This window comes from Streptomyces griseus (genome assembly GCF_001715295.1).
In the GTDB taxonomy this organism is placed as follows: domain Bacteria; phylum Actinomycetota; class Actinomycetes; order Streptomycetales; family Streptomycetaceae; genus Streptomyces; species Streptomyces griseus_G.
Map to the genome: position 1 here is coordinate 2,022,460 of NZ_MDKB01000002.1, position 115,343 is coordinate 2,137,802.

Below are 115,343 nucleotides of genomic sequence, written 5' to 3' on the forward strand. Positions count from 1 at the left end.
GCTCGTACCGCCACAGCTCGCTGCGGGCCTCGAAGCTGTGGTGCAGGAGCAGCGCCGAGCCGTCCGGATACCATTCGCCGCCCACGTCCCCGGGCAGATCGACCGCGAGATCCGTCTGCGTCCCCGCCACCGGGTCCCAGATCATCGGCTCCCACCGCCCCCGGCGCTGGTGCCCGACGAGCAGCCGGCTGTCACCCGCCACCGGGGCGAAGCCCAGCACCGACAGCCCCAGCTCCTTCGTCCCGCCCTCCGTGTCGTCCAGCTCGGCGACCGTCGAACCGTCCGGGCGCACCACCCGCAGCGCGGAGTGCATCGCGTCGCCGTGCTCCGTGTGCTCCAGCGCGATCAGTGTGCCGTCGTGCGACAGGTCCCCCACCCCGGCCGACTCCCGGTGCCGGTAGATCTCGACCGGATCCGCCCCGGGGCGCACCACGTGGACGGTCGTGCCGTCCTCGTCCGTCGAACGGCCGACCACGACGGTCCCGTCCCGCCCCAGCGCGAGCCCGGCCGGGTAGGAGGGCTCGAGACCCGGCACCGCCGGTTCGTCGGCGCCACCCCCGAAGGGCTGGCGCATCCACACCCCGAACTCGTCGCCGTCGGTGTCGGCGAACCACCAGACCGCCTCTCCGTCCGGGGTCAGGACCCCGTCGGTGGTCCCGTTCGGCCGGTCCGTGGCCTGGCGCTGCTTGCCCGTCGCCCGGTCCCAGGTGTACAGCTCGTACGTCCCCGTCGCGTTGGAGACGAAGAGTGCGCGATCGGGGGCGTCCTCGGCCCACTCGGGCAGGGAGACGCGGGCAGCCCGGAAGCGCTGCTCCCACTCCGGCGGCTCGGCCCCGCCGGGCGGCGTTTCTCCCGCGGCCACCTGCTGCCGCTGCGGTTCGGACGCGTCGTTCTGTGTGTCGCTCATGCCCCCATCCAACCCGATACGGATCCGGCGCCGGGCGGCCTGTGGATAACTGCTGGCGAGCACCATCACCCGGTGGATAACTTTGCGGTATGTACGCACCGACGCCCGATGACTGGCACGAGACCAACCGCGCCCGCTGGGACGAGCGCGTGGCCATCCACGCGGCCGGCGACTACTACGACCTGGACGCCTTCCGTGCCGGCAAGGACTCCCTGCGCGACTTCGAGCTCGCGGAGGTCGGTGAGGTGACCGGCCGGACCCTGCTGCACCTGCAGTGTCATATCGGGCTCGACACCCTCTCGTGGGCCCGCCGCGGGGCCGCGCACGTCGTCGGCCTCGACTTCTCCGAGCCCGCCGTCGAGACGGCGCGGGGACTGGCCGGTGCCCTCGGCCTGCGGCCGGAGCGGGCGGCCTTCGTGACCGCCGACGTGTACGACGCGGTCGAGGCCGTGCCGGACTCCGCGTACGACATCGTCTACACCGGGATCGGCGCGCTGAACTGGCTTCCGGACGTGCGGCGTTGGGCGGAGATCGCCGCGTCGCTGGTCGCGCCCGGCGGTTTCCTCTACCTCGCGGAGTGCCATCCGCTGGGCGAATGCCTGGACGACGCGACCGGCTCGACGGTCACGTACGACTACTTCAGCCGTGACCCCTGGGTGGACGAGACGCCGGGTACGTACGCGGACCGCGACGCGGTGACCGTCCACAACCGCAGTGTCGAATGGCAGCATCCGGTCGGTGAGGTGGTCTCCGCGCTGGCGGCGGCGGGTCTGCGGATCGACTTCCTGCACGAACACGACGTCACGCTCTACGGCCGTTACGGGGCCCTGGAGCGGCACGCGGACGGCTACTACCGCTTCCCGGCCGGCCGGCCGCGCATTCCGATGATGTACTCGATCAAGGCTTCACGGCCCACCGGCGGCTGACCGGACCAGGCCTGCAGAACACCGGCTGACATGGCCCGGATCGCCTTTCGGCACCGCACGATCAGAGCCGTACGACCCGGCGCGCGAGCCCGGATCGCACGGTCCGGCTCCCGTGGAGCCGGACCGCGTGAGCAGGACCGCGAGAGCCGGAGCAGGCGCGTCAGGCCGCGGAACGGAACGCCGGCAGGTATCCGTTCGACTGCCCGATCGCCTTGGGGTGGTACGAGTTGGTGACCGGAATCGTCACGCTGTGGATCCAGGCGTCTCCCGAGCAGAGCTCGTGCCCGGTGAACTCGTCCACCACGCTGGAGAAGGCGAACCCGTGGTCGGCCGCCCGCTTGGCGAGCACCTCGTTCAGCACGCCGGATGCGTTGTTGATCGCGCCGCGCTCGTTCTCCGTGAGGCCGGCGATGCAGCTGCCGGAGAGCTGGTAGAAGCGGGGGTACCCCAGCACCACCACCCGGGCCTGCGGGGAGCGCGCGTGGATGCTGTTGTAGAGCGAGTCGAGGTTGCCCGGCAGCGTGTTCCGGATCTGCGAGATCGCTGTGTCGACGCGGCTGACGCAGGTGGCCTCGCTCTGCAGCACGCAGGTCTGCATCACGTCCGCGAAGCCGACGTCGTTGCCTCCCGCCGTGACGCTGACGAGGGTCGTCGACGAGCTCAGCGCGCCCAGCTGGCCGCCGGCCACACCGGCCGTCGTCGCACCCGAGCAGGCGACGAAGGCGAACGAGGACGGCGAGTTCGCCGCCGCCCAGAGGTACGGGTACGCGTTGGTGCTGCGTTTGCAGTCGCCGCTCTCGGACGTGTAGCTGCCGGCGCCGACACCGGACGAGTAGGAGTCGCCGAGAGCGACGTAGTTGCCGCCCGCTGCGGAGGCGGGCTGCGCGAGGCCGAGTACGGCCGCGGCGCCGATCGCGAGGGTGGAGAGGGAGGCCCAGAAGGAACGTACTGACATGGCTGTCAGCCCTTCGAAGTGTGGGGGACGGGGCAGGAGTTCGTGGGGCGAGCACGTTTGTAGCAGCTCGCGGTACCCGTCGGTAATAGCCCCGGAGGAAGTCGTCTGATATGCCCGAATGACCGTTCGGGCATGACAGCTCCGCGCGTAGATAAACCTCTGACAAGGCCTCGGACAGGCGAACGTGCGGGACGAGCACGGCCTCGGGATTTCCTGAGTGCCCGTCGGGCGACCGTTCCGGAACCCGACCCGAAGGTCTCACCGTGCGCGAAGCGCGGCCGCGCTCCTCCCTCGTGTGCGCCCCGGCGTTTCGTGTCGTCGTCCTGTACGCCTCCGGACACACGACCGCGGCCGCCAGGACTCCTGGCGGCCGCGGTTCCGGGTGGGGTCCGGCCTACAGCGTGCGCTCCAGCCGGTCCGCCATCAGCCTGCTGAACCGGGACGGATCACTCAGCTCGCCGCCGTCCGACAGAAGGGCGAGCCCGTGCACCAGTTCGGCGGTCTCGGCGAGTTCGCCGGCGGCATCCTGGTCCCCGCCACGCTCGGCATGAGCCCTGCGCAGTCCGCTGATCAGTGCGTGGGACGGGTTGAGTTCCAGGATGCGCTTGATCTGCGGCACCTCCTGGCCCATGGCGCGGTACATGTTCTCCAGGGCGGGAGTGACGTCGTGGGTGTCCGAGACGATGCAGGCCGGGGAGACGGTGAGCCGTGAGGAGAGGCGCACCTCCTTCACGTGCTCGCCCAGCTGCTCGCCCATCCAGGTCAGCAGCCCGGCGTACTCCTGCTGCTGCTTCTCGCGCTCGGCCTCGACCTCCTTCTTCTCCTCGTCGGTGTCCAGGTCGACCTCGCCCTTGGCGATCGACTGCAACTGCTTGCCGTCGAACTCCGGCACCGACTGGACCCACACCTCGTCGACCGGGTCGGTGAGCAGGAGGACCTCGAAGCCCTTGGCGCGGAAGGCCTCCATGTGCGGCGAGCTCTCCATGGCGGCGCGGGACTCGCCGGTCATGTAGTAGATCTGGTCCTGACCCTCCTTCATGCGCTCCACGTACGAGCGCAGGGTGGTGAGCCCTTCCTCGTCCTGCGTCGAGGCGAACGAGGAGACGTCGAGGATCGCGTCACGGTTCTCGAAGTCCTGCAGGAGCCCTTCCTTGAGGACCCGGCCGAATTCCTTCCAGAAGGTCCGGTAGTCGTCCGGCGACGCGGACATCATCTCCTTGACCGTCGACAGCACCTTCTTGACCAGCCGCCGCCGCATGAGTTCGATCTGACGGTCCTGCTGGAGGATCTCGCGGGACACGTTGAGCGAAAGGTCCTGCGCGTCCACGACACCCTTCACGAAGCGCAGGTACGTCGGCATGAGCGCTTCGCAGTCGTCCATGATGAAGACGCGCTTCACATAGAGCTGGACCCCCCGCTTGTGCCCCTGCATGAACAGGTCCTGCGGTGCGTGCGACGGGAGGAAGAGCAGCGCCTGGTATTCGAAGGTGCCTTCCGCCTGCATGCGGATGGTCTCGAGCGGGTCGGTCCAGTCATGACTGATGTGCTTGTACAGCTCGCTGTACTCCTCATCGGTCACGGAGTCCTTCGACCGCGCCCACAGCGCCTTCATCGAGTTGACCGTCTCGGTCCCGGGCTCGGCCCCTTCGTCGCCCGTGGCCGGGGCCTCCATGCGGATGGGCCAGGTGATGAAGTCGGAGTACCGCTTGACGATCTCCCTGATCTTCCACGGGGAGGTGTAGTCGAAGAGCTGGTCCTCGGTGTCCTCCGGCTTCAGCCGCAGCGTGACCGAGGTGCCCTGCGGGGCGTCGTCGACGGATTCGACGGTGTACGTCCCCTCGCCGCTGGACTGCCAGCGCGTGCCGGTGGCCTCACCCGCGCGGCGGGTGAGCAGTGTGACCTCGTCGGCCACCATGAAGCTCGAATAGAAACCCACACCGAACTGTCCGATGAGTTCCTCGGAGGCCGCCGAGTCCTTGGCCTCCTTCAATTCCTGCAGGAACTTCGCCGTACCGGAATTCGCGATCGTTCCGATCAGCTGGACGACCTCGTCGTGCGACATTCCGATACCGTTGTCGCGTACGGTCAGCGTCCGCTTCTCCTTGTCCACGTCGAGGGCGATGTGGAGGTCGGAGGTATCGGCCTGGAGAGTTTCGTCGCGGAGAGCTTCCAGTCGCAGCTTGTCCAGCGCATCCGAAGAATTGGAGATGAGCTCGCGCAGAAAGACGTCCTTGTTCGAGTAGATCGAGTGGATCATCATCTGCAGGAGCTGGCGCGCTTCTACCTGGAACTCGAATGTCTCGGCCGGCATGGGTGCGGGTTCCCTTTCTGGGGTTAAGTCATCAGAGCCGAGACATATCGTAACCAGGCTCCGCAGCCCCATGTGCCCGGTTCTGCAGCGCAGTCGGGCCTCGACCTTCCGGATCCTGTGAGGCCGGGAAGGGTGAGGGCCCGGGGCCGGTCCCGGGCTGCCGGAGGTGATGGTGCGGAGGTCGACGAGGCGGAAGGCTCCTGTCCCCAGGTGTCCGCAGGCCGTGCCGTCATCACCCAGGTGCGGTCCCGGTCCGTGACTGGGAGGCGTCCCCGGTGAAGAGGGCGTCTCCGACGTCGTGCAGGCCCTCGACCGTCCCTCGCCCCCCGGACCAGCTGGGACGGTCGGCCAGATGGCGTCCGTTGGGGGGCAAGGTCGCCGCCCAGGTCGAAGCCCAGCCCAGTACCCACTGTCCGCCTATCGCCATCCGTAGACGCTCCGGGCGCTGGGCGCCGCCCTGACGGACGCCGCATTCGCCTGCCAGGCATACGAGGCGAACGAGGCACTCGCCCAGCGGACGCCACCGCATGCCTACGAGTTCAACGATCCCCACCCCGTCGCCTACGACCTCTACGCCGGGCCCGGCGCCGGGCACACCGCGGAGATTCCCTATGTGTTCCAGGAGCCCGCGTCGGCGTGGAAACGGGCTTCCACGGCTCAGCGGGCGCTGTCGGACACGATGCTCTCCTACTGGACCCGGTTCGCCGCCACAGGCGATCCCAACACACCGGGCACGCCGCCGTGGCCCAGGTACGACCTCGTACAGGAACTCATGCCCGGGGACACCGCGCCCAACTCGGCCTCCGCCTTCGCCCGCGACCACCAGTGCCGCTTCTGGCTGCCCTTGCGCCACTCCGGTCAGGTGAAGCTCTACTTCTAGCGCTCGCGCAGCGGTCGGCCAGAAACGGAGCCCCGCCGTCGTCACGCACCGCGCGACGCCCGGCCGGGGCTCCAACTGGCTTGTTCAGAGCGGCATTCGGGCTTGTCCGTTCGGGGTCGGCCGGGGGCACGCCGTGGCTATAGTGGCGGAGGTACAGAGAATCGGGGGATGCTCCAGTGTCGCAGGACGAGTCCCGTGCCGAGGCCGTGAAGGTCGCCTGGCAGATTCATGCCTCACTCCACGAATCGACCCGCACGGTGGACGCCAAGGCGTCCTTCGCCCTCGCGATGGAGTCCGCCGCCCTTGCCGGGATCGCCGCCCTGTCCGGCGGCGGCCGGGCCCTCGACCGTGTGACCGGGTTCTCCGAGTTCGTCCTCTGGTTGGGCGTGGCCCTCCTCGGGCTCTCCGCCATCCTCGCCGTTCTCGTCGTCGTCCCCCGCCACAACGGGCAGGGCCGCTCGCCCAGCCCGGGCGAGGACGAGTTCCTCTTCTACGGCCACCTGCGCCACTGGTCCCCTGACGACCTCGCTCAGCGGCTCGTCCGCGCCGAGGTGCTGCCGTCCCTCAGCCGCCAGCTCGTGATCATGAGCGGCATCGCGTGGACGAAGCACCGGCGCGTCCAGCAGTCCCTGGTGCTGGCCGTCGTCGGTAGCCTGCTGGTCGCCGTCGTCGTCGCCCTCGCCTGAGTCGCCTCCCCATGGACAGCGCAGCGCACCGCCGAACGCGCCGTACGCCCTTCTGGTCACTGCTCGACGAGGAGGCGAAGGAGCGTCTGCGGGCCGCGGGCACCCTGACGGCGTTCGCGCCCCGGCAGACGATGCTGCGGCAGTACGACCTGACCGACCACGTGCTCGTCATACGGCGCGGCTGCGCCAAGGTCGCCGTGAACTCCGCGGCCGGCTACGAGGCCGTACTCGCCATCCGGAACGCCGGGGACCTGCTGGGTGAGCAGGCGGCCCTGGACGGCGGCCCGCGCTCCGCCACGCTCACCTCGCTGACCCGGGTCGAGGCCCTGGTGATCCCGTCGCCCGTGTTCCGGTCCGCCGCCCGGTCCGTGCCCGCCATCGGCCTCGCACTCCAGATGGTGCTCTCCGAACGGCTGCGTGAGGCGGACAGTCACCGGGCCGCCGTGGGCTCGCACGCCGTCCAGGCCAGGCTCGCGGCACTGCTGCTCGAACTCGGCGCGGCGTACGGGCGTCCCGTCGGCAACGGATCGGTCCTCATCGCGCTGCCTCTGTCGCAGGACGACTTCGCCGGGCTCGTCCTCAGCTCGCGGAGGACGGTCAGCAGGGTCTTCGAGCAGTGGCGCGGCCGTGGCTGGGTGACGACCGGGCGGAACAAGCTGACCATCGACAGGCCGGACGAGCTGAAGCGGATCGGCGAGGGGCACTGACCGGCGAGGGCACAGGGCCGCCCGGAGCCGTCGACGGTGCCCCCGATCCCCTCGCGTCACCGGGACACCCGCCCGGTGCGGCCCTCACACCTCGTCCCAGGCCATGGCAGAGAGCCCGTACCCCTCGGCCACCGGGTTCCAGGCACCCACGAAATCCTGCTTCGCGCGGGTCGCCCGCGTGTTGGCGCGGGACGCGTCCCGCCAGTGGACGGAGGCCTGCACGGCCTCGGGCGTACAGCCGCTCATCACCTCACCGGCGAGCCGTGCGTACGCGCGGTCGGCTTCCGCCGACGCCCGCCAGCCGGACCGGAGGCTGCCCGTCAGGGAGTCGGGCAGCAGATCCGCGTCCAGGGCCTCCAGATCCCGTACGAGCTCCTCCCGCTCGGTTGCCGCGTCCTGGAAGACCCCCTCGGCTTCGCGCAGCCCCGAGCGGCCGGGGCACGTGGTCAGCCGGCGCACCGCCGCTCCCACGTCGCTGCGGTTGCCCTCGTTCCGCTCCAGCAGGCCGCCCAGGGCCCGCACCTGGGCCTCCTCGGTGCGCGGTGCGGAGGAGGCGGAGCCGTCCGGACCCACGTCCTGGCCGTAACTGCCCGTGCCCGTGGAACCGGAGCCCTCCCCGAACTCTCGTAGGAGGTCCGGGCCGTAGACGAGGGCCAGGACGACCAGGCCGACTGCGACCAGCCGCCGGCCGGCCCTGGACCTGGGGGGCCGGGCCGGTACCGGCCGCGGCGCGTGGGGGAGGCGGGGTGCCACCGGCGGGGTGTTGGCCACGGTCAGCGGCGGCCCCTGCGGCGCGGCTGCTCCGCCCTGCGGGGCGGACGGAGTGGTCGGCTGCTGCCCGGAGCGCGGTGGGGTGGGAAGCACCGCGGGGGCCGCGGTCACCGCGGCGGCCAGCGCTTGCAGCCACTGTTCCAGGCAAGGCCGCCGGAACGGATCGGAATGGAGGCTGCGCTCGGCAAGCAGTGCCACGGCGGGGTCGGTGGCACGCAGGACCGCCAGGTCCTGGCCGTCCTGCGATCCCGCGAAGAGCCGTGCGGCGAGCAGCCCGAACTTGTAGGCGTCACCCGTCCATCGGCCCATCCGCTCACCCGGAGGCAGGTCCCAGCCGGGTGTGTCCACCGGGGGGAGTGCCCAGGTGCCGCGCAGTGCCATCGCGTCGCAGTCGATCAGGAAGCAACGGGGCGCCCCTTCCAGCGAGAAGAGGACGTTGTTGGGCGACACGTCGCCGACGACCACGCCGAGGGAGTGCAGCCGCCCCAGGGTGCGGGCGAAGTCCAGGAGCAGTTCGAAGCGCTGGCGGGGAGTGATGGTGAACCCTGCGACCGCGAAGTAGGACGCAGGGTTGAGCAGGTACTGAAAGCCGGCGGGCCTGGACTCCTCCGGCGCGAAGGCGAGCCGCACGAAGAACCGCTCGGGGATCTGGCGCATCAGGAAACCGCTCACGCCCTGGGAGTCGGTCACCAGCACGGCCGGCCAGGCAGCGCAGTCGGCGAGCCACCGGCCGGTTCCCGGGGGCAGGGAGGGAATGAAGTCCACCATGGCGGCGAGGACGCCGGGATCCAGGCCCGCCCGGATCCTGGAGTGGTACTCCTTGTACGCGACCGGCCAGGACCCGTTGAGGGTGCGGTCCCTGACCGCCCACACCGTTCCCTGCCCACCGGAGTTGAACCTCTGCCCCCTCACCACCGTATCGGTGGTCATGGCCCCGGGGTAGGGCCCGGGCCCGGTCACCCCGCTGCTCCCGTGGCGCGGCCCTCGTCGAGGCGGTGACGCGGCCAGACAGCGAGCAGGGTCCGGTCGTCGTCGAACGTCTCGCGGGAGAAGTCGAGCAACTGCGCGACGGCCTGGGGTTCGCGTGGCGGACGGCCGAGCTCGTACGCCATCACCTCCCCGATCCGCCCTGTGCCGTCTCCCAGGGGATCGCCGAACCCGTCCGTCCCGACCAGCAGCACCCCGTCCTCGGGGAGCGTGTACCAGGTGCCCTCCACCTGTGGCGGCACCCAGGGCAGTGCGGCCACTGCCGACGAGAAGATCCCGTCCGCCGACTGGTCCTTGCCGCCCAGCAGGGGATGGAAGAGGCCTTGGTGGAGCAGCCAGGCACCGCTGTCGCCGACGTGCACCAGATTGACGTCCAGCTGTCCGCCCGCCGCGGGCCTCACCACGCCCGTCACCAGTGTCGTCGCCAGCAGGGTCTGGGCCTCCTGTTTCTGTTCCCGGGTCGGCTCACCGCCCCGGGTCACGCGCATGACGAGCTGGTACGCGGCCGCCGCGACGACCCGCTTCCAGTCGACCTGGTTCCTGCCCTCGTCCAGTTGCCGCAGCACGTCGGAGACGGCGGTACGGCAGGCGAGCGCCGCACCCACATGGGACTGGGGGGCCGCCGAGACACCGTCCGCGACGGCGAACACCACGGCGCCGGTCGGTTCGTGGGCGGCCACCACCACGTCGTCCTGGCGCGGCTGCCCGCCGTAGCGGTGTGCGTCGCCGCGTACGGACGCCAGCCGGACGGTCAGCCCCTGGGTCGACCATCCGTCGAACAACGTGTCGGGGCGGTAGGGGTCGGCGGGCGGTGGTTTCGCCTCGAACCGGGCGGTGGGCCGGCCGAGCACGAAACGCGACCACGCCGGTGGCGGCGCCTGGGGGGACCTGGGCTCCCGGGTCCTGAGCACGGGAGGCAGCGGGGCGCCGTGGTCCGGCAGCGGGGCCGGCTGGGCGGTACCCAGCGGTTGCCCCTCGTCCGGCGGCTCCGGGGCATGGCCGGGCCGCGCCTCCTGCCCGGGCCGCGGCGCAGGGCGCGGGGGCGGCGGCTGTCCCGCCGGCGGCAGGACGACGGGGCGGTCCCCGTCATCCTGCCGCGGCACGGGGAGGTGCCCGTTCGGCCCTCGTCCGTCCGGAGCCCGTCCGTCCGCTGATGCGGAGGGGCCGGAGGGCGGCGCCCACGGCTCCTCCTCGTCCTCCCGCCGGCGCCCGAAGAAACGCGGCACGCTCACACCTCGTCGATCGCGAGCCGGAAGCCTTCCGGCCGCTCGACGACCAGCTCCGGCTGCCCTGACGCCATCGCGTTGCCGGACTCGACCACACTCTTGGTGAGCGCGGTGAAGAACCGCGCGATGGACTGGCCCAGTTGCGCCCCGGGAACCGAGATGAAGGCGAAGTCCTGCTGGGTGGCGACGCTGAGCATCGTCTCGGCCTCGGCCTGCCCGATGCCGCAGGCGATGATGTTCGGCGCCGCCTTGGTCACCGAGCGGTCGACGAGTTCCCGGTGCCTGTCCTGCCAGGCTTCCCCGTAATTGGGCTGGCCGTCGCTGAGGAAGAACACGGCGGGCCGGTGGACGCGGTAGCCCTGACTCTTCAGCGTGTCCACATCCTGTGGAATACGCCTCAGCAGCGCGCCGAACGCCGCCTCGTAACTCGTACCGCCGCTCGCCGTGAGGCGGGGAAGCTCGCTCTCGGCCCGCAGGTCGGCGAGAATGAGCCGCTCCGTCACGCTGTTGGCGAATCCCAGCACCGAAAAACGGACCTTCGCCGCGGCCATCGGTTCACCGAGCAGGGCCCGGTGGAGCGAGGCCAGCCCGGCGTTGAGGTCGCCCACGTACGGATGCATGGAACCGGACTCGTCCGCCAGTACGTACACCGGCAGCAACTGCCCCTGATTTTCGGCCATCGCTTTCGAACCCCTCTACTCGTCGTATCCGATGGGGAGCAGTCCCTGCGGACGTTGCAGCTGAAGCTCGGACGACCCCGCGACCGCGCTCCGCCCCAGGTGCAGCACGGTGTTCTGCAGCAGCATCGAGAACTGTGCGGCCGAATCCGCGAGTTCGGCGTGCGGGTCCGCCGCGACGGCGAACTCGGCGGGGCTCGCGATGCGCGCCACCGTCCGCCGGTCGACGGCCCCGATGCCGCACGCGACGATGTTCGGCCGGTAAGGGTGCCGCATCAACTGCTGATGCGCGGCCTGCCACCCGCCGCCGTCCCGCGGGTCGCCCGCGGCCAGGAAGAAGACGGTCGGCCGGTTCACCCGGGACGCCTGCTGCTTGAGCCGCTCCGTCTCCAGGGGCACGAGCTCCAGCAGACGGCGGAAGACCGGTTCGTACAGGCAGCCGTCGCCCATCCGGAGGTCGGGTACCCCCGTCTGCCAGGAGACCTGGGTGAGAGGCAGCCGTACGTCGGCCGTGTCGGAGAAGGTCAGGACGGACAGCCGGACGGCCGACGTCACGTCCGGGCTGTTGGCCAGCAGGGTCTGCAACGACCTCAGGGAGTCGCACAGTTGGGTGATGCAGCCCGCGGTGGCCGACGAGGTGTCCAGGACGACGTAGACCGGTGCGAGCCCGACTGCCGGGGGACGGGCTCCCTGCGGCGGGGCGGAGTCCGGTCCACCGGGCCGCTGGGCGCCGTCGGGACGGGTCCCTCCCCACGGCGGGCTGGCCGGCGGCGTGGGATCGGGCACCGGTGGCAAAGCCGCGGGCGGATGCGCCTGCGCCGCGGCCGGTGCCGTCTGCGCGGGCGCGGCGGAGCCCGGCGGCAGCATCATCCCGCCGAGGGCGCCGGCCGACGGCCCGAGCACGCCCTGGCGCAGTCCGGGCAGGTCGACCTCCCGCACGATCCCCTTGTCGATCATGTACCGGACCATCTCGACCTGCCGCTGTTCCTGGTCCAGGGCACGCAGCTGCCGCCCCTCCTCCCAGCGCAACAGGAGGTCCATGGACTTCTCCGTGTCGTCCGGGTGCTTCACCAGGTGTTCCAGTACGAGGCCCCGGAAGTCGAGCCGTACGGCAGCGAGGGCGGCCCTCTCCCGCCTGTCCCGTTCGAGCCGGTACTCCTGCTCGATGCCCTTGATCGTCTCCTGGTGGCGGGTGTGACCGACCGCCTCCCGGTGATGCAGGCGGCCCATCTCCGAGTCGCGTCCGGCCTTGGTGCGGCTGCGGATGAACTCCCTTGCCGCCTGGTCGGGTTGGAGTTGCACATCGCAGTAGTAGAGGGTCACGCCCTCGGGCAGCTGGAGGGGCAGGGCCAGCGCACCGTTGATCCTGGCCTGGGCCTCGAAGGCCTCGTCGATCGCGAACTGTGCCGCGTGCGGCCGGATCCGGCTGATCACGTGCGGATAGACGGCACTCAGCACGTCCGCCAGCGCGCTGCGCACCACCGCCACCGGATCGTGCACCCTGAAGCCGACGTCGATCGTCGCCTCGAACCGGTGCGCCTGGTCCTTGCAGGTCAGCGGCGTCTTGGTGAGCTTCGCCGTACGCCGGTGGTCACCCAGATCCACCACGTAGCAGAGCTTGTTCTTGCCGAGCCACCGCTGCGTCATCGTCCGGTGCCGGGGCGACTCGACCTCCCAGCCGCCACCCTCCAACGGGTAGACGACCGCGAAGTTCGGCGGGAGGTTGGGCAGGGAGGCGAGCTCGGCACGGGCCAGCGGGCGGTTGTTGAGGATCAGCGGGACGGTCATGTCACACCCTCCAGGTCGAGCTGGGTCCGGACGATGGCGGCGGTCAGCGGGAGGGGAGCCAGTTCCTCGGGGTCGACCCAGTCGGCCGCGCACCGCCGCAGGATCCGCCCGGTCCTCGTGTCCCCGTAGGCGATCGCCCCCACCATCAGCTGGAACATGGCCCGCAGGGCAGGATCGCGCTCGGCCAGCGCGGCCCAGTTGCGCAGCACCTGCTGGGCCTCCTCGCCGAAGTCCGCCTGGTTGAGCGACTCACGCCACAGGGCGATGAACGGTGTGCGCAACTCCTCGCGTCGGTCCGCCAGATACAGGAGGGCCGGCCACTGCTCCACCTCGCCCTGGGTCTCCCACTCGTCGCGGCCCACCACCACCTGCGCGGCGACGATCAGGAACGAGAGCAGTGCGGTGGGGCGTCTGCGGTGGTCGGTGGACCGCTCCTGCAGCGTGCGGAGCACGAGCCCGGCCGTGTCGGCGCTCCGCGCGAGGACGTCGGTCAGGCTTCGGCCCACGGCTACGGCCACGGGCGCCCGGTCGACGACGGTGAGACGGGCCAGCGCCGCGACGGCCTGCTCGGGGTCCTCCCGCATCCCGTACACCCGCGCCGCCGTGGCCTGCGTGTAGGGCCGGCTCCGGTCGGCGAGCCACCCCTCGACCATGACGTTCGCCCGTTCCCCGATCCACGGATCGCGCGAGGCGACCTGGAGGGCGTAGGCGACGGCGTCGCGCAGCAGAGGGTTCTCGCTGTCCGCCCATCGGTGGAAGACCTGGTCGCACAGGTAGGTGTACGACTCCGCGGCGATCGCGCCGAGCGCCGCGGCCGCGTAGACCCGCACCTCCTCAGCCGGCTGCACGACCAGGGCGGACAGCCAGTCCAGCAGCTCGTCCTGGATCTCGTACTGGACCCATGCGTGCCGGATGACCCGCCGCGGGTAGGAAGGGTCCTTGTACTCCAGCGCGCGGCCCGGCTCGCCGTCCTCCTTGACGACGTCACGGGCGCGCAACCGGGTCAGCTGGGTGCGGCGCGGACGGCCGAACGGGTCCCTGACGCGGGGCAGCTCCCCGTCCGGCCCCGCCATCAGCACGTGCGGGCGGTCGTCCTCCAGCGACTCCCGCAGGGCGCGCGCCGCCGTGGCCACGTACTCCTGGGGCAGCCCGTTGAGGACGGCCAGGGCGACGGCGAGACTGCGGACGGCCGGCTCCCGAAGGCTCTCGACCCATATGTCGAAATCCTCGTCGGCCTGCCGGGCACGGCGCTTCTTGATGCCCTCCGGGTCCAGCCGGCCGGTCTCCCACTCCTCGATGATCGCCGAAGCGAGATCGGCCGCCTGCCTGCAAGCCGGGTCACCGCCGAGCAGTTCGTCCAGCAGCGTGCCGATCCGCTCGTCGGCGAGCAGCCGGTCACGGACCGCGTCACCCAGCCGCCAGCGCAGGTGCGAGGAGACGATGCCGTACTGGTCGGGAGGTTCCGTGACATCGACGACGGCCGCCAGAAGCTCGCTGTCCGCCACCTCGGTACTGGACACGGTCATCACCAGCCACGCGTCCGCGAGGGCGAGCGCACCCTGCACCTTCTCGTACGTCTCCCCGCCGAGGCCGGAGATGGCGGACGGCTGGTCGAGCAGGAACGCCGCGCCGCGCTCGATGGAGTCCCCGCCGCGCTCCAGGAGGTCGGCCAGGGAGGAGAAGTCGACGTCACTGTCCAGGTGGTACTTGGCGGACGCGCCCATGCCCTGGAGCAGGCGGACGGCCATCGCCGTCTTCCCGTGGCCGGGGGCGCCGCGCAGGATCAGCAGATGCCGGTCCGCCAGCGCCTCCCGTGCCTCGGACAGACCGGGAGGTTCCTCGTAGGCGAAGCGCACCCGCTCGTCCAGGAGCGGGGAGAGGGCCCGCAGACGCCGCTGGGCACCGCCCATGAGCAGGACGTACTTGTCGCCCCCGACGACGTCGCCCTCGACGTTGGCGAAGGCGTTACGCACCCGGTCGTGGCGCAGGGACCCCTGCCCCATGCGGCCGGTGGCGTCGAAGGACTCGGCGCCGGGACCCGAACGTGGCGGCTCGCCCTGCGCGCCGCCTCCTTCCGGCCCGCCCGCCTGTGCCCCCGCCGGCGTCTCCGCCGAGGCGGGCCGGCCCTCGCCGCGGGGCTGCGCCGGGCCGGATGGCGCGCCGGCGTGTGCCGCAGCCCCACCCGGCCCGCCCCCCGTACCGGCCGCCGGCGCCGCTCCCGCGGCACCGCCGACGGCCGGTGCTCCCCCCGTCGGTGTGGTCATGGACGAACCCGACCCGTCGTGTGGACGGTGACGGTCTTGTCCCCGTTCACCAGGTCACCCTGCACGGTCCCGACGTTGATCGAGGTCCCGCGCGGCGTCCGGGGCGACCCCGTCGCCGCCGCCCCCGCCGCGTCCGGCCTCCCCGCACCCGACGCTCCCCCGTGCGGAGTGCCGGAACCCCCGGAAGGACCCGGGGCCGCGGTGAGGCCGGGCGGAGCCGGAGAACCCGGAACGGTCACCCAGCTCTCGATGAGCTCGCCGTGCTTGGTCCGGAACGGCATCGGCAGATAGGCGGCCGGGTCCACGGACCGGTGCCCGTGCCGGACGACCGCCCGGTAGATCTCGTCCGATACGACGAAGACCATCCGCGAGGAGGAGGCCGCGGCCAGGACCTCGCGCAGGGGGCCCGCGTCGACCAGCCGGCAGGCCGTGTTGACGGCATCCCCGGACCATCCCTCACCGTCGCGCGCGGCGAGCCCCTGGTGCAGAGCTACCCGGAACCGCATGGCGTGGGCGGGGCTGTAGACGACCGACTTCTGCCGCAACTCCTCGTCCAGGGCCCGCACGAAGGCGCCGGCCAGGGAGATGGGTGACACGGTCGCCGGCACGATCATCAGCACCCCGTCACCCCGGTCCTCGGTGACGATGCCGTCGTCCGCCAGCCCGGCCCGCACGAGCGCCTCACGGAGCACCTCGTACATCCCGGCCCGCAGGGAGCGCTGGATCGGATCGGGCCGGGAGCTGAAGTTCTCGATGTCCAGCACCACGACCCAGCAGTGCGTGGCCTCACCGGGCATGGCGGTCTCCCCAGGGATTCGGACAGCAACTTCGCTATCAGTCGCCCCAGTTGTACGACACCGGCCTCCCCCGGGTCTACGCCAATTGACACACAGCGGGGGCCCTGCGCAGCCCCGCCGGCACCGTCCGGATCAGCGCAGGCCGGCGAAGAGATCGTTCTCGGGCACGGCCGCGCCGGTGGCGTCCTTGACGCGTACGAAGGTCTCCGTGCCCATCAACTCGCCGAACCTCTCCTTGCCCATCTTGAGGAAGAAGATGTTCTCGCCCTGACTGGCGTGCGCGGCCAGCGCGTCGAACTTCTGGCCACTGAACGCCGTGGTGTCCACCCATGTGGTGATCTCGTCGTCGGGGAGACCGATCTCGGCCATCGCGGCGGCCTCGGCGGGATCCGGCTCCGGCATGTCCTCCCCGAACTCGCGCATGGTCTCCCCGAAGCGCTGCATCATCGAGCGGGGCATCGTCGTCCAGTACACCTTCGGTGTCAGCGCGGTCATCTCCAGCGCCGCCATCGTGATGCGGTGGGCCTGGATGTGGTCGGGGTGGCCGTAGAAGCCGTTCTCGTCGTAGGTGACGACCACATCGGGCCGGTAGTGCCGCATCAGCTCCGCGAGCCTGGCGGCGCCTTCCTCCACGGGGGTCCGCCAGAAGGACCCCGGTGCGTCGTTGCTCGGCCACCCCATCATCCCGGAGTCGGCGTAGCCCAGCGTCTCCAGATCGCTGATCTTCAGGACGCCGCAGCTCGCCTCGAGTTCTTCCCGGCGCCTCGAGGCGACGGCCGCCGGATCGTGCCCGGGATCGCCCGGCTTGACACCCCCCGGCCCGTCACCGCAGCCGCCGTCGGTACATGTGACGAGAACCGTGCGGACGCCTTCCGCCGCGTACCGAGCGAGGACCCCTCCGGTTCCGGTGGCCTCGTCGTCGGGGTGGGCGTGTACAGCCATGAGCGTCAAAGGCCGGTCAGTCATGAGAAGTCCTCCTGCGGAACTACGTCGTGGTCCGAACGCACGGCGGGTGCACCGCCGTTCAGTGGCCGGCCCCTGGCAGGACGGACGACCGTGCGGTCCCCGTGATCCCGCCCGTACGGCGCCGGTTCCTCCGTCGGTGCAACCGAGTGGACCGGACCGGCTGTTCCCGACCCGACCGCCCGGTTCCGGACGACGGCGACTCGGAGGGGAACGCGAGGACGACGAGGAGGATGCCGTCCGCGACTCTCAGCGCCCTGTCGGATCCGAGTGCTGCGCGGGCAGGGCGTTCACCGGCTGCTACCCGCCGTCACCGGCAGGTGGCCGCTCGCGGCGGCCGGCCGCACCCACGAGGTCCCCCGGCTCCACACGCCTGACCAGAATCTGCCTGATCCGCACCGCTGAGTCCGTGGCGGCCACCGCGGAGCCCCGTCCGACGGATACGTCCGAGCGGGCCGGGCAGCAGTGGCCCACGCGGCGCAGCGGGCGGGCACGGGGGCGCGGGTACCACTGCCGTGCGGGCCGTGGTGGACGAGGATCGGGGCCGGTGACCTGCGGTCGACAGGAACGCGAGCGCGTCCGGCTCGTCCCGGCCGGGCTCTTCTTTCGAACGATCTCCGGAAACAGGTCAGGGCCTGATCCACTCAGTGGATCAGGCCCTGACCTGGTGCTTCAGCTGTCGGGGTGGCGGGATTTGAACCCACGACCTCTTCGTCCCGAACGAAGCGCGCTGCCAAGCTGCGCTACACCCCGATGTCCACCGATTGTCCCGGCGACATCGATTACTTTAGCCCACCGGCGCCCGGAGGCGAAATCCGCTTTCCGGGCTCCGGCACCCGGGTGCCGGTTGGCGTCAGTCGCGGGGCGTCAGCGTCAGCAGTGTCGCTTCCGGGGGGCAGGCGAAGCGGACCGGAGTGTAGCGGTTCGTGCCGCAGCCCGCCGAGACGTGGAGATACGCGCGCTTGTCGCCGACCCTGTGGTCGGAGAGCCCCTTCACCCGGTCCGTGTCCAGGTCACAGTTGGTGACGAGGGCGCCGTAGAAGGGGATGCACAGCTGGCCGCCGTGGGTGTGGCCGGCGAGGATCAGGGGGTAGCCGTCCGCCGTGAAGGCGTCCAGGGTGCGCAGGTAGGGCGCGTGCACCACACCGATGGAGAGATCGGCGCCCGTCTCGGGGCCGCCGGCGACCTCGGCGTAGCGGTCCCGTTTGATGTGGGGGTCGTCCAGGCCGGTGAAGGCGATCTCCAACCCGTCCGCCTTGAGACGGCCCCGGGTGTTGGTGAGGTTCAGCCAGCCCGCCTCGTCGAAGGCGTCCCGCATCGGCTGCCACGGGTTGTGGACGGCCCCGACCGCCGGTGCGTTCCCGTTCAGACCGTGCTTGCCCTGGACCTTCTCCAGGAGGTACCGGGCCGGGTTGCGGAGCTGGGGGCCGTAGTAGTCGTTGGAACCGAAGACGTACACCCCGGGGAAGTCCATCAGTGGACCCAGGGCGTCCAGCAGCTCCGGTACGGCTTCCGGGTCGGAGAGGTTGTCGCCGGTGTTCACGACGAAGTCCGGACGCAGACCGGCCAGCGACTGCAGCCAGGCCCGCTTCTTGCCCTGGCCGCTCACCATGTGGATGTCGGACACCTGGAGTACGCGCAACGGGCGTGCCCCGTGCGGGAGTACGGGAACGGCGATCCGGCGGAGGCGGAACGAGCGGGCCTCGAACCCGGCCGCGTACACGAGGCCTGCGGCGCCGAGCGCCGCGCCGACTGCCGTGACTTTCAGGGGTACTCCGTAGCGTGCGCGCATGGGTCCATCGTCGCAGACCAGGTGCGGCGGGACGAAAACAGACGGGCGGCGAACGCCCCGTACCTGTCACAATCGCCGCATGACCACGCTCAAGTCCAAGCTCAAGGAAGACCTCACCACGGCCATGAAGGCGCGTGACGAGCTCACCTCGTCCACCCTGCGGCTCACCCTCACCGCCATCACCAAGGAAGAGGTCAGCGGCAAGTCCGCGCGCGAGCTCTCCGACGACGAGGTGCAGAAGGTGATCGCCCGGGAGGCGAAGAAGCGCCGTGAGGCGGCCGAGGCCTTCGCGCAGGGCGGCCGGACCGAGCAGGCCGAGCGGGAGAGGGCGGAGGGCGAGCTGCTCGACGCCTACCTGCCCAAGCAGCTCTCCGACGACGAGCTCACCGCGATCGTGGGCCAGGCCGTCGCGGAGGCCAAGGCCGCCGGGGCCGAGGGGCCGCGGGCCATGGGGGCCGTCATGAAGATCGTCGGCCCGAAGGTGGCCGGGCTCGCCGAGGGTGGCCGGGTGGCCGCCACGGTGAAGAAGCTGCTCGCGGGCTGACGCGGCCGGCGAAGCGTACGACGCGTGAAGGAGGGGCGCCCCCGCCGGGGAGCGCCCCTCCTTCACGTCTGTCCACGCACGGGCCCGGAGGCCCTGCGGGTCACTCGGGCACTGAGGGCTCAGGGGCCCTCAGGTACCCGGTGTGAGCCGCGGCCGGTCAGGGACCGTTCCCACCGCGCCCGCCACCGTGTCCGCCGATGACTCCGGGCGGGAAGGTGATGCCGCCGATCGGGTTCCCGCCGGGCTCCTCGTTGCCGCCGCCGTTCCCGTCGTGCTCACCGCCCTTCCCCTTGTTCGGCTCCTTGTCCTCCTTCGGCTTCGCACGCGGCACCGTGATCGGATTGAAGGACGGGGTCTCCGAGGCGCTCAGCGCACCGGTCATCGCGATCTTCCAGATGGGGCCCGGCAGACAGCCACCACAGACCTTGTCGTAGTACTGGCCGCCGATGTTGATGTCGTACATCGGCACCTTCTTGCCGATGTCGGCGCCGACCCACACCGCCGTGGAGAGGTTCGGCGTGTAGCCGACGAACCAGGCGTCCACGCGGTTCTCGGTCGTACCCGTCTTGCCCGCGTTGTCGCGGTCGGTGAGGCCGGCCTGGGTGCCGGTGCCGTCCTCGACGACGCCCTTGAGCATCTGGTTGATCGTGTCCGCGGTGGTCTCGCTCATCGCGCGTGAGCAGTCGGACGCGGGCACCTTCAGCTTCTTGCCGTTGGCGTCCTTGATCGACTCGATGGCGATCGGGGTGCAGTACGTGCCGCGGTTGGCGAAGGCGGCGTACGCGGAGGCCATGGCGAGCGGGGTGCTCTCCGTGGTGCCGAGCGTGATGGAGGGGTTCTCCGTGAGCGGCTTGCCGTTACCCCTCTGGTAGCCGACCTTCTTGGCCATCGTGAGGGTCTCGCACAGGCCGGCCTTCTGCTCCAGCATCGCGAAGTAGGTGTTGATGGACTTGCCGAGGGCGCTCGTCATGTCGAACGAGCCCTTCTCGCTCTCCAGTTCGTTCTGGACGGACCAGTCGCCGCCACCGGCGGGGCCGCCTGCGCAGGTCCGGTAGGTGTTGAGCGGAACGGAGGTCTTCCACTCCGTGTCGAAGGTCTGGGCCGGGCTGACGCCCTTTTCCAGCGCGGCGGCCGCGGTGATCGGCTTGAAGGTCGAACCGACCTGGAAGCCGAAGGTGCTGCCGCCCATCTTGTTGCTGACGGCGAGGTTGAGGACCGTCTCGTGCTGCTTCTGGTCCAGGCCGTACGGGCGGGACTGGCCCATCGAGAGGATCTTGCCGGAGCCGGGCTCGACCTGCACCACCGAGGCGGCGACCTTGTCGTCCTTGTTGACCTTCGAGGTGGCGGCCTCGTTGGCGGCCTCCTGCGCCCGCGGGGAGAGCGTCGTCCTGATCGTCAGGCCGCCGAGGTTCCAGAGCTTGGAACGCTCCTCCTCGGTCTTGCCGAAGGCCGGGTCGGTGAGGATGGTCTTGCGCACGTAGTCGCAGAAGAATCCGGAGCCGCTGACAGCGGTGATGCAGCCGTTCTTCGGCTTCTTCACCTTCAGCTCGATCGGAGAGGCGATGGCCTTGGCGGCCTCGTCCTGCGAGATGTCCCCGACGGCCGCCATGCGCTGCAGCACGGTGTTGCGGCGCTTGGTCGCCTCCTCCTTGTCGTTGACCGGGTCGTACCGGGTCGGCGACTGGACGAGGCCGGCCAGCATCGCGGCTTCCTGGAGGTTCAGGTCCTTGGCGTGCTTGGAGAAGTAGCGCTGCGAGGCCGCTTCGATGCCGTAGGCCTGCTGTCCGAAGAACGTGATGTTGAGGTAGTTCTCCAGGATCTTCTTCTTACCGAGCTCCTCCTCGACCTGGATGGCGTACTTCAGCTCACGGACCTTGCGGCCCATCGTCTGCTGGGTAGCCTCCGCGACCTTGTCCGGGTCGTCGCCCGCCTCCTCGACGAACACGTTCTTCACGTACTGCTGGGTGAGCGTCGAGGCACCCTGGGCGGCACCGCCCGCCTGCACGTTCCGGTTCATCGCGCGCAGGATGCCCTTGAGGTCCACCGCGCCGTGTTCGTAGAAGCGTGAGTCCTCGATCGCGATGATCGCGTCCTGCATGTACGGGGAGATGTCCTTGAGCGGGACGACAGTGCGGTCACGCGAATAGACGGTGGCGAGCGCGCCGCCCTCGTTGTCCAGGATCGTGGTCCGCTGGCTCAGCGGTGGAGTCTTCAGGTTGGACGGGATCTCGTCGAATCCCTCGACCGTCCCCTTGGCTGCGAGCCCCAGTGCTCCGGCGGCCGGCAACGCGATGCCGGCCAGCACCGCTCCGGAGAGCGCGGCGACACCGAGGAACTTGGCGGCCTGCTGGGTCGTCGTGAGACCCCCGCCTGAGCGCTTCTTTGGCATGAGGGCAGCCTAATCCGTGGGGAAGGGCGTTCCGGTGGAGCAGGCGCCTCTCGCGACGTTCCAGTGCCGGATCGTGACATCCGGGCACGTCCGGACCGTCGACGAGCGTGAGAGCGGGACGGCCGGCGCGAGAGGGGTCCCGGGAGGCCGCGTCGGCACGGGTGCATGCCGAGTCCGAGGGGGGCGGCGGCGCGAGGCGGCTACCTTCTCATTCGCCGGACAGGCGGGCAGGCGTTGGCCTAAGCTGCTCTCAACTGTCACAGCAGTCCGAAGTCGTATCAACCCCCGTGCACGCCTTGAGCAATTCAGCCACCCGCGCGGCGCTCCCGAATTCGCCTCGCTTGTCACTGAATGTCCGTTGCGGCTTGGGTTTTCTGTCCCGATTCCCTCGGGAAGATCACGCATGTCCTCCCCTCACTCCTCTGGGTGATCTGCCGCGTACGCATAGTCCGTTCGGACCATTCAAGATTGGGCCCGAAGGGGGTGTTGTGCTGTCGCCACTTTCCGTAACGTCCTCAACTGGCAGCGGTGAATATGCCGCTGTCGCCGTGGGGGAGCCTCGATTCGGGAGAGGACGGCGCCGGGATGGGCTGGGTAACCGACTGGAGTGCGCAGGCAGCCTGCCGCACTACCGATCCGGATGAACTGTTCGTACAAGGGGCAGCGCAGAACAGGGCCAAGGCGGTGTGCACCGGTTGCCCGGTGCGGACCGAGTGCCTGGCCGATGCGCTGGACCATCGCGTCGAGTTCGGCGTGTGGGGTGGGATGACGGAGCGGGAACGCCGCGCGCTGCTGCGCCGCCGGCCCACCGTCACGTCGTGGCGTCGGCTGCTGGAGACCGCGCGCAGTGAGTACGAGCGGTCCACGGGCATGCTGCCCGCGGTGGGGCTTGACGACGACGAACTGCACCAGACGTACGCCGCGGTGGGGTGAGCGCGGGAGACGAACGTTCCCGGCAGGCCTGCGCACGAGGCGTACGCCGCCGCGGGCCGACCGCGCGGGGGAGTGCCGCGGAGGGGGCCGCCGGGAAACGGCCTACGCGGCTCCGGCTTGTGCGGCACCGGCAGCGAGCCGTTCCCCGATGGCACGGAGACCCGACAGGTCGTGCACGTCACCGGGCAGCGCGGCCACCTCGGCCACCGGAACCTCGGGATGCAGCGCGGTGAAGCCGTCACGGGTGCGCTGCTCGCGTGCCACGACCTGCATCCGCTCGGCGTGCAGCCGCAGCAGGCCCGCGGCCAACTGCTCGACGGACACGGCGTCGCAGGGCGGGACGTCGTCCCCGTCCGCCGTCGGCGGGACGGGTGGAGCTGACGGGGTGTGCGGCTCGGGCACGTCGTGCGGTTCGGGCGTGCGAGTGGCGCGGTCCTGCGGCCGGGAGGTGTGGGGCGTGCGGCCGTGCGGCTCGGGGGAGAGCGGTGACGCGGGAGTCTCGGGAGAGGTGGTGGCCGGTGCGTCCACCGGCTCGCCCAGGCCAGCATTCCCGGCCGGCTGATCCGCCATGCCGACATCGTCAAGATTTTCCGCGGCGGCCAGCGCCCGCTCCGCGGAGAGCCGCGCGGCCCCGCTGCCGTGCACCCGGTTGAGTACCAGGCCGGCCAGGGGCATCTCCTCGGCGGCGAGCCGCTCCACGAAGTACGCGGCCTCGCGCAGTGCGTCCCGCTCGGGCGTCGCGACCACGAGGAATGCCGTGCCCGGCGCCTGCAGCAGCTTGTACGTGGCATCGGCGCGGGTGCGGAATCCGCCGAACATGGAGTCCATCGCCGTGACGAAGGTCTGTACGTCCCGGAGGAACTGCCCCCCGAGCAGCTTGCCGAGTGTCCCCGTCATCATCGACATACCGACGTTGAGGAACTTCATGCCGGCCCGCCCGCCGATCTTCGCCGGGGCGATCAGCAGGCGGATGAACTTCCCGTCCAGGAAGGAGCCGAGACGTTTCGGCGCGTCGAGGAAGTCGAGGGCGGAGCGGGACGGCGGTGTGTCCACGATGATCAGGTCCCACTCGTCGCGCGCCCGCAGCTGCCCGAGCTTCTCCATCGCCATGTATTCCTGGGTGCCGGCGAACCCCGCCGACAGCGACTGGTAGAAGGGGTTCTCCAGGATCGCGCCGGCCCGCTCGGCGTCCGTGTGCGCCTCGACGGTCTCGTCGAAGGTGCGCTTCATGTCGAGCATCATGGCGTGCAGTTCGCCCGACCCCGCGCCGTCGATGTCCTCGACCCTGCGCGGGATGTTGTCCAACTGGTCGATGCCCATCGACTGGGCGAGCCTGCGGGCCGGGTCGATGGTGAGGACGACGACCTTGCGGCCACGCTCGGCGGCCCGTACCCCGAGCGCCGCCGCGGTCGTGGTCTTGCCGACGCCGCCGGAACCGCAGCACACGACGATGCGGATCCCCCGGTCGTCCAGCAGGGCGTCGGTGTCGAGTCCCGGTGCGATGTCCGTGCTCAGCGTCATGAACCCACCTCTTGTCCGGAGCCGCCGTGTCCGGTGCCTCTTCGTCCCGTCCCGCCGCCTCCGGACCCCCGTCGCCCGCTCGCCCCGGGGCCCTGCCCCGCGATGTCGGCCGTCTCGTCGCCCACACCCTGCTTGCGGAACTCGGAGGCCAGTTCGTACAGCGCGGCCAGGGTCATCCCTTCGCCCATCAGGGGCAGCTCGGCCGTGGGCAGCCCCAGGCCGGCCAGCACCGCGCGCTGCTCCCGCTCCAGCCCCACGCGCTGGGCGTGTTCGGCCGCCTGTTCGACCAGCGGGCGGACGAGTCCTGCGGAACCGGTCACGCCGGCCCGGGTCAGGACCTTCGCGAGCTCCTTGCGCCGTCCCCCCGACGCCGAGCGCAGCGCGTCCTCGTCCAGGAGGTGCGGGCGCACCATGTTCACCACGATCCGCCCCACGGGCAGTCCGGCGGCCCGCAGCTCCGTGATGCCGTCCGCGGTCTCCTGGACCGGCATCTCCTCCAGGAGCGTCACCAGGTGGACCGCGGTCTCGGGGGACTTCAGGACTCGCATCACGGCCTGCGCCTGATTGTGTATCGGGCCGATCCGCGCCAGCCCCGCCACCTCGTCGTTCACGTTGAGGAAGCGGGTGATGCGGCCGGTGGGCGGCGCGTCCATGATCACGTGGTCGTAGACGAACCGGCCCTGCTTGTCCTTGCGGCGTACGGCCTCACATGCCTTACCGGTCAGCAGGACGTCCCGGACCCCGGGCGCGATGGTGGTGGCGAAGTCGATCGCACCGAGCTTCCTGAGCGCCCGGCCCGCGCTCCCCAGCTTGTAGAACATCTGGAGGTAGTCCAGGAGCGCGCGCTCGGCGTCGATCGCCAGGGCGTGGACCTCCCCGCCTCCCGGGGCCACGGCGATGCGGCGTTCCTCGTACGGGAGGGCCTCCGACTCGAAGAGCTGGGCGATGCCCTGTCTGCCCTCGACCTCGACGAGGAGGGTGCGCCTGCCCTCGGTCGCGAGGGCGAGCGCGAGGGCGGCGGCGACCGTGGTCTTACCGGTACCGCCCTTGCCGCTGACGACCTGGAACCTGCTCACGTCTTCGAGCCTAACCAGTCGGCAGGCAGGCTACGCACGGGACCGTCTGTGCCAGGCATTACAGTCTGCTCATGACCAAGTGGGAATACGCGACAGTGCCTCTTCTCGTGCACGCGACCAAGCAGATTCTGGACACCTGGGGCGAGGACGGCTGGGAGCTGGTCCAGGTCGTGCCCGGACCGAACCCCGAGCAGCTCGTGGCCTACCTGAAGCGGGAGAAGGCGTAGTGGCGGGCGCCGTCGAGGCACAGCTCACCGAGCTCGGCCTGACGCTCCCGGCCGTCGTCCCGCCGCTGGCCTCGTACCAGCCCGCAGTGCGCTCCGGGGTGTACGTGTACACCTCCGGCCAGCTGCCGATGGTGGACGGCAAGCTTGCCGTGACCGGCAAGGTCGGCGCCGAGGTGACGCCGGACGAGGCCAAGGAGCTCGCGAAGACCTGCGCGCTGAACGCCCTGGCGGCCGTGAAGTCGGTCGCCGGTGACCTGGACCGGATCGCCAGGGTCGTGAAGGTCGTGGGCTTCGTCGCCTCGGCCGCCGACTTCACGGGGCAGCCGGGCGTGGTCAACGGCGCGAGCGAGCTGCTGGGCGCGGTCCTGGGCGACAAGGGCGTGCACGCCCGCAGCGCCGTCGGCGTCGCGGTGCTTCCCCTGGACGCCCCGGTGGAGATCGAGGTCCAGGTAGAGCTCGTCGAGGACTGAGCGGAGGACCGGCCCGTGCCGTCCCGCCGATCCCGCCCCGTCCCCGCGACGACGGCGGGATCACGTGTGTCAGGGGCCGGCCCCCGGGGCGTGGGGCGTGACCGGGTCGCTCCCGGTCCTCGGGCCTTGTGCCTCTCGAACATCGGCGCGGTTCCGGATAGCCTCCGGCCATGTCCAACGGTCAGTGGTACCCACCGGAATGGCCCGCCCGGATCAGGGCCCTCGCCAGCGGCGACCTGAAGGCCGTGACCCCCCGGCGCGCGGCCACGGTGATGCTGCTGCGCGACGGCCGCCCGGGACAGCGCGGCCCGGGCCCTGCCGTCCACATGCTCCGACGGCGCACCTCCATGGCCTTTGCCGGGGGTGCGTACGCCTATCCGGGTGGCGGGGTCGACCCGCGCGACGACGATCACCTCGTGGGCTGGGCGGGACCCTCCTTGGAGAGCTGGGCGGAGCGGCTCGGTGTCGGTACGGCCGCCGAGGCACAGGCCGTCGTCTGTGCCGCCGTCCGCGAGACGTACGAGGAGGCGGGTGTCCTGCTGGCGGGACCGACCGCCGGCACCGTCGTGAGCGACACCACGGGCGCCGACTGGGAGGCCGACCGCGAGGCCCTCGTGGCGCGCGAGCTGTCCTTCGCCGACTTCCTCGACCGCCGGGGGCTCGTTCTGCGGTCCGACCTGCTGGGCGCGTGGGCACGCTGGATCACCCCGGCGTTCGAACCGCGCAGGTACGACACGTGGTTCTTCGTCGCCGCGCTCCCGGAGGGCCAGCGCACCCGGAACGCCTCCACGGAGGCCGATCGGACGGTCTGGATCCGCCCCGGGGACGCAGCCGAACGCTACGACCGGGGTGAGCTCCTGATGATGCCGCCGACGGTGGCCACGCTGCGGGCGCTGACGCCGTACGGGACAGCCGCCGAGGCGTTGCGGGCAGCGGACGCCCAGGACCTCGCTCCGGTGCTGGCAGAGGCCCGCATGGAGGGCGACACGCTGGTGCTGAGCTGGCCGGGCCACGAGGAGTTCACCAAGAGCGTCCCGGCCGGGTCCGGGGAAGCCTCCGCCACGGGGAGGCCGCGCGCGAGGACGGGAGCGCACCGTGAGTGACGCCGCGGCCCTGCCGGGGCAGCCACGCGGCGGAGTCCTCTCGGGGCCCGCCACGGCCCGTGCGGTCAACGTCCTGGCCCCCAATGCCTCTGCGATGACGCTGGACGGCACGAACACCTGGATCGTCGCCGAGCCGGACTCCGGCCTCGCGGTGGTGATCGACCCGGGGCCGCTCGACGACGGTCACCTGCGGGCCGTCATCGAGACCGCGGAGCGTGCCGGGCGGCGCGTCGGCCTCACGCTGCTGACGCACGGCCATCCGGACCACGCGGAGGGCGCCGCCCGCCTTGCCGAGCTCACCGGTACGAAGGTGCGCGCCCTGGACGCCGCCCTGCGCCTCGGCGACGAGGGGCTGGCGGAGGGTGACGTGATCACCACGGGCGGTCTGGAGCTCCGGGTGGTCCCCACCCCGGGGCACACCGGGGACTCCCTCTCCTTCCACCTCCCCGCCGACGGCGCCGTGCTGACGGGGGACACGGTCCTCGGACGCGGCACGACGGTCGTGGCGCACCCGGACGGGCGGCTGGGTGACTACCTGGACACGCTGCGCCGACTGCGCTCGCTGACCGTCGACGACGGGGTGCACACGGTGCTGCCGGGCCACGGCCCGGTGCTGGAGGACGCACAGGGCGCCGTGGAGTTCTACCTGGCCCACCGGGCCCACCGGCTGGCCCAGGTCGAGACGGCGGTGGAGGACGGGTTCCGCACGCCGGCGGAGGTGGTGGCGGCGGTGTACGCGGATGTCGACCGTTCCCTGTGGCCGGCGGCGGAGCTGTCGGTCCGGGCGCAGATGGAGTATCTGGCCGAGCGAGGGCTGATCCAGGGGTGAGAGCGATGCGTCTCCGGCTGCGGCAGGCCCCGTGCGGGAACGCGAGAGGCCCCGCCGGGCGGCGGGGCCTCTCGCGGAACGGCTGCGGGGTGCGGGTCAGCGGGAACGCTTCGCCAGACGCTCCACGTCCAGCAGGATCACGGCCCGTGCCTCCAGGCGCAGCCAGCCGCGGCCGGCGAAGTCCGCGAGGGCCTTGTTGACCGTCTCGCGGGAGGCGCCGACCAGCTGGGCCAGCTCTTCCTGGGTGAGGTCGTGCACGACGTGGATGCCCTCCTCCGACTGCACGCCGAAGCGGCGCGACAGGTCCAGGAGCGCACGGGCGACACGGCCCGGAACGTCGGAGAAGACCAGGTCGGACATCTGGTCGTTGGTCTTGCGCAGGCGGCGGGCGACCGCGCGCAGCAGGGCCGTGGCCACCTCGGGGCGTGCGTTCAGCCAGGGCTGGAGGTCGCCGTGGCCGAGACCGAGAAGCTTGACCTCGGTGAGCGCCGTCGCGGTGGCGGTGCGCGGGCCCGGGTCGAAGAGCGAGAGCTCCCCGATCAGCTCGCCGGGGCCGAGGACGGCCAGCATGTTCTCCCGCCCGTCGGGGGACGTGCGGTGGAGCTTCACCTTGCCCTCGGTCACCACATAGAGGCGGTCGCCCGGGTCACCCTCGTGGAACAACGCGTCGCCGCGTGCGAGGGTCACCTCACTCATCGAGGCGCGGAGCTCCGCGGCCTGCTCGTCATCGAGCGCCGCGAAAAGCGGGGCGCGCCGCAGAACGTCGTCCACGAGTTCTCTCCTTGTCGGCCTGTTCAGGGAAGCGTGGTCCCCATGATGCCGGACGGTAAAACAGTGCGATCAATCACAAACCAGTTTGACGCACGGGCGTGCCGGACCCTACGGCAGGGGGCCGATCGGGCGTGGACACGCGGTGACCGGGGCGGATGTCGGCGGGTGGCTCTAGGCTGGCCGGGTGTCCGGAAAGCCGGTGAGAACGCAGGCCAAGGGGGCTGATGGGGTGTCGGAGGACGAGAATTCCGCTGTGGGTGAACAGCCCGCGCAAAGCAGGAAGAAAGCCGCTAAACGCCCGCCGGGTGCGCCCTCGGCCAAGAAGTCGGCCAAGCCCGAGTCGCACCTGGCGATGGTCCGCCGTGCCCGCCGGATCAACCGCGAGCTCGCCGACGTGTATCCGTACGCCCACCCCGAACTGGACTTCCGTAATCCGTTCGAGCTCCTGGTGGCCACGGTGCTCTCGGCGCAGACCACCGACCTGAGGGTGAACCAGACGACACCCGCCCTGTTCGCCCGGTATCCGACACCCGAGGACATGGCGGCCGCCGTGCCCGAGGAACTGGAGGAGATCATCCGGCCCACCGGGTTCTTCCGGGCCAAGGCCCGGTCCCTGATGGGCCTCTCGGCCTCCCTCAGGGACGACTTCGGCGGCGAGGTCCCGGGCCGGCTCAAAGATCTGGTGACGCTGCCCGGTGTCGGCCGCAAGACGGCGAACGTCGTCCTCGGCAACGCGTTCGGCGTGCCCGGCATCACGGTGGACACCCACTTCGGACGGCTGGTCCGCCGCTGGAGATGGACCGATCAGGAGGACCCGGAGAAGGTCGAGGCCGAGGTGGCCGCGATCTTCCCCAAGAGCGAATGGACGATGCTGTCCCACCGCGTCGTCTTCCACGGCCGACGCGTGTGCCACTCCCGCAAGCCCGCGTGCGGAGCCTGCCCGATCGCCCCGCTCTGCCCCTCCTACGGCGAGGGGGAGACGGACCCGGAGAAGGCCAGGAAGCTCCTGAAGTACGAGCTGGGCGGCTATCCGGGCCAGCGCCTCAGCCCGCCCCCGGACTACCCGGGCAGGCCTGCCCCGCCCCTGGGGGCCGGGTGAGGAGTGTTCCCGTAGGGGTGCCGTGCGGCGCCATCCGGAACGAAATGGCCGACGGTAGGCGTTCAGAGCTGAGGGGGTGCCCATGACGCACGCACAGCGCACGAGAACCGCGCGGGAGACGGCCGCCGCGGACAGGGACGCGCCGCAGGACAGCGCGGTCGCCGTCACCACCGAGGGGCTGCCGGACTGGCTCGACCCGGTGGCGCAGGCCATGCGGCACGTCCGCGCCCAGCAGCTCAGCCGCTTCCTGCCGCCGGAGAGCGGTGCGGGCCGGCAGTCGGCCGTCCTGATCCTCTTCGGACAGGGCGAGCGCGGCCCGGAGCTGCTGCTGATGGAGCGCTCGGGCACCTTGCGCTCGCACGCGGGTCAGCCGTCCTTCCCCGGAGGTTCCCTGGACCCGGAGGACGGCGACCCCGGGACCACCGGGCCGCTCAGGGCGGCGCTGCGGGAGGCCGAGGAGGAGACCGGTCTGGACCCGGCGGGCGTCCAGCTCTTCGGCGTGCTGCCCCGGCTCTACATCCCGGTGAGCAGCTTCGTCGTCACGCCCGTCCTCGGATGGTGGCGGGTACCCAGCCCGGTGGGTGTGGTCGATCCTGCCGAGACCGCGCGGGTCTTCACCGTCCCCGTGGCGGATCTCACGGACCCGGCCAACCGGGCGACGGCCGTCCACCCGAGCGGCCACCGAGGCCCGGCATTCCTGGTCGAATCCGCACTCGTCTGGGGCTTCACGGCCGGCCTGATCGACCGCCTCCTGCACTACGCGGGCTGGGAACGCCCCTGGGACCGGGCCAGGCAGGTGCCGCTCGACTGGCGCGCATGACAGGCTGACCCGTGCTGCGCTGTTCCGGGCCTGGCCCGGACCCCGTCGAACCGGACGGGCCAGGTGACGAATCTGCGAGGCTATAGACGGTGAACGTGCTGGACATCCTGCTGCTGGTCGGCGCCGTGTGGTTCGCGGTCATCGGCTACCGTCAGGGTTTCGTGGTCGGCATCCTGTCCGTGATCGGCTTCCTGGGCGGCGGCCTGGTGGCCGTCTACCTGCTTCCGGTCATCTGGAACAAGGTGACCGACGGATCGGAGGTCTCCACCACGGCCGCCGTCGTCGCGGTCGTGATCGTGATCGTGTGCGCCTCCGTGGGCCAGGCGTTCACCACCCACCTGGGCAGCAAACTTCGTAGGTACATCACGTGGTCGCCCGCGCGCGCCCTGGATGCCACGGGAGGCGCGCTGGTCAATGTGGTGGCCATGCTGCTGGTCGCCTGGCTGATCGGTCTGCTGCTGGCGGGGACCTCCCTGCCGACCCTCGGCAAGGCCGTCCGCAACTCCTCGGTCCTGCTCGGAGTCTCCCGCGTCATGCCGGACCAGGCGTCCACCTGGTTCCAGGACTTCTCCTCCGTGCTCGCGCAGAACGGCTTTCCCCAGGTCTTCAGCCCCTTCGCCAACGAGCCCATCACCGAGGTGCGGGCACCGGATCCGGCGCTGGCGGGCAGCCCGGTCGCCGCCCGCGCGAAGAATTCCATCGTCAAGGTCGTCGGCATGGCGCCCGGCTGCGGCAAGGTGCTCGAAGGTACCGGCTTCGTCTTCTCCGACCGGCGGGTCATGACCAACGCGCACGTGGTCGGCGGCGTGGACGAGCCGACGGTCCAGATCGGCGGCGAAGGCCGGCTGTACGACGCGAAGGTGGTCCTCTACGACTGGCGGCGGGACATCGCGGTGCTGGACGTCCCGGACCTCGACGCGAAACCGCTCCACTTCACCGATACGGAGAACGACGCCAGGAGCGGCGACAGCGCCATCGTGGCCGGCTTCCCGGAGAACGGCGCCTACGACGTGCGCTCGGCCCGCATCCGTGGCCGTATCGACGCGGGCGGCCCGGACATCTACCACCGGGGCACCGTGCAGCGTGATGTGTACTCGCTCTTCGCGACGGTGCGCCAGGGCAACTCCGGCGGCCCGCTGCTCACCCCGGACGGCAAGGTGTACGGAGTGGTGTTCGCCAAGTCGCTCGACGACCCCGAGACCGGCTACGCCCTCACGGCCGACGAGATCCGCGAGGACATCGACCTCGGCAAGGCCGCCGTCCAGCAGGTCGACAGCCAGGGGTGCGCGCTGTAGGACGACGAGCCGGCGTCCGGGCGGGGAGGATGTGGGTCCGTGACGGGACGGTTCCACGGCTCCGAAAGCCGTGGAACCGTGCCCCGCGTTGTTCCCTTGGGTCTTTCGTCAGGCCCGGGGGTGGCGTAGCCGTGCCGAGACCCAGCGCGCCCGTCGGTGGAGGATGCGCGGAATACCCAGCCGGAGATCATGAAGATCGCTCACATCGTGCACCCGGCTCCCGGAGCCGCCCCCCTCATGAGTGCTCGGACCAGCAGGAGCGGTCGAGCGGCGGTTGCGTGCTGCGTCACTGAAGTCGCGCGTCCAGCCCATACACCGACGTCTGCCCGTGACTCATGGTCGGTAATCGTGCGTGAGTCAGCCAATTGGCTTATGCGGCAGGCAATGGCCGTTCGTCGGACACCTGTTCCCCACGGCTACCGGTCGGGCTCAGGATCCTTGAGCCAGTTGATGAGTTCGGTCGAGAAACCGACCGGGTCCTCCTCGTGGGGGAAGTGCCCCAGACCGTCGAAAAGCCGCCAACGATACGGCGCCTCGACGTACGCGCCGGATCCGGCGGAGCTGCGGGTCCGCACCGCGGGATCGAGGGAGCCGTGCAGGTGCAGCGTCGGTACGCGTACCGGCCGCTTCATCCGCCGGTTGAACTGGAGGCCGTCCGGACGGGCCAGCGAGCGCACCAGCCAGCGGTACGGCTCGATCGAGCAGTGTGCCGTCGACGGGATGCACATCGCGCGCCGGTAGACGTCCACGCCGGCGTCGTCGGGGAAGCCCGGGGTGCGCGGCCCCGCCCAGTCGTGAATCAGCCGGCCGACCAACGCCGCGTCGTCCGCGACGAGCTGACGTTCCGGCACCCACGGCCGCTGGAAGCCCCAGATGTGCGAACCCGCCCTGGACTGGGCGACGTCGGACACCATCGAGGAACGCCAGCGACGGGGGTGGGGCATGGACGACACCGCGAGGCGGCGTACCAGTTTCGGCCGCATCACCGCGGCGGTCCAGGCCAGGTACCCCCCCAGGTCGTGGCCGACGAGGGCCGCGTCCGGCTCGCCCAGCGACCGGATCACCCCGGTGACGTCGAGCGCCATGTTGGCGGGGTCGTACCCGCGGGGCGTACGGTCGCTCCCGCCCACGCCCCGAAGGTCCATCGCGACGGCGCGGAATCCGGCGTCGGCCAGCGCGGTGAGCTGGTGGCGCCACGTCCACCAGAACTGCGGGAAGCCGTGCAGCAGCAGTACCAGCGGCCCGTCGCCGAGCTCCGCGATGTGGAAGCGGGCACCGTTCGCCGCCACATCGCGGTGGGTCCAGGGGCCGTCCAGACGTACGGGGCCGCCGGGGGCGGATACCGGTCCGGTCGGCCCGGTGGGGCCGGGTCTGCTGATGTCGGGGACGGTCATGTTGATGAGCGTGCCACAGAGTTCGCCTTGTCCTGGACCGGACGGGCCTCGACGGCCCTGTCGGCGAGGGTGCTGCCCTGCGCGCCCTCGATCGCGCGCGCGGAGACGGTGGGGCGCGGGTGCGGCTTGACGCCCTGAAGGACCGCCGCGGTCTGCTTGGCGGAGGCGATGGACTTCTCCGGCGGCTTGACCTTCTTGAACTTCGCGAGGCCGAACAGGGCGATGAGGATGCCCAGAAGGATGAACGCGCCGCCCACGATCAGGAACGACCAGGCGAGGCCGAGTCCGAGATTGTGGATCCCGTAGGCCGCGGCGAAGCTGAGCACGGGGATCGCGAAGAGGAGTAGCACGCCCGTGACGATGAACGCCACGCTGCCGATCACGCCGCGCTTGACGTCCTGCCGCACCTCGGCCTTCGCCAGGGCGATCTCGTCGTGCACCAGCGCGGACATCTCGGCGGTCGCCGAGGCGAACAGCTGCCCGAGACTACGGTCGGTGCTGCCCGCATAGTTGCCGGGGTCGCTCATCCCTGACTCCCTCTCCTCTTCCGTACATCCGTTGTCAGATCATGCCGGACTGTCCGGCTTGCCGCTCGCCGCCCCCGCCTGTTCGGCAAGGCGGCGATGCTCGGCCGCCTTCCTTTCGTAGATGGCGGCCATCCGCAGGTGGTAGTCCGGGTCGTCCTGCTCGTAGACGTCGGGAACGCCCGACAGGTCCTCGTCGAGCTCCTCCGCCTCGTACAGGGCCTTGTATCTCCGTACCCGGAGTTTCAGCAGTACACCGGAGAGTACGGCGGCGATCAGGGAACCGAGGAGGACCGCGGCCTTGACCTCGTTGATCATGTCGTCGTCGCCCGTGAACGCGAGCTCACCGATGAGCAGCGAAACGGTGAAGCCGATTCCCGCCAACGTGGCCACCGCGAGGACATCCGCCCAGGCCAGGTCCTTGTTCAGCTCGGCTTTGGTGAAGCGGGTGACCAGCCACGTCCCACCGAAGACACCGACGGTCTTGCCGACGACCAGGCCGAGAACCACACCCAGCGTTTCGGGCCTCGTGAACACGCCGGCCAGGGCATCGCCCTTGAGGGTGACACCCGCTGAGAAGAGGGCGAACAACGGCACGGCGACGCCGGCCGAGAGGGGGCGCACCAGATGTTCGATGTGCTCGCCGGGGGACTGGGACTCGCCTTCGCGGCGGGAGCAGCGGAGCATGAGGCCCATGGCGACGCCGGCGATGGTGGCATGGACGCCGCTGTTGTACATCAGCCCCCAGATGGCCAGCGCCAGCGGCAGATAGATGTACCAGCCTCGAACGCCTGTGCGCAGTAGTACGTAGAAGAGGACCAGGCCCGCGAAGGCGCCGCCGAGAGCCAGGAAGTCGATGGTGTCGGTGAAGAAGACCGCGATGATCAGAATGGCGAAGAGGTCGTCGACGACGGCGAGCGTCAGCAGAAAGGCGCGCAGCGCCGACGGCAGCGACGCGCCGATGACTGCGAGGACGGCCAGCGCGAACGCGATGTCGGTGGCGGTGGGAACGGCCCAGCCGGCTGCCGAACCCCCGCCGATCACCACGGTCAGGGTGTAGGCGAGGGCGGGGACGGCCATACCGCAGAGAGCCGCGGCGACGGGAAGGGCCGCGGCTCTGGGGTCACGGAGTTCGCCGGCGACCAGTTCACGCTTGAGCTCGACACCCGCGACGAAGAAGAAGACGGCCAGCAGGCCGTCGGCCGCCCAGTGGGACACGGAGAGGTTGAGCCCCAGCGCTTCGGGACCGAAGTGGAAATGGCTGACGGCCGCGTAACCGGAGCCGAAGGTATTCGCCCAGATCAGGGCCGCGACGGCTGCGACCAGGAGAAGGATGCCGCCGACGGTCTCGGTACGCAGGGCGTCGGCGATGAAGGTGCGCTCGGGAAGGGAAAGACGTCCGAGCAGGGTGCGGCGAGGGGACGGGGGAGCGGCCACAGGAGTCCTCCGGTCGGGGGTGGCGGTGATGGCATGGCGAAGCACATGCCGACCAGACTTCCCGGCGCCCCTGTGGAGATTTCTGTCCTGTTGTCGTTGGTTTCGTCGGCGATGACCAGCTGATCTGCTCCGTCGGCGAAGTGGCCATCCTACCTGCGATGCCGTAATCCGGTCCGGTGCGTGGGCCGGGACCCAGGCCCAGGACCGGTCGGGCGCGGCAGCTGTTCCACGAAAGGCGTGGCCGACCGGGCGCGCACCACAGGGCACGAGGGGCACCCGGCGCGTTGCCGGATGCCCCTCGGAGCCGTACAGGTCCACGCCGGCTCCAGCCCTGTGCCGGTTCCGGCTCGGATGCTGATGCGGGTTCGCGGAGTCGGGCCGTCAGTCCTCGGAAGGAGCTGAGGGCAGTTGCGTCTGGATCAGGGACATGACCGAGGAATCGGTGAGCGTGGTGACGTCGCCCAGCTCCCGGTTCTCGGCGACGTCGCGCAGGAGACGGCGCATGATCTTGCCGGAGCGGGTCTTGGGCAGTTCGGCCACGGGCAGGACTCGCTTGGGCTTGGCGATCGGGCCGAGTGTCGTGCCGACGTGGTTGCGGAGTTCGGCGACGAGCTCTTCGGACGTGGTCGCCGTGCCGCGCAGTATCACGAAGGCGACGATGGCCTGTCCGGTCGTCGCGTCGTTCGCGCCGACCACGGCCGCCTCGGCGACCGCCGGGTGCGACACGAGAGCCGACTCGACCTCGGTGGTGGAGATGTTGTGGCCGGACACGAGCATGACGTCGTCGACCCGTCCCAGCAGCCAGATGTCACCGTCGTGGTCCTTCTTGGCACCGTCCCCGGCGAAGTACCTGCCCTCGAACCGGGACCAGTAGGTGTCCAGGAAACGCTGGTCGTCGCCCCAGATGGTGCGGAGCATCGACGGCCACGGCTCGGTGAGGACGAGATAGCCGCCCCCGCCGTCCGGCACCTCGCGGGCCTCGTCGTCCACGACCGTGGCGGAGACACCGGGCAGGGCGCGCTGGGCCGAACCGGGTTTGGTCGCGGTGACCCCGGGCAGCGGCGCGATCATCATCGCGCCCGTCTCGGTCTGCCACCACGTGTCCACGATCGGGCACCTGTCCCCACCGATGTTCTTGCGGTACCACATCCAGGCCTCGGGGTTGATCGGCTCCCCCACCGAACCGAGCACGCGCAGGGACGACAGGTCGAACTTGGCGGGGATGTCGTCACCCCACTTCATGAACGTACGGATCGCCGTCGGCGCGGTGTAGAGGATCGTCACGCCGTACTTCTGGACGATCTCCCAGAACCGCCCCTGATGCGGGGTGTCGGGGGTGCCCTCGTACATGACCTGTGTCGCCCCGTTGGCCAGCGGGCCGTAGACGATGTACGAGTGTCCGGTCACCCAGCCGATGTCCGCGGTGCACCAGTACACATCCGACTCGGGCTTCAGGTCGAACACCGCATGGTGCGTATAGGCCGTCTGGGTGAGGTAACCACCCGAGGTGTGCAGGATGCCCTTCGGCTTGCCCGTCGTTCCCGAGGTGTACAGGATGAACAGGGGCTGCTCCGCGTCGAACGCCTCAGGGGTGTGCTCGGCGGACTGCCGGCCCGTGACGTCGTGCCACCAGACGTCCCGGCCCTCCGTCCACGCGGTGTCCTGCCCGGTGCGCCGGACCACGATCACATGCTCGACGCTCTCGATACGCGAGACGGCGTCATCCACGGCGGGCTTGAGCGCGGACGGTTTGCCCCGGCGGTACCCGCCGTCGGCGGTGATGACGACCTTCGCGTCGGCGTCCTGGATACGTGCGGCGATCGCATCCGCGGAGAAACCGCCGAAGACCACCGAATGCGCTGCGCCGATACGGGCGCAGGCCAGCATCGCGACGGCGGCTTCGGGGATCATGGGCAGGTAGACGGCGACCCGGTCGCCCTTGCCGACACCGAGCTCGATGAGGGCGTTGGCGGCCCGGGAGACCTCGTCCTTCAGCTCCGCGTAGGTGATCGCGCGGCTGTCCCCGGGCTCGCCCTCGAAGTGGATGGCGACCCGGTCGCCGTTGCCCGCCTCGACATGACGGTCCACGCAGTTGTACGCGACGTTGAGGGTGCCGTCCGCAAACCACTTCGCGAAGGGCGGATTGCTCCAGTCGAGCGTCTCGGTCGGCTCCGTGGCCCAGGTCAGACGACGGGCCTGCTCGGCCCAGAAGCCCAGCCTGTCCGCCTCGGCCTGCTCGTACGCCTCCGCTGTGACGTTGGCGTTCGCGGCCAGATCGGCAGGCGGTGCGAACCGCCGCTCCTCCTTGAGCAGATTGGAGAGGGAGGAAGGCTCGCTCATCCTGCGGTCTCCTCCTTGAGCAGATTGGCCAGGCTTTCGTTGCTCACGACATCTCCCATTCCCAGGGTGTCCGTTGTGTCCCGGAGGACAGCTCATCAGGCCACAGGCCGGGTGACAAGTGTCTGCCGGGAATTGGTGTAGACCTGTGTCCCGTGTAGGGGGTCACGTGTTCCGCTTCCGCAGGCGCTGTCGTGCGGACGCGGAAGCGGAACCACAAGGTCTCACAGGGGTCTCACGGGCCTGGGATGCGAGAGGTTCAGACGCCGAGCGCTGGGTCGGGCCTCCCGGAGGCAGCGAGTTCCGGGCCGGGGCACGTGCGGGACGGTGCACGTGACGGAGATTGAGGGTCGATCTCGGACTCCGCGCCGGCAGTGACCCGGACGAAGACCTCGTCGGGGCCGGTCCCCGAACTGGCGCCTTCGGTGAGCAGGTAGGCCTGCGCTTCCCCGACGTGGAAGTACATACCGTGCAACTGGAGGGTTCCCGAAGCCAGTCGGCGTGCCACCGCATGGTGTGCGCGCAGGTGCTCCAGTTGCTGCACCACGTTGGTCAGGCAGAGTTGCTCCACCGCGTCGGTGGGCAGGCGCCCGGCGATCCGCGCCCAGGAGTGATGGCGGGAGCGCATGCGTTCCAGGCTCGGCCTGCCGTGCCGCAGCCATCGCCACAAGGGCGTGGGAGGAATCTCCGGTGGGGCGTCCAGCAGAGCCTGCATGGCCCCGCATCCGGAGTGCCCGCAGACAGTGATGGACTCGACCTGGAGAACATCCACCGCGTACTCGATCGCGGCGGCCACGGAGTCGTCGTGTCTCCCCGCGCTCTCGGTGTCGGGTGGCGGCACGAGATTGCCGACGTTGCGCACGGTGAAGAGGTCACCCGGGCCGCTCGCCGTGATCATGCTCGTGACCAGGCGGGAGTCGGCGCAGGTGAGGAACAGCTGGGAGGGCTTCTGCCCCTCGGTCGCCAGCCGGGCCAGCTCCTCACGGACCAACGGGGCTGTGGTGCGCTGGAAGGAGCTCAGGCCGCTGAGCAACTGGTGACGGCTCGGGCGGGCCGGTACGGAAGCAGCTGTCACAGCCGGTGACGCGGCTGTCGGGTGGGCTTGCGCGGTGTGCGACATGGAGTCGCCGATGGTGGTGGCCGGCGGGGCGGCATCGGAGACGTCGTGTCCGGCCCGGCCGTGACAGTGATGATTGCGCCACGGTGTCCATGGCCGGCAGCAGGAGTGGGCAGCTGATGCCGGCTCGGCGATCCGGCCCCCGGAACGGCCGGCGAGGACGACGGCGCCACCCTGCGCGGTCCGGGCCGTATACCAGTCCTGAATGGTCTCGTACGCCGCGTGATCCATGAAGAAGCCGTCGAGCTCCAGGACCACGTCGGCCCCCTCGGGGAGGTGGTTGAGCAGGCGGCTCAGCCGGGGAACCGCGAGAAAGGTCAACTGCCCGCGGACGGATACCAGCAATCGTCCGTCCTGCTCCGTCACGGTGATCCGCGTGCGGGCCAGCCGGTGCAGGGCGATGGCCACCGCCACGAGGATCCCGACGGCCACGCCCGTCAGCACGCCCGCCACGATCACTCCCGTGATCGTCGCCCCGTACACCAGGAATTCACGGTGCCTGTGCACCTTGCGGATGTGGGCGAAGCTGACCATCTGGATGCCCACCACCAGCACAAGGGCGGCAAGGGATGCCAGCGGAATCCACTCCAGCGCCGTGACGAGCAGTACGGCGGCCAGCAGTATCCAGACACCGTGCAGCACCGTAGCGGCGCGGCCGGTCGCTCCTGCCCGCACATTCGCCGAGCTGCGCACGGCGCCGCCGGACACGGGGAGGCCTCCACAGAGCCCGGCCAGTGCGTTGGCGACGCCTTGGGCCCGGAGCTCCCTGTCGAGGTCGGACCGTTGGACGGGACGGCACGGCGTCGCTCCGTCCTTGGACGCGGCCGACGCCCGCTCGGCAGCCAGTTTGTCGACGGAGACGGCAGCCAGCAGTGATTCGAGACTGGCGACGAGCATGACCGTCAACATCGCGGTGGCGAGCGCTGCCACCGGCCCGTCCGGCAGTTCGGCGAGGGCGTGCGAGCTCCACGACGGCAGATCCACCCGGGCGATCCCGGGGGTGGCCACCGCTGCCACCGCTGTCGATACTCCGACGGCGACGAGCGCGGCGGGAATTCTGCCGAGCGTCGAGCCGACACGCCCTGGCATCCGCGGCCAGAGGATGAGAAGGGCGACGGTCAATGCGCCGACGGCGAGTGCGGCAGGATGCATCCGCCCCAGCTGAGCCGGCAGCGACCAGGCGTTGGCCAGGGCGGAGCTCTGGGGTGTGCCACCCAGCATCACGTGCAGTTGCGCGAGCGCAATGGCCACGCCGATACCGGCGAGCGTTCCGTGCACGATGGCGGGGCTGACGGCAAGTGCACTACGGGCGGCTTTCAGAGATCCCAGCAGAACCTGCAGAAGCCCGGCTCCGATGGTGATCGCACACGTGGTGCGCCAGCCGTACAGCTGGATCAACTCGGCCGTGACGACCGTCAGTCCTGCCGACGGCCCGCTGACCTGCAGAGGGGTACCGCCGAGCAGCCCGGCGACGATGCCGCCGATGGCCGCGGAGACCAGACCGGCTGCCAACGGGGCGTCCATGGCCACGGCGAGGCCGAGTGACATGGGTACGGCGATCAGGAAGACGGTGATCGACGCGGACACGTCGGCGCCTGAAACGCGGAGTCGACGGCGGTGGGGCGGTGGCGGGCTATGAGGGCGCTTGAATCCCGACGCGCGGGAAGGGCGCGAACTGCGGGATGAGTGGTCATTGCGTGTAGGGGCACAGGCAGGCATGGTCCCGTCTCCTCCGGGGCGGCGCGGTCGCGAATTCGATAGGGGCGCGGCGGTGGGTCACGGCATGCGACGGCGAGGTAGGGCAACTCTCGGTAAATGAATCGTAATGGAGAGTAAAGAAAAGTGGCCACACTTTCGAGCAAATAGGCTCTAACCTCACTCTTTAAGGTGAATAAGTAGATTTTCGTCCCGTTTGTCGTACTGGTCTTTCGAGGGTGCGTGCGACGTTGGCCGCGCCGTGTCTGCGCGACGACGCGCGACTCCTGCAAGAAAGAGGGTGGACGGATGGGTGCCGGAAAGACGCTCGCCCTGGGCACTGTGGCCGTGGCGCTGATCACAGGACTGGCCGGGTGCTCAGGCCCTGGTGGCGCGGGTTCGACGGTGGAGCGGAAGGCCACGCCGGGCTCGGAGGAACGTTCCCCGGCGGCAGCCCCCAAGGGTGCTGTCAGGCTCATCGGTGACGGGTCCACCGCCTTCACCGGAGCGCAGCCGGGGCTTCCCGCGGCCAAACCCCTGAAAGCGGGCCAGAAGCCCCCGCAGTTCGTGGTGTTCTCGTGGGACGGGGCCGGAGAGGACAGTCAGAAGCTGTTCTCGCACTTCCGTGAGGTGTCGAAGAAGTACGGCGCGAAGATGACCTACTTCCTCAGTGGCGTGTACCTCTTGCCGGAGGAGAAGAAGGCCCTTTACGACCCGCCCCAGCACTCGGCGGGCCGGTCCGACATCGGTTTCAACGATACCGAGGGGATTCGCGACACCCTCGCGGAGTTGCGGGCCGCATGGCGGGACGGCAACGAGATCGGCACCCACTTCAACGGGCACTTCTGTGGCCCGGACGGCGGCGTCGGAACATGGTCGGTCGAGGAGTGGAAGAGCGAGATCCTCCAGGCGAAGGCCTTCGTGAAGGGCTGGAAGACCAACACCCCGGCTCTCAAGGCGGAAGCGCCACTGCCGTTCGACTATGACAAGGAGCTGGTCGGCGCCCGTACGCCCTGTCTGGAGGGGCAGAAGAACATGGTCGCAGCGGCGCGGACGATGGGCTTCCGCTATGACTCCAGCGGCATCGGCAACCAAGTCTGGCCCGCCAGGAAGGACGGCCTCTGGGACCTTCCCCTGCAGCTCGTCCCGGTGCCGGGCCGAGCCTTCGAGACCCTTTCGATGGACTACAACTTCATGTTCAATCAGTCCGGCACGACGCAAGGGGACCCGGACCGACACGCGTTCTGGGGCAATCAGATGCGCGACGGCCTGCTTCAGGCGTTCGACCGTGCTTACAAGGGGAACAGGGCTCCGCTGATCATCGGCAACCACTTCGAGTCCTGGAACGGCGGCACGTACATGCGAGCCGTCGAGGAAACGATCAAAACGGTATGCACCCAGCAGGACGTGCGCTGCGTCTCCTTCAGGCAACTCGCCGACTGGCTGGATGCTCAGGACCCGGCGGTGCTCGCCAAACTCCGGACACTGAAGGTCGGCCAGAAGCCCGAGCCCGGGTGGTCGGCGTTCCTCGCGGGGACCGCCCCGGGCAAGCCCGTGGCCAGCCCGGTGCCCGCCAGGCCGGCGGATCAGGCCGGCGCCGGTAGGTAAGGGCGTTGACGGGGACGCGGAGGGGGGCGTGCGCCCGCATCGGTCCGCCCCACCCCTGTGGCTCCGGGCTGGTCCGGGCGTACGTCCTCGTCAGGCCGGCTGGTCGACAGCCTCCAGGCGGCCCTGCTCGTGCAGCACGAAGGCGGGGTCGACCTGGGCGGCCAGGTCGGCGCCCGTCTTCTCGTTGCCCCAGCTCTCCGCGTTCTTGAGATGGAAGTGGACCATCTGCCGCGTGTACCGCTCCCAATCCCGATGCCCGTACGAGTCCTCCGCAGCGTCCTGGAGAGCCTGCAGTGCCATGCGGTTGTCCGCCTCGAGCAGGTCGAATGGGGCCGGCCTCCCCTTTTCCATGGTCCTGACCCAGTCGGAATGCCCGACGCCGACCAGAAGGTCGTCACCGACCTCCGAGCGCAGGAAGTCCAGGTCGTCCCGGCCCTGCACCTTGTTGCCGACGACCCGCAGAGCGACACCGAAGTCGCGCGCGTACTCCTTGTACTGCCGGTACACCGAAACTCCCTTCCGGGTGGGCTCGGCCACCAGGAAGGTCATGTCGAAGCGGGTGAACATTCCTGAGGCGAAGGAATCCGACCCCGCCGTCATGTCGACCACCACGTACTCGTCCGGTCCGTCGACCAAGTGGTTGAGGCAGAGTTCCACCGCGCCGACCTTGGAGTGGTAGCAGGCCACCCCCAGATCCTCATCGGTGAACGGGCCGGTCACCATGAGCCGGATGTCACCGTCGTCCAGTCGGACCGTGGTCGCGCAGGTGTCGTAGACCGGATTGTCCTCCCGCACGCGGAGCAGGCGTGAACCCTCGCCCGGCGGTGTCGTCTTGATCATCGTCGCGGTGGACGCGATGCGGGGGTTGCTGCCGCGCAGGTAGTCCTTGATGAGGGGCAGGTGCGCACCCATCGCGGGCAGGGCGGTGGCCTCCGTCTCGTCGAGGCCCAGAGCGGTTGCCAGGTGCTGGTTGATGTCGGCGTCCACGGCCATGACGTGGGCTTCGTTGGCAGCGAGGTGGCGGATGAAGAGCGAGGACAGCGTGGTCTTCCCGCTGCCGCCCTTCCCTACGAAAGCGATCTTCATGTTCACCTAGGGTAGCCGGTCAATCGCTCGCCGTTGTCGCTCGGGGTGAAGAAAACCACTCCTGTGGGGTATCCGTGTGCGGGGGCGCGTAGCCTCCCTACTTATGAGTACGACTTCCTCCGACCCGCTTGCCGCCCTGGGGACCCTGCCTGGCGTCGCCGAAGCGGTGGGCTCCGTACGCAAAGCGGTGGACCGGGTCTACGGACACCGGGTCATGCGGCGCCGCAGCAACGAGGTGACGGCGGAGGCGGCCCTGCGCGGTGCCCGCGGTTCCGCGGCCCTTTCGGGCGCGGACTGGAACCTCGAGGAGGTGCGCAGGCGTACGGATTTTCGTGGTGACGACGAGGCGTCCACGATGGGTGCGGCGCTGCGTCTGACCGCGGAGGCGGGACAGCTCCTTTCCATCTGGCGGCAGTCGCCGCTGCGGGTTCTCGCGCGGCTGCATCTCGTCGCGGCCGGCGGGTCGTCGCCCGAGGGGGCCGTCGGCCGGCCTCGCTTGGCAGGAGAGTCCGTCGATGAGCCCCTGATCGAGGCGGCGGTCCCGGGTGTCGAAGAGATGGCTGGACGGCTCGAAGGGCTGGCGCAGCTGGTCATCGCCGGGAGCGCGGCGCCCGCTCTGGTCACGGCTGCGGTCGTGCACGGTGAGTTGCTGGCCTTGCGGCCTTTCGTGTCCCACAACGGCCTGGTTGCCCGTACGGCGGAGCGGATCGTATTGGTCGGCAGCGGTCTCGACCCGAAGGCGATCTGTCCCGCCGAAGTGGGACATGCCGAGCAGGGCAGAGCCGCGTATGTAGCGGCGTTCGAGGGGTACCTTTCCGGGAGGCCGGAAGGTATGGCTGCCTGGATCGCCCACTGCGGACGGTCGGTCGAACTCGGGGTCAGGGAATCGACGGCGGTGTGCGAAGCGCTCCAGCGCGGTGCCGCCTGACGGCCCGACCCGGAGATGCGCCGAGCCGCTGAGCGGCGTCCGGAGTCTCCCGAAAGGGTGCGGCGGTACCGGATCCGGTACCGCCGCTGGCACGTTTGCCCAGTTACCAGGCGTCCTCGATATGTGCCCATCAGGCCGGCTCTTCGTCCGGTGCCTGGTGTGGCTGGCCCGTAATCGACGGGTCGACGTCGCGTGGGTACTTGGCATCCGTGCGCGGTCCGTGGGGCCAGTCTGCGTGTGAAGGTCATCCTCTCGGATGTCCTCGGTCTCGCGGGCCGTTGACTCCTTTGTACTCCAGGGTCGGGAGGAGCGGAAGTGCTGGCCGCGCAACTTTACTTTTGCATTCAAATACGGGCGGTTCGGACACGGTTGAGCTCGTTGCCGCCCAGGTGGCGGGTGGCGCCCCGTACTGTCACGGCGGCCTTCCGTCGGGCCGGCTCTGCCTTTCGTCAGGGCGTGACTGCGGAGGTCCGACGGCGGGAGGCGTACCAGACGAGACCAGCGGTGACGGCGGCCGCGCCTACTGCTGCAGCGGCCACGAGGGCCGGGCGTGGCGGCATCGAAAAGACCGGCAGCCGTTGCTTGAGCCGAACCGGGCGATCGAAGACCAGAACCGGCCAATCCCGGGCAGCGGCCTCACGTCGCAGCGCCCGGTCGGGGTTCACGGCGTGCGGGTGGCCGACGGCCTCCAGCATGGGAACGTCGGTGAACGAATCGCTGTACGCGTAGCAGCGCGCGAGGTCGTATCCCTCGGAGGCCGCGAGTGATCTCACGGCTTCGGCCTTGGTCGGGCCGTAGGCGTAGTACTCGACCTCGCCCGTGAAGCAGCCGTCGTCGCCGACGACCATGCGGGTCGCGACGACCCGGTCGGCACCGAGCAATTCCCCGATCGGCTCCACGACCTCGGCGCCGGAGGTCGACACGATGACCACGTCGCGCCCGGCTGCGTGGTGTTCCTCGATGAGGGTGGCTGCCTCGTCGTAGATGATGGGGTCGATCAGGTCGTGCAGAGTCTCGGCGACGAGCTCCTTGACCTGCTGGACGTTCCACCCCTTGCAGAGCGCCGAGAGGTATGCGCGCATGCGCTCCATCTGGTCGTGATCGGCGCCACCGGCGAGGAACACGAACTGCACGTACGCGGTGCGCAGTACGGCGCGGCGGTTGATCAGCCCGCCTTGGTAGAAGGACTTGCTGAAGGTCAGCGTCGATGACTTCGCAATGACCGTCTTGTCCAGGTCAAAGAAGGCTGCTGTGCGCGGCGAGAAGCAGTTTTCCACAAAGGTGAGCATAGGTGGCCACCATTCGGCGTAAAATCCGGCGGGTGGGTTTGCTTGAGAAGGCCCTCGGGTACACCATGGAAGTCACGGATCGTTCGCGACCGTGCTAACCCCGGTCCGGCTCCTCCCCCCCCCGAGTCGGCCCGTGGGGACGACCCCCGCTCTCCCCCCCGGCGGGGGTCGTCGCATGTCCCGACGCGTTTCGGGTGCCTTGATGTAGGCGTTCTCACCTCTTTCCGCCGTTTCGGCCGACTGCTGAGCGGGTCCGCACCCAGCATGGTCGATGACTCTGTGTAGTTGAAGAGCTGCGCTCCGAATGTCGCCTGTACGAGCTACCGAGATATTCACATGCGCGAGCTTGTCCACAGTTTTCGGGCAAGATCCACATGTTTTTCCGGATCGTTGCATCTTGATTCCGCCCACGAAGTCCGTGGGTTCCGGAATCGCGCCTCTCGGTCCAGTCCGAGATCACCGCGAACCGCACTGAAGAGGCAGTGAGAAGGGGGCGGAGATCGTGACGGGAACCTTCGCGCGACAAGGTCAGGCGGGAGCGGAGGAGCCGCCGAGCGGGCCGTTGATCGTGACCGAGGACGCGGAGCTGCTGGACGACCTGCTGAGGCTGTGCGCAGCGGCCGGAGCGGTCCCTCAGGTGCATCACGGGCCACCTGGAGAAAAGGGCGCCTGGGAGGCGGCTCCCGTGGTTCTGGTGGGTGACGACGCTGCCGCCCGGTGTCGGGGTGTGGCACGAAGGCGCGGTGTGATGCTCGTGGGGCGCGACCAGGACGATCCGGACGTGTGGCGCCGTGCAGTGGAGATCGGCGCCGAATATGTGTTGCGGTTGCCCGACTCGGAGGGCTGGCTCGTCGACCAGATCGCCAATGCGGCGGAAGGCGTGGGACGTCCGGCGCTGACCGTCGGCGTGATGGGAGGGCGGGGCGGAGCCGGCGCGTCGACGCTCGCCTGTGCGCTTGCCGTGACGGCGGCCAGGTCCGGTCGGCGGACGATGCTGATCGACGGTGACCCGCTGGGTGGCGGTATCGATGTGCTGCTGGGGGGCGAACAGTCGGACGGCATGCGATGGCCGGATTTCGCACGTTCCAAGGGGCGGGTCGGAGCCGGTGCGTTGGAGGAGTCCTTGCCGGCGCTGCACGGACTGCGCGTACTCAGCTGGGGCCGGGACGACGAGGTGGTGATCCCGCCGCAGGCCATGCGGGCGGTGCTCGCGGCGGCGCGTCGGCTCGGAGGCGTGGTGGTCGTGGACCTGCCGCGCCGGGTCGACGAAGGCGTGGCCGAGGCATTGGCACAACTGGACGTCGGGCTGCTGGTGGTGCCGGGTGAGCTGCGGGCGGTGGCAGCGGCCAGACGGGTGGCGTCGGTGGCCGGGATGATGTTGGAGGACCTCCGGGTCGTTGCCCGTGGGCCCTATACCGCCGGACTGGACGAGCACTGGGTGGCGCAGGCGCTGGGCAGGCCTCTTGTCGGGGACCTGCCTGTGGAGGCCGGGCTGGGGGCGGCTCAGGGCGGTGCTGTGCCGCCGGGCGGTCATGCTCGCAGCCCGCTGGCCCGGTTCTGCACGGCGTTCTGGGACCTGGCGGATGCCTCGACGGGCGGCGTCGCAGCAGGCCGACCTCGGGACGCGTCGTGAGCGACACGCTGCTGGACGCGGTCCGGCAACGCCTGGCCCGTAGCGGCACCGAGCCCACTCCGGCAGGAGTGGCGACGGCCTTGAGGGAGCAGGGGCGCTTGCTCGGCGATGCGGAGATCCTCGGAGCTGCGGAAGAACTCCGCGGTGAACTGGTCGGAACAGGCGTACTGGAGCGGTTGCTGGCCGACCCAGCGGTGACCGACGTGCTGGTCTCCGCGCCGGACCGGGTTTGGGTCGACCGTGGCGGCGGGCTGGAACTGACGAGGGTCACCTTCCCTGACGCCGCAGCGGTCCGGAGGCTGGCCCAGAGACTCGCGGCGATGGCCGGACGCCGGCTGGACGACGCCCGGCCCTGGGTGGACGCACGGCTCCCGGACGGAACGCGGATGCACGCGGTCCTGCCCCCGGTGTCCGTCGGCTCGACGTGTCTGTCGCTGCGAGTGGTGCGGCCGAACGCGTTCACCCTGGCGGAACTCGTCGATGCCGGGACCCTGCCGCCCGCAGGCGACCGGCTCTTGCGCGCACTGGTCGATGCCCGGGTCTCGTATCTGATCAGTGGGGGAACCGGGGCGGGGAAGACCACCTTGCTGTCCAGCCTGCTGGGGGCGGTCGACCGGCGCGAGCGCATCGTGCTGGCCGAGGACTCGGCGGAACTGCGCCCTGATCATCCGCACGTGGTGCGACTGGAGTCGCGGCCCGCGAATCAGGAGGGCGCGGGTCGTGTGACTCTCCGGGACCTGGTGCGCCAGGCCTTGCGTATGCGTCCCGACCGGCTGGTGGTCGGAGAAGTGCGGGGCGGTGAGGTGACGGAGTTGCTTGCTGCGCTGAACACCGGACATGAGGGCGGGTGCGGGACGGTACACGCCAATGCCGCCGAGCACGTTCCGGCACGCCTGGAGGCGCTGGGGACCGCTGCGGGCCTGGACCGGGCGTCGCTGCACAGCCAGGTGGCAGCCGCCCTGTCCGTGGTGGTGCATCTCGTCCGTGACCGGGGTGGGCAGCGACGTCTCGCCACGATCCACGTACTCGAGCGGGACTCGGCGGGCCTGGTGATCACTGTTCCCGCGGTGCGCTGGGGACCCGACGGGTTCATCCGGGAGCGGGGCTGGGAGCGGCTGGCGCTGCTCGTCGGGGAGGCGCTGTGACGGCGGCTGTTCCTTACCCCCTGGGGCAGGCCGCGACCCTGGTGATGGCTGTCGGCGCAGGACTGGCGGGCTGGCTGGCCGTACTTGAGCACCCGGGTGAGCGGCAGGCACGGGAGATGTTCACGGACGGGCGCCGGACAGGTTCGGGTCTCGAGGCCTGCTGGAGAGCGGTCCGCGGACGTCTCGACGCGCGGCGCGAATGGCTGTGTGCCCCCGTGGCGGTGCTTCTTGCCGTGCTCGGCGCGTCTGTACTGCCGCTGGTCGCGGGGGCCGTCGCGGTGCCACTGGTGCGGCGGTGGTTACGACGTCGGGCCATGCGCTGCGCTCAGGAGCGGGCGGCTGACGCGGTGGTGGCACTCTGCGGGACGGTGGTGGGCGAACTGCGAGCCGGACGCGAGCCCGGGCAGGCATTGCTCACCGCTGCTCGGAACGCGGGTGCACTGGGCGAGGACGAGGCGGAGGCGGCGGTGCTTGCGGCCGCCCGGTTCGGCGGCGATGTGCCGAGCGAACTCCGGAAGGCATCGGCCGGCCCGGGGCTGGACGGACTCGCGGGGGTGGCGGCCTGCTGGCGGGTGTCGGTGGACGGCGGTGCCGGTCTCGCGGCGGGTCTGGCTCGGCTTGAGGCGGCGCTGCGTGCCGACAGGCGTCGGCGGGAGGAGCTCAGGGCGCAGTTGGCGGGCGCGTGGTCGACGGTGCTCGTGCTGGCGTTGCTGCCGGTCGTAGGGCTGGGGCTGGGGGCGGCGCTGGGAGCCGATCCGCTGAGCGTTCTGCTGCACAGTCCGGGCGGGTTGGCCTGCCTGGCGGCAGGTGGCCTGCTGGAAGGGGCGGGGTTGTTCTGGGCGTCGCGGATCGTTCGGGCGGGAGAGGCGGCATGAACGGGTGGGCGGACGCGGTTCGCGGGACAGGAGCGGTGGGCGCAGCGCTGGGAACGGCTGTGTACCTGTGCCTTGCGCTGGCCGGATGGCGGCAGGAGCGAGGGGTCCGCCGGCGCGGAGGGCGACTGACGGGGATGGACGCCGATGGACCGACGCCGGGAGGGTCGTGCCGTCGAGTGACGGGCCCCGGCGGACTCCGGTTGTGGGCGGGGCCGGTGGGGGCGTTCGTGACCGGCTGGGTCCTTGTCGGTGGCGTGCCCGGCTGCGGTGTCGGTCTGACCGCGGCGTACGGAGTGTGGCGGTGGTCGCGCTCCGGGCGAGGAAGTAGCGACGGCGGGCGCAAGGCGGAGGCTGCCGCGGTCGCCAGGCAGTTGCCGCTCGCGGCAGACCTGCTGGCTGCCTGCATCTCGGCGGGTGCCGGACCACTGGACGCGGCGGAGGCGGTCGGAGAGTCCATGGGCGGTCAGGTGGGCGAATTGCTGGCTCGGACGGCGGCAGAGATCAGGCTGGGCGGTCAACCGGCCGACGCGTGGGGGCGCTTCGGGGAGATACCCGGCGCAGGCCCTCTGGCCCGCTGTCTGGATCGGGCCGGGTCCACGGGGGCTCCGGCAGCGGAGCCCGTCGCCCGGCTGGCCGATGAGATGCGTGCGGAGCGCGCCGCAGCGGCCGTGGCGCGTGCTCAGCGGGCGGGTGTGCTGATCACGGCGCCCGTAGGGCTCTGTTTTCTGCCCGCCTTTCTGGCGGTTGGAGTGGCGCCCGTGGTGATCGGGCTGGCGACAGGTCTGCTGCACCGCACCTGACGGGTGCCCCGCCTGAGCGGCGCCGCGACCCGCTGATACCGCGACCGGTGCGCACCGCACCCGGCGGGGTGCTCGACCGGCGGCCGACGTGACCGGTGAGTGCCGCAAGTGCCCTCGTAGGCGCCTTTTCGATACCGCCAGACCTGAACGTCCAACGACATTGGAACGAAAACAGTGGGGGAACGATGGGAAAGAACAGCATCGGTCGGATGTGGGCCGCGGTGTGCCGTACGTGTGTGGACAGGCGCGGCCGGCTCGCCCGGAGCGGACGTCCGGACACGGGAATGACGACATCCGAGTACGCCGTAGGGACCATTGCGGCCTGCGCGTTCGCCGCGGTTCTCTACAAGGTGGTGAACAGCGGGGCGGTGCTGTCGGCCTTGCAGACGCTGATCAAGGACGCGCTCGATGCGAAGTTCTGACGCGGTGAGGAGCCCAACCGCCGGCTTCGTGAGCCGCGGCGGGGACCGGGGAGCGGTGACGGCGGAGGCCGCTATGGCCATTCCCGTGCTGGTGGCATTCGTGCTGGCCCTTCTCTGGGCGTTGGTCACCGCAGCCGACCAGATCCGCTGCGTGGATGCCGCGCGGGCCGGGGCACGTGCCGCAGCCCGCGGGGAGGCCGCGGCCACGGTTGTGTCCACGGCTCGTGGCGCGGCACCGGGCAGGGCCCGGATCGAGGTGAAGAGGGCGGGGGACCTGTGGAGAGTCCGGGTGGAGGCACCGACGCCCGGCCCCGGAAGTCTCGCCCTGACTCTGAATGCCGAGGCGGTGGCCCTTGCCGAGGACGCTGTGGGGGCCGAGCCGTGAGTGGGGCTGTCGGAGGGCCCGGAGGTGGTGACCGTGGGCTGGCAACTGTATGGGTGGCGGTGACCACGGCGACGTTGTGCGCGGTCTTCGCGATGGTGCTCGCGCTCGGCCAGGCTGTGACCGCCCGCCACAAGGCCGGCAACGCGGCGGATCTGGCAGCGCTCGCGGCCGCCGACCGTGCGTTGGGCGGGGCTGCGTCGGCCTGTGAGGTGGCCGGCGATGTGGCGGCGGCCCAGGGGGCCGAGTTGGTGCGGTGCGCTGTCGAGGGCGAGGTCGCCGATGTGACGGCCCGGGCGCGCTTCGGCCTGTACGCGCCGGAGGTCAGGTCGCGGGCGGGTCCGCCGGGCGCCGTGTCCTCGGCGACGCAGGCGCCGGGTGACGCGGCACATGTGGCCCGACTGCCATCAGGTGGTAGGTCCTTCGCGCCTCACGCGGCCCCCGTGCACGCGCAGAGGGCGCCGGGCGGTCGCTTCCCGGTATGTGATGCCCTGCCGGAGCCGGCGGCGCCCGGGCGGTCCTCGGTCGTGGCCCCCGGGCAGGCGTGGGTGCCTCCCGCGGTGCGGCTCTTCGCGTTTCTGCTTCGGCGCGGGGTGACGGCGCCTACTTCCTCCTGGGGGTCTGGTCGCCGGATTCTTCCCTGCGACGGCCGCCTCGGTACGGGTGGAGAAAGGGCCGGGAGGGAGCTTCTCGGCGGCACGAACGGGCTACTCCCGAGCGTTCCACTCCTGTCGGGCGGCCTCCGGGTCCGGTGTTGCGGTCCTCAGGAGTTCGGCCAGCAGACGCACAGCGCCACGTTTGTGCAAGGGCTCGTTGCCGTTCCCGCACTTGGGGGACTGGATGCAGGACGGGCAGCCGGACTCGCATTCGCAGGCCGCGATGGCCTGACGGGTGGCCGTCAGCCACGCCCGGGCCGTGTGGAAGGCACGCTCCGCGAAGCCCGCGCCGCCGGGGTGGCCGTCGTAGACGAATACCGTCGGCAGCAGCGTGTCCGGGTGGAGCGGTACCGAGACGCCGCCGATGTCCCAACGGTCGCAGGTGGCGAAGAGCGGCAGCATCCCGATGGCGGCGTGCTCGGCGGCGTGCAGGGCGCCTCCGAGGATTTCGGGGCTGATGCGGGCTGCATCGAGCTGGTCCTCGGTGACCGTCCACCAGACCGCGCGGGTACGCAGCGTCCGAGGCGGCAGATCGAGCTTGGTCTCGCCCAGAACCTCCCCGGTGATGAGCCTGCGCCTGAGGAAGGAGACGACCTGGTTGGTGACCTCGACCGAACCGAAACAGAGCCGGCCCTCTCCCCACGGGATCTCGTTGTCGGTCTCCAGCACGGTGATGGCGGTGGTGTCGCGCGCGTTGGTGGAGTACGGCGGCGCGGCTTCCTCCACCAGGGCGACCGAGTCGCGCAGGTCCAGTGTCCGCACGAGATATGTCCGGCCCTGGTGAAGGTGGACGGCACCCTGGTGCACGGCGGTGTGCGCGGCCGACTCGTCGACCGTGCCGAGGAGTCGGCCGGTGCCTTCCTCGACGATCTGGATCGGGCGGCCGCCACCGCCACGGATGTCGGTGAGGTCGGCGGCGCGCTCGCGGCGGGTCCAGTGCCATCCCGTCGCGCGCCGGCGCAGCAGCTTCGCGGCCTCCAGCTGGGGCAGCAGTCCGGGCGCCGCAGGACCGAAGAGAGAGACGTCCGCCGGTGTCAGCGGCAGTTCCGCGGCTGCGGCGCAGAGATGCGGGGCGAGGACGTACGGGTTGTCCGGGTCGAGGACGGTCGACTCCACCGGCTGCTGGAAGAGCGCCTCGGGGTGGTGGACGAGGAACGTGTCCAGCGGGTCGTCCCGGGCCACCAGAACCGCCAGTGCGCCCTGGCCCGAGCGACCTGCGCGGCCCGCCTGCTGCCACAGGGACGCCCTGGTGCCGGGATAGCCGGCGATGATGACGGCGTCGAGACCGGAGACGTCGATTCCGAGTTCCAGGGCGGTCGTGGCAGCCAGGCCCAGCAGTTCGCCGGAGTGCAGCGCCCGCTCCAGTGCCCTGCGTTCCTCGGGCAGATAGCCCCCTCGGTAGGCGGCGACCCGCGCGGGCAGGGAGCGGTCCACCTCGGCCAGTCGCTCCTTGGCGATGACGGAAACCAGCTCGGCGGCGCGCCGGGAGCGGACGAAGGCTACCGAGCGGACGCCCTGGACGGTCAGGTCGGTCAGCAGGTCGGCGGTCTCGGCCGTTGCGGTACGGCGTACCGGAGCACCCTTTTCGCCGTGCAGTTCGGTCAGCGGCGGCTCCCAGAGCGCGAACACCATTTCGCCGCGGGGAGACGCGTCGTCGGCGACCGCCTTGACCGGCAGACCGGTGAGGCGGCCCGCAGCCTCCGACGGCCGGGCCGAGGTCGCCGAGGCGAGGAGGAAGACGGGGGCGGATCCGTAGCGGGCGCACAGGCGCCGCAGACGGCGCAGCACCTGGGCGACGTGGGAGCCGAAGACGCCGCGGTAGGTGTGGCACTCATCGATGACGACGAAGCGCAGGGCGCGCAGGAAGGAGGCCCACCGGGGATGGGACGGGAGGATCCCCCGGTGCAGCATGTCGGGATTCGTCAGCACGTAGTTGGCGTACTGGCGTACCCATTCGCGTTCCTCGACCGGCGTGTCCCCGTCGTAGACCGCAGGCCGGACAGCAGAGCCCAAGGGCTCGGCCAGGGCCTTCACCGCGCGTCTCTGGTCCGCGGCCAGGGCCTTGGTCGGCGCGAGGTACAGAGCCGTCGTCCCGCGGCCGTTGCGGGCTTCGGAGCCGTCGAGGAGGGTACTGAGGACCGGGGCGAGGTAGGCGAGTGACTTCCCGGACGCCGTTCCGGTGGCGATGACCACGGACTCGCCGGACAGGGCGTGCTCGGCCGCGGTCGCCTGATGCGTCCACGGATGGTCGATTCCTGCTCGGCCGATTGCGGAGATCACTTCTGGCCGGATGCGATCCGGCCAGACGGCATGAGAACCCGCACGCGGGGGCAGGTGCTCCGTATGAGTGATGCGCGCTGCCCGGCTCGCCCCTGCGGTGAGCCGGTCGAGAACCACGTCGGGAGAGGGGCGCGAGCCCGTGTTCTCGGGTGGTCCGTCGGGGCGCTGATTCTTGGCCATCGGCACCGAGTGTGTCACTGGCATGACGGACAATGGCCCCAAGGCGTCGTGCATGGCTGCCGGTAAGTGATTGAATGCCATGGCGGCTGGCGATCCGTCCCCTGGCCTCCGCCGGGGAGACCGAGGGGCGACCGCTCGATAGCAAGGTGCTGGAGGATCCGTGGACCTGTCCCTGTCGACTCGCAATGTGTCCGGCCCTGGTGGCGACCGTACGGTCGTCGAGGTCGGTGGCGAGATTGATGTGTATACCGCGCCCAAGCTGCGCGAGCAGTTGGTCGAGTTGGTGAATGACGGCAGCTACCACCTGGTTGTCGACATGGAAGGTGTCGATTTTCTCGACTCCACCGGTCTCGGCGTGCTGGTGGGCGGCTTGAAGCGTGTCCGGGCCCATGAGGGCTCGCTGCGCCTGGTGTGCAACCAGGAGCGCATCCTCAAGATTTTCCGGATCACGGTCCTGACCAAGGTGTTTCCCATTCACACCACGGTTGACGAGGCCGTCGCGGCCACCGACTGAGTCGTCGGCACCCGGCCGGCCGCTGCGCGGTCGGCGGTTCGTGGCAGGTCGGCAGACGGCGAGACGTGCCGTCAGGAGCAGGCGGTCGTCCCTAGGGGTCGGCTGTCGGCTTCGTCGGCTCCGGAGGATTTCGAGAGCAGGGGTACCGGGCGGCTCGCCCGGTCCCCTGAGATGCACACCCGTACGTTCGAGGGGGATGGCATGCCAACCGTTGAACTCCGCTTCAGCGCTCAGCCTGAGCACGTCAGGACGGCCCGCCTCGTGGCGGCCGCCGTGGCACGCAGGGCCGGCGTGGACGAGGCGGTGCTCGACGAGGTCAGGCTGGCCGTCGGTGAGGCATGCAGCCGCGCCGTCGGGCTGCATCGCAGCCATGACATCACCGCTCCGGTCACGGTCTTGCTGAACGAGGAGGAGAAAGCGTTCTCCATCGAGGTCGGCGACCAGGTTCCCGGCCCGGGAAGCGGTTCCTTGCCGCCCGGAGCCACCGGTGCAGGCAGGGTGGGGGAGGCCGACGCCGAAGCCGACAGCGAGGACGACATGGGCCTCGCCGTCATCAGCGGCCTGGTCGACGACATGGAGGTGCGCTCGGGGGCGGACGGCGAAGTAATCCGTATGACCTGGCCGACGATGTCGGCGACGACCGCGCTGTCCTGAGTCTCGTTCCTGTCCCACCGAGTCCCACTGAGTCCCACCGAGTCCCGCCGAGTCCCGCCTAGCCCTGTCGAGGCCCGCTGAGGCTCTGCGCACTGACCGAGGTGCCCGGCACGCCCGTACTGGCCACGGTTCTCTGCTGAGGTCGCCCGGAACTCCCCTCACTGCCCGCGCTGCCCGTGCTCTGTGGGCTGCCCGTGCCTCTCTCGCTTGCCGCGCTGCCGGAGGTTGCCCCGGCGCGCCCGTACCGGCCCCAGCCTTCTGCTGCGGAGTCCCGCTGCAACTGCCCGCACTGCCCGTGCATCTCTCCCGCCGCGTTGCGCGTGCTGTGTGCGCCGCCTGCGCCTCTCCGGCTTGCCGCGCGCTGCCCTGCTGTGCGGGCCGCCTGCGCCTCTCTCGCTTGCCTTGCTGCCCGTGCTCTGTGTGCCGCCTGCGCTTCCCTCACCAGCCGCGCTGCCCCCGCACTGCGCGCCGCCCACGGCCTCCCGCTGTTCCCGGCCTGTGCCCCGTCTTGCTCAGGGCGGCCTATTCGCTCTTCGTGCTCTTCGTCTTCTGCCGCAGCGCGCCTCCGCCGAGGGAGGCGCGTAGAGGTGTTCGAAAAGGGGGCTCCGCTTCGCAGCGTCTCCTTCGGCGGGTTCTCGGGGGCAACAGCTGAGGAATTGTACGAAGCCCCGCGACCGGGTCATTACTGCATTCAGGTGCAAAGTCGTAGCGATCATTTGCCATTGGGTGGACGGAAGTCGATTTCGTCGACCACTCACTGTTTTGGTCGAACTCTTCTCCCTGTAATCCGTCCACGGCTTGGGCGCTCAGCGTCAAGGAGGACGTATGGCGGAGTTCCTCGACACCCGAGTAGCAGAACTGGCGCAGGTTCCCGTGCCTTCCGGTCGGTCCACCTCACTCGCAGCCGCGGTACTCACCGCTGACAACCGCCTGATCGTCGTCCTCGTCGCGGGCGTCGCCCTTGCCGCGCTGGTCGTCGCCCGTCTGCTGGTACGTCAGGTGCTGGCGGCAGGGGAGGGCACCGACCGTATGAAGGAGATCGCCACGGCCGTCCAGGAGGGCGCTCACGCTTATCTGGCCCGCCAGCTGCGTACGATCGGGGTCTTCGCCGTCCTGGTGTTCTTCCTTCTTCTCCTGCTCCCCGCCGACACCTGGGCGCAGCGCGCCGGGCGTTCGTTGTTCTTCCTTGTCGGTGCCCTTTTCTCGGCAACCACGGGATACATCGGCATGCGTCTCGCCGTCCGCAGCAATGTGCGTGTGGCCGCTGCGGCGCGGGAGGCGACCCCGGCGGAAGGGGAACCGGAAAAGGATCTCACCGCCGTTTCGCACAAGGCGATGAAGATCGCTTTCCGCACCGGCGGTGTGGTCGGCATGATCACGGTCGGCCTCGGTCTGTTCGGTGCGTCCGTGGTCGTACTCGTCTACGCCGCCGACGCGCCCAAGGTGCTGGAGGGGTTCGGCCTGGGTGCGGCGCTGATCGCCATGTTCATGCGCGTCGGGGGCGGCATTTTCACGAAGGCCGCCGACGTGGGCGCCGACCTGGTGGGCAAGGTGGAACGGGGCATCCCGGAGGACGATCCCCGTAACGCCGCAACCATTGCCGACAACGTGGGCGACAACGTCGGTGACTGTGCGGGTATGGCCGCCGATCTCTTCGAGTCGTACGCCGTGACGCTCGTCGCCGCGCTCATCCTGGGCAGGGCCGCCTTCGGGGACGCCGGCCTGGCCTTCCCGCTGATCGTTCCGGCCATCGGAGTGATCACCGCGATGATCGGTATCTTCGCGGTCGCTCCCCGGCGCGCCGACCGAAGTGGCATGACGGCCATCAACCGGGGCTTCTTCGTCTCCGCCGTGACCTCCCTCGCACTGGTGGCGGTGGCGGTCTTCGTCTATCTGCCCTCCTCGTACGCCGGGCTGGACGGAGTCACCGACAGCGCCATCACCTCGCACCGAGGCGATCCCCGGGTGTTCGCCCTGGTCGCCGTCGCCATCGGTATCGTCGTGGCCGCGCTGATCCAGCAGCTCACCGGCTACTTCACGGAGACCGGCCGGCGCCCCGTCCGCGACGTCGGGAAGTCCTCGCTGACCGGTCCGGCGACCGTCATCCTCGCGGGCATCTCCCTCGGGCTCGAGTCGGCCGTGTACGCGGCCCTGCTGATCGGCCTGGGCGTCTACGGGGCGTTCCTGCTCGGTGGTACGTCGATCACGCTGGCGCTCTTCGCGGTGGCCTTGGCCGGGACCGGCCTGCTGACCACGGTCGGCGTCATCGTCGCGATGGACACGTTCGGGCCGGTCTCCGACAACGCCCAGGGGATCGCCGAGATGTCGGGCGACGTCACCGGCGCAGGGGCCCAGGTGCTGACCGGCCTGGACGCGGTGGGCAACACCACCAAGGCCATCACCAAGGGCATCGCGATCGCCACGGCGGTCCTGGCCGCGGCAGCGCTCTTCGGCTCCTACCGCGACGCCATCGCGACAGCCGTGGCGGACGTGGGCGCCCGGGCGGGGGAGGTGGGGCTGAGCCTGGATATCTCCCAGCCGAACAACCTGGTCGGCCTGGTCCTCGGCGCCTCGGTGGTCTTCCTCTTCTCGGGGCTGGCCATCAACGCCGTATCGCGTTCCGCAGGGGCGGTGGTCTACGAAGTGCGGCGGCAGTTCCGTGAACATCCCGGGATCATGGACTCCGCCGAGAAGCCTGAGTACGGCCGGGTGGTCGACATCTGCACCAAGGACGCGTTGCGGGAGCTGGCCACGCCGGGGCTCCTCGCGGTCCTGGCGCCGATCGCCGTCGGCTTCTCCCTGGGGGTGGGCGCGCTCGGCTCGTATCTCGCCGGAGCGATCGCCACCGGCACGCTGATGGCCGTGTTTCTCGCCAACTCCGGTGGCGCCTGGGACAACGCCAAGAAGCTGGTCGAGGACGGCCGTCACGGTGGCAAAGGGAGTGACGCGCACGCCGCGACGGTCATCGGGGACACGGTGGGCGACCCCTTCAAGGACACGGCCGGCCCGGCGATCAACCCGCTCCTGAAGGTGATGAATCTCGTTGCGCTGCTCATCGCCCCCGCCGTGGTGCAGTTCAGTTACGGCGCCGCCGCGAGCGCGGGAGTGCGGGCCGGGGTGGCCGTGTTCGCCGCTGTCGTCATCGTCGGCGCGGTCTACGTCTCCAAGCGGCGCGGGATCGCCATGGGTGACGAGAGCGGCCCGGGAGGCGACGACGGCAGTGGCGGTCGTCCTGCCCCGTCCTCCGGTCCGACGGCCGTTTCCTGAGGCGCCTGCGGTGGGGCGGGACGCGCCTGGGGCATGCGCCGGAAGGAGCGTCGTCTGCCCGGAGAGCGGGCCCGGAAGCGCGCGGTGTGTGCGACCGCACGGCGGAGGGGGGCGACCCGAGGGTGGGCGTATCGGATCGATCCGGACGCCACGATGCGTATCCGTGTCGGCACTCACGGGCGAACTGGGCTTTCGGGCCGAGACCTCGGTCCATGAGGCGCGGCCTCGGCCCGTGTGGCGCGACCCCGGCCTGCGAGGTGCGCCCCGCCCCCGGCCCGTGTGGCGCGGCCTCGACCTGCGAGGCAGGCGAGTGACGCGACATCAGCACGCCTATGCGTCGCAAACTCTGACGTCGCGCCCGCACCACACACCGTCAGAGCGGCCGGTGATGACGCCCTCGGACCAGGTATGCGCCCGCACGTGCGTCCGACTCCCGGGGTGAGGTGTATCTCCCTCATTTCCCTTGGTGCAAATGGCTGCAAAAGCATATACATCGGATTCCTGGCGCCTGAATGCCGCCCACTTGGCGTGTAAGTTCCGGGGCCGAGAGCCTTGGAAGGGACCAATCCGGTGAACAAGAAGCTTGCAGCCGCACTGTCCGGCGGTGCGGTACTCGTACTGACGCTGTCGGGCTGCAGCGACGACAGCGACAACAAGGTGAACGACTGGGCGAAGAAGGTATGCGACCAGGTCCAGCCGCAACTGCAGAAGATCGCGAACGCCAATGCCGCGATCCAGCAGCAGACGGCTGACAACAGCAAGCCCGCCGACGTCCAGCAGACCGACTCGGCTGCCTTCCAGCAGATCTCGCAGGCGTACAAGGCGCTGGGTTCGGCTGTCGAGTCGGCGGGCGCACCGCCCGTGGACGACGGCGAGACCACGCAACGGGAGGCCGTGAAGGAGCTCAACGCGTCCTCGGCGGCCTACGCCGATCTGAAGACCAAGGTCGACGCGCTCGACACGAAGGACCAGGCCAAGTTCGCCGACGGCCTCAAGGGTGTCGCCGACGAACTGAACAAGATCAGCACCAACGGCGACCAGGCGCTGAAGAAGCTCCAGTCCGGTGAGGTCGGTGCCGCGATGGCCAAGCAGAAGGGCTGCCAGAAGCCGAAGGCCTCCGCACCCCCGGCTTCCGCACCCTCGGCCCCCGGCGGGGCATCGACGTCCGCTTCTCCTTCGGCGTCGGCGGCGAAGGAGTCGTAGCGGCGAGGGAGTCGTGGAGGGGAAGGACGCGCGAGCGGGGCAGGGAGCCGCAGGCGAACGCGGATTCCCGGGCAGGACGGGAAGTGGCCACCCCGCGGTGGCCGCGGCGGCCCGGCACCCCCTCGTAGGTCCGGGCCGCTGCCGTTGTCGGCGGGAGCGGCGACAATGGCGGGGTGAGTACGACCAGCCTCCCCGCATCCGTCCGCACCCCCCGGCTCCGCGAAGCCCTGATCGCCGCGGACTTCACCGCCGACGGGCTCCTCGAGCGGCTCGGCGCGTCCGCCTACGCCGCGCTCGCCCGCAGCGAGACCGTCCCCGCGCTGCGGGCCACACGCGGCGGCTCACCGCTCGACACGCTGGTGCGGTTGTTCCTGCTGCAACGCCCCGTCCCGACCGCCCGGGCCGCCGCCGTGCTCCCTCTGGAGGAGTGCCTGGAGGACGGCTGGGTGGTGCGTGAGGAAGACCTGGTCAGGGCCACCGTCGACGTCCGGCCGTACGGCGGGCCCGAGGGCCAGGACTGGTTCATCGTCTCCGATCTCGGCTGCGCGGTCGGAGGGGCCGGCGGTATCGGCTCGCACGAGGAAGGGGTCGTCCTCGGGGTCGGCGGGGCGTCCACCACGCTCGCCGGGATCACCGTACGCAGGCCCGTCGATTCCGCTCTCGATCTGGGTACGGGCTCCGGTATCCAGGCGCTCCACGCCGCCCAGCACGCCACCCGGGTCACGGCCACGGACGTCAACCCACGGGCCCTGGACTTCACCCGGCTCACCCTCGCCCTGTCCGGCGCCGCTCCGGCCGACCTGCGTGAGGGCTCCCTCTTCGAACCGGTCGGCTCGCAGACGTACGACCTGATCGTCTCCAATCCGCCCTTCGTCATCTCGCCGGGTGCCCGGCTGACGTACCGCGACGGTGGCATGGGCGGCGACGACCTGTGCCGGACCCTGGTGCAGCAGGCCGGTGACCGGCTGAACGAGGGGGGCTACGCGCAGTTCCTCGCCAACTGGCAGCACGTGGAGGGCGAGGACTGGCAGGACAGGGTGCGCGGCTGGGTGCCGCCCGGCTGCGACGCCTGGATCGTGCAGCGCGAGGTGCAGGACATCACGCAGTACGCCGAGCTGTGGCTGCGCGACAGCGGCGACCACCGCACGGACCCCGCCGTCTACGCCGAGCGGTACGAGGCCTGGCTGGACGAGTTCGAGGCCCGGAACACCAAGGCGGTGGGCTTCGGCTGGATCACTCTGAGGAAGTCCGCCGCCGCTGCGGCCGGGCAGCCCTCGGTGGTGGCCGAGGAGTGGCCGCACGCGGTGGAACAACCTCTCGGACCTGCCGTGGAGGCCCACTTCGCACGCCAGGACTATCTCCGTGAGCACGATGACGCGGCGCTGCTGGCCGCGCACTTCACCCTCGCCGAAGAGGTCGTGCAGGAGCAGGTCGGCCTGCCGGGCGCGGAGGATCCCGAGCACGTGGTGCTGCGTCAGAACCGGGGGATGTGCCGCGCCACCAAGGTCGACGCCGTCGGCGCGGGCTTCGCGGGCGTGTGCGACGGATCGCTTCCCGCGGGCCGCATCCTCGACGCCATCGCCCAGCTGATGGCCGAGGACCCGGTACTGCTCCGCGACCGCACACCGCAGGCGATCCGGCTCCTCGTGGAGGAGGGCTTCCTGGAGCCGGCCGCAGGTGGCGCGCCCCTGGAGTGACGTCCGGTGCCTCACCGGGCGCGGCGGTGGGCACGCCCACGCCGCCCGGGCCGGACGCGGGACCGTCTCCGCCGACGGGCCGCGAGGCGGTGTCCGTCGTCTGCCCCCGGCGGCGGGTCCCCGCGTGCCCGGCCCGCTCACCCTTGCGACCAGCGCCTTTGCGGGCCGCAGCGGTGCGTTCACTCCTCGGCGCCCCCGTTCCTCCGGGCCGTTCCCGGCACGGCTGCGAGCCGTTCACCCGCGGTTCGTTCCGGTGATGCGGCGACGTGGCAGTCTCCCTGCTGCCGGCAGTACGGACACGTCAGCGGCGCGGACACAGGAGCGCCGCGCCCGAGCCCGTGGACGGCGCAGCGACGGCGGGGCGGACGGCACGGCCGCGCCGGATGTGGGCCAGGGGCGTCCGGTGCGGGCAGCGGCCGACGCGGAGAGTGTGAGGGGTACGGACATGGAGAGCGTCACAGCGGTCTTCGCCGGTACGGCATTCGCCTTGTTCGGTGCCGCCCTCCTCGTCTGGACAGGGGCGCGTACCATCCAGCGCGCGCCGGTCGCGCACGGTGTGAGCCCCGTCGCCTCCGCCGCTCTCGCCACCCTCTTCGGGGTGCTCTTCCTCGCCCTCGGCGTGTGGTGCTTCACGCGGGCCTGACCCGCATCTCCAGCTGGGCCGATCACCGGCCGTACACCCACGACGCCGGCCCTCCGGCACCGCCCCGAAACGCGCAGGCGGAAGCGGTGCGCAGCCCGGACCGAGCGGTCCGGGCGGCAGGAATGGCGGAAGTCGGGTTACCGTTCGAGTGGCCGTTGCGGGCTTTTGCCGTTTGACACGGGGGCGGGTTGTACCGTCACACTCCGCAGCGACAGCACCGCGGGCAGCGCCACAGCTCTGCCCGGATGCCCCACGAGTGCCGACCGGAGAGAAGAGCGAAGTTGTCCCCGACCAGCGAGACCGCAGGCCGCCGACTCGTCATTGTCGAGTCGCCTGCCAAGGCGAAGACGATCAAGGGCTACCTCGGCCCCGGATACGTCGTCGAGGCGAGCGTCGGGCACATCCGCGACCTGCCGAACGGCGCGGCCGAGGTGCCGGACGAGTACACGGGCGAGGTACGTCGTCTCGGCGTCGATGTCGAGAACGACTTCCAGCCCGTCTACGTCGTCAACGCCGACAAGAAATCCCAGGTCAGAAAGCTCAAGCAGCTTCTTGCCGAATCCGACGAACTCTTCCTCGCCACCGATGAGGACCGCGAGGGCGAAGCCATCGCGTGGCATCTGCAGGAAGTGCTCAAGCCCAAGGTCCCGGTCCACCGGATGGTCTTCCACGAGATCACCAAGGACGCGATCCGGGCCGCCGTCGCCAATCCGCGCGAGCTCAACCAGCGCATGGTCGACGCCCAGGAAACCCGCCGCATCCTCGACCGTCTGTACGGCTACGAGGTCTCGCCGGTCCTGTGGAAGAAGGTCATGCCGCGGCTCTCCGCGGGCCGTGTCCAGTCCGTCGCGACCCGTCTCGTCGTCGAGCGGGAGCGCGAGCGCATCGCCTTCCGCTCCGCCGAGTACTGGGACCTCACCGGCACCTTCGCCACCGGCCGGACCGGTGACGCCTCGGACCCCTCGACGCTCACCGCCCGCCTCAGTGCGGTCGACGGGCGCCGTATCGCCCAGGGCCGTGACTTCGGTCCGGACGGGCAGCTCAAGTCCTCCTCCGGTCAGACGCTGCAGCTGGACGAGGCGAACGCCCGCGCCCTGGCCGCCGCCCTCGCCGACTCCTCCTTCGCGGTCCGCTCGGTCGAGTCGAAGCCCTACCGCCGCTCCCCGTACGCCCCGTTCCGCACGACGACCCTCCAGCAGGAGGCGAGCCGCAAGCTGGGCTTCGGCGCCAAGGCCACGATGCAGGTGGCGCAGAAGCTGTACGAGAACGGCTTCATCACCTACATGCGTACGGACTCCACGACCCTCTCGGACACCGCGGTCTCCGCGGCCCGGGCCCAGGTCACGCAGCTGTACGGGGCCGACTACCTGCCCGACAAGCCCCGCACGTACGCCGGGAAGGTCAAGAACGCCCAGGAGGCGCACGAGGCGATCCGTCCCTCCGGCGACCGCTTCCGCACCCCGGCCGAGACGGGTCTCACCGGCGACCAGTTCCGGCTGTACGAGCTGATCTGGAAGCGCACCGTCGCGTCCCAGATGAAGGACGCCGTAGGCAACTCCGTCACCGTCAAGATCGGTGGCCGGGCGAACGACGGCCGGGACGCCGAATTCTCCGCGTCCGGCAAGACGATCACCTTCCACGGCTTCATGAAGGCGTACGTCGAGGGCGCCGACGACCCGAACGCCGAGCTCGACGACCGCGAGCGGCGCCTGCCGCAGGTCGCCGAGGGCGACGCGCTGACCGCCGACGAGCTCACGGTCGACGGCCACGCCACCAAGCCGCCGGCCCGCTACACCGAGGCCTCGCTGGTCAAGGAGCTCGAAGAGCGGGAGATCGGCCGTCCGTCGACGTACGCCTCGATCATCGGGACCATCCTGGACCGCGGCTACGTGTTCAAGAAGGGGACGGCCCTCGTGCCGTCGTTCCTCTCGTTCGCCGTGGTCAACCTCCTCGAGAAGCACTTCGGCCGGCTCGTCGACTACGACTTCACGGCGCGCATGGAGGACGACCTCGACCGCATCGCCCGGGGCGAGGCCCAGTCGGTGCCGTGGCTGCGTCGCTTCTACTTCGGCGCCGGCGACGACACCGCCGGCGCGGGCACGGCCTCCGACGCGGGCAACGGCGACGGCGACCACCTCGGTGGCCTGAAGGAGCTCGTCACCGACCTCGGGGCGATCGACGCACGCGAGATCTCCTCCTTCCCCGTCGGCAACGGCATCAAGCTCCGGGTCGGCAGGTACGGCCCCTACATCGAGCGCGGCGAGAAGGACTCCGAGGGCCACCAGCGTGCGGACGTGCCGGAGGACCTGGCACCCGACGAGCTGTCCGTGGAGCACGCCGAGGAGCTCCTGGCGAAGCCGAGCGGCGACTTCGAGCTCGGTGCGGACCCGGTCACCGGGCACCAGATCGTCGCGAAGGACGGGCGCTACGGCCCCTACGTCACCGAGGTGCTGCCCGAGGGCACGCCGAAGACCGGCAAGAACGCGGTGAAGCCGCGGACCGCGTCGCTCTTCAAGTCCATGTCGCTGGACACGGTGACGCTGGCCGACGCGCTCAAGCTGATGTCCCTGCCGCGGGTCGTCGGTGAGGACGCCGACGGCGTCGAGATCACCGCACAGAACGGCCGCTACGGCCCCTACCTCAAAAAGGGCACGGACTCGCGTTCGCTGACGTCGGAGGAGCAGCTCTTCGACATCACGCTCGAGGAGGCCCTCGCGATCTACGCCCAGCCGAAGCAGCGCGGCCGGGCGGCCGCCAAGCCGCCGTTGAAGGAACTGGGCACCGACCCGGTGAGCGGGGCGCCGGTGGTCGTGAAGGACGGCCGGTTCGGCGCCTACGTCACCGACGGCGAGACGAACGCGACCCTGCGGACCGACGACAGCGTCGAGGCCATCACGCCGGAGCGCGGCTACGAGCTGCTCGCCGAGAAGCGGGCCAAGGGGCCCGCGAAGAAGAAGACGGCGAAGAAGGCCCCGGCCAAGAAGGCGCCCGCCAAGAAGGCCACGGCGGCGAAGAAGACGGCCACGAAGAAGACCACCACGAAGAAGACCGCGGCGAAGAAGACGACGGCGAAGAAGGCGGCCTCGGCCGCGCCCACGGAGGACTGACCGAGGCTCCATCCAGGGGCGGGGGCCGGCCGGGGGTCCGGTCGGCCCCCGGCCCCGTTCACGGGGCCACCCGAATCCGAACCCGCGTACAGGCCGATGTCCGCCCCGTCGGGCCGGGGCCCGGCGGCCGCGCAGGGGAGCCGGGCGCGCCGGCGAGTCCGCGCAGAGGGTAACCGGCCCTGTTCTCGCAAGCCCGGCGGCCGTTTGTTCGGACGCGCCCCCCGGTCACCGTACGGTCCCCGATAGGCTGGGCGGATGACGCGAGCCGAGCAGCCATTGGTCGTGAGCCCCACCTCCGACCCACTTGCCGCAGACTCACGCGAGCGCGCCGTGCGGGCATTGTTGCGCGTTCCCCAGCTCAGGCGGCTGTGGAGCGCCCAGCTCGTCGGCAGTATGGGCGATGCACTCGCCCTTCTCGTGCTTGTGCTGCTGTCGCTGCAGGCGGCGGTCCTGGAGGGTTCGTTCGGAGCCGGATACCGCGGGGCGGCCTTCGCCGTCGCCGCCGTGTTCGGTGCCCGGATTCTCTCCACCGTGCTCTTCGGAGCCGTACTCCTGGGGCCGCTGACCGCGCTCACGGCGCCCGGCGGACCCGTGGACCGGCGCTGGCTGATGATCGGGACGGACGGCCTGCGGCTGGCCCTGCTCGTCATCGCGCCGTTGTGGATCGACTGGCTGCCCGACAAGGCGCTCCTGATGATCCTCGTGACCGTCTTCGTCGCCGGTGCCGCCGAACGCCTGTGGACGGTGGCCAAGGAGAGCGCCGCTCCCGCCCTGCTTCCGGGCCCGCCGCCGGAGGGCGCCGCCGTCCGCCCGCTGCCCGACCACCACGACGCACTGCGCCGGCTGTCCCTGCGCACGAACTTCCTGGCGATCCCCGCCGCCGCGGTCATACTCCTGGTCGCCGCGCTCATCGGCGGACTGCTCGGCTCGGGGCTGGACTGGTTCTCCTTCCACCAGGCCGCACTCGGCTCGTACGTCGCCGCGGGCCTTTTCTCCGCGTCGATCTCGACCCTGTACTTCCTCGAACTCCCCGGCACTCCGACGCCCCGCCCCCGTTCCCCCCTGGAGGGGCTGCGCAGACCCTCCACCGCGACGGGTCCGGACAAGGGACGGACCGGGAGCCTCCCGCTGGTCGTCGGCGTGTGCGCCGCGGTCGCCGGAGCGGTCGCCGCCGCAGCCGCCGTCTCGGTGCTGCACGCGGCCGACCTCGGCGGGGGGCCGGCCACCTTCGCCCTCCTCGTCCTCGCCCTCACCGGGGGCACCGCGGTCGGCATCCGCACCGCCGGCAAGGTGCTGCCCACCCTGTCGCGGCGCCGTCTGCTGTCCCTCGCCACCGCCGTCACCGGGATCGCGCTCCTCGCCCTCGGCCTGGTGCCGGACACGGCGACCGGCCTGATGATCGCGCTCCTCGCCGGGTACGCGGCCGGTGTCGCCGCCCGCATCGGGCACACGATCATCGACCAGGAGACCGAGTCGTCCCGTCGGAGCAGGACGGCGGACCACCTCCAGGCGGTCGTCCGGGTGCTGATCGCACTCGGCGCGGTGGGGGGCCCGGTGCTCGCCGCCGCCATCGGACGGCACCGTCTCGGTTCGGGCGACTTCGTCTTCGCCCACGGCGGAGCGGCCTTCGCGCTCATGCTCATCGGTGCCCTGCTGCTGCCCGTCGCCGTGATCGTCCTCGCCAGGACGGACGACCGTTCCGGAGTGCCGCTCCGCCGGGACCTGCGCGAGGCCCTGCGCGGCGGCGAACCCTCCGTCGCGCCCGCCGCCACCGGCTTCTTCCTCGTCCTCGAGGGCGGCGACGGGGCGGGCAAGTCCACCCAGGTCGACGCGCTCGCCGAGTGGATCCGGGGCAAGGGCCACGAGGTCGTCGTCACCCGCGAGCCGGGAGCGACCCCCATCGGCAAACGCCTGCGTTCGATCCTGCTGGACGTGTCCTCGGCCGGGCTCTCGAACCGGGCCGAAGCCCTGCTGTACGCCGCCGACCGTGCCGAGCACGTCGACTCGGTCGTCCGGCCGGCGCTGGAGCGCGGCGCGATCGTCATCTCCGACCGTTACATCGACTCGTCCGTCGCCTATCAGGGCGCGGGCCGGGACCTCTCCCCGACCGAGATCGCCCGGATCTCGCGGTGGGCGACGAGCGGCCTCGTCCCGCACCTGACGGTGCTGCTGGACGTCGACCCCGGGACGGCTCGGGAACGCTTCACCGAGGCGCCCGACCGGCTGGAGTCGGAGCCCGCGGAATTCCACACCCGGGTACGAACCGGCTTCCTCACGCTCGCGGCTGCCGATCCGTCCCGGTACCTGGTGGTGGACGCCGGCCAGGACCCCGAAGCGGTCACCACCGCCGTACGGCACCGGCTCGACCAGCTCCTGCCCCTCTCCGACGCCGAGATCAAGGCGCAGGAGGAGGCCCGCAGGGCGGCCGAGGAGGAGGCGCGGCGCAAGGCCGAGGAAGAAGCCGCCCGCAAGGCCGAGGAAGAGCGGCTGGAGCGCGAGCGTCAGGCCCAGCTCGCCAAGCTCCGGGCCGAGGAGGAGGAGCGCAGGCGCCGCGAGGAGGAAGAGGCGCGCCGGCGCGAGGCCGAACGGCAGGCGGAGGAGGCCCGGCAGCGCGCCGAGGACGCCCGCCGCCGCGCCGAGGAGGAGCGGGCACGTCTCGAGGCCGAGGAGCGCGTGCGCGAGGCCGAGCAGGAGCGACTGCGGAAGCAGGCCCAGGAGGAGGCCAGGCTCCGCAAGGAGGCGGAGGAGCTCCGTCTGGAGAAGCAGCGCAGGGCCGAGGAGGCGCTCATCCGCGCCGAGGAGGCGCGACGCAGGGCGGAGGAGGACGCGGCAGCCCGCGCCGAGGCCGCGGCGGCCGCCGCGCGGCGGTCCGAGGCGTCCTCGCAGTCCCCGTCCGCCGCGCCCTCGCCGTCGGTGCCGGACAACGAGCTGACGGTGCCCACCCCGGTCGTGAACCCGAACGAGATCACGCAGCCGGTGCCCCTCACCCGTCCGTCGGACCGCCCGGAGCCGCGCGACGCCGACGAGACGGCCGTCCTGCCGTCCGTGCGGGACGAAGGCCCCTCGGACCGGGTACCGCCGGGCACCTTCCGCGACGGACGTCCCGCCGCGCGTGAGGCGGAGGGTGAGAACGAGCGCACGCGCGAACTCCCCCAGGTCGGCCAGGAGGCGCAGGCAGGGCAGGACCGTGCGGGCGGCCGGCAGCGCCCGCGGCCCGACTGGGCCGAGGAGACACCGCTCGACGACCTGCCGACACTGGCCGACGAACTCTTCGGCGGCCCGGAGGACGAAGACCCGGGGACCTCCGGCCGCGGCCGGGGTGGCCGCCGCCCGCGCGGCTGACCGGAGAGCGACTCCCGGGGGCGCCGGGGGCCCTCCGGCCGGGGCGGCCGGAGGGCCGGGATTGTCGGACCCGTCCCGCACAATGGGAATCGGGCTTTTCCCCGGAACCACACCACCGGAAGGGCGGTCGCCCGTGACCGTATGGGACGACCTGGTCGGACAGGACCGGGTGCAGGAGCAGCTCGCTGCCGCCGCCCGTGACGCCGACACGCTGGTCACCGCGCATTCCTCGGGAGGTTCGGTGCCCCCGGGGTCGAAGATGACCCACGCCTGGCTGTTCACCGGCCCGCCGGGTTCCGGCCGGTCCACCGCCGCCCGTGCCTTCGCCGCGGCGCTGCAGTGCACCAGCCCGGACCGGGCCCTGGGCGGGTCACCGGGCTGCGGGTTCTGCGACGGCTGCCACACGGCCCTGATCGGGACCCACGCGGACGTCGAGGTGATCCGCACGGATCTGCTGTCGATCGGCGTCAAGGAGACCCGGGAGCTGGTCCGCCGCGCCCAGCTGTCCCCGGCCGTCGGACGCTGGCAGGTCATCGTCATGGAGGACGCCGACCGCCTCACCGAAGGCGCCGGCAACGTCCTGCTGAAGGCGGTGGAGGAGCCCGCGCCCCGCACGGTGTGGCTGCTGTGTGCGCCCTCGCTCGAGGACGTCCTGCCCACCATCCGCTCCCGGTGCCGCCACCTCACGCTGCGTACGCCGTCCGTCGAGGCCGTCGCCGACGTCCTGATCCGCCGTGACGGCATCGAACCGGAGCGCGCCGCCTCCGCCGCCCGGGCCACCCAGGGCCACATCGGCCGCGCCCGCCGCCTCGCCACCGACGAGCGGGCGCGCGCCCGGCGTGCCGCCGTGCTCAAGCTCCCGCTGCGCGTCCACGACGTGGGTGGCTGCCTCAAGGCGGCTCAGGAGCTGATCGACACGGCCACCGACGACGCCAGGCAGATCGCCGAAGAGGTCGACGTCAAGGAGACCGAGGACATGAAGGCGGCGCTCGGCGGCGTCGCCGGGGGCCGGATGCCGCGCGGCACGGCCGGCGCCATGAAGGAGCTGGAGGACAGGCAGAAGCGCCGCAAGACGCGTACGCAGCGCGACAGCCTCGATCTCGCGCTCACGGAGCTCATCGGTTTCTACCGCGATGTGCTGGCGCTGCAGCTGGGGTCGCAGCTGGCCCTCGCCAACACCGACGTACGCGACGCCGTCGACCGGATCGCCGAGTCGTCCACCCCCGAACGCACCCTGCGGCGGATAGAAGCGGTGATCGCCTGCCGCACCGCCCTCGACCGCAACGTCGCGCCCCTGCTGGCGGTCGAGGCGATGACCATGGCCCTGCGGGCCGGCTGACCTCGGGCCGGACCGTACGGGCCGTCGGCGGGCCGACGCCCGTCGTGGGGTGGCAGGGCGGTGTGGGAATTCACCCGTACGAGCAGGGAATCGGTCGAGTCGTCCCCCTGCGGCTACGCTCCGGGGATGGATACCAGGCGCCTGCTCCGCACCTTCGCCACCGCGCTCGGCACGGCCGGCCTCCTCGTCTCCGGCTGCAGCGGCGGCGGTTCGGCGCCGAGCGCGTCGGCGACGGGTTCGGCCGCATCCGAGGACCTCGAGCCGTACTACGGGCAGAAGCTGCGCTGGCGGGACTGCGGTGTGGAGGGCTTCCAGTGCGCCACGATGAAAGCCCCGCTGGACTACGGCAGGCCCGACGCCGGGGACGTGAAGCTGGCCGTCTCCCGGAAGAAGGCCACGGGCCCGGGCAAGCGGATCGGCTCCCTCCTGGTGAATCCGGGCGGGCCCGGTGGTTCGGCCGTCGAGTATCTCCAGGGGTACGCGGCCATCGGTTACCCGGCTCCCGTCCGCGCCCGGTACGACATGGTCGCCGTCGACCCGCGCGGGGTCGCAGGCAGTGAACCCGTCACCTGTCTCACCGCCCAGGAGATGGACGCCTACACCCAGGTGGACCAGACCCCCGACGACAGCGGCGAGGTCGCCGAGCTGAAGACGGCGTACGAAAAGTTCGCGCAGGGCTGCGAGAAGCGCTCCGGTGAGGTCCTCCCGCACGTCTCCACGGTGGAGACGGCCCGCGACATGGACATCCTGCGCTCCCTGCTGGGCGACGAGAAGCTGCACTACGTGGGCGCCTCGTACGGCACCTTCCTCGGTGCGACCTACGCCGATCTCTTCCCGGACCGGGTGGGCCGGCTGGTCCTCGACGGGGCGATGGACCCCTCGCTCTCCGCGGTCGACATCAACCGCGACCAGACCGCAGGCTTCGAGACGGCGTTCCAGTCGTTCGCCGCCGACTGTGTGCGGAGGCAGGACTGCCCGCTCGGCACGAAGTCCACGGACGAGGCGGCGAAGTCCTTGAAGAGGCTCTTCGACGACCTCGACTCCCGGCCCGTGGCGACCGGAGAGTCCCGGCAGCTGGGCGAGTCCCTGGCGACCACGGGCGTGATCGCGGCCATGTACGACGAGGGCGCCTGGCCCCAGCTCCGCGAGGCCCTCGCCGGCGCGAGGCGCGGTGACGGATCCGGCCTCCTCGCCCTGGCCGACAGCTACTACGAGCGCGGACCCAGCGGAAAGTACGCGAACCTCATGTTCGCCAACGCGGCCGTGAACTGCCTTGACCTGGCCCCCGCCTTCTCCGGCCCGCCGGACGTCGAGAAGGCTCTGCCCGCCTTCGAGAAGGCGTCCCCCGTCTTCGGCAGGGGCTTCGCGTGGGCCGCACTGAACTGCGCGTCCTGGCCCGTCGATCCCACCGGCACCGCCCACCGCACCGAGGCCGAGGGAGCCGCCCCGATCGTCGTGGTCGGCACCACCCGTGACCCGGCCACCCCCTACAGGTGGGCGAAGTCCCTCGCGGCCCAGCTCTCCTCGGGCACCCTCCTCACCTATGAGGGCGACGGGCACACCGCGTACGGCCGGGGCAGTGACTGCGTCGACACGGCGATCAACACGTACCTGCTCGCGGGAACCCCGCCCGAGGACGGGAAGAAGTGCTCCTGACCTGCGGAGAGGGCCGCAGGAGATGGTGGTACGAAGCACCCCCGGGAACTGTGTAGACTTGGCGTCGCTGCTGACCGCACCATGGTGTGAACGCAGCGTGCCGCCTTAGCTCAGTTGGCCAGAGCAACGCACTCGTAATGCGTAGGTCTCGGGTTCGAATCCCGAAGGCGGCTCGGAATCACCCCAGGACTCACTCGCCGTGACCTGGGGTTTTTTCATTTACCGGATGCGACGTCCGAGCCGCGCGCGGGCCGCGCGACTGTCCGGCCGCAGGTGGGGTCTCAGTCGGGCCCCTGGTGGGCTTCTCGGTCTCGGGCTGAAGCTGGGGGAGGGCAGCGTCCCCCATGCGTTTCATGGCGTCCCGGGGCTGCTCGGAACGCCCCTTCACGTACCGCCGGGTCCGGGTGACCTGGGTGTGCCGCAGGATCTCCGTGACGGTACGGCGGCGACGATCACCCTCACCCCGGAGGCGGAGGGAGGGCTGTTGATCGACCGGGAGCTCCAGGAGGCCCGAAGGCGGCTCCGAGATGAACCCCAGGCTGGGCCTCTGCACTGGGGTTTCCTGCTTCGGATGACCTTGGAATTGCTGCCTCGGCTCTCGACCCGACTCCTGCCGTCGTCCGCTGTGCCCCGCGCGTGCACGGGCGACAAACGCCTTCCGGGCACATCGGCGGCGAACTGGGCCGGGACCGCTGACAGGGATGGCTTCCGGCGGTCGACGGCCTGCCGTGCTTACCGCGACTGCTCCCCCTGATGGCCGGCGACTCGCTGACCTGGGGGTGCACCGAACCCACCGGCTGCCCGCGAGGCGAATCGGCCGGCTGAGTGTGGTCTCGGCGGGAGCAGGCGATGCAGCGCAGACCGCTTGCGGGCGGGCGACGCTGCGGCGGGCGACCACCCAGGTGCGGCTCGGGTCGGTGTCAGGGTTGGGGCGCCATGCTCCCCGGCGGCGATGTGTCGGATGCCACACGGAAGTGAGAACCTGACAGGAACCGCTCGCGTCTGGGGTGTGTGAAGACCTGGAAGAAGCGGCCCCCCGATCTGACTGAGGAACTTCTCCTCCGCCGGATCGCCGACGGTGATCGCGACGCGTTCGACGTCCTGTACGGGCGTACGGCGCCCTGGCTGGCGGTACGCCTGCAACGCCGGTGTGCTGACGAGCAGATCGTCGCCGAGGTCATGCAGGAGACCTATCTCGCTGTGTGGCGTGCCGCCGGCGCGTTCGGCGGCAGTGGCATCGGGGGAAGCGCGGCGGGATGGCTGTGGACCATCGCGGCCCGCCGACTGGTCGACGCCTTCCGCCGACGTGCTCACCACGCCCACCCCCCTGTGGCAGCTGCCGAGCGCACCGTCGCTCCTGCCGCCGAGGACGAAGTGCTGGAGGCCGGCATCGGCGGGGAGGTCGGGGACGCGCTGCGCGCCATGGCGCCCGAGCTGCGGCACGTACTTGAGGCGATGGTGCTCGACGGCCTCTCGGTCCGTGAGACCTCCGTCCTCCTCAGTCTTCCCGAAGGCACGGTCAAGACCCGGGCACGCCGGGCCCGTATCGCGATGAGGAGGGCACTGGCATGAGCGCGAAGCATCCCACCGACGGCTTGATCGGCAGGTACGTACGGGGAGGCGCCGACCTGCCCGCCGATGAGCTGTGGGCCGTCGAAGCCCACCTGGAACAGTGCACCCACTGCCGGGGGCGGCTGGCCGTTGCGGTAGCCGACGTGCCCGAGGTCACCGACCTGCTGACCGCTGTCCGCAGCGACCTGGAACCGGCCCTCGCCCGGTCGGTGCCTGCCCCACCCGGGCGACGGCGCATCCCGCTCCGGGCGACCCCGGCGATGGGTCCCTGGCTGGCCATGGTCGTAGGGGTGAGTGTTGTCGCGGTGCTGCTGGACCGCGTGGCCGGCTGGGCGGCGAATACACCTGTCGTGTTGCTGGTGGCACCGGCTCTGCCGCTCGCCGGAGTCGCCGCGGCGTGGTCACGGAGTCTGGACCCCGCGTTCGAACTGACCTCGGTCACCCCACAGGCCGGTCTTCCTCTGCTCCTGAAGCGGACGCTGACCGTCCTCGCCGTCCTCCTGCCCGTGCACCTGCTTGCGGGGTTCCTGACGGGCGTCGCTGTCGCGCAGTGGTTGCTGCCTTCCCTCACCCTCACCGCGAGCGCCGTAGCGCTCGGCGGCGTCGTCGGTGTCGGCCGTGCCACCGCTGCCCTCGGAACGCTCTGGACCGCGGCGGTCCTCGCGCCGGCCCTTGCGCTGGGACGTCCCTTCCTCCTCCAAGCGGACCAACTGCCGTTCTGGGCCGGGGCGCTCGCCGTCGCTGTCGCCGTCGTCCTGATCCGCCGACACACCTACACCACGTCCGCAACCCTCCGATAGCCCTGTCATGGAAGGCATTGATGACTCTCCCGACCGGCGCGCTCGACACCGCGCCTCGCATGTACACGCATGAGATCCATGCCGCCGGGCTCACCGTCGAGGTGGGCCGCCGCCATCGCGCCGTCGACGGACTCGACCTCTCGCTGGGCATCGGTACCCATGGTCTGCTCGGGCCCAACGGCGCGGGCAAGACCACCCTGATCCGGACGCTCGCCACCGTCCTGCGGCCCACCGGGGGGGACCTCGGGCTGTTCGGCCACTCGGTCCGCGACCGCGGCCACCACCGTGAGCTGCGCCGCCGCATCGGCTATCTGCCCCAGGAGTTCGGCTACTACAAGCGGTTCACCGTCCGCGAGTTCGTCACATACATGGCGTGGCTGAAGGACATGCCCGCCCGGGACATTCCCGGCGCCGTACAGCGCGCCGTGGAACGGGTCGGACTCGCGGACCGGGCCGAGAGCCGGATGAAGGCGCTCTCCGGCGGGATGGTGCGCCGCGTGGGCATCGCCCAAGCCATCGTCAACGACCCCTCGGTGCTGCTGCTCGACGAACCGACCGTCGGCCTCGACCCGGCGCAGCGCCTCCAGTTCCGCTCCCTGCTCCAGGAACTGGGACGGGAGAGCTGCGTGCTGGTCTCCACCCATCTCGTGGAGGACGTCGCCGCCGCCTGCTCCGATGTGGTGCTCTTCGACCAAGGGCGCCTCGTGTTTCAGGGGACCTCCGAGGAACTGGCCGCCGAGGGGAGCGTCGACCAGCCGGGCGACAGTCCTCTGGAACGCGGCTACTCCGCCCTGCTGTCGGGATCCGGGCATGAAAAGAGCATGTGGTGAACCTACGAGTCCTGCGCACCGAACTCCTGCGCTCCGCCGCCCTCTGGGCCGGTGCCATCGTCCTGACCAGTGCGCTTCTGTTCCTTTACGCCATCGACGGCAACTGGTGGCGCGGTGGCGTCCGGTGGAACACGCAATGGACCTCGCTGGCTCTGTGGACCCGGGGGCTGCTCGCCTACCTGTGGCCCGTGGCCGCCGGGCTCGGCGCCCTGTACGGGCTGCGTGACCACCGTTCCCGCATGCCGGAACTCCTGGCCTCCATGCCACGCCCCGCGTGGCAGCGCGCGTCCGTACCGGCGGTTGCCATGGCACTCGGCCTGACGGTCGGCTTCGGCGCTCTGCTGGTGACCGGGGGCGTGCAGGTGGCACTCGCACCTACCTCTTACACCCACTACGGCTGGCTACCGATCTCCGCCGTGGCGATGCTCGCCCTGGTGGCTGCGGCGGTGTTCGGAATGGGGGTGGCGCGTACTCTGCCCTCGCCTCTGACCCCGCCGATCGTGGCAGTGCTGTTCCTTGTCGCAACTGTCATGCTTATGCAGGAGGCGGACAGTGCTCTGCCGACCGCCCGCCTGGGCTCGCACCTGCTGTCGCAGTTCTCCCCCGCGGTCGCTGAGCCACGCCAGGCCCTGCTGACGCTGACCAGTGCTGTACACCTGGGCCAGACGATCTGGCTGCTCGGGCTTCTGGCCACAGGCTTCGCTCTCCTGGCTGCCACGCGACGCCGGGGCCGGCTGACGGCACTCCTGCCCGCGGCCACCGGAGCCGCCCTCGCCCTGGTGCTGCTGCCCGCCGACCCGAAAGACAGCTACCGTGTCGATCAGGCTGCGGCCGCCCGGGTCTGCGAAGGCCAGGTGTGTGTCACCGAACTGAGCCGTGACCGGCTCCACACCCTCGCCCCGCTCGCCACCCGCGCTCTCGGCGTCCTGAGCGCCGCCCTCGGCGACGATGCACCCAAGCACGTGTGGGAAGAGACCACGCCCCGAGCCATCGGCGATCTGCGCCGCCTCACCCCTTCCACCGTCCTCGTGAACTTCGAAGATCCGAATATGGGCGCGACGAAGGGCGATGCTCTGCTGCGCCGACTGGTCGGTGAAGGTATGGCGCCGAACTGCCAGGCCGTCAGCTCGCGCGAGTGGTCCGGCGACATGGCTCTCACCACACAGAGCGTGCTCGCAAGTTGGGCACTGGGATCGTTCAAGCCCATAGAAGGGGATGTGTACGACCGAAAGTCCTACCTCGCCACCACGGAGAGGGCGTGGAAGAAGTTCGCGGCGCTGAGTGCGCAACAGCAGCAGAAACGTGCCGTCGAAGTGCGGCGGGCCGCTCTCGACTGCGAGTTCACCTTGGCCGATCACCTCGCTGGGGGGCCGCGGTGACAGGCGGACTCCTGCTGTACGCCCGAGCCCGGCAGGCCCCTGCCGCATTCGGAGGAGTCCTCACCTCGGCAGTACTGCTCATGCTCGCCACAGCCGGCGGCACCACCGACCCTCGATGGACCGCTCTGGCCACAGTGGCAGCAGCAGCTGCCGCCGCACCCGGCCTCGGCGGCCAGGACGCGGACCTGGACCGGACTGCCGCGATCCGCTGGGCCCCCCTCAGGGCAGTACACGTGCTGCTGATCGCCTCCCTCGCCACCCTTCCTCTCCTGGCAGCACAGGCAGTCGGCACCGGACCCACGACAGCCGCCTTCGTGGTCCGGAACGCAGCCGGGCTGACCGGACTCGCAGCCCTGGGCGCGGTCCTGTTCGGCGCACAGCATGCTTGGCTGCCTGTCGTCGCCTGGTCGGCCGCCGCCCTCTTCATCCCGTCCGACCCGGACGGGCTTGCCGGCTGGCTCCTGGCCCCGCCCGGTGCTGTGCCCGCCGGCTGGACCGCCGCCGTACTGATGGCCGTCGGCATCACCGCCTATGCGCTGGCAGGTCCTCGGAGATGACCTGCCGACCTCCTGCGGCCCGGGCGAACGCCAGGTGCATTGATCACGAGCGTGGTTGACGCGGTGGCTTGATCACAGGCGAAGACCTCCGGTGTGGTGGAGCTGTCCAAGGGCTGTCCCGCACTTCCCGGCGGGCGCGCGGCGACAGCTACGGCACCTCGCCGCGTTGTCGGAACGTCCCCATACATCCGGTATGCGGACGTCCCTCCGCCGTGCGATGCCCCGCATCCGACGCCGCACGCCGATCCACCGGGAACTGCGGGACGGCCCTCAGGAACACACCACACGGAGGCCTTCGTGTCCCGCCGTGATGCCCGGCTGACCGTTCATGGCAGGCGGCTGCTGATCCGCCGTGTTCGCGGGGGCCGTCCGGTCGCCCACGTGGCCACGGAGAGGGAGATCTCCCCGGCGACCGCCCACAAACGGATCCGCCGGTGGCACTTTGAGGGCGATCCAGGGCTGTGCGACCGCTCGAGCCGGCCGCACACGACTCCGCGTCGCCCGGCTCCCGAGACGGAAGCGGCCGTCTGCGGTCTGCGGTCCGCGCCAGGACCGCAGGCTCGGCCGGCCAGGATCGGTCCGACTCCCGGACTGCCGGCTTCCACCGTCCACCGAACCCTGACCCGGCACGGGAGATTCTGCCGCCACGCAACTCGACAGGCTCCCTGAGCGGTGACGGGACATCTGTGTGACGCTTGATGGCGTGCCCTGCGGGAGCGCAGGGCACCCCTCGCGGCGCCTGCGAATGCCGGTCGGAAACGGCCCTTCGCCGACCGAGCGCCGGACCAGTCCAGGCAGAGCCCTCCACGGAGGAGACGATCCATGAACATCACTCGAATCCGCCGCTCCGTCCTCGCCGCCTCGGCGGCAGTGGTCTTTCCTGTAGCGCTGGGAATCGCCGCGCCGACGGCGTCCGCCGAAAGCGGCTCGCAGCCGTTCGGTCCGGGCTGTTCGTCCGTGCCGAAAGAAGGCACCGGCGGCCTGAACGACATGGCCAACGACCCGGTGGCCACCGCGGCCGCCAAGAACCCCGAGCTGGCGACGCTCGCCGCCGCGGTGAAGGCCGCCGGGCTGACCGACACCCTGAACCAGTCCCAGAACATCACGGTGTTCGCGCCGACCAACGCTGCGTTCGAGAAGATCCCGAAGTCGGATCTCAACGCCCTGCTGGCCAACACGGCCCAGCTGAAGAAGGTCCTCACCTACCACGTGGTGGACAAGAAGATCACGCAGAACGAGCTCGCGAAGGGCGACTTCAAGACCTTGGAGGGCAGCAGTATCACCACCTCCGGCTCGGGTGACTCCTTCACGGTGAACAACACCGCGAAGATCGTCTGTGGAGGCATCCCGACCGCGAACGCGACGGTGGAGCTCATCGACACCGTCCTGATGCCCAAGTAGCGGGCGGCCACGGCGGGTGGGCAGCGGTCGTCGCAGCCCACCCGCCACCGGGGTCAGGGCCGTTCGGTTCTTCTCGCTGCACGCACGCCGACCGGGGCGGAGATTCGCGTTGCACGTCGCCGCCGCCTCCGCACCGTGCGCGGGAGGGCGGCCGGGCGTGCCCGGTGCCTTGCCCGGAGAGCGCCGTGCCGGGGAGACGTGCTCCCCTCACCGTGAGGGCACCGGGACCGACCGCGTCCGAAGGCGCCGCGTCGGGGCGTCCCCTAGCATCTCGCGTGATGGCCGGGACCGACGGTCGGCATACGGAACGGCGGATCAGCGGTGGAGCAGCACGAGGGAAGAACAGCACGGCAGGCGGACGACGACCGGTGGTCCAGCCGGCTGCACCAGGTCTGGCGTGACGCCGACACGGCGCAGGACGTCACCGGGCTCGCCGATTCCCTCTCCGGCGTGCTGCTCGGTATGCCCGGCGTGCTGGCCGTCGTGAGCACCCGTTGGAGCGGTGGGACGCTGCACTCACTGCGCAGCGTCACCCTGGCGGAGCCGAGACCGGAATCCCTCCCGTGCGGTGGGGACTACGGCCCGTCCGCCGCCGCCGGGGCGCCGGACGGTGGGCCCGTCGTCACGGTTCACGAGGTGTCGGAACTGGACGGCGCCCTGCCGCACGTCCGGATTCTGGTGGCAGCCGGTGCGCGGAGTGCGGCCGAGTGCGCCGTGCCGCTGGGGCAGGGCGGCTGGGCTTCGTTCTCGGTCGGCACCGCGGACCGGGAAACGGCCGACGTGACGCTGCGAACCCGGCTGAAGCAGGTGGCCGAGGTGACCATGGTGTGCGACCGGCGCATCCTCGCCCGGCGCAAGGACGAGTTGCGCCGGGTGAGCGACGCCTTCCTGGCGGAGGCGTCGTTGCAGATGGATTCGAGCCTCGACGTGGAACGGACGGTGCGGCGGGTGGCCCGGACGGCCGTACCCGCTGTCGCCGACGGGTGCGTCGTCCATCTCGGCCTTTCCGGCAGGCTGACTCCTGTCGCCTCGTCGCACATGGACGCGGCCGAGCAGCAGTGGCTCGGTGCGGTCGCGGCCCGGGACCACTGGCTCATGGAGGTGCTGCAGCGGGCCGTCGACCGTGGGGAGGGACTGGTGCTGCACGGCGAGGAGCTGGCAGGCGGGCCCTTCGGCCCGTCCTCGTCCGGGGCGGGGCATGCCGTGCGGGCGCTCAGCGTGAACCCGCTCACGGCGCGAGGACGTGCCCTGGGCACCCTGACGTTCCTCTACCGCCGGTTCGATCTGGCCGAGGAGGCGTCACGTTTCCTCGCCGACCTCGCGGACCGGGCCGCTCTCGCCATCGACACCAGCGTCCTGTACGAACAGCGGCGCCGGCACGTGGTCTCCCTCCAGCGGCATCTGCTGCCGAGAGCACTCCCGCAGATCGCGGGTCTCACCCTGAGCGCGGCCTACGAAGTGGGTGACATCGCGCTCGACGTGGGCGGTGACTTCTACGACGCCGTCCCGGGGGCGGAGGGCGGTGTGACGCTGCTCATCGGTGACGTCTGCGGCCGCGGGGCGGAGGCTGCCGCCCTCACCGGGCTGGCACGCCACACCTTGCGCACCCTGATCGAGGACGGCAGTACGCCGGAGCACGCGCTCGGACGGCTGAACCAGGCCTTGATGAGAGAGGGGACGTCCCGTTTCGTGACGGCTCTGGTCTCCGTGCTGGTGCCGGACGGGCAGGGATTCCAGCTGCGTTATTGGAGTGCCGGCCATGTGGCTCCTCTGCTGCGCCGCCGGAGCGGCGAGGTCGAGGAGCTCGCGGCCCACGGGGACCTGCTGGGCGTACTGGAGGACATCGAGTACGGATCGGGAGCGGCGTACCTGGCGCCGGGTGACGCGCTGGTGCTGTTCACCGACGGGGTGACCGAGGCGAGAGCGGCTGACGGGACGTTCTTCGAATCCCGCTTGGCGGACGCGGTGTCGCAGCGGGGGGAAGGGGCCGCTCCGGGGTTCGCCGAGCGGCTGGCGGCGGCCGTCGTCGCGTTCCGGGCGATGGACGCGGACGATATCGCCGTGCTCGTCGCACGAGCGGACGCGACCGCACCGGCGGGGGCAGCCGCGTGAGCGGGGACGGCCGCAGGGGCGGGGGCGGCCCCATGCCGGGAGACGACCGTATGCCCGGGGACGCCCCCATGCCCGGGGACGGCCGCACGCACGGGGACGGCCGCACGCACGGGGACGGGGACGCACGCACGCACGGAAACGACCGCACGGACGGGGGCGGCCCCATGCCCGGGGATGACCGCAGCGACGAGCGGAGCAGGGACATGGCCGCGGACGGCCGCACCGACGCGGGCAGCCACCCGGGCGGCGCGGGCGGCCGGACGGGCGGAGACGATCGCACCGGCCGAGGCGGGCGCACCGGCGGGCCGGCCGGGGATCCCTGGATCGACCAGGACTTCGTCTGGGTGGTCGAGGACTCGCCGGAGGACGCGGAGGCGATCCGGCGGGCACTCGGCCGCACTCATCCGGAACTGACCCTGCTGTTCACCGACCGGGGGGCCGGAGTCGCCGAGCGGCTGCTGGAAGCCACCCGGCGGCCCGGGCTCGTCCTCCTCGACCTGAAACTGCCCGGTCTCAGCGGAGCCGGGGTGCTCCGGTCCATCCGGGCCCTGCCCGAACTGAACGGCGTGACCGTGGTCGCCTTCACGTCCTCCACGGCTCCGGCGGAGGTCGACGCGACCTACGAGGCGGGCGCCGACAGTTACATCTACAAGCCGGTCAATTTCGAACTGTTCCGGACGGTGCTGAAGGGGGCCGTCGACTACTGGCAGAGCAGGGCGAAGGGCGGGGACGAGGGCCGCCCTCCCGCTCAGTCGCCACCTTCCTGACCCAGGGTGAAGTAGACGCTGGTCCCACGGCCCGGCTCACTTTCGAGCCACACCTCTCCGCCGTGCCGTTCGATGATCCGCTTGACGATCGAGAGGCCCACGCCGGAGCCCCCACCGCGTTCGTCGTGGCCGTGCAGCCTGCGGAACAGTTCGAACACCTCGTGCTGGAAGTCGGCCGGTACGCCGATGCCGTTGTCGCGGACCACCACGGCCTGCCGGGGGTCCCCGCCGGACGGCGTGCGCACTGTTTCGGCCAGGATCTCGACCGTACGGTCCTCTCGGTCGGCGGCGTACTTGGCGGCGTTCACCAGGAGGTTGACCAGGACCTCGTGGAGCCGGTCCTCATCGGCGTACACCGCGGGCAGATCACCCCGTACGACCCGGACGTGGGACTCGGTCAGGCGTTCACCCGCCACGTCCAGTGCCGAGTCCAGCACCCGGGTCAGTGGGACGCGGGCGCGGTGCAGCCCGCCCCGGCCCAGCCGGGCGAAGTGCAGCAGCGAGTCGAGCAGGCCGTCCATCCGGCCGGCCAGCCTCCGCATGGTGAGAAGCCGGCGGACGGTCGTCTCGTCGAGGTCTCCCGCGGCGTCCTCGAGGACGAAGGCCGCGGCGTTGGAGATCCCCCGCAGCGGCTCCTTGAGGTCATGGGCCGCCACATGGGCGAACGAGTCGAGGTCGGAGTTGATGACACGCAACTGCTCGTTGAGGGAGGCCAGTTGTGCCTCGTGCCGGAGGACGAGACCGGTCAGTGTGCGCCAGAGCTCCTGAGCTGTGGCGCGGTCGGTCGGTGTCCAGGGGAGGCTCCGTCCACGTATCACCGCACGGAAGGCGGCCCCCGACCCCCGTGGGGTCAGCCGTTCGCCTCGCGGGCCGACCCGGACGGGCCGGGACGGATCGGTGGCCCAGCGGCGGGCGGTGGGACGCTCCCTGCGGAACCAGGCGAGGAAGTCACCGGAGCGGCTCAGCGACACCATCAGGACCCCCGCCGGTCCGCCTACCGCCGTGCCATCCCCTCCGGACCGGTCCGGCTCTTCCGGTCCGCCGTCTTCCCCTGGGAGGTCCGGTGCCTCGGACAGACGGTCCGTCTCCCAGATCGCGCCCGGGGGCAGGTCCGCCGCGCGTGCCCGGAGGTACTCCAGCAGGGCGGGGGGACAACCCGTCCCGGTGGTGGTGCTGCGGCCGTTTCGGGAGAACACCGCGCCATCGGCGTTCAGCAGGCCCCTGAAGGCGTCGTCACCCGCCATCAGTGAGCGCTCCAGGTCGGACGTGAGCCGGGAGACGATCCGGTCGAGGCGCTCCCGGGACGCGCGGAGTGCCTCGGCGCGCTCCCGTTCCTCGACGACCGCCAGATGCAGGGAGAAGGCGACGCCGAAGAACTCGCACGCCGCACGCAGTTCGGGGGGAAACGTGACGGTGGTGTCTCCGTGGCAGGCGATCAGCCCCCAGAGTTCGCCCTCGCGGAGGACGCTCACCGACATCGACGAACGCACCCCGATGTTCCGCAGGTACTCCAGATGGAAGCCGGACACGGTGCGCAGGACGGAGTGCGACAGGTCCAGCGGCAGGCCCGAGTCCGCCCGTCGGCCGGGGTACAGCTCCACACCGGTGTCGTCCACGTCGGCGATCACCCGGATCCAGTTGTCGCGGTACAGCCGCCTCGCCTGGGGCGGGATGTCGCTGGAGGGGAACCAGAGCCCCAGCCAGGGCTCGTGACCTTCGGTGATCACCTCGGCGACCACCTCGCCCGGTCCGTCCTTCTCCTCCAAGCGGTACGCGACCACGCGGTCGAAGCCGGTCAGCGCCTGGACCTCCTGGGCGGCCGCCTGGCAGCACTCGGCCACCGTCGTCGCCGTCCGAAGCCTGGTCAGGGCCCGCCGCACCGCCTGGTAGTAGCCCGCGAAGTGCGGCAAGGCGACGGTTCGGGGCTCGTACTCCAGGATGATGTGGTGTCCCTGCCGGTGTGCGGTCACGTCGAACATCCGGGGGACGCCCCCCACGTCGACGGAGACGGGGAGCACCATGCTCGCGGTCTCCGGCCCGCCGCTGATCTCCAGAGCTTCGGCCCAGGCCTCCGGGGGCAGTACCCGGGCGACCGGCCCCCCGGTCAGCTCCCGGGGCTCGACCCCCAGCAGGCGTCCGGTGTTCAGGGCCGCGGTGTCCACGGTGCCGGTGGCGGCCTCCACCGCGAGCAGGGTGCCGTGGGACTGGATCCGGTTCAGCAGGTGAATGGGTTCCTGGTCGCATTCGCTGAGGTCGAAGCCGAGCGCGGCCGCGGCCTCGGCCTCCCTGTCCGGGTCCGGAAGGGACATCTTTTCTCCCTCGTACCGTGTTCTCGATCCGCCCGGCCCATCCCGTTCGGCCCGGCCGTCCGGTCCGCGAGATCCTTCCACGGCGCCCTGCGGTCAGGGGCCTCCGCGCGCGCGTGTCGTCACCCCCTGACCGTGGCGTCGCACCGGCCGACGGGTGAGCGGGGTGACCGGCGGGTGAGGAACAGCCGCTCCGACCGCCGGCCCCCGAACCGGTGCCGTCCGGCCTCCTGGTCCGGGCCTGCCGCTGTCCGGCCTCCTGGTCCGGGCCCGCCGCTGTCCGGGACAATGAGCGAGCGGAGAGATGACGGGCCCAGGGGAGGGACCATGACGGAGGACCGGGGGACGACGGGTGCCGCGCCGGGTGCGGGCGGTCTGCCGGGGCCGCTCGTCGGCACGGACTGGCTCGCCGGCCGGATGACGGAGGGCGGCCCGGTGGTCCTCGATGCCTCGGTGGGGGCTCACCGTGCGGTGGGGCGGCGGATTCCGGGAGCCCGCCGGTTCGACATCGACGGTGCGCTGTCCGACGGGTCGGGGCCCCTGCCGCACACCATGCCCGGTGCCGGGCGGTTCGCCGAGGAGGTGCGGGCCCTCGGTGTCGACGGCACGGACACGGTCGTCGTCTACGACACGGCGGGGATCTACTCCAGCGCCCGCGCCTGGTGGATGCTCCGGGCGATGGGTTTCGACCGGGCCGCCGTGCTCGACGGCGGCCTGCCCGCGTGGGAGGCCGCCGGGCTGCCGGTGGAGGACCGCGAGCCCGAGGACACCAGGCGCACCGGGGACTTCGAGGCCTGTCCGCGCGCCGGGCTGCTCGTGGACAGCGGCGCGGTCGTGGCCGCTCTGGCCGACCCGGGAGCGGCCGTCCTGGACGCCCGCTCCCGTGAGCGGTTCGCGGGTACGGCGGCCGAACCGCGGCCCGGTCTGCGGGGCGGCCACATGCCGGGCGCCCTCAATCTGCCCTTCGGCGAGATCCAGCGGGACGGCCGGATGCTTCCGCCGCGCGAACTGCGGCGTCTGTACGAGGCGCTGGCGGGCGACCGCCGCCGGCTCGTCGTCAGCTGCGGGTCGGGGGTCACCGCCTGCGTCCTCGCGCTCGGCGCCGAACTCGCGGGCTACGAGGAGGTGTCGGTGTACGACGGGTCGTGGAGCGAGTGGGGCCGGCCGTCATCTCTTCCGGTGGTCACGGGCCCGTAGGAGGAACGTCCTGCGCTCCCACCCGGTCGAGGTGGCCCCGCGCGGGGGCCCGGAACCGGGCTGTCCGTACGGGAGCGCGAGGTGCCGGCCCTGATGGCGGAGGGCCGGTCGAACGCCTCCGTCGCCGAGGCGCTGACGGCCGGTGAGGGTACGGTCAGCAAGCACGTCGGCTCGATCCTCACCACGCTCGACCTGACCCTGACCGACGCGACGAACCGGCGGGTCCTGGCCGTCCTGGCCTAACTCCGGAAGTAGCCCCCGGACGCAGCCTCCAGGTCAGCCCGCGAGCCGCGCCACCAGTGCCGCCGCCTCGTCCAGCGCCGCTGTCTCCTCCGCCGTGAGCCGGGGATCCGCCGCCCGGCGGGCGACGGCCGCCGCGAGGGAACCGGCCGGGACGCCACCGTCCTCGGCGAGCCGGGACAGCAACTCCGCGAGGAGCTCCCGGGCCCGCTCGCCCCCGGCGGCCGACGGGGCGAGGGCGGCCTGGGCGACGAGCAGCGAGGACATGGCACGGTCCAGAGCCGGCCGTCCCTCGGCCGCCGCGCACCAGTCGACGACGACGGCCCCGCCCGGTGCCAGCACCACGTTCTCCGGCCGCAGGTCCAGGTGCAGGATCCGGTCCTCCGGGTCCTGGGAGAGGCGCGGCGGGATCGCGTGGAGCTCCCGCAGGAGCCCTGCGAGCAGTGTGCCGCCCTCAGGGGCGCCCAGCGTGCCCGCCGACAGGGCCTCGGCCAACGTCGGACCGGTCAGCCGCTGCGTCACCAGGTCCGTCGGCAGCGGCGCCTCACCGGGCGGGCCGATGCGGGGGACCGGGAAGCCGGAGGCCGAGAGGTACGACAGCACCGCGAGTTCGTCGACGCTGTCGGCGTCGCGGCGGTAGCGGCGCAGGACCCAGGGGCCGTCGAGTGCGTACACATCGGCGGTGCGTCCCGAAGCCAGCAGAGGGCCTATGTGCATGGGAGGAAACCTACCCGGGCCACCGTGCGCGGGGGAGTCGTCAGCGCGTGCGGACGTCCTCGGCCCGGCCCGGGGAACCGCTCCCTGGCGGTCCGGTCCCGCCGTCGGCAGGGACCCGGCCACCGTGGAGGCCCGGACTCCGGTCGGCGCGTGGGTGATCCCGGCCGGCCGGAGGTACACGGGGCGGGACGTCAGGGCCCCCGGCCACGAGGCCGGGGGACGGTCCAGGGGCCGGGGAGCGCCGCTGCCGGGCCCCGCGTCCGGGAGCCGGGTGGACAGGCGGCAGCCACCCGGAGTGGCCACCTCCCGGGCCGGGCTTCCGCCCGCCCCGGGCCGTGACACCGCTCGGTGGTTTCCGGCCCGTCACCGCAAAGACAGCGTCACTTGGCCTCCGCATAGCGCTCGACGACCGCCGTGGTGAACGGGAACCGCACCGGGGTACGCCCGAACGCCACCCGCCCCGCCAGCTCCCCGGCCTCCCGGATCGCCTCCACGACCGCCTCCGCCTCCTCGGCCGGACAGTGCACGATCACCTCGTCGTGCTGGAAGAACACCAGCTCGGCCCGCATCCCCGCGGCGAACAGCGTCCGCCGCAGCGCCGCCAGGAGCAGCAGCGCCCAGTCGGCCGCGCTGCCCTGGACGACGAAGTTGCGGGTGAAGCGGCCCCGGGCCCGGGCGTCCGTCGAGGCATAGCCGGGCGTGAACCCGTACGCCCCGGAGCCCTCCCCCGGCGGCGGGCCCGCGCCCGCCTGCGGGATGCCGGCCTCCCCGTCCTCCCCGGCACCCGCCGCGGGCGGGCTGGTACGGCCGAGCCAGGTGCGGACCAGCCGGCCCTCCTCGCCCGCCTTCGCCGCGTCGTCGACGTAGGCGACGGCCTGCGGGAAGCGCCGCCGCAGCGCCGCGAGATTCTTCAGCCCGTCGCCCGACGTCTGCCCGTAGACGGCGCCCAGCAGCGCCAGCTTGGCGTGGTCGCGGTCGCCGTGGAACGCCCGGTCGGACAGGGCCGTGTACAGGTCACCCTCATGCCCCGCCACCTCCATCAGCCCCCGGTCGCGGGAGATCGCCGCCAGCACGCGCGGCTCCATCTGGTCGGCGTCCGCCACCACGAGGCGCCAGCCCGCGTCGGCGACGACCGCCTGCCGCATCACCTTGGGGATCTGCAGGGCGCCACCGCCGTTGGTCGTCCAGCGGCCGCTGACGGTGCCCCCCGGCAGGTACCCGGGGCGGAAGCGGCCCTCGCGCACCCAGTCCTGGAGCCAGCTCCAGCCGTGCGCGGTCCAGATGCGGTACAGCTTCTTGTAGCGGATCAGCGGCTCGACCGCGGGGTGGTCGATCCCTTCCAGCTCCCACCGCCGGGTCGACTTCACCTTGATCCCGGCCTGCGCGAAGGCCCTCACCACATCGGCGGGCAGATCGGGGCGCACCCGTCTGCCGAACGCCGCCGACACCTCCTCCGCCGCCTCGGCCAGCCTGCGCGGCTCGCCCCCGCCCGCGTACCGCTCGCCCAGCAGACCGTCCAGCACCTCCCGGTGCACATCGGCCCGCCAGGGCAGGCCTGACCTGTTCATCTCTGCGGCGACCAGCATCCCGGCCGACTCCGACGCCGTGAGCAGGCGCATCCGGTCCGGGTGGGTGGTCGCGTCATGGCGGCGCAGCTGCTCCGCGTAGACGTCGAGCAGCGCGTCGAAGGGCAGGCCCGTGCCCGAAGGCGGCTCGAAGAGGGAGGACTGGGCGCCGGGCTCCGCCGGGCGGGGCGGCGGGTCGGCCGGCGCCGGTGCGTCGCGCAGCCGTGCCCAGGCGGCCGCGGCGGAGCGGGGTTCCCCGAGCCGTCCCTCGTGGCCGAGCAGCAGCAGCTCGGCGCACTCGACGTCATAGCACCGCTCGACGCGCACGCCCGCGGCGAGGAGGCGGGGGTAGACCTCCGCCGTCGACCGCCAGACCCAGCGGGTCACGCCCGGGCGGGAACGGACGGACTCGACGAGATCGGGCTCGGTCAGGACCGGGCCGCCGGGCAGGCCGTCCCGACCCAGCGGCACGAGGAGTGCGGCGCCCGCCTCGGCGGGGGCCAGGGCCCAGCGTCCGGTCATGCTCCGAGTCTGGCACCCGGCACCGACAGCGCCCCGGGACCGAGGTGCCCCGGGGCGAATGCCGCACGGGCCGCCCGCCGCCTACCCTGACCTGATGGAACCGGTGATCGACCAGGCATGCGCGGCGGCCCTCTACACGGACGACGACGCGGGCCTCGACACAGGCGCCTCCTTGCTCGCCGCCGACCCCGCGGCCGACGAGGAGCTGCACCGCCGGGGCGAGGAGTTCGTCCGCCGCGCCTGGGCCCGCGGCTGGCAGCCGGCCGACGTCGTACGGATCGTCCGGCGCGAGCTGGACGAGACCGGGGCCGGGCTCGCCGCCGCGCTGATCACCGCGGAGACCGCGGGGTACGCGCAGCTGCCGCCCCGCTGGGCCGGCCAGCTCGCCGAACTGCCCTCCCCGGCGCCCCGCAACCGTCCCGACCGCTTCACGTACGCCTCCGCGCTGCTGGAGCTGTACCGCCTGCTGCTGCGGCTCCCCGCCGTCGAGCCGGTCGGCCCGCCGCCCGGCACGGCGGCCGACGGCCGGCACCGGCCGCCCGTCCACGGCGAGCCCCGCATGCTCACCCGGATCCGCGCCCTGCTCGCCAAGGCCGAGGCGACGGGCTTTCCGGAGGAGGCGGAGGCGCTCACCACGAAAGCGCAGGAGCTGATGGCCCGGCACAGCATCGACGAGGCCCTGCTCGCCGCCCGTACCCACAGTGCCGAGACCCCGGGCGCCTGCCGGATCGGGATAGATGCCCCGTACGAGAGCGCCAAGGCCGTCCTGCTCGACTCGGTCGCCTCGGCCAACCGGTGCCGGGCCGTGTGGAACAGCGACCTCGGCTTCACCACGGTCGTCGGTTTCGAGCCGGATCTGGAGGCCGTGGAGCTGCTGTTCACCTCCCTGCTGGTGCAGGGCACAGCCGCGATGACGAAGGCGGAGGCCGGTCAGCGGGCCGGCGGCCGCAGGAGGACGAAGACGTTCCGGCAGTCCTTCCTGATGGCGTACGCCCAGCGCCTCGGCAGCCGGCTCGCCGCGGACACCGCACGCGTCACCGCGGAGGCCGGTTCCGGCGCCCGTACGGGGGAGGCGGAAGGGCGCGGAGCCGCCGACGGTCTGCTGCCGGTGCTGGCGGCCCGGGACGTCGCCGTCACCGACACGGCGGAGCGGATGTTCCCGAGGACCACCACCGCCCGGGTGCGCGGGATCACGGACGCCGAGGGGTGGGCCCACGGGACGGATGCGGCGGACCGGGCCCGGATGGGCGGAGGGGAACCGCGGATCGGCCGGTAGAGCGTGACCGGCGGCGCGGTGGTGGGGCGGCCGGCCGGTGGGACCCCTTCACCGGGCGGCCGGTGGGGTCCTTGCGCCGGGCGGTGTCCGGCGGCGCGTGCCGGAGGGCCACGGCCGGGACGGCGGTTGCGGTGCTGTGCCCGGCGGGTGGGTGTCCGGCGGTTCGGCGGCCCGGATGACTACGGCGGGTGGGGGCGGTTCGGCCTCCGCCGGGGGTGCCTGTTTCCCGGGGCGGAGGCGGACGGCGGATGCGCGAGGACCGCGGCCGGTGGCGGCGGTCCGCCCTCCGCCTCGCGGGCGGTGTTCCCACGCCGCGTGCCCATCCACCGCCGACGCGGCCCGGCCCGTACGCTCGGCCCATGGGCTGGTTCCGGGCGCTGAAGGAGACCGCCCGCTCGGGGCTGACGGTCGAGCGGCAGCGGCTGGAACCGCTCGTCGCGCTGCGGGGCGCGGCGGGCCTCGCCCTCGTCGTGGGGGTGAGCCTGGCCCTGTTCGGCCCCGTCATCGCGGCCGGTTCGGCGTTCGGCGCGTTCCAGGCGGCCACCGCCGGCTTCCAGCGCAGCTGGCGCCCGCGGCCGGTGCTCGCCCTGCTCTCCGGCAGCAGCCTCGCCGTGTCGACGTTCGTCGGGTACGTCACCGTCTCGCACACCGTGCTGTTCCTTGTCGTGCTGGCGGTGTGGACGTTCGCCGCCGGGATGTGCTGGGCCGCGGGCCCGACGGGCGGCATCATCGCGGCCTCCAACGTGGCGATCATGCTCGTCACGATCACCCTCCCCACCTCCGTCGCCGACGCCGCGGTGCACGGCGCCGTGATGGCGCTCGGCGGGCTGGTCCAGGCGGTGCTGATCGTCCTGTTCCCGGTACGCAGATGGGGCGCCCAACGCGACGCGCTCGCCGACGCCCTGGCCGCCGAGGCCGACTACGCCCGCCGTCTGCGCCACGACCCGACCGTGCACTTCGACCCCGTTCCGCTGATGACGGCCCGCAGCGCGGCCGCCGTCACCCCCCGCCAGGCCCGCCGGCGCCCCGCCGAACTGCACGGGGCCCGCGGGGTCGCCGAACGCCTACGGCCGGTGCTGGCCTCGCTGGCCGACCCGGCCCTGGGCGTGCCCGCCGAAGGGCTGGAGCGTGCCTGGGTGCGCGAGATGCTGGCCGCCACCGGCTCCGTGCTGGACGCGGCGGCCACCGCCGTGCGGCACGGGGAGCCGGTGCGCATCGCCCCGACCGACCTCGGTGTCCTGCGGACCCCCGACAACGAGGTGATCCTCGTCGGACCCGCCCGGCGCGCCGCCGACCGGCTCAACGTGCTGCTCGCCGACGTCATCGACATCGCCGAGGGCGCGGGCACCCGTGGCCCGGCGGACCACACGGGGCAGGCCCGCCGGCGCCCCGGTCTGCTGCGGATGGTCCCCGTGGTGCTGGCGGCCATGCGGCGGGAGCTGCACCGCAGGTCACCGATCCTCCGCCATGCCGTCCGGGTCTCGGTGGTCGCCGCCGCCGGATACCTCCTGGGGGCCGCACTGCCGTTCGGCCACGGCTACTGGGCCCCGATGGCGGCCGTCATGGTGATGCGGCCGGACTTCTCCCAGACCTACTCCCGCTCCGTGGCCCGGTTCGGCGGCACCGTCGTGGGGGTGGCCCTCGCCACCGGCATCGTCCAGGCGGTCAGGCCCGGCGTGACGGTCGCCGCGGGCCTCGCGATCTGCTGCGCCTTCCTTCTGTACATGCTGGTGAACACCGGGTACGTGGTCGGGCAGGCATGCGTCTCCGCCTATGTCGTGTTCCTGCTCGGCATGGCAGGCGACGACTGGGCGCAGACCGTACCCGAACGGGTCGTCCTCACCCTGATCGGCGGGCTGCTCGCGATGGTCGCGTACGCCGTGTACCCGGCCTGGGAGACCCCGCGGCTGCGGAGCCGGCTCGCCGACTGGCTGACCACGGACGGCCGGTACGCGGCCACGGTCCTGGACCACTACGCCGATCCGGCCACCGCCGACCTGGAGGACGTGCGCTCCGCGCTGCTCACCACCCGGGAGGCCCGGGTGGCCTGGCAGGAGGCGCTGGAGAGGGCTCGGCACGAGCCGGTACGGCACCGGGGCATCTCCAGAGGAGCGGCCGACGACGCCCAGCAGGCGCTCGCCCAGCTCGGGCGCGTCGCGATGCTCCTGGAGGCCCATCTGCCCGCCCGCTCGGCCGATCCCCTGCCGGGGGCGGCGGGGCTGGCGGAGGCCCTGCGCACGGCCACCGAGCAGGGCGCGAAGGCGGTGCGCGAGCGCCGTGTGCCGGACTGGGAGCCGGTCCGCCGGGTGATCACCGCCTGGGACGTGCCGGAAGAAGGCCCGGAAGCGGCCCCCGTCCCCGGGCCGTTCGTACGGAGCGGTGCGGTCCTGCTCCTCCGGGCGCTGGAGGACTTCTCCCGTGCTCTGGAGGGCGGGGCGGACCCGGACCGGCGGAAGAACGGCTCGCCCTGAGTGCCCGTCACAGCCGGCCGGGGCCGCGGGTGCCGGGAGGAGCCGCCGGTGTTACCGTCGGTAGACATCGGGGTGGGCTCCGTCGGCCGGTGCCGTGATCCACGGCGGAAATGACGGCGGCCCTATCGGTGTGACGGAATAACTCCCTTGTACGGGAGCCGAATAGGCGCGACGCTCGTCTCCCTTCCCTAGTGACCGGGGAAGGGGCGGGGCAGAACACGGGGCAGCTGTAACCATTCGGGTACCGCGCGTGCACGTGCATCTGCTCCTGCATCTGCATATGAACACAGCTATGATCCGAGCTAGTTGACACTTGCACCTTGCAACTCGGGGAGCGTCCTGTGCACCACGTGTACAACGGCATGGCGGCCACAGAGCTTCGCGGAGTCGTCTGGCAGAAGAGCAGACACAGCAACTCCCAGGGATCCTGTGTGGAGTTCGCGAAACTTCCCGGCGGGAATGTGGCGATGAGGAACTCGCGCCACCCCGACGGGCCCGCCCTCGTCTATACGCCGGCGGAGATAGAGGCGCTGCTGCTGGGCGTCAAGGACGGGGAGTTCGACCATCTGGCCGTGGACGGCTGACCGTGCTCGCGCACGGCTCGCGCACCGCGGGCCCGCAGCGCGCAGGCGGCACCGGCAGCCCGGGCGGCAGCGCGGTGCCCTGACCGCGGCCGCCGGGACACCGGCCGGACGGCCGGCCTCCGGGAGTCGGTGGCACCTTCGAGAGGCATGGACACGTCAGGGCACGAGCTCCCCTGCCGGGCGGCCCGTGATCGCGCCCTCGCCCGCGTCGGTCAGCCGGAACAGCGCCCACACCACCTTCCCGCGCGGCGTGGCACAAGGGTCCCCGGCCGGCGCGAACGACGGGTGCCAGCCCCAGGAATCGGCGAACGACTCCACCAGGAACAGCCCTCGGCCCGACTCGGCGGAGTCCGCGGCGTGCCCGGCCACCGGGCCGTCCTCGCTGGGGTCACGCACGGCGCAGACGAGCCGTGAGGTCCAGCGCATCAGGTGCAGGCGCACCGGGCGGTCGTGGCGCTCGTGGGCGGGATCGGCCGGCAATGCGTGCCGCAGTGCGTTGGTGACCAGCTCGGACACCACGAGAGCCACGTCGTCGAAGCGGTCGCAGAGATCCCAGGAGGTCAGGGTGGTGCGGGTGAACTTCCTGGCACCGCCCACCGCTTCGTACCGGGACGGCAGCGCACAGGTGGCCGAAGCGGCGACCGCCGAGGGGTCGATGGGTGGAAGCCCTCGCCGTAACGGCTCGAGCATCGTCGATCCATTCGTCCCCATACGAGGCACTCCCGGGAATCGCGGCTGTGGCGGCACTGCTGGTAACGGCACCGCGAGGGGGTACAGCGGCACAACACGATCGAGCACGCAGGTGCGCGAGGACCATGGTTCCGAATGCGCAGAGCAGATGCAAGGGCAGATGCACGTGCAGGCGCCGGACGTGCCCGGTAGCGTGGGGTTCTGACTCATTTATTCCGGTGATCGATGGGGAAGCTTTTCGGAACTCTTGCCATTTCCGTAATCGAATGAGTACGCGCTGAAGCGTTTTGGTGGCAGAATCCGCCTCCGGGGTTCGGGGGGACCCCGGTGCACGGGAAGCGATGGGGAGGGTTGGACCAGTGCCGGCAGGCGAGTCGAGTGGATCTGTGGTGCGGCGCATCCTGCTGGGCTCACAGCTCAGGCGGCTGCGCGAGTCGCGCGGCATCACGCGTGAGGCGGCCGGCTACTCCATCCGTGCCTCCGAATCGAAGATCAGCCGCATGGAGTTGGGACGCGTGAGCTTCAAGGCCAGGGACGTCGAGGACCTGCTCACGCTGTACGGAGTCACGGACGAGACGGAGCGGGATTCGCTCCTCGGTCTGGCGCGTGAGGCCAATGTGGCGGGCTGGTGGCACAGTTACGGCGACGTGCTGCCCGGCTGGTTCCAGACGTACATCGGTCTGGAGGGAGCGGCCTCGCTCATCCGGATCTACGAAGTCCAGTTCGTCCACGGTCTGTTGCAGACCGAGGCGTACGCCCACGCCGTCGTGGAGCGCGGTATGCGCGGAGCCCCGGCGGCCGAGATCGACCGCCGCGTCGCGCTGCGGCTGGAGCGCCAGAAGGTGCTGGTCTCCGAACGGGCCCCCCGCTTCCACGCGGTCCTCGACGAGGCGGCCCTGCGCCGCCCTTACGGAGACCGTGCGGTGATGCGGGCGCAGTTGCGGCACCTCATCGACATGTCGGAGCACCCCAACATCACCCTCCAGGTGATGCCCTTCAGTTTCGGCGGCCATGCGGGCGAGAGCGGAGCATTCACGATGCTGCGTTTCCCGGAGTCCGATCTGTCGGACATTGTCTATCTGGAGCAGCTGACAAGCGCGCTCTATGTGGACAAGCCGGAGGAAGTCGCCCAGTACGAAAAGGCCATGACCCGGCTCCACGAAGACAGTCCCGGACCCGAAGAGAGCCGGGATCTTCTCCGTGGACTTCTCCAACTCATCTGATTCGCCAGTACGATGACGTACCTACAGGAGTCCGCGCCTGCAGTGAGGGATTGAAGGGATTGCATGTCCTTCTTCAATGAACTGGCCCACCAGTACATCGACGGCGAGTGGCTGAACGGCAGCGGCTCGTGGGACATCATCGATTTCAATCCCTACAACGGGGAAAAGCTCTGCTCCGTCACCGTGGCGACGGCCGCGGAGGTCGATCTCGCCTATCGCGCCGCCCGGCGCGCGCAGCGCGAGTGGGCCGCGGTACCGCCGCACCGGCGCCGGCACGTCCTCGAGAACGCCGAGCGTGTCGTCGGGGAACGTGCGGACGACATCGTCGAAATGATCATCGACGAACTCGGCGGTACCCGTTTCCGGGCCGAGTACGAGGTGCGGGCCGCCCGGGACTTCCTCCGTGCGGCGGCCGGGCTGGCACTCCGTCCTGAGGGTCTTCTGCTGCCCTCCGCCGTGGACGGCAAGGAGAACCGGCTCTACCGGATGCCCGTCGGCGTCGTGGGCGTCATCAGCGCCTTCAACTTCCCTTTCCTGGTCACCATGAAGACCGTGGCCCCCGCTCTGGCGCTCGGCAACGCGGTCGTGGTGAAACCTCACCAGAACGCCCCGGTCGTCGGCGGCGGACTGGCGGCCAGGATATTCGAGGACGCCGGGCTGCCCGCCGGACTGCTGAACGTCCTGATCACCGACAGCGCCGAGATCGGTGACACGTTCATCGACCACCCGGTGCCCAAGGTGATCTCCTTCACCGGTTCGGACCGGGTCGGCCGGCATATCGCCGCGACCGCCGCCGGCCTGTTCAAGAAGACCATCCTCGAACTGAGCGGCAACAGCGCGCTGGTCGTGCTGGAGGACGCCGACATCGACTACGCGGTCCGGGCGGCCGTCTTCAGCCGCTTCCTCTACCAGGGCCAGGTCGGCATGGCCGCCAATCGCATTCTGGTGGACCGGTCCGTGGAAGCGGAGTTCACCGAGCGGTTCACCGCCGAGGTGTCCGCCCTCCAGGCCGGTGACCCGCGCGATCCGGACACCAGGATCGGCCCGGTCATCAGCGAGTTCCAGGCCGACGCGCTCACGGCGCTGGTCGAGGAGGCACTGGCCTCCGGCGCCACCGCGCTCGTCCGGGGGCGTACCCGCGGCAGTCTCGTCGAGCCGACGGTGCTGACCGGGCTGCCCCACGGCTCGCCGCTGCTGACGCAGGAGATATTCGGCCCCGTGGCCCTGCTGATGCCGTTCGAGGGCGAGGACGACGCCGTCCGCATCGTCAACGACAGCCCCCACGGCCTGAGCGGGGCCGTGCACACGGCGAACACCGAGCGGGGCGTGCGGTTCGCCCGGCGCATCACGAGCGGGACGTTCCACGTCAACGACTCCACCGTCCAGGACGACCCGCTGGCCGCGTTCGGCGGCGAGAGGATGTCCGGCACGGGCCGGCTGAACGGCGAGGCCGCCGTGGAGGCCTTCACCACCCGGCAATGGATCTCGGTTCAGCACGGGCGGACGGACTTCCCCTTCTGAGTTCCGGCGTCGAGGCCGGTGACCGACCCGCCGGGTCCGTGCGGTGACCGGGCAGGCGGCACCGAGCGCTCCGCCGTGCGCCCGGTTCCCGGAGGAGAGCTGCTCGGAGCGCTCGCTGCGTGGGGAGGACGGCCTTCGATCCGGTCGCCGAGGACGCGGGATACCCTGATCACACTTGTTGACAAGGGTGGGGGTGGTATGTCCGCGATCCGGCTCCTCGTCCTCGGTGCCGTACGCCAGCACGGCCGCGCGCACGGCTATCAGGTCCGTAACGACCTGGAGTACTGGGGCGCCCACGAGTGGTCCAACGCCAAGCCGGGTTCGATCTACCACGCGCTCAAGCAGATGGCCCGGCAGGGGCTGCTCGTGGCGCACGAGACCGCCCCTTCCACGGCCGGGGGCCCGCCCCGCACGGAGTACGAGATCACCCGGAAGGGCCACGAGGAGTTCCTGGCCCTGTTGCGCACGGCCCTGACCTCCTACGACCAGGGTATGGACGTGCTCTCGGCGGGCATCGGGTTCATCGTCGACCTGGAGCGCGCCGAGTCGGTGTCGCTGCTCCGGGAGAGGGTCGCCGCCATCGAGGGCTGGCGGGCCTCGGTCACGGAGCACTACACGCCCGCCGAGGGCCCGGAGGCGCTCGGGCACATCGGCGAGATCATGCGCCTGTGGGTCCACACGGCGGACGCGGGAGCCGAGTGGACCCGGGGTCTGATCGCCCGGATCGAGGCGGGGGCGTACACGTTCGCGGGGGAGGGCGAGCCGTTCGTGGGGGTTCTCCCGGAAGGCCGGGAGAACCCCTACGCGACGGGTGTCCCCGACCCGGGCGACGACGGCTGAGCCGCGTCCCCGTCGCCGGCCGGAGGTCAGTGGTGGAAGGCCGTCCGGGTCCCCCGGTTGCTCGTCATGGGGTGGGGTTGCGACCGCAGTTCCGGCAGGAGCCTGCGCAGATCCTCCAGCAGGAGCTCCGCGAGGTCCGAGGAGAACCCGTTGCGGCACACCACCCGCAGGACCGAGAGGTCCTGGCGGTTGGCGGGGAAGGTGTAGGCGGGCACCAGCCAGCCGCGTTCGCGCAGCCGCCTCGACACGTCGAAGACGTCGTAGGCCCGGACGTCGGGGGCGGTCGTCAGGGTGAACACCGGGAGTTCGTCGCCCCGGCTCAGCAGCCGGAAGTCGCCCAGGGACTCGATGCGCCGGGCGAGTCCGACCGCGATGTCCCGCGACGCCTGCTGGACGGCCCGGTAGCCGTTCCGTCCGAGTCGCAGGAACGTGTAGTACTGCGCCACCACCTGTGCGCCCGGCCGGGAGAAGTTCAGTGCGAAGGTCGGCATGTCGCCGCCCAGGTAGTTGACCCGGAAGACCAGCTCTTCGGGGAGCTCGGCCGATGAGCGCCACAGGGCCCACCCCACGCCCGGGTATACGAGGCCGTACTTGTGGCCCGACGTGTTGATCGAGGAGACCCGCGGGAGCCGGAAGTCCCAGGCCAGTTCCTCGTCGAGGAAGGGGGCGATCATCGCCCCGGACGCGCCGTCCACATGGACGGGGATGTCGAGCCCCGTGCGCTCCTGGAGCTCGTCGAGAGCGGCACAGAGGTCGGCGATCGGCTCGTAGGAGCCGTCGAAGGTCGAGCCGAGGACGCCGACGACACCGATGGTGTTCTCGTCGCAGAGGTCGGCGGCCGCCCGCGGGTCCAGGTGGAAGCGATCACCCTCCATCGGCACCTGGCGGGGCTCCACCTCCCAGTACGTGCAGAACTTGTCCCAGCACACCTGGACGTTGATGCCCATGACGAGGTTGGGCCGGGCGGTCGCCGGGTAGCGGTCGGCGTTCCTGGCCGACCAGCGCCGCTTGAGCGCCAGACCCGCCAGCATGCAGGCCTCGCTGGATCCGGTGGTCGAACAGCCGACCGCGGCCGCCGGGTCGGGGGCGTTCCAGAGGTCGGCGAGCATCGCCACACAGCGCCGTTCCAGCTCGGCGGTACGCGGGTACTCGTCCTTGTCGATCATGTTCTTGTCACGGCACTCGGCCATGAGCACACCGGCCTGGGGCTCCATCCAGGTGGTGACGAACGTCGCCAGGTTGAGCCGGGCGTTGCCGTCGAGCATCAGCTCGTCGTGGACGAGCCGATAGGCGGTCGAGGGTGGCAGCGGACCGTCGGGAAGGCGGTGGGTGGGCGGTGCCGCCGACATCGGCGCGGCCGGGTCCGCCTCCCCGAAGAACGGGTTGAGGGCGAGTCTTCGGTGTTCCTCGGACCGTGCGCGGCCGTGCGATCCCTGGTGGAGCGGCATCGGAGTGGTTCCCTTCAGTTCCCGGCCGCGAGGCCTGTCTTGAGGGCCCGGGTGAATCTCACGACCCGCTGGGCCTGGACGCGGGCGGCGGTCAGGGTCACCTCGCCGACCGGGATGTCGCCCTGACCCGACACGTGCGAGGTGCCGTAGGGGTTGCCGTCGGTGAACTTCGACGGGTCGGTGTAACCGGGGGTGACCAGGATGCCGCCGAAGTGGTGGACCGTGTTGTAGAGGGCGAGCAGCGTGGACTCCTGGCCGCCGTGCGCCGTGCTGCTGGCGGTGAAGCCGCTGTACACCTTGTCGGCGAGCTGTCCCGCCTGCCAGAGGCCGCCCAGGGTGTCGAGGAACTGCTTGAGCTGGGCGGTGACGTTCCCGTACCGGGTCGGCGTGCCGAGGATCACCGCGTCGGCCCAGACCATGTCGTCCGGTGAGACCTCGGGGATGTCGGCGGTCGCCTCGGCGTGGGCGGCCCAGGCGGGGTTGGAGTCGACGGCGGCCTGCGGGGCGAGCTCGGCGGCCTTGCGCAGCCGCACCTGCGCACCGGCCCGCTCCGCGTCCCCGGCGATGGCCTTGGCGATCGTGGAGATGGTGCCGGTGGACGAGTAGTAGACGACGGCGAGGTTCACGGACGTGGGCATGGAAGTCTCCGGGGGAGGTGAGGGAGGGGCGGCCGAGGCGTGGGAGGGTTCAGGACCTGCTGACGACGGCCGCGGTCCCGTAGGCGCAGATCTCCGTGCCCACGTCGGCCGCCTCGCTGACGTCGAAGCGCGTCATCAGCACCGCGTTGGCGCCGCGCGCCCTGGCCTGCTCGACGAGCCGCTCCAGGGCCTGGTTGCGGGTCTCGACCAGGGTCTTGGTCAGACCCTTCAGCTCTCCGCCCACCAAGGACTTCAGGCCGGCGCCGATCTGGCTGCCGATGTGCCGCGACCGCACGGTCAGCCCGAAGACCTCACCGATGACCTGGGTCACCTGGTGGCCCGGGATGTCGTTCGTCGTGACGACCAGCACGTCCGCCTGCGGTGGCTGGCCGCCGCCGTAATCCTCAATGCCCATGACGTGGCACCTCCTGGGGTCAGCCTCACCCCGGTTCGGGCCGTGCGCATCATTGGCTACGCCACTGGAACCCAGAGTCGTTCCGGGGCGTTGATAGCTTGGGGCGGCCACGCAGCCGCCATCGATCGATCCTGGAGCCCGGACCCTTGAATACGCTTGCGCTCGGACCGAGCTGGCTGGACCCGGATTACCTGCTCAACACCTTCGGGCTTCCCGGCCTGCTGCTCATCGTCTTCGCCGAGTCCGGCCTGCTGATCGGCTTCTTCCTGCCCGGCGACTCCCTGCTGTTCACCACGGGCCTGCTGGTGACGACGGGAGACCTGAAATACCCGCTCTGGCTGGTCTGCACCCTGGTCGCGCTCGCCGCGATCATCGGTGACCAGGTCGGCTACCTCTTCGGCCGCAAGGTGGGCCCGGCCCTCTTCAGGCGCCCTGATTCCCGGCTCTTCAAACAGGAGAACGTCGAGAAGGCCCACGATTTCTTCGAGAAGTACGGGCCGAAGTCGCTGGTGCTGGCCCGCTTCGTGCCCATCGTCCGGACGTTCACACCGATCATCGCCGGTGTGAGCCGGATGAACTACCGCTCCTTCATCACGTACAACATCATCGGTGGCGTGCTCTGGGGCGTCGGGGTGACGCTGCTCGGAGCGGCACTCGGCAAGATCGCCTTCGTGCACGAGCACATCGAGCTGATCCTCATCCTGATCGTCCTGATCTCCGTGGTGCCGATCCTGATCGAGTTCCTGCGGGCCCGCGGACGGTCGAAGAAGGCGGCGGCCGCCGGGGAGCAGCGGGAGACGGACGGGGACCCGTCGGACGGCGGCCCCGCCGCTCACGGCCAGGACACCGGCCCGTACGGCTCCGGGTACCACGCCGGTCCGTACGGCGCAGCCCCGGAGGCAGGACCGTACGGCGCCGGCCAGGCCGACCCGTACGGCAGCGTCCAGGCCGCTCCGCACGGCGACGGCCCGCAGTACGGCAACGCCCAGCCCCCCTACGGCAGCGACCGGCAGGGGCCGTACGGGAACGGCGGTCAGTACCAGCAGGACCCGTACGGCAACGGCGGGCCGAACCCGTACGGGAACGGCCAGGGCCGGCCGCAGGGGCAGTACGGGAACGGACAGGGCCAGGGCCCGTACGGCGCCACCCCCGCAGCTCCGTACGGGGACGGACAGGGCCAGTACGGCCAAGGCCAGTACGGCGGTGACCAGGGCCGGTACGGCCAGGGGCAGTACGGACAGGCCCAGGATCCGGGGCAGTACGGACCCGCCCAGGGGCAGGGGCAGTACGGACACGCCCAGGGTCAGGGGCCGTACGGGAACGGCCACGGCGGCCAGGGCCGGTACGGCGACGGCCAGGCAGCTCCGTACGGCGACGACCAGGAGGGCGACGCCGGCTCGTACGGGTGGCAGGACAGGCGCTGACCTCACGCAGCCGCACGACGGCGCCCCGTCCCCTCGCGGGGGCGAGGCGCCGTCCGCGTGTCAGAAGCCGCGCGTCCTCTTGGCGGCCCGGCGGGACGGGCCGCCCTCGACACCGCCGGGCACCCGCATGAACAGCCGTGAGATCTCGCTCCCCAGGTTCACCCCGATGGCGATGGCCAGCGCAGTCGCCACGGCGGTGGTGAGCGAGGCGAGCCCGGTGGTCACCTGGTTCTGCGCCACACCCAGCAGACCGAAGTACGTCGCCGAACCGGGCAGCAGCGGACCGATCGCCGCCGTGATGTAGGGCAGCGACGAGGTGTACCGGTAACGCGAGAACAGCTGGCCGAACAGACCGACCAGGCCGGCCGCCACCGCCGTCGCGGCCACCGGGGAGATGTTGCCGGTCCGGGCCATCGCCCCGAAGACGACCCAGGCCACGCCCCCGTTGAGCGTCACCGCCAGCACCGTGGAGCGCTCCTGCTGGAGCAGGACGGCGAAGGCGAGGGTCAGCGTCATCGACACCAGGATCTGCAGTACCGGCCGGTCGTTGGCCACGAACCGCGCCTCCGGGTTCAGCTGGGCACCCAGCTGCACCCCCAGGTACAGCATCAGAAGCACCCCGGCGACGATGCCGATGAAGAAGTACATGACTTCCAGGAGCCGGGCCCCCGCGGTGATGTAGTAACCCGTCAGCCCGTCCTGCACACCGGCGACCAGGGCCCGCCCGGGGAGCAGCGCGAACAGTCCACCGGTGATCACCGCGGACGGCCGCACATCGGTCGAATGGGTGAGAGTCAGCGCGATGCCCATCGCCGCGGGCGGCATCGCCGCGGCCATGAACTGGTAGAACTCGGGGAGTCCCCGGCCCGCGCAGAGCCAGGCCAGCCGGTCCCCGAGCATGGCGCCCGCCGCCGCCACGATGAAGACCAGCACACCGCCGCCGACCAGCACCGACGCCGAGCCGGCCAGCAGTCCGGCAGCTGCCGTCAGAGCCCAGCCGGGGTACGGGTGCCGGTTGCGGCGGATCTCGGCGAGGCGGCGGTAGGCCTCCTCCAGGGAGACCTCGACGTGCTCGATGCTGGTGATGTCGTCGATGAGCCGGAACACCGCGGCCAGCCGGGTGTAGTCCGTGCCCCGGCGGCGTACGGTGCGGCTCGCGGTGACCGGGTCGTCGACCAGGGACGGCTGGTGCGAGATGGACAGCAGGGTGAAGGTGACCGTCGGCTCACACCGGTCGAGCCCGTAGGAGCGCGACACCGCGAACATGGCCGCCTCCACGTCCTCGGCGCCCTCCCCGCCCGCCAGCAGCAGTTCCCCGATACGCAGGGTCAGGTCGAGCACGCGCGGTACGGCCGGGCCCGAGTCGTCGGTCTTCTGCACGATCTCGGGCGCCGGCCGCTCGAACACGGGCATGCGCAGCATCGTCCGCATCCGGTCCTGCCAGGGCGCTTCCTTGGTCAGCCGGACCATGGGAATGCCCTGCGCGGGGGTGAAGGCGGGTGGCTGGTGCTGCGCGCTGTACCCGCTCGGCGGGACGAAGGCGGAGCCGAGCGGCTCGCCGCCCGTACCCCCGCCGGAGCCGGAAGCGGAACCCGGCCCCGGACCGGACGCCGACGGCGGATCGGTGTGCAGACCTGCCGGAACGGCGAACTCCGACGTGGGGTGGTCGTCCTCCGACTGGGCGGCGGGCTGCTCCACACCGGCCGGTGGGACGAACGCGCTGCGTGCCTCGTCGGACTGGGGCTTCTGGTCCTCGGGACCGCCCTGTTCCGCCACCACTCGACCTCGTTCCTTGCTCGACCACGCGTCCTGGGAGCGCTTCTGCCCAGTATGGACACGGGCATGGCCCGCCACGCGCGACGGGCGGCGCACCGGTGAGGGTGCGCCGCCCGTCCTACGTACGGTCAGCGGGGCCCGTGGGCCCGGAGCGTCGCGATCCGCGCCGTCCGCCCGTAAGCGGAAGGGGACGGGATCCCGTCAGTGGGCGTCGCCCTTGGCCTGGAGACGCTTGTAGGAGGCCTCGATCTCGGCCTCGGCCTCGGCGCGGCCGACCCAGTCGGCACCCTCGACGGACTTGCCCGGCTCCAGGTCCTTGTAGACCTCGAAGAAGTGCTGGATCTCGAGGCGGTCGAACTCCGACACGTGGTGGATGTCGCGCAGGTGCTCCACCCGGGGGTCGGACGCCGGGACGCACAGCAGCTTGTCGTCGCCGCCGGCCTCGTCGGTCATCCGGAACATGCCGATGGCGCGGCACTTGATGAGGCATCCGGGGAACGTCGGCTCGTCAAGGATGACCAGCGCGTCCAGCGGGTCGCCGTCCTCGCCGAGGGTGTTCTCGACGAAGCCGTAGTCGGCCGGGTAGCTGGTCGAGGTGAAGAGTCGACGGTCCAGGCGGATCCGACCGGTCTCGTGGTCCACCTCGTACTTGTTCCGCGAACCCTTCGGGATCTCGATGGTGACGTCGAACTCCACGGGTGGCTCCTCCATGATCAACACATACGACTGGTGGTTAAGTGTCCCTCACGCAGACGAGTGCTCGCGAAAGGGGCTGGTCAACGGTGGCCGAGCCGGTGGATGGACCGACGGACGAACCGTTGAGCCGGTGGGGCGGGTGGAAAGGACCGATGCGCCCACTGCGGGGCGGCGCTCCGGACGACCGGCGGTTCGTCGCAGGCTCCGCGGTGCTCGGCCTGGTGGTCGCCGCCGGGGCCGTCCTCGCCGCCGGTCCCTGGGACTCCGGTCAGCGTAAGGCCGAGCAGCACCGGGCGGCCGCCAGTGTGCGCTCAGGTGGCGCACATCACGAAGCGGCGCCCCGGGTCCCCGGACCCGCGGCCAGCGCCCCCGCGGTCCTGACCCCCCTGGGGACCCCGCGGGACCTGAAGGAGCCCACCGCCGGCGGCGGCCTGGCGGCCGCCCTCACGCCCCTGCTGGACGGGCCGGGCCTCGGTCCCCTGCGGACCGCCGTCGTCGTCGACACGGCCACCGGCAAGCAGGTGTACGCGCGCGGCGCCACCAGGCCCATGACCCCCGCCTCCACCGTGAAGCTCGCCACCACCGCGGCCGCGCTCTCCGCCCTGGGGCCGGGTCACCGCATCGCCACCACCGTCCGGCTGTCGAAGGACGCGAAGACGGTCACCCTCGTCGGCGGCGGCGACCCCACCCTCGACGAGGCCGCCCTGCGCGGCCTCGCCGCCGGCACCGCACGCGCCCTGCGGGCGAGCGGCCCCGGCGCCGTCTCCCTGACGTACGACACCTCGCGCTACGCGGGCCCCGCCCTGCACCGCATCGGCCCCAACGAGAACATCGCGCCCGTCAGCGCGCTCATGGTCGACGAGGGCCGGCTCGACGGCAGCGACAAGGGTCCGGCGCCCCGCACCGGCGACCCGGCCGAGGACGCGGCCCGCACCTTCGCGGACCTGCTCGGCGACGCCGGGGTCGCCACCCGTCCGGCCCCCTCCGCCGGCCGGGCCGCGGCCGGCTCCACCACCGTGGCCACCCATCGGTCCCCGCCGCTCTCCGCCCTGGTCGAGCGCGCCCTGACCAACAGCGACAACGACATCGCCGAAGCCCTGGCCCGGCAGACCGCCCTGAAGGCGGGCAAACCGGCCTCCTTCGCCGGAGGACGGCTCGCCGTCACCGAACAGCTCAGGAAGCTGGGCCTCCCGGTCGCCGGCGCCCACCTCGCCGACGGCAGCGGTCTCGACCGGGCCGACAAGGTCACCGCCGGTCTCCTGACCGGGCTGCTGGCGCTCGCCGCAGGCCCGGACCATCCCGAACTGCGCCCGGTCCTCACCGGCCTGCCGGTGGCCGGATTCAGCGGCACCCTGGGCAGCCGCTACACCGCGACGTCCCGGGGCACCGGCCTGATCCGGGCCAAGACCGGCACGCTCACCGGGGTGAACGCGCTCGCCGGGACGGCGGTCGACGCCCAGGGCAGACTGCTCGCCTTCGCCTTCCTGGCCTCCGGCACCACCTCCCCGCACGAGGCGGAGGCCACGCTCGACGCTCTGGCCACGGCGCTCACCCGGGGCACCGGGTGAGCGGCTGACACCCCACCGCGAGCGGGCGGCCTCACGTACGGTTGACGCATGACGAGCATCGGTGGTGCCGAGATGGTCGACTGGAATCTCGCGGTCGCGACCGCGACACGATTCGTGCGGCCGGGTCCCGAGATCAGCCGCGAGGAGGCCCGTGCCGTCGTCGCGGAGCTCCGCCGGCATGCCAAGGTCTCCGAGGAACACGTCCGTTCCTTCACCCGGATGATCCCGGAAGGACACGAACCCGAGGACACCCCGGTCCTGGTGGTCGACCGGACGGGCTGGATCCGGGCCAACGTGGCCGGCTTCCGCGAACTGCTGCGCCCCCTGCTGGGCAAGATGCAGGAACGCCGCGGCAACGGCCCCGGCGGCATGGTGCTCGGCGCGGTCGGCGGCAAGGTGACCGGCGTCGAGCTGGGCATGCTGCTGTCGTTCCTGGCCTCCCGCGTCCTGGGGCAGTACGAGACCTTCGCGCCCGCGACCAGGGATCTCCCCGCGTCGGCCGAGGGCGGCGGCAGGCTGCTGCTGGTCGCGCCCAACATCGTGCACGTCGAGCGCGAACTCGACGTCGCACCTCACGACTTCCGGCTCTGGGTGGCTCTCCACGAGGAGACCCACCGCACCCAGTTCACCGGCGTGCCCTGGCTCCGCGACCACCTGCGGGGCGAGATCCAGTCGTTCCTCGACGAGACGGACGTCGACCCGATGACCGTGCTGGAACGCCTCCGCGAGGCGGCCCAGACCTTCGCAGGAGGCAGCCGCCCCGAGGGCGAGCAGGGGGAAGGGGGCGAGGACGGCGGGCGCAGCCTCGTCGACGTGGTCCAGACGCCCGCCCAGCGCGAGATCCTCGGCCGCCTCACCGCGGTGATGTCCCTTCTCGAAGGCCACGCGGACTTCGTGATGGACGGGGTGGGCCCCGAGGTGGTGGGTTCCGTGGCCGAGATCCGGGAGAAGTTCCAGCAGCGCCGGGCGCGGGGTGCGAGCCGCCTCGACCTGGCCCTGCGCAAGCTCCTGGGCCTGGACGCCAAGCTGCGGCAGTACCGCGACGGCGAGAAGTTCGTGCGCGCCGTGGTCGAGGAGGTCGGCATGGACGGCTTCAACCGGGTGTGGACCTCGCCCAACACCCTCCCCACGAAGGCGGAGATCGCGGCTCCCGCGGACTGGGTGGCCCGTGTGCACCGCAGGACCGATTCGTGATCACGGGCTGAGCGACGGCAGAAGATTGCCCCTCCAATCACCCATCCGAGGGAGCGTAGGGGCATGGGAAGGCGTGCAATGCTCGGTGAACAGCTTGGTTCTGTCACCATCGACGCACTCTGAGTGAGGAAACCCCCGGGTTCCGGCACTCCGAGGCACCTCCCCACAACTTCACCGAAGGGCACCGGACATGGGTCCCCATCCTGCGGTCGCGGCGATACGCCTGGCGGTCCGCCGCGTACTCCACGACGTCGTCACCGAATACAACCGACACCCCGGGCAGGCCGGCCGTGCCGAGCTTGCGGAAGCCGGGGCGGGCGGGCGGCGCGCGCCGCTCCCCGACCGCCCGGAGACCCCGCTGGTACTCGTGGCCTGCTCGGGAGGCGCCGACTCCATGGCGCTCGCCTCCGCCCTCGCCTTCGAGTCCCGCAAGCTTCCCGTCCGCGCCGGCGGCATCACCGTCGACCACAACCTCCAGCCCGGCTCCGGGCTCCGCGCCGACGAGGTCGTCACCCGCCTCGCCGCCATGCGGCTCGACCCGGTCGAGGCCGTCGCCGTGCACGTCGGCCGCGAGGGAGGGCCCGAGGCTGCGGCCCGGGAGGCGCGGTACGCCGCGCTGGACGCCGCCGCCGACCGCCACGGCGCCGCCGCCGTCCTCCTCGGCCACACCCGTGACGACCAGGCCGAGACCGTCCTGCTGGGACTCGCCCGCGGGTCCGGTATCCGCTCGCTCTCCGGCATGGCGGCCGCCTCCGGGCCCGCCGGCCGCTACCGCCGTCCCTTCCTGCAACTCGACCGGCAGACCGCACGTAAGGCCTGCCTGGTCCAGTCGCTCCCCGTCTGGGACGACCCCCACAACACCGATCCCGCCTACACCCGCTCCCGTCTGCGCCACGAGGGCCTGCCCGCCCTGGAGAAGGCCCTGGGCAAAGGGGTGGTGGAGGCCCTCGCCCGTACGGCACAGCTGTCCCGTGACGACGCCGACGCACTGGACACCTGGGCCGCCGAGGCGGCCCGTTCGGTGTTCGACGACGACGGGCGGCTCGAATGCGCCAAGCTCTCCGTCCTGCCGCCCGCGGTGCGTCGCCGGGTGCTGCGCCGCGCCGTCATGGACGCCGGATCCCCCGCCGGATCGCTCTTCGCCCGCCACATCGAGGAAGTCGACCGGCTCATCACCGGCTGGCGCGGCCAGGGCGCCATCAACCTGCCCGGCCGCGTCGAAGCGCTGCGGCAGGGTGGCAGACTGGTCATTCGGCAGAGCTGAAGCGCAAGCGGCTGAAGTGCAGGCGAAACGGCCGGCCCGTCCCGGGGAAGAGCCCGGGTCCGGCAGGCAGAGAAAGAGACGCGGGTGAACGAGAAGGACATGGGCGCCGACCTCCAGTCGGTGCTCCTCACCAAGGAAGAGATCGACGCGAAGCTCGTCGAGCTGGCCGCGAAGATCGACGCGGAGTACGCGGGCAGGGATCTGCTCATCGTCGGCGTGCTCAAGGGCGCGGTGATGGTCATGGCGGACCTGGCGCGTGCGCTGTCCACCCCCGTCACCATGGACTGGATGGCCGTCTCCTCGTACGGCGCGGGCACCCAGTCCTCCGGCGTCGTCCGGATCCTGAAGGACCTCGACACCGACATCAAGGGCCGGGACGTCCTGATCGTCGAGGACATCATCGACTCCGGCCTGACGCTGTCCTGGCTGCTGACCAACCTCGGCTCCCGGGAACCGGCGAGCCTGGAGGTCTGCACGCTGCTCCGCAAGCCCGACGCGGCGAAGGTCGCGATCGACGTGAAGTGGGTCGGCTTCGACATCCCCAACGAGTTCGTCGTCGGCTACGGGCTGGACTACGCGGAGAAGTACCGCAACCTCCCCTTCGTCGGCACGCTCGCCCCGCACGTCTACGGCGGCTGACCCCTGCCCGGCGGGACCCGCCGAACCGGGGCCGGCTCCGGGGAACCCTGACCGTTCTCCCGGCGTTGAGCCTTCGGAGGCGGGTTCGACAGACGTCCCCTGCGGTCTCGGGTGACAATGCTGGGGTACCGTCCGAAGAACAGTCTTTTCTCACAGCAGCATTTACCTACGGGCAGGAGGGACGGGGCGACTTCGCTCCGTATGGATGGACGTGAAGCGATACTTCCGTGGGCCGGTCATGTGGATCGTGCTGGCCGTCCTCGCCGTGGTCGTGTTGATGCAGGTCGTCGGCTCGTCGGGCGGCTACAAGACGGTGGACACCGGCAAGGTGATCCAGGCGATCAGCAACAACCAGGTGGAGCAGGCCAAGCTGACCACCGGTGACGAACAGATTCTCAAGATCGAGCTGAAGGACAAGGAAAAGCTCAAGGGCGAGTCCGGCAGCAAGTTCCAGGCGAGCTACATCGGCAACCAGGGCGTCGAGCTGGCCGACACGCTGCAGAAGAAGTTCGAGAGCGGTGACATCGAGAAGGGTTACACCGTCTCGCCGTCGAAGCAGTCCCCGTTCGTCTCGATCCTCCTCTCCCTGCTGCCCTTCGTCCTGATCGTGGTCGTCTTCCTGTTTCTGATGAACCAGATGCAGGGCGGCGGCTCCAAGGTCATGCAGTTCGGCAAGTCCAAGGCGAAGCTGATCACCAAGGACACGCCGAAGACGACCTTCGCCGACGTGGCGGGGTCGGACGAGGCCGTCGAGGAACTCTACGAGATCAAGGAATTCCTCCAGGAGCCGGCGAAGTTCCAGGCAGTCGGCGCCAAGATCCCGAAGGGCGTCCTGCTCTACGGGCCCCCCGGCACGGGCAAGACGCTGCTCGCCCGCGCCGTCGCGGGCGAGGCGGGCGTGCCGTTCTACTCGATCTCCGGCTCCGACTTCGTCGAGATGTTCGTCGGTGTGGGAGCCTCCCGGGTCCGTGACCTCTTCGAGCAGGCCAAGGCGAACGCTCCGGCGATCGTCTTCGTCGACGAGATCGACGCCGTCGGCCGGCACCGCGGTGCGGGCATGGGCGGCGGTCACGACGAGCGCGAGCAGACGCTCAACCAGCTCCTCGTCGAGATGGACGGCTTCGACGTGAAGGGCGGCGTCATCCTGATCGCCGCCACCAACCGGCCGGACATCCTGGACCCGGCGCTGCTGCGCCCCGGACGCTTCGACCGGCAGATCGCCGTCGACCGGCCGGACATGCAGGGCCGCCTGGAGATCCTCAAGGTGCACCAGAAGGGGAAGCCCGTGGCCCCCGACGTCGACCTCAACGCGGTCGCCCGTCGTACGCCCGGCTTCACCGGTGCCGACCTGTCGAACGTGCTGAACGAAGCGGCGCTCCTCACGGCGCGCAGCAACAAGAAGCTGATCGACAACCACATGCTCGACGAGGCCATCGACCGCGTCGTGGCGGGTCCGCAGAAGCGGACCCGGATCATGTCCGAGAAGGAGAAGAAGATCACCGCGTACCACGAGGGCGGACACGCCCTGGTCGCGGCGGCTTCCCCCCAGTCGGACCCGGTCCACAAGATCACGATCCTCTCCCGCGGCCGTGCCCTCGGTTACACGATGGTGCTCCCGGAGGAGGACAAGTACTCCACGACGCGTAACGAGATGCTCGACCAGCTCGCGTACATGCTGGGCGGGCGCGCGGCCGAGGAGCTGGTCTTCCACGACCCGACGACCGGTGCGGCGAACGACATCGAGAAGGCCACCGCAACGGCCCGCGCGATGGTCACGCAGTACGGCATGACCGAGCGGCTCGGTGCGATCAAGTTCGGCGGCGACAACACCGAGCCCTTCGTGGGCCGGGAGATGGGCCACCAGCGCGACTACTCGGAAGAGGTCGCGGCGCTCGTCGACGAGGAGGTCAAGAAGCTCATCGAGACCGCGCACAACGACGCGTGGGAGATTCTCGTCGAGAACCGCGACATCCTCGACGCCCTGGTCCTGGAGCTCCTCGAGAAGGAGACGCTCGGCAAGGAGCAGATCGCCGAGATCTTCGCCCCGATCGTGAAGCGTCCGGCCCGTCCGGCGTGGACCGGTTCCGCACGGCGCACCCCGTCGACCCGTCCGCCGGTGCTCTCCCCGAAGGAGCTCGCCCTGACCAACGGCGCGAACACCGCCAACGGTTCGGGTACCTCTCCGGAGATCGCCCCGCCGGACATCACGTCGAAGGACCTCGGCAGCTCCCCGGAGGAACGTCCCGAAAGCTGAGGTCCGTCCCGTCGCAGCAGGTGTGTCCCCCGTCACGGGTGCACCGCAGCTTCCGGAATGGATGCCGCGCCCCCCAGGTTCTAGCCTGTGGGGGCGCGGCTTTTCCGTATGCCTGTGCCGGACCTGCCTTTTTCCGGGATTCCCCGGCCGGCCCCGCGCATGTGACAGCACAGAGGAACGAGGCACAGATGACCGACCCGGTAACGCTCGACGGGCAGACGTCCATCGGCGTGTTCGACCAGAAGCGGGCCGAGTCCGCCGTACGGGAGCTCCTCATCGCGGTCGGAGAGGACCCGGACCGTGAGGGGCTGCGCGAGACCCCGGGCCGGGTGGCGCGTGCCTACAAGGAGATATTCGCGGGCCTCTACCAGGAGCCCGAGGACGTTCTGACGACCACCTTCGACCTCGGTCACGACGAGATGGTCCTGGTGAAGGACATCGAGGTCTACAGCACGTGCGAGCACCATCTGGTGCCGTTCCGCGGGGTCGCGCACGTCGGGTACATCCCGGCCACCAGCGGAAAGATCACCGGGCTGTCGAAGCTGGCGCGGCTGGTCGACGTCTACGCCCGGCGTCCCCAGGTGCAGGAGCGGCTCACCACGCAGATCGCCGAGTCGCTGATGGCGATCCTGGAGCCGCGCGGTGTCATCGTCGTCATCGAGTGCGAGCACATGTGCATGTCCATGCGGGGGATCCGCAAGCCCGGCGCCAAGACGCTGACGTCGGCCGTGCGCGGTCAGCTGCGCGATCCGGCCACCCGCGCGGAGGCGATGAGCCTCATCATGGCCCGCTGAGTTCGTGGCCCGCCGGGCTCAGGGCCCGCTGAGCGGGCGGATCACCCGCAGGCCGCCGGAGGGGCCGTCGGCCGGCGGGGGTGGGTGTCAGGCCGCGGTGGCGGCGTTTCCGCGGTCGTTCTTGTCCTCCGGGAGCTTGCAGACGCGCTCGAGGAACATCGCGGCCGCGACGACCGCCGCACCGGCCAGCACCGCGCAGCCGGCGTAGATGGCCTGGTCACGCCGGGGTGGTACGTCGAGGTAGCTGAGCAGGAAGACGCCCGTGCCGCCGTACATCCCGGCGACCAGCGCCGCGACGAGCGCACTGGCCTGGCCGAAGACCACCGCCCTGGCCGCCATCAGGGGCTCGATGCCCTTGGCTCCCGGGCGGCGCTCACGCTGGGCTCGGAGGCGGGACCGGATCGACAGCGCGGTGGCGAGCAGGACGACGGCGATCACCGCCAGTACGACGGGTGCGGCGAGCGGCACGCTCGGCAGGGTGCCCAGGGCGTCCCAGAGGCGGGATCCGCCCCAGGACAGGACGCCGGCTCCGGCGAAGAGGCCGGCCAGCGGCCCGAGCCGTAGTTGCTTCACCGAGAGTGCCGCCCTTCTCCGCCGCCCATGTCGTTCCGTTCGTCATCGAGCCTAACGACTACTCGGGGAGGCGGAGTTCCAGGTCGGCCCGGGGAAGCACCCCGTCACGTCCGACGCTCTCCAGGAGTTCACCGACGGGTCCGGATCCCGGCAGCTGGGCGTCGGGGTCCACGTCGTGCCAGGGGGCGAGGACGAAGGCCCGCTCGTGGGCGCGCGGGTGGGGCAGGGTGAGCAGCGGGTCGTCGGAGACCACGTCGGCGTACGCCACGATGTCGACGTCGATGGTGCGGGGCCCCCAGCGCTCCTCCCGGACCCGGTCGAAGGCCTCCTCGATGGCCTGGCCGCGTTCCAGGAGGGAGGAGGGAGGCAGCGTCGTCTTCACGACGACCACGGCGTTGAAGTACGACGGCTGGGAGCCGGGTTCCACGCCCCAGGGCTCCGTCTCGTAGACCGGGGAGACGGCTTTGACCCGCAGCCCGGGTGTGTCCTCCAGGGCGTCGACGGCGCCCTGGAGGGTCTCCAGCCGGTTGCCGAGGTTGGAGCCGAGGGAGATCACGGCCCGTTTGGGGTTGGACAGGGTGATGTCCGCCGCGTCCACCTGCTCGACCACGGCGGCGGGAACCGGCTGGACGGTCGGATCGCTCTGACCCTCGGGGAATGCGGTCATGCTCGGCTCCGGGTGATGGTGACGGTCACGTCGTCGAAGGGGACGGTGATGGGGGCGTCCGGCTTGTGCACCACGACCTCGACCTCCTCGACCCCCTGGTGCGTGAGGCACTGCTGCGCGATGCGTTCCGCGAGGGTCTCGATCAGGTCGACCGGTTCGCCCTCGACGACGTCGACGACCTCTTCCGCGACCACGCCGTAGTGCACGGTCTTCGTCAGGTCGTCGGCGGCTGCCGCGGGGCGGGTGTCCAGGCCGAGGACCAGGTCCACGATGAAGGTCTGGCCCTCCTCCCGCTCCCGGGGGAAGACACCGTGGTGCCCACGGGCCTTGAGGCCGCGCAGCGCGACACGATCCACGCGAATCACTCCTGCTGTCGTTGGTCGGGTCGGCACCCGCGCGCGTGCGGGCGGGAGGGTGCCGTCGTGCGAATCTACCCGCGAGCACCGACAGGGCTCACGCGTGGGGCTTCGGGTCCGGCCCGGCAGGGGGCCGGGAGCCGCGTATACCCCGTGTTCGGGCCGGTCAATCCCCGAGCGCCGGGGCTGTGCCCTCGCCGGGGTGATCCGCCCGGTGCCCGCCCGCTCAGGACGGTGATCCCTCGTCCTCTTCCTCGCCGGTCTCCGCCAGTACGGGGGAGCCGTGGTGCGACCAGAGCTTCCAGCCGTCCGGTGTGCGCCGGAACACGTTCGTGGCCACGACGAGCTGGCCGACGAGCGGTCCCAGCGCGTCGCCGTCCTCCGCCGGGGCGCCGCTGAGGATGTTCTCCGTGCAGGTCACCAGCGCGGTGTCACCGGTCATCGCGACGCCGACGTCGGTCAGGAAGAACTGGATGTACTCCGTGTTGGCCATGATCAGCGCGTAGCTGCGGAGCACCTCACCGCGCCCGGTGAGCACCGGCCAGCCGGGGTGGACGCAGGAGACCGTGAGGTCCTCGCCCGGCAGCCAGAGGCCGGAGAGCGCGTCGAGGTCGCCTCGCTCCATCGCCTCGTAGAAGGCGGTGTTGGCCTGTTCGACGGCCCGGATGTCGGCCGCCGCGGCCTCGTGTTCGTCCCGGGGTGTGTTCATGCGGCTCCCTCGACGGCGCGGGCGACCCGGACGGCGTCGGCCGTGGGCCGTACTGCGTGGACGCGTACGGCCCAGGCGCCCGCGTGTGCCGACAGGGCGGAGACGGCCGCCGTGGCGGCGTCGCGTTCGCGTGCGGGGGGCGGGGCCGTGCCCTCACCGGCCAGGACGTGGCCGAGGAACCTCTTGCGGGAGGCGGCCACGAGCAGGGGCCGGCCCAGGTCGCGGAGCCGGGGGAGGTGGGCGATGAGCGCCAGGTCCTGGGCGGCGTTCTTGGCGAAGCCGAGCCCCGGGTCGATCACCAGCTTCTCCGGGGCGACCCCGCCGTCGATCACGGCGTCCATGCGGGCACGCAGCTCGCCGACCACATCGGCGACGACGTCGTCGTAGACCGCGCGGCTGTTCATCGACTCGCTGAAACCGCGCCAGTGCATCACGACGAACGGCACGCCGGAGGCAGCGACGACCCGGACCATGTCAGGGTCGGCGAGACCGCCGCTCACGTCGTTGACGAGGGCCGCACCTGCGGCGACGGCCTGCTCGGCCACGCGGGCCCGCATGGTGTCCACGGAGAGGGTGACGCCCTCGGAGGCGAGCCCCCGTACGACGGGGATCACCCGGCGCAGCTCCTCCGCCTCGTCCACCCGGCTGGCACCGGGGCGGGTGGACTCACCGCCCACGTCGACGAGGTCGGCCCCCTCGGCCACGAGCCCGAGACCGTGCTTGATCGCCGCCGTGGTGTCGAACCAGTGGCCGCCGTCGGAGAAGGAGTCGGGGGTCACGTTCACGACGCCCATGACCGCGCAGCGGTCCCACTCCGGCAGGCCCCGCACTGTGCCCCGTCCTCGCAACGTACTCATGAGACCCAGCCTAGGGCGTGTTTCGAAAGTGGCGTCGTCTGCCCGGAGGGCAGGCCCGGCGGCGTCCGGTGCGTGCGATCGCAAGGCGGAGGGTCGCCTCGATACCGGTGTATCGGGGCGATCCCGACAACGCGGTGAGTGTGCGTGCCAGGCGTCGCCCGGCAGACGGGACTTTCGAAACGCGCCGGAGGGGCGTGTCGCGCACGGAGCGCCGTCTGCCCGTGGCGCAGGACCGGCGGCGCCCGGGGCGGGCGTACGCACGGCGGGGCTCGCCCCGGCACCGGACGTGTCGGGGAGGTCCCGGCAACGCGGCGCGTGCGCGTGCGGGCGTCGCCGGGGCCACCGGACCCGAAGCACGCCTTCCGGTGGTTCCCCCTGAGCGGCCGGGCCGTGAACGGCCCGGTCAGGCCGCGTGGGCGGTGTGCTCGGCGGGCAGGTCCGGGCGGTGGGCGCAGGGCCGGGGGGTACGGGGGCGGAACGGGCGGGGCGGCGCGAGATTCAGGAAGCCCTCGGCCCGGAGGGCGGCGAGGCCGATGCGGGGAAGATCGCGGCCGGCGCGGTAGACGACGAACCGGGGTTCCCAGCGGGGCCGGAACTTCGCGTTGAAGCGGTAGAGCGACTCGATCTGGAACCAGCGCGACAGGAAGATCAGCAGTCCGCGCCAGCAGCGCAGGACCGGTCCCGCGCCCAGCCGTTCGCCGCGGGCGAGCGCCGAACGGAACATGGCGAAGTTCAGCGAGACCCGGGTGACCGCGAGTGCGGGAGCGGCCTGCAGGGAGGCGACTATCAGCAGTTCGTTCATGCCGGGGTCGGCCGAGCGGTCGCGTCGCATCAGTTCCAGGGAGAGGCCGTCGCTGCCCCACGGGACGAAGTGGAGCACCGCCTTCAGGTCGCCGTGCGGGGAATCCGCCGCGCCGGGATCGGCCAGATGGGCGGTGGCGACGACACAGTCGCCGTCGTAAGGGTCACCGATCCTGCCCAGCGCCATGGAGAAGCCGCGCTCGGTGTCCGTACCGCGCCAGTCGGCGGCGGCCTTGCGGATGCGGGCGAGTTCGGTGTCGCCGATGTCGCGTGCGCGCCGGACCCGGGTCTCGTAGCCGTTACGCTCGATGCGCTTCACCATCTGCCGCACGTTGCGCATCGGCCGCCCGGCCAGGGAGAAATCCGCGACGTCCACCACCGCCTCGTCGCCGATCTCCAGCGCGGACAGCCCGGTCTCGCGGGTCCACACCTCGCCACCGGTCTCGCTGCAGCCCATCACGGCCGGTGTCCAGGAATGTGCCCTGGCCTCGTCCATGAAGCGCTCGATGGCTCCCGGCCAGGCCTCCACGTCACCGATCGGGTCACCTCCCGCGAGCATCACGCCCGACACCACGCGGTAGCAGACGGCCGCCTTGCCGCTGGGGGAGAAGACCACGCCCTTGTCGCGGCGGAGCGCGAAGTGCCCGAGGGAGTCGCGGCTCCCGTGCTTGTCGAGCAGCGCACGCAGCCGCACCTCGTCGTCCTCGGTGAGGCGGGCGGCCGGGTGCTCGGGCCGGAAGGCGAGGTAGATCGTGGTGACGGCGGTCAGCAGGCCCAGGGAGCCGAGGGAGTACGCCACCGTCCACGAGGTCGCCCCGGCGTAGTCGACGGGCCCCTCGAAGCCGAACAGGCCGTACAGCACGTGCTGGAGCCGGTCGGCGATGGAGGGGTTGCCGACGACGCGTCCCGGATGCACGCTGACGACCACCAGGCCCAGGACCATCGAACCCGCGCCGAGCAGCACGAAGTTGGCCAGGGCCCGCCAGCGGCTCCTCGGGTCGGGGAGCGCCGCGAACTCGCTCCGGTGCCGTACCAGGAGGTAGCAGAGCACGAGGGAGACCAGGACGCCGATCAGGGAGTGCCGGTAGACGAACTGCGCCACGGCGCCCGCCGGCAGCAGGACCACGGCCGCCCGCCAGGCGCGCCGTTTGTGCCGCTTGATGCCGTGGGCGAGCAGGAGCAGCAGGACCCCCGAGCTCAGGGAGAGCGCCGCGGCGAACGGGCCGAGGGCGCCGGGGAGCACCTCGGCGAGGGTGTGCATCCGGCTGTGCCGGAAGCGGGGGAAGACGCCCGCGGCGACGTCGATCAGGCCGACGACCGTGCAGGCGCTGCCGACCAGTGCCGGTACCGCTTCGGGCCGTGGCCCGCGCGGAAGCCCGCGTCCGCGGACCGCGAACGGAACCTTTCTCGACTTGTCCCCATCTACCGTGACAGACATCGCTTCCCGTGGCTCCGCGAGAGATTCCTGAGTCCGTCGGCCGAAGCCCCTACGGACGATGTGCGACCTCTAGGACGAGGCTTCCGCGAAGTGGGTTCATCCTCTTTGCGGAAATTTCACGCACAGAAAGCTCATCTGTACTCATGGGTCTCACCAGCAACGCCGTACTGGCCGTCGCGACAGCCGTGGCCGTCGCGCTGTTCGCCGTCACGATCCGTCTCTGGCCCCGGCTGGCCGCCCGTACCGCACGCGCGGTGGCGGGCCGGGTCGGCCTCCTGCTGGCCACCCAGCTGACGCTCTTCGTCGCGGTCGGCCTGGTGGCCAACAACTCCTTCCTC

94 protein-coding genes, 2 tRNA genes and 2 pseudogenes (2 of these 98 only partly in view) are annotated in these 115,343 nt (G+C 71.1%); 58 read left to right on the forward strand and 40 right to left on the reverse strand.

The genetic code is table 11. The features are described from left to right. On the reverse strand, nt 1-907 hold the 5' portion of the coding sequence (locus tag BA175_RS15590) for a S9 family peptidase (protein WP_069171862.1). The gene continues 959 nt to the left of window position 1, outside the view; only the first 907 of its 1,866 coding nucleotides appear in the window; it begins with the start codon at nt 905-907; its stop codon lies off the left edge, out of view. Between the two features lie 89 nt (nt 908-996). On the opposite strand from BA175_RS15590, the gene BA175_RS15595 reads away from it, so the two are divergent. Then, the gene (locus BA175_RS15595) at nt 997-1,833 is read left to right on the forward strand and encodes a class I SAM-dependent methyltransferase (RefSeq protein ID WP_069171863.1); all 837 of its coding nucleotides are present in this window, start codon (nt 997-999) and stop codon (nt 1,831-1,833) included. Between the two features lie 160 nt (nt 1,834-1,993). Here the strand turns inward: BA175_RS15595 and BA175_RS15600 are convergent, their stop codons facing one another. Both BA175_RS15600 and htpG read right to left on the reverse strand, forming a co-directional pair. Next, nucleotides 1,994-2,788 carry an SGNH/GDSL hydrolase family protein gene (locus tag BA175_RS15600; protein WP_069171864.1) on the reverse strand — a complete coding sequence of 265 codons (795 nt, stop codon included), beginning with the start codon at nt 2,786-2,788 and terminating at the stop codon, nt 1,994-1,996. Nucleotides 2,789-3,182: 394 nt separating this feature from the next. Then, a complete protein-coding gene (gene htpG, locus BA175_RS15605) occupies nt 3,183-5,099 on the reverse strand; it encodes a molecular chaperone HtpG (protein ID WP_069171865.1) in 1,917 nt (638 codons plus the stop codon). Nucleotides 5,100-5,544: 445 nt separating this feature from the next. Here htpG and BA175_RS29665 point away from each other — a divergent pair, with 445 nt between their 5' ends. The 3 genes from BA175_RS29665 to BA175_RS15620 all read left to right on the forward strand — a co-directional run bounded on the left by BA175_RS29665 (nt 5,545) and on the right by BA175_RS15620 (nt 7,372). Then, entirely contained in the window at nt 5,545-5,979 is a 435-nt protein-coding gene (locus tag BA175_RS29665) for a carboxylesterase family protein (protein WP_079159585.1), read from the forward strand. A 176-nt stretch (nt 5,980-6,155) separates the two neighbouring features. Beyond that, a complete protein-coding gene (locus tag BA175_RS15615; RefSeq protein WP_079159586.1) occupies nt 6,156-6,665 on the forward strand; it encodes a Pycsar system effector family protein in 510 nt (169 codons plus the stop codon). A gap of 11 nt (nt 6,666-6,676) precedes the next feature. Beyond that, nucleotides 6,677-7,372 (forward strand): Crp/Fnr family transcriptional regulator, encoded by a 696-nt coding sequence (locus BA175_RS15620; RefSeq protein ID WP_069171867.1) that lies wholly within the window; start codon nt 6,677-6,679, stop codon nt 7,370-7,372. An 84-nt stretch (nt 7,373-7,456) separates the two neighbouring features. Here the strand turns inward: BA175_RS15620 and BA175_RS15625 are convergent, their stop codons facing one another. The 9 genes from BA175_RS15625 to BA175_RS15670 form a co-directional block, all read right to left on the reverse strand. Next, nucleotides 7,457-9,073 (reverse strand): hypothetical protein, encoded by a 1,617-nt coding sequence (locus BA175_RS15625; RefSeq protein ID WP_139131400.1) that lies wholly within the window; start codon nt 9,071-9,073, stop codon nt 7,457-7,459. A 26-nt stretch (nt 9,074-9,099) separates the two neighbouring features. Continuing rightward, the gene (locus BA175_RS15630; protein ID WP_175420829.1) at nt 9,100-10,041 is read right to left on the reverse strand and encodes a protein phosphatase 2C domain-containing protein; all 942 of its coding nucleotides are present in this window, start codon (nt 10,039-10,041) and stop codon (nt 9,100-9,102) included. Nucleotides 10,042-10,358: 317 nt separating this feature from the next. Beyond that, nucleotides 10,359-11,036 carry a vWA domain-containing protein gene (locus BA175_RS15640; RefSeq protein WP_069171871.1) on the reverse strand — a complete coding sequence of 226 codons (678 nt, stop codon included), beginning with the start codon at nt 11,034-11,036 and terminating at the stop codon, nt 10,359-10,361. A gap of 15 nt (nt 11,037-11,051) precedes the next feature. Beyond that, nucleotides 11,052-12,821: a vWA domain-containing protein gene (locus BA175_RS15645; RefSeq protein WP_069171872.1), complete on the reverse strand. Its 1,770-nt coding sequence runs from the start codon at nt 12,819-12,821 to the stop codon at nt 11,052-11,054. Further along, nucleotides 12,818-15,085, reverse strand: coding sequence for a hypothetical protein (locus BA175_RS31170; RefSeq protein WP_175420830.1), 2,268 nt, complete (start codon nt 15,083-15,085; stop codon nt 12,818-12,820). The genes BA175_RS15645 and BA175_RS31170 overlap by 4 nt, the downstream gene beginning before the upstream one ends. Then, entirely contained in the window at nt 15,082-15,882 is an 801-nt protein-coding gene (locus tag BA175_RS15655) for a hypothetical protein (RefSeq protein ID WP_069171874.1), read from the reverse strand. Before BA175_RS15655 ends, BA175_RS31170 begins: the two co-directional genes overlap by 4 nt. A gap of 132 nt (nt 15,883-16,014) precedes the next feature. Further along, entirely contained in the window at nt 16,015-16,848 is an 834-nt protein-coding gene (locus BA175_RS15660) for a PIG-L family deacetylase (RefSeq protein ID WP_069171875.1), read from the reverse strand. Between the two features lie 676 nt (nt 16,849-17,524). Beyond that, nucleotides 17,525-17,598: transfer RNA gene (locus tag BA175_RS15665), tRNA-Pro, on the reverse strand. Nucleotides 17,599-17,698: 100 nt separating this feature from the next. Beyond that, nucleotides 17,699-18,637 (reverse strand): metallophosphoesterase, encoded by a 939-nt coding sequence (locus BA175_RS15670; RefSeq protein WP_069171876.1) that lies wholly within the window; start codon nt 18,635-18,637, stop codon nt 17,699-17,701. A gap of 79 nt (nt 18,638-18,716) precedes the next feature. Between BA175_RS15670 and BA175_RS15675 the strand changes: the two genes are divergently transcribed. Further along, complete coding sequence (locus tag BA175_RS15675; RefSeq protein WP_069171877.1) at nt 18,717-19,181, forward strand: GatB/YqeY domain-containing protein; 465 nt, start codon at nt 18,717-18,719, stop codon at nt 19,179-19,181. 157 nt (nt 19,182-19,338) lie between these two features. Here BA175_RS15675 and BA175_RS15680 read toward each other — a convergent pair whose 3' ends face one another. Further along, entirely contained in the window at nt 19,339-21,570 is a 2,232-nt protein-coding gene (locus BA175_RS15680; protein WP_069171878.1) for a transglycosylase domain-containing protein, read from the reverse strand. Nucleotides 21,571-22,155: 585 nt separating this feature from the next. Here BA175_RS15680 and BA175_RS15685 point away from each other — a divergent pair. Further along, nucleotides 22,156-22,503: a WhiB family transcriptional regulator gene (locus BA175_RS15685; protein ID WP_069171879.1), complete on the forward strand. Its 348-nt coding sequence runs from the start codon at nt 22,156-22,158 to the stop codon at nt 22,501-22,503. 102 nt (nt 22,504-22,605) lie between these two features. On the opposite strand, the gene BA175_RS15690 is transcribed toward BA175_RS15685, so the two are convergent. After that, nucleotides 22,606-24,024 carry an ArsA family ATPase gene (locus BA175_RS15690; RefSeq protein WP_069171880.1) on the reverse strand — a complete coding sequence of 473 codons (1,419 nt, stop codon included), beginning with the start codon at nt 24,022-24,024 and terminating at the stop codon, nt 22,606-22,608. Beyond that, on the reverse strand, nt 24,021-25,100 hold the full coding sequence (locus BA175_RS15695) for an ArsA family ATPase (protein ID WP_069171881.1): 1,080 nt from the start codon (nt 25,098-25,100) through the stop codon (nt 24,021-24,023). The genes BA175_RS15690 and BA175_RS15695 overlap by 4 nt, the downstream gene beginning before the upstream one ends. A gap of 71 nt (nt 25,101-25,171) precedes the next feature. Here BA175_RS15695 and BA175_RS30895 point away from each other — a divergent pair, with 71 nt between their 5' ends. The 4 genes from BA175_RS30895 to BA175_RS15710 all read left to right on the forward strand — a co-directional run bounded on the left by BA175_RS30895 (nt 25,172) and on the right by BA175_RS15710 (nt 27,729). Beyond that, nucleotides 25,172-25,327, forward strand: a complete 156-nt coding sequence (locus BA175_RS30895; protein ID WP_139131402.1) for a DUF4177 domain-containing protein — start codon at nt 25,172-25,174, stop codon at nt 25,325-25,327. Continuing rightward, nucleotides 25,327-25,797, forward strand: a complete 471-nt coding sequence (locus BA175_RS15700; protein ID WP_069171882.1) for a RidA family protein — start codon at nt 25,327-25,329, stop codon at nt 25,795-25,797. The genes BA175_RS30895 and BA175_RS15700 overlap by 1 nt, the downstream gene beginning before the upstream one ends. A 170-nt stretch (nt 25,798-25,967) precedes the next feature. Further along, nucleotides 25,968-26,900: an NUDIX hydrolase gene (locus tag BA175_RS15705; protein ID WP_069171883.1), complete on the forward strand. Its 933-nt coding sequence runs from the start codon at nt 25,968-25,970 to the stop codon at nt 26,898-26,900. Further along, nucleotides 26,893-27,729, forward strand: a complete 837-nt coding sequence (locus BA175_RS15710) for an MBL fold metallo-hydrolase (protein WP_069171884.1) — start codon at nt 26,893-26,895, stop codon at nt 27,727-27,729. Before BA175_RS15705 ends, BA175_RS15710 begins: the two co-directional genes overlap by 8 nt. Before the next feature lie 96 nt (nt 27,730-27,825). On the opposite strand, the gene BA175_RS15715 is transcribed toward BA175_RS15710, so the two are convergent. Then, nucleotides 27,826-28,500, reverse strand: a complete 675-nt coding sequence (locus BA175_RS15715; protein WP_014046869.1) for a Crp/Fnr family transcriptional regulator — start codon at nt 28,498-28,500, stop codon at nt 27,826-27,828. 253 nt (nt 28,501-28,753) lie between these two features. On the opposite strand from BA175_RS15715, the gene nth reads away from it, so the two are divergent. From nth to BA175_RS15730, 3 genes are all read left to right on the forward strand, one after another. Beyond that, nucleotides 28,754-29,599, forward strand: a complete 846-nt coding sequence (gene nth, locus BA175_RS15720; protein WP_069171885.1) for an endonuclease III — start codon at nt 28,754-28,756, stop codon at nt 29,597-29,599. Between the two features lie 82 nt (nt 29,600-29,681). Further along, nucleotides 29,682-30,419, forward strand: a complete 738-nt coding sequence (locus BA175_RS15725; RefSeq protein ID WP_069171886.1) for an NUDIX hydrolase — start codon at nt 29,682-29,684, stop codon at nt 30,417-30,419. 89 nt (nt 30,420-30,508) lie between these two features. Then, entirely contained in the window at nt 30,509-31,714 is a 1,206-nt protein-coding gene (locus BA175_RS15730) for a MarP family serine protease (RefSeq protein ID WP_069171887.1), read from the forward strand. 108 nt (nt 31,715-31,822) lie between these two features. Here BA175_RS15730 and BA175_RS31800 read toward each other — a convergent pair whose 3' ends face one another. The 6 genes from BA175_RS31800 to BA175_RS15755 all read right to left on the reverse strand — a co-directional run bounded on the left by BA175_RS31800 (nt 31,823) and on the right by BA175_RS15755 (nt 40,242). Further along, entirely contained in the window at nt 31,823-32,026 is a 204-nt protein-coding gene (locus tag BA175_RS31800; protein WP_079159591.1) for a hypothetical protein, read from the reverse strand. Nucleotides 32,027-32,130: 104 nt separating this feature from the next. Further along, the gene (locus BA175_RS15735; RefSeq protein WP_069171888.1) at nt 32,131-33,108 is read right to left on the reverse strand and encodes an alpha/beta fold hydrolase; all 978 of its coding nucleotides are present in this window, start codon (nt 33,106-33,108) and stop codon (nt 32,131-32,133) included. After that, nucleotides 33,105-33,635 (reverse strand): phage holin family protein, encoded by a 531-nt coding sequence (locus BA175_RS15740; protein ID WP_069171889.1) that lies wholly within the window; start codon nt 33,633-33,635, stop codon nt 33,105-33,107. Before BA175_RS15740 ends, BA175_RS15735 begins: the two co-directional genes overlap by 4 nt. Nucleotides 33,636-33,674: 39 nt before the next feature. Beyond that, nucleotides 33,675-35,069, reverse strand: a complete 1,395-nt coding sequence (nhaA, locus tag BA175_RS15745) for a Na+/H+ antiporter NhaA (protein WP_069171890.1) — start codon at nt 35,067-35,069, stop codon at nt 33,675-33,677. 381 nt (nt 35,070-35,450) lie between these two features. Continuing rightward, nucleotides 35,451-37,409: an acetate--CoA ligase gene (gene acs / locus BA175_RS15750; RefSeq protein WP_069171891.1), complete on the reverse strand. Its 1,959-nt coding sequence runs from the start codon at nt 37,407-37,409 to the stop codon at nt 35,451-35,453. 256 nt (nt 37,410-37,665) lie between these two features. Beyond that, nucleotides 37,666-40,242, reverse strand: a complete 2,577-nt coding sequence (locus tag BA175_RS15755) for a SulP family inorganic anion transporter (RefSeq protein ID WP_079159592.1) — start codon at nt 40,240-40,242, stop codon at nt 37,666-37,668. 285 nt (nt 40,243-40,527) lie between these two features. Here BA175_RS15755 and BA175_RS15760 point away from each other — a divergent pair, with 285 nt between their 5' ends. Then, entirely contained in the window at nt 40,528-41,826 is a 1,299-nt protein-coding gene (locus BA175_RS15760) for a hypothetical protein (protein ID WP_069171892.1), read from the forward strand. 90 nt (nt 41,827-41,916) lie between these two features. Here BA175_RS15760 and BA175_RS15765 read toward each other — a convergent pair whose 3' ends face one another. Beyond that, complete coding sequence (locus tag BA175_RS15765) at nt 41,917-42,912, reverse strand: nucleotide-binding protein (protein WP_069172146.1); 996 nt, start codon at nt 42,910-42,912, stop codon at nt 41,917-41,919. 103 nt (nt 42,913-43,015) lie between these two features. On the opposite strand from BA175_RS15765, the gene BA175_RS15770 reads away from it, so the two are divergent. Then, nucleotides 43,016-43,840, forward strand: a complete 825-nt coding sequence (locus BA175_RS15770; RefSeq protein ID WP_069171893.1) for an oxidoreductase — start codon at nt 43,016-43,018, stop codon at nt 43,838-43,840. 449 nt (nt 43,841-44,289) lie between these two features. Here the strand turns inward: BA175_RS15770 and BA175_RS15775 are convergent, their stop codons facing one another. After that, nucleotides 44,290-45,129, reverse strand: a complete 840-nt coding sequence (locus BA175_RS15775) for an HAD family hydrolase (RefSeq protein ID WP_069171894.1) — start codon at nt 45,127-45,129, stop codon at nt 44,290-44,292. A gap of 568 nt (nt 45,130-45,697) precedes the next feature. Between BA175_RS15775 and ssd the strand changes: the two genes are divergently transcribed. The 7 genes and pseudogenes from ssd to BA175_RS29680 form a co-directional block, all read left to right on the forward strand. Further along, complete coding sequence (gene ssd / locus BA175_RS15780) at nt 45,698-46,762, forward strand: septum site-determining protein Ssd (protein WP_254667899.1); 1,065 nt, start codon at nt 45,698-45,700, stop codon at nt 46,760-46,762. After that, the gene (locus BA175_RS15785; RefSeq protein ID WP_069171896.1) at nt 46,759-47,907 is read left to right on the forward strand and encodes a TadA family conjugal transfer-associated ATPase; all 1,149 of its coding nucleotides are present in this window, start codon (nt 46,759-46,761) and stop codon (nt 47,905-47,907) included. Before ssd ends, BA175_RS15785 begins: the two co-directional genes overlap by 4 nt. 44 nt (nt 47,908-47,951) lie before the next feature. Then, complete coding sequence (locus BA175_RS15790; protein ID WP_069172147.1) at nt 47,952-48,782, forward strand: type II secretion system F family protein; 831 nt, start codon at nt 47,952-47,954, stop codon at nt 48,780-48,782. Then, the gene (locus BA175_RS15795) at nt 48,779-49,582 is read left to right on the forward strand and encodes a type II secretion system F family protein (protein ID WP_069171897.1); all 804 of its coding nucleotides are present in this window, start codon (nt 48,779-48,781) and stop codon (nt 49,580-49,582) included. Before BA175_RS15790 ends, BA175_RS15795 begins: the two co-directional genes overlap by 4 nt. A gap of 209 nt (nt 49,583-49,791) precedes the next feature. Continuing rightward, the gene (locus BA175_RS15800; RefSeq protein ID WP_069171898.1) at nt 49,792-50,004 is read left to right on the forward strand and encodes a DUF4244 domain-containing protein; all 213 of its coding nucleotides are present in this window, start codon (nt 49,792-49,794) and stop codon (nt 50,002-50,004) included. Continuing rightward, a complete protein-coding gene (locus BA175_RS15805) occupies nt 49,991-50,389 on the forward strand; it encodes a TadE family type IV pilus minor pilin (RefSeq protein WP_069171899.1) in 399 nt (132 codons plus the stop codon). Before BA175_RS15800 ends, BA175_RS15805 begins: the two co-directional genes overlap by 14 nt. After that, nucleotides 50,386-50,718, forward strand: a pseudogene (locus BA175_RS29680) (Rv3654c family TadE-like protein); the annotation flags it as partial. The gene BA175_RS15805 and the pseudogene BA175_RS29680, both read left to right, overlap by 4 nt. A gap of 375 nt (nt 50,719-51,093) precedes the next feature. Here the strand turns inward: BA175_RS29680 and BA175_RS15810 are convergent. Then, nucleotides 51,094-53,583 (reverse strand): DEAD/DEAH box helicase, encoded by a 2,490-nt coding sequence (locus BA175_RS15810; protein WP_079159594.1) that lies wholly within the window; start codon nt 53,581-53,583, stop codon nt 51,094-51,096. A 79-nt stretch (nt 53,584-53,662) separates the two neighbouring features. Between BA175_RS15810 and BA175_RS15815 the strand changes: the two genes are divergently transcribed. The 20 genes and pseudogenes from BA175_RS15815 (at nt 53,663) to BA175_RS15910 (ending at nt 80,342) form a co-directional block, all read left to right on the forward strand. Continuing rightward, nucleotides 53,663-54,016: an STAS domain-containing protein gene (locus BA175_RS15815; RefSeq protein ID WP_069171901.1), complete on the forward strand. Its 354-nt coding sequence runs from the start codon at nt 53,663-53,665 to the stop codon at nt 54,014-54,016. 201 nt (nt 54,017-54,217) lie between these two features. Continuing rightward, nucleotides 54,218-54,670: an ATP-binding protein gene (locus tag BA175_RS15820; RefSeq protein ID WP_069172148.1), complete on the forward strand. Its 453-nt coding sequence runs from the start codon at nt 54,218-54,220 to the stop codon at nt 54,668-54,670. Nucleotides 54,671-55,495: 825 nt separating this feature from the next. Then, the gene (locus tag BA175_RS15825) at nt 55,496-57,937 is read left to right on the forward strand and encodes a sodium-translocating pyrophosphatase (protein WP_069171902.1); all 2,442 of its coding nucleotides are present in this window, start codon (nt 55,496-55,498) and stop codon (nt 57,935-57,937) included. A gap of 570 nt (nt 57,938-58,507) precedes the next feature. Continuing rightward, nucleotides 58,508-59,140: a small secreted protein gene (locus tag BA175_RS15830; protein ID WP_069171903.1), complete on the forward strand. Its 633-nt coding sequence runs from the start codon at nt 58,508-58,510 to the stop codon at nt 59,138-59,140. A gap of 173 nt (nt 59,141-59,313) precedes the next feature. Further along, complete coding sequence (locus tag BA175_RS15835) at nt 59,314-60,837, forward strand: DUF7059 domain-containing protein (RefSeq protein WP_069171904.1); 1,524 nt, start codon at nt 59,314-59,316, stop codon at nt 60,835-60,837. 445 nt (nt 60,838-61,282) lie between these two features. Continuing rightward, nucleotides 61,283-61,480, forward strand: coding sequence for a hypothetical protein (locus BA175_RS15840; protein ID WP_069171905.1), 198 nt, complete (start codon nt 61,283-61,285; stop codon nt 61,478-61,480). 281 nt (nt 61,481-61,761) lie between these two features. Next, a complete protein-coding gene (gene topA / locus BA175_RS15845) occupies nt 61,762-64,587 on the forward strand; it encodes a type I DNA topoisomerase (RefSeq protein ID WP_069171906.1) in 2,826 nt (941 codons plus the stop codon). 255 nt (nt 64,588-64,842) lie between these two features. Next, nucleotides 64,843-67,929 (forward strand): dTMP kinase, encoded by a 3,087-nt coding sequence (gene tmk / locus BA175_RS15850; RefSeq protein ID WP_079159595.1) that lies wholly within the window; start codon nt 64,843-64,845, stop codon nt 67,927-67,929. Between the two features lie 133 nt (nt 67,930-68,062). Then, complete coding sequence (locus BA175_RS15855) at nt 68,063-69,268, forward strand: DNA polymerase III subunit delta' (RefSeq protein ID WP_069171907.1); 1,206 nt, start codon at nt 68,063-68,065, stop codon at nt 69,266-69,268. Between the two features lie 126 nt (nt 69,269-69,394). Next, nucleotides 69,395-70,924 (forward strand): alpha/beta hydrolase, encoded by a 1,530-nt coding sequence (locus tag BA175_RS15860; protein ID WP_069171908.1) that lies wholly within the window; start codon nt 69,395-69,397, stop codon nt 70,922-70,924. A 99-nt stretch (nt 70,925-71,023) separates the two neighbouring features. Continuing rightward, nucleotides 71,024-71,097: transfer RNA gene (locus BA175_RS15865), tRNA-Thr, on the forward strand. A gap of 838 nt (nt 71,098-71,935) precedes the next feature. Further along, on the forward strand, nt 71,936-72,496 hold the full coding sequence (locus BA175_RS15875) for an RNA polymerase sigma factor (RefSeq protein WP_069171910.1): 561 nt from the start codon (nt 71,936-71,938) through the stop codon (nt 72,494-72,496). Then, nucleotides 72,493-73,296: a zf-HC2 domain-containing protein gene (locus BA175_RS15880; protein ID WP_069171911.1), complete on the forward strand. Its 804-nt coding sequence runs from the start codon at nt 72,493-72,495 to the stop codon at nt 73,294-73,296. Before BA175_RS15875 ends, BA175_RS15880 begins: the two co-directional genes overlap by 4 nt. 20 nt (nt 73,297-73,316) lie before the next feature. Beyond that, nucleotides 73,317-74,126, forward strand: a complete 810-nt coding sequence (locus BA175_RS15885) for an ABC transporter ATP-binding protein (RefSeq protein ID WP_069171912.1) — start codon at nt 73,317-73,319, stop codon at nt 74,124-74,126. Continuing rightward, entirely contained in the window at nt 74,123-75,505 is a 1,383-nt protein-coding gene (locus tag BA175_RS15890) for a hypothetical protein (protein ID WP_069172150.1), read from the forward strand. Before BA175_RS15885 ends, BA175_RS15890 begins: the two co-directional genes overlap by 4 nt. Then, a complete protein-coding gene (locus BA175_RS15895) occupies nt 75,502-76,062 on the forward strand; it encodes a hypothetical protein (protein WP_069171913.1) in 561 nt (186 codons plus the stop codon). Before BA175_RS15890 ends, BA175_RS15895 begins: the two co-directional genes overlap by 4 nt. Nucleotides 76,063-76,359: 297 nt before the next feature. Beyond that, nucleotides 76,360-76,695, forward strand: a pseudogene (locus BA175_RS31175) (leucine zipper domain-containing protein); the annotation flags it as partial. Nucleotides 76,696-76,884: 189 nt separating this feature from the next. Beyond that, nucleotides 76,885-77,463, forward strand: coding sequence for a fasciclin domain-containing protein (locus tag BA175_RS15900; RefSeq protein ID WP_069171914.1), 579 nt, complete (start codon nt 76,885-76,887; stop codon nt 77,461-77,463). A gap of 321 nt (nt 77,464-77,784) precedes the next feature. After that, complete coding sequence (locus BA175_RS15905) at nt 77,785-79,575, forward strand: PP2C family protein-serine/threonine phosphatase (RefSeq protein ID WP_069171915.1); 1,791 nt, start codon at nt 77,785-77,787, stop codon at nt 79,573-79,575. A gap of 323 nt (nt 79,576-79,898) precedes the next feature. Beyond that, nucleotides 79,899-80,342 carry a response regulator gene (locus BA175_RS15910; RefSeq protein ID WP_069172151.1) on the forward strand — a complete coding sequence of 148 codons (444 nt, stop codon included), beginning with the start codon at nt 79,899-79,901 and terminating at the stop codon, nt 80,340-80,342. On the opposite strand, the gene BA175_RS15915 is transcribed toward BA175_RS15910, so the two are convergent. Then, complete coding sequence (locus tag BA175_RS15915; protein WP_069171916.1) at nt 80,324-82,651, reverse strand: ATP-binding protein; 2,328 nt, start codon at nt 82,649-82,651, stop codon at nt 80,324-80,326. The genes BA175_RS15910 and BA175_RS15915 overlap by 19 nt on opposite strands. A gap of 324 nt (nt 82,652-82,975) precedes the next feature. On the opposite strand from BA175_RS15915, the gene BA175_RS15920 reads away from it, so the two are divergent. Next, on the forward strand, nt 82,976-83,845 hold the full coding sequence (locus BA175_RS15920) for a sulfurtransferase (RefSeq protein WP_069171917.1): 870 nt from the start codon (nt 82,976-82,978) through the stop codon (nt 83,843-83,845). 60 nt (nt 83,846-83,905) lie between these two features. Next, a complete protein-coding gene (locus BA175_RS29690; RefSeq protein ID WP_438947335.1) occupies nt 83,906-84,088 on the forward strand; it encodes a LuxR C-terminal-related transcriptional regulator in 183 nt (60 codons plus the stop codon). A 33-nt stretch (nt 84,089-84,121) separates the two neighbouring features. On the opposite strand, the gene BA175_RS15925 is transcribed toward BA175_RS29690, so the two are convergent. After that, nucleotides 84,122-84,802, reverse strand: a complete 681-nt coding sequence (locus BA175_RS15925) for a phosphotransferase (protein ID WP_069171918.1) — start codon at nt 84,800-84,802, stop codon at nt 84,122-84,124. Nucleotides 84,803-85,182: 380 nt separating this feature from the next. Then, nucleotides 85,183-86,889 (reverse strand): bifunctional 3'-5' exonuclease/DNA polymerase, encoded by a 1,707-nt coding sequence (locus BA175_RS15930; protein WP_069171919.1) that lies wholly within the window; start codon nt 86,887-86,889, stop codon nt 85,183-85,185. 94 nt (nt 86,890-86,983) lie between these two features. Between BA175_RS15930 and BA175_RS15935 the strand changes: the two genes are divergently transcribed. The 3 genes from BA175_RS15935 to BA175_RS15945 all read left to right on the forward strand — a co-directional run bounded on the left by BA175_RS15935 (nt 86,984) and on the right by BA175_RS15945 (nt 91,220). Beyond that, on the forward strand, nt 86,984-88,165 hold the full coding sequence (locus tag BA175_RS15935) for a DUF2786 domain-containing protein (RefSeq protein WP_069172152.1): 1,182 nt from the start codon (nt 86,984-86,986) through the stop codon (nt 88,163-88,165). A 359-nt stretch (nt 88,166-88,524) separates the two neighbouring features. Continuing rightward, nucleotides 88,525-90,636, forward strand: a complete 2,112-nt coding sequence (locus BA175_RS15940) for an FUSC family protein (protein WP_069171920.1) — start codon at nt 88,525-88,527, stop codon at nt 90,634-90,636. A 341-nt stretch (nt 90,637-90,977) separates the two neighbouring features. After that, nucleotides 90,978-91,220, forward strand: a complete 243-nt coding sequence (locus BA175_RS15945; RefSeq protein ID WP_069171921.1) for a DUF397 domain-containing protein — start codon at nt 90,978-90,980, stop codon at nt 91,218-91,220. A gap of 156 nt (nt 91,221-91,376) precedes the next feature. On the opposite strand, the gene BA175_RS15950 is transcribed toward BA175_RS15945, so the two are convergent. Further along, nucleotides 91,377-91,910: an ATP-binding protein gene (locus BA175_RS15950; protein ID WP_069171922.1), complete on the reverse strand. Its 534-nt coding sequence runs from the start codon at nt 91,908-91,910 to the stop codon at nt 91,377-91,379. Nucleotides 91,911-92,251: 341 nt separating this feature from the next. Here BA175_RS15950 and BA175_RS15955 point away from each other — a divergent pair, with 341 nt between their 5' ends. From BA175_RS15955 to BA175_RS15965, 3 genes are all read left to right on the forward strand, one after another. Then, a complete protein-coding gene (locus BA175_RS15955) occupies nt 92,252-93,133 on the forward strand; it encodes a helix-turn-helix domain-containing protein (RefSeq protein ID WP_069171923.1) in 882 nt (293 codons plus the stop codon). Nucleotides 93,134-93,196: 63 nt separating this feature from the next. Next, nucleotides 93,197-94,654, forward strand: coding sequence for an aldehyde dehydrogenase family protein (locus BA175_RS15960; protein ID WP_069171924.1), 1,458 nt, complete (start codon nt 93,197-93,199; stop codon nt 94,652-94,654). Between the two features lie 198 nt (nt 94,655-94,852). Then, on the forward strand, nt 94,853-95,494 hold the full coding sequence (locus tag BA175_RS15965; protein ID WP_069171925.1) for a PadR family transcriptional regulator: 642 nt from the start codon (nt 94,853-94,855) through the stop codon (nt 95,492-95,494). Nucleotides 95,495-95,520: 26 nt separating this feature from the next. Here the strand turns inward: BA175_RS15965 and BA175_RS15970 are convergent, their stop codons facing one another. The 3 genes from BA175_RS15970 to BA175_RS15980 are packed head-to-tail and all read right to left on the reverse strand — an operon-like array spanning nt 95,521 to nt 97,995. After that, nucleotides 95,521-96,942 (reverse strand): glutamate decarboxylase, encoded by a 1,422-nt coding sequence (locus tag BA175_RS15970; protein WP_069171926.1) that lies wholly within the window; start codon nt 96,940-96,942, stop codon nt 95,521-95,523. Between the two features lie 14 nt (nt 96,943-96,956). Further along, on the reverse strand, nt 96,957-97,580 hold the full coding sequence (gene wrbA / locus BA175_RS15975) for an NAD(P)H:quinone oxidoreductase (protein ID WP_069171927.1): 624 nt from the start codon (nt 97,578-97,580) through the stop codon (nt 96,957-96,959). A gap of 49 nt (nt 97,581-97,629) precedes the next feature. Then, the gene (locus BA175_RS15980) at nt 97,630-97,995 is read right to left on the reverse strand and encodes a YbjQ family protein (protein ID WP_069171928.1); all 366 of its coding nucleotides are present in this window, start codon (nt 97,993-97,995) and stop codon (nt 97,630-97,632) included. A 146-nt stretch (nt 97,996-98,141) separates the two neighbouring features. Here BA175_RS15980 and BA175_RS15985 point away from each other — a divergent pair, with 146 nt between their 5' ends. Next, nucleotides 98,142-99,419: a VTT domain-containing protein gene (locus BA175_RS15985; protein WP_069171929.1), complete on the forward strand. Its 1,278-nt coding sequence runs from the start codon at nt 98,142-98,144 to the stop codon at nt 99,417-99,419. A 60-nt stretch (nt 99,420-99,479) separates the two neighbouring features. Here the strand turns inward: BA175_RS15985 and BA175_RS15990 are convergent, their stop codons facing one another. Beyond that, nucleotides 99,480-101,198 carry a threonine/serine ThrE exporter family protein gene (locus BA175_RS15990; RefSeq protein ID WP_069171930.1) on the reverse strand — a complete coding sequence of 573 codons (1,719 nt, stop codon included), beginning with the start codon at nt 101,196-101,198 and terminating at the stop codon, nt 99,480-99,482. 198 nt (nt 101,199-101,396) lie between these two features. Next, complete coding sequence (locus BA175_RS15995; RefSeq protein WP_069171931.1) at nt 101,397-101,891, reverse strand: inorganic diphosphatase; 495 nt, start codon at nt 101,889-101,891, stop codon at nt 101,397-101,399. A gap of 86 nt (nt 101,892-101,977) precedes the next feature. Here BA175_RS15995 and dacB point away from each other — a divergent pair, with 86 nt between their 5' ends. From dacB to folE, 6 genes are all read left to right on the forward strand, one after another. Continuing rightward, complete coding sequence (gene dacB, locus BA175_RS16000) at nt 101,978-103,459, forward strand: D-alanyl-D-alanine carboxypeptidase/D-alanyl-D-alanine endopeptidase (RefSeq protein ID WP_069171932.1); 1,482 nt, start codon at nt 101,978-101,980, stop codon at nt 103,457-103,459. Nucleotides 103,460-103,507: 48 nt separating this feature from the next. Beyond that, the gene (locus tag BA175_RS16005; RefSeq protein ID WP_069171933.1) at nt 103,508-104,653 is read left to right on the forward strand and encodes a zinc-dependent metalloprotease; all 1,146 of its coding nucleotides are present in this window, start codon (nt 103,508-103,510) and stop codon (nt 104,651-104,653) included. A 190-nt stretch (nt 104,654-104,843) separates the two neighbouring features. Further along, nucleotides 104,844-105,917, forward strand: a complete 1,074-nt coding sequence (gene tilS / locus BA175_RS16010; RefSeq protein WP_069171934.1) for a tRNA lysidine(34) synthetase TilS — start codon at nt 104,844-104,846, stop codon at nt 105,915-105,917. A 99-nt stretch (nt 105,918-106,016) separates the two neighbouring features. After that, nucleotides 106,017-106,556, forward strand: a complete 540-nt coding sequence (gene hpt / locus BA175_RS16015; RefSeq protein WP_069172153.1) for a hypoxanthine phosphoribosyltransferase — start codon at nt 106,017-106,019, stop codon at nt 106,554-106,556. Nucleotides 106,557-106,761: 205 nt separating this feature from the next. Next, nucleotides 106,762-108,810, forward strand: coding sequence for an ATP-dependent zinc metalloprotease FtsH (ftsH, locus tag BA175_RS16020; protein WP_069171935.1), 2,049 nt, complete (start codon nt 106,762-106,764; stop codon nt 108,808-108,810). Between the two features lie 188 nt (nt 108,811-108,998). Further along, nucleotides 108,999-109,604, forward strand: a complete 606-nt coding sequence (folE, locus tag BA175_RS16025) for a GTP cyclohydrolase I FolE (protein ID WP_069171936.1) — start codon at nt 108,999-109,001, stop codon at nt 109,602-109,604. Between the two features lie 87 nt (nt 109,605-109,691). Here the strand turns inward: folE and BA175_RS16030 are convergent, their stop codons facing one another. The 6 genes from BA175_RS16030 to BA175_RS16055 all read right to left on the reverse strand — a co-directional run bounded on the left by BA175_RS16030 (nt 109,692) and on the right by BA175_RS16055 (nt 115,005). Further along, nucleotides 109,692-110,177: a DUF3180 domain-containing protein gene (locus BA175_RS16030; RefSeq protein WP_069171937.1), complete on the reverse strand. Its 486-nt coding sequence runs from the start codon at nt 110,175-110,177 to the stop codon at nt 109,692-109,694. Between the two features lie 58 nt (nt 110,178-110,235). Beyond that, complete coding sequence (gene folK, locus BA175_RS16035) at nt 110,236-110,844, reverse strand: 2-amino-4-hydroxy-6-hydroxymethyldihydropteridine diphosphokinase (protein WP_069171938.1); 609 nt, start codon at nt 110,842-110,844, stop codon at nt 110,236-110,238. Continuing rightward, nucleotides 110,841-111,200, reverse strand: coding sequence for a dihydroneopterin aldolase (gene folB, locus BA175_RS16040; protein ID WP_069171939.1), 360 nt, complete (start codon nt 111,198-111,200; stop codon nt 110,841-110,843). The genes folK and folB overlap by 4 nt, the downstream gene beginning before the upstream one ends. A 226-nt stretch (nt 111,201-111,426) precedes the next feature. Beyond that, entirely contained in the window at nt 111,427-111,909 is a 483-nt protein-coding gene (locus tag BA175_RS16045) for a nuclear transport factor 2 family protein (protein ID WP_069171940.1), read from the reverse strand. Continuing rightward, the gene (folP, locus tag BA175_RS16050; protein ID WP_069171941.1) at nt 111,906-112,766 is read right to left on the reverse strand and encodes a dihydropteroate synthase; all 861 of its coding nucleotides are present in this window, start codon (nt 112,764-112,766) and stop codon (nt 111,906-111,908) included. Before folP ends, BA175_RS16045 begins: the two co-directional genes overlap by 4 nt. 403 nt (nt 112,767-113,169) lie before the next feature. Then, entirely contained in the window at nt 113,170-115,005 is a 1,836-nt protein-coding gene (locus BA175_RS16055) for a phosphatidylglycerol lysyltransferase domain-containing protein (RefSeq protein ID WP_069171942.1), read from the reverse strand. A 143-nt stretch (nt 115,006-115,148) separates the two neighbouring features. Here BA175_RS16055 and BA175_RS16060 point away from each other — a divergent pair, with 143 nt between their 5' ends. Then, nucleotides 115,149-115,343 carry the beginning of an alpha/beta hydrolase gene (locus tag BA175_RS16060; protein WP_069171943.1) on the forward strand. Its footprint extends 924 nt past the window's final position, so 195 of the gene's 1,119 nt are visible here — the first part of the coding sequence; the start codon lies at nt 115,149-115,151; its stop codon lies beyond the right edge, outside the window.

What these genes read in the sequence shown, in the direction of transcription:
- hpt (WP_069172153.1), top strand. Translation starts at nt 106,017, where the DNA reads ATGGGCGCCGACCTCCAGTCGGTGCTCCTCACCAAGGAAGAGATCGAC.
- BA175_RS15705 (WP_069171883.1), top strand. Translation starts at nt 25,968, where the DNA reads ATGTCCAACGGTCAGTGGTACCCACCGGAATGGCCCGCCCGGATCAGG.
- BA175_RS15735 (WP_069171888.1), bottom strand. Translation starts at nt 33,108, where the DNA reads ATGACCGTCCCCGACATCAGCAGACCCGGCCCCACCGGGCCGACCGGA.
- BA175_RS15930 (WP_069171919.1), bottom strand. Translation starts at nt 86,889, where the DNA reads ATGACCGGACGCTGGGCCCTGGCCCCCGCCGAGGCGGGCGCCGCACTC.
- BA175_RS15950 (WP_069171922.1), bottom strand. Translation starts at nt 91,910, where the DNA reads ATGCTCGAGCCGTTACGGCGAGGGCTTCCACCCATCGACCCCTCGGCG.
- BA175_RS31170 (WP_175420830.1), bottom strand. Translation starts at nt 15,085, where the DNA reads ATGACCACACCGACGGGGGGAGCACCGGCCGTCGGCGGTGCCGCGGGA.
- BA175_RS15640 (WP_069171871.1), bottom strand. Translation starts at nt 11,036, where the DNA reads ATGGCCGAAAATCAGGGGCAGTTGCTGCCGGTGTACGTACTGGCGGAC.
- BA175_RS15820 (WP_069172148.1), top strand. Translation starts at nt 54,218, where the DNA reads ATGCCAACCGTTGAACTCCGCTTCAGCGCTCAGCCTGAGCACGTCAGG.
- BA175_RS15595 (WP_069171863.1), top strand. Translation starts at nt 997, where the DNA reads ATGTACGCACCGACGCCCGATGACTGGCACGAGACCAACCGCGCCCGC.
- BA175_RS15935 (WP_069172152.1), top strand. Translation starts at nt 86,984, where the DNA reads ATGGAACCGGTGATCGACCAGGCATGCGCGGCGGCCCTCTACACGGAC.
- BA175_RS16045 (WP_069171940.1), bottom strand. Translation starts at nt 111,909, where the DNA reads ATGAACACACCCCGGGACGAACACGAGGCCGCGGCGGCCGACATCCGG.
- BA175_RS15620 (WP_069171867.1), top strand. Translation starts at nt 6,677, where the DNA reads ATGGACAGCGCAGCGCACCGCCGAACGCGCCGTACGCCCTTCTGGTCA.
- BA175_RS15940 (WP_069171920.1), top strand. Translation starts at nt 88,525, where the DNA reads ATGGGCTGGTTCCGGGCGCTGAAGGAGACCGCCCGCTCGGGGCTGACG.
- tmk (WP_079159595.1), top strand. Translation starts at nt 64,843, where the DNA reads ATGACGCGAGCCGAGCAGCCATTGGTCGTGAGCCCCACCTCCGACCCA.
- folK (WP_069171938.1), bottom strand. Translation starts at nt 110,844, where the DNA reads ATGACCGCATTCCCCGAGGGTCAGAGCGATCCGACCGTCCAGCCGGTT.
- BA175_RS15960 (WP_069171924.1), top strand. Translation starts at nt 93,197, where the DNA reads ATGTCCTTCTTCAATGAACTGGCCCACCAGTACATCGACGGCGAGTGG.
- BA175_RS15685 (WP_069171879.1), top strand. Translation starts at nt 22,156, where the DNA reads ATGGGCTGGGTAACCGACTGGAGTGCGCAGGCAGCCTGCCGCACTACC.
- tilS (WP_069171934.1), top strand. Translation starts at nt 104,844, where the DNA reads ATGGGTCCCCATCCTGCGGTCGCGGCGATACGCCTGGCGGTCCGCCGC.
- ftsH (WP_069171935.1), top strand. Translation starts at nt 106,762, where the DNA reads ATGGACGTGAAGCGATACTTCCGTGGGCCGGTCATGTGGATCGTGCTG.
- BA175_RS15825 (WP_069171902.1), top strand. Translation starts at nt 55,496, where the DNA reads ATGGCGGAGTTCCTCGACACCCGAGTAGCAGAACTGGCGCAGGTTCCC.
- BA175_RS15625 (WP_139131400.1), bottom strand. Translation starts at nt 9,073, where the DNA reads ATGACCACCGATACGGTGGTGAGGGGGCAGAGGTTCAACTCCGGTGGG.
- BA175_RS15810 (WP_079159594.1), bottom strand. Translation starts at nt 53,583, where the DNA reads ATGGCATTCAATCACTTACCGGCAGCCATGCACGACGCCTTGGGGCCA.
- BA175_RS15915 (WP_069171916.1), bottom strand. Translation starts at nt 82,651, where the DNA reads ATGTCCCTTCCGGACCCGGACAGGGAGGCCGAGGCCGCGGCCGCGCTC.
- BA175_RS15800 (WP_069171898.1), top strand. Translation starts at nt 49,792, where the DNA reads ATGTGGGCCGCGGTGTGCCGTACGTGTGTGGACAGGCGCGGCCGGCTC.
- BA175_RS15970 (WP_069171926.1), bottom strand. Translation starts at nt 96,942, where the DNA reads ATGCCGCTCCACCAGGGATCGCACGGCCGCGCACGGTCCGAGGAACAC.
- BA175_RS15740 (WP_069171889.1), bottom strand. Translation starts at nt 33,635, where the DNA reads ATGAGCGACCCCGGCAACTATGCGGGCAGCACCGACCGTAGTCTCGGG.
- BA175_RS15920 (WP_069171917.1), top strand. Translation starts at nt 82,976, where the DNA reads ATGACGGAGGACCGGGGGACGACGGGTGCCGCGCCGGGTGCGGGCGGT.
- BA175_RS15925 (WP_069171918.1), bottom strand. Translation starts at nt 84,802, where the DNA reads ATGCACATAGGCCCTCTGCTGGCTTCGGGACGCACCGCCGATGTGTAC.
- BA175_RS15660 (WP_069171875.1), bottom strand. Translation starts at nt 16,848, where the DNA reads ATGACTGACCGGCCTTTGACGCTCATGGCTGTACACGCCCACCCCGAC.
- acs (WP_069171891.1), bottom strand. Translation starts at nt 37,409, where the DNA reads ATGAGCGAGCCTTCCTCCCTCTCCAATCTGCTCAAGGAGGAGCGGCGG.
- BA175_RS15840 (WP_069171905.1), top strand. Translation starts at nt 61,283, where the DNA reads ATGGAGAGCGTCACAGCGGTCTTCGCCGGTACGGCATTCGCCTTGTTC.
- BA175_RS15860 (WP_069171908.1), top strand. Translation starts at nt 69,395, where the DNA reads ATGGATACCAGGCGCCTGCTCCGCACCTTCGCCACCGCGCTCGGCACG.
- BA175_RS15885 (WP_069171912.1), top strand. Translation starts at nt 73,317, where the DNA reads ATGACTCTCCCGACCGGCGCGCTCGACACCGCGCCTCGCATGTACACG.
- BA175_RS15965 (WP_069171925.1), top strand. Translation starts at nt 94,853, where the DNA reads ATGTCCGCGATCCGGCTCCTCGTCCTCGGTGCCGTACGCCAGCACGGC.
- BA175_RS15805 (WP_069171899.1), top strand. Translation starts at nt 49,991, where the DNA reads ATGCGAAGTTCTGACGCGGTGAGGAGCCCAACCGCCGGCTTCGTGAGC.
- BA175_RS15955 (WP_069171923.1), top strand. Translation starts at nt 92,252, where the DNA reads ATGGGGAGGGTTGGACCAGTGCCGGCAGGCGAGTCGAGTGGATCTGTG.
- BA175_RS30895 (WP_139131402.1), top strand. Translation starts at nt 25,172, where the DNA reads ATGACCAAGTGGGAATACGCGACAGTGCCTCTTCTCGTGCACGCGACC.
- BA175_RS16055 (WP_069171942.1), bottom strand. Translation starts at nt 115,005, where the DNA reads ATGTCTGTCACGGTAGATGGGGACAAGTCGAGAAAGGTTCCGTTCGCG.
- BA175_RS15690 (WP_069171880.1), bottom strand. Translation starts at nt 24,024, where the DNA reads ATGACGCTGAGCACGGACATCGCACCGGGACTCGACACCGACGCCCTG.
- wrbA (WP_069171927.1), bottom strand. Translation starts at nt 97,580, where the DNA reads ATGCCCACGTCCGTGAACCTCGCCGTCGTCTACTACTCGTCCACCGGC.
- BA175_RS15670 (WP_069171876.1), bottom strand. Translation starts at nt 18,637, where the DNA reads ATGCGCGCACGCTACGGAGTACCCCTGAAAGTCACGGCAGTCGGCGCG.
- BA175_RS15775 (WP_069171894.1), bottom strand. Translation starts at nt 45,129, where the DNA reads ATGCTCACCTTTGTGGAAAACTGCTTCTCGCCGCGCACAGCAGCCTTC.
- BA175_RS15600 (WP_069171864.1), bottom strand. Translation starts at nt 2,788, where the DNA reads ATGTCAGTACGTTCCTTCTGGGCCTCCCTCTCCACCCTCGCGATCGGC.
- BA175_RS15675 (WP_069171877.1), top strand. Translation starts at nt 18,717, where the DNA reads ATGACCACGCTCAAGTCCAAGCTCAAGGAAGACCTCACCACGGCCATG.
- BA175_RS15680 (WP_069171878.1), bottom strand. Translation starts at nt 21,570, where the DNA reads ATGCCAAAGAAGCGCTCAGGCGGGGGTCTCACGACGACCCAGCAGGCC.
- folE (WP_069171936.1), top strand. Translation starts at nt 108,999, where the DNA reads ATGACCGACCCGGTAACGCTCGACGGGCAGACGTCCATCGGCGTGTTC.
- BA175_RS15655 (WP_069171874.1), bottom strand. Translation starts at nt 15,882, where the DNA reads ATGCCCGGTGAGGCCACGCACTGCTGGGTCGTGGTGCTGGACATCGAG.
- folP (WP_069171941.1), bottom strand. Translation starts at nt 112,766, where the DNA reads ATGAGTACGTTGCGAGGACGGGGCACAGTGCGGGGCCTGCCGGAGTGG.
- BA175_RS15725 (WP_069171886.1), top strand. Translation starts at nt 29,682, where the DNA reads ATGACGCACGCACAGCGCACGAGAACCGCGCGGGAGACGGCCGCCGCG.
- BA175_RS15880 (WP_069171911.1), top strand. Translation starts at nt 72,493, where the DNA reads ATGAGCGCGAAGCATCCCACCGACGGCTTGATCGGCAGGTACGTACGG.
- BA175_RS31800 (WP_079159591.1), bottom strand. Translation starts at nt 32,026, where the DNA reads ATGGGCTGGACGCGCGACTTCAGTGACGCAGCACGCAACCGCCGCTCG.
- BA175_RS15795 (WP_069171897.1), top strand. Translation starts at nt 48,779, where the DNA reads ATGAACGGGTGGGCGGACGCGGTTCGCGGGACAGGAGCGGTGGGCGCA.
- BA175_RS15765 (WP_069172146.1), bottom strand. Translation starts at nt 42,912, where the DNA reads ATGAAGATCGCTTTCGTAGGGAAGGGCGGCAGCGGGAAGACCACGCTG.
- htpG (WP_069171865.1), bottom strand. Translation starts at nt 5,099, where the DNA reads ATGCCGGCCGAGACATTCGAGTTCCAGGTAGAAGCGCGCCAGCTCCTG.
- BA175_RS15900 (WP_069171914.1), top strand. Translation starts at nt 76,885, where the DNA reads ATGAACATCACTCGAATCCGCCGCTCCGTCCTCGCCGCCTCGGCGGCA.
- BA175_RS16005 (WP_069171933.1), top strand. Translation starts at nt 103,508, where the DNA reads ATGACGAGCATCGGTGGTGCCGAGATGGTCGACTGGAATCTCGCGGTC.
- BA175_RS15790 (WP_069172147.1), top strand. Translation starts at nt 47,952, where the DNA reads ATGGCTGTCGGCGCAGGACTGGCGGGCTGGCTGGCCGTACTTGAGCAC.
- BA175_RS15760 (WP_069171892.1), top strand. Translation starts at nt 40,528, where the DNA reads ATGGGTGCCGGAAAGACGCTCGCCCTGGGCACTGTGGCCGTGGCGCTG.
- BA175_RS15645 (WP_069171872.1), bottom strand. Translation starts at nt 12,821, where the DNA reads ATGACCGTCCCGCTGATCCTCAACAACCGCCCGCTGGCCCGTGCCGAG.
- BA175_RS15980 (WP_069171928.1), bottom strand. Translation starts at nt 97,995, where the DNA reads ATGGGCATTGAGGATTACGGCGGCGGCCAGCCACCGCAGGCGGACGTG.
- BA175_RS15770 (WP_069171893.1), top strand. Translation starts at nt 43,016, where the DNA reads ATGAGTACGACTTCCTCCGACCCGCTTGCCGCCCTGGGGACCCTGCCT.
- BA175_RS15755 (WP_079159592.1), bottom strand. Translation starts at nt 40,242, where the DNA reads ATGCCTGCCTGTGCCCCTACACGCAATGACCACTCATCCCGCAGTTCG.